At 46.6% G+C, this 95,977-nt stretch carries 92 protein-coding genes (1 of these 92 only partly in view); 36 read left to right on the plus strand and 56 right to left on the minus strand.

Annotated elements, in window-relative coordinates; translation table 11 throughout:
- The 8 genes from J4N44_RS26385 to J4N44_RS26420 all read right to left on the minus strand — a co-directional run.
- Positions 1-826 carry the 5' portion of a LacI family DNA-binding transcriptional regulator gene (locus J4N44_RS26385; RefSeq protein WP_009696617.1) on the minus strand. It extends 197 nt beyond the left edge of the window, so the window shows 826 of its 1,023 coding nt (coding positions 1-826); the start codon lies at positions 824-826; its stop codon lies off the left edge, out of view.
- 134 nt (positions 827-960) lie between these two features.
- Positions 961-2,055: an ABC transporter ATP-binding protein gene (locus J4N44_RS26390; protein WP_005448999.1), complete on the minus strand. Its 1,095-nt coding sequence runs from the start codon at positions 2,053-2,055 to the stop codon at positions 961-963.
- Positions 2,055-3,404: a GH1 family beta-glucosidase gene (locus tag J4N44_RS26395; protein ID WP_252045468.1), complete on the minus strand. Its 1,350-nt coding sequence runs from the start codon at positions 3,402-3,404 to the stop codon at positions 2,055-2,057. Before J4N44_RS26395 ends, J4N44_RS26390 begins: the two co-directional genes overlap by 1 nt.
- Before the next feature lie 23 nt (positions 3,405-3,427).
- Positions 3,428-4,312 carry a carbohydrate ABC transporter permease gene (locus tag J4N44_RS26400; protein ID WP_005448996.1) on the minus strand — a complete coding sequence of 295 codons (885 nt, stop codon included), beginning with the start codon at positions 4,310-4,312 and terminating at the stop codon, positions 3,428-3,430.
- A 1-nt stretch (position 4,313) separates the two neighbouring features.
- On the minus strand, positions 4,314-5,303 hold the full coding sequence (locus J4N44_RS26405) for a carbohydrate ABC transporter permease (RefSeq protein ID WP_005448995.1): 990 nt from the start codon (positions 5,301-5,303) through the stop codon (positions 4,314-4,316).
- A 60-nt stretch (positions 5,304-5,363) separates the two neighbouring features.
- Positions 5,364-6,611 (minus strand): ABC transporter substrate-binding protein, encoded by a 1,248-nt coding sequence (locus J4N44_RS26410; RefSeq protein WP_005448993.1) that lies wholly within the window; start codon positions 6,609-6,611, stop codon positions 5,364-5,366.
- Between the two features lie 22 nt (positions 6,612-6,633).
- The gene (locus J4N44_RS26415) at positions 6,634-7,638 is read right to left on the minus strand and encodes a LacI family DNA-binding transcriptional regulator (RefSeq protein WP_005448990.1); all 1,005 of its coding nucleotides are present in this window, start codon (positions 7,636-7,638) and stop codon (positions 6,634-6,636) included.
- A 480-nt stretch (positions 7,639-8,118) separates the two neighbouring features.
- Positions 8,119-9,444, minus strand: a complete 1,326-nt coding sequence (locus tag J4N44_RS26420; RefSeq protein WP_005448989.1) for a carbohydrate porin — start codon at positions 9,442-9,444, stop codon at positions 8,119-8,121.
- Between the two features lie 446 nt (positions 9,445-9,890).
- Here J4N44_RS26420 and J4N44_RS26425 point away from each other — a divergent pair, with 446 nt between their 5' ends.
- Positions 9,891-11,081 (plus strand): GGDEF domain-containing protein, encoded by a 1,191-nt coding sequence (locus tag J4N44_RS26425; protein WP_045486752.1) that lies wholly within the window; start codon positions 9,891-9,893, stop codon positions 11,079-11,081.
- Positions 11,082-11,132: 51 nt separating this feature from the next.
- Here J4N44_RS26425 and J4N44_RS26430 read toward each other — a convergent pair whose 3' ends face one another.
- Complete coding sequence (locus tag J4N44_RS26430; RefSeq protein WP_005448987.1) at positions 11,133-11,414, minus strand: hypothetical protein; 282 nt, start codon at positions 11,412-11,414, stop codon at positions 11,133-11,135.
- 141 nt (positions 11,415-11,555) lie between these two features.
- Positions 11,556-11,840: a pyrimidine/purine nucleoside phosphorylase gene (gene ppnP, locus J4N44_RS26435; protein ID WP_005448986.1), complete on the minus strand. Its 285-nt coding sequence runs from the start codon at positions 11,838-11,840 to the stop codon at positions 11,556-11,558.
- Between the two features lie 220 nt (positions 11,841-12,060).
- Between ppnP and J4N44_RS26440 the strand changes: the two genes are divergently transcribed.
- Entirely contained in the window at positions 12,061-12,564 is a 504-nt protein-coding gene (locus J4N44_RS26440; RefSeq protein WP_029790555.1) for a DUF2850 domain-containing protein, read from the plus strand.
- A 348-nt stretch (positions 12,565-12,912) separates the two neighbouring features.
- On the plus strand, positions 12,913-15,453 hold the full coding sequence (locus J4N44_RS26445) for a glycosyl hydrolase family 18 protein (RefSeq protein WP_252045469.1): 2,541 nt from the start codon (positions 12,913-12,915) through the stop codon (positions 15,451-15,453).
- A 119-nt stretch (positions 15,454-15,572) separates the two neighbouring features.
- On the opposite strand, the gene J4N44_RS26450 is transcribed toward J4N44_RS26445, so the two are convergent.
- On the minus strand, positions 15,573-16,427 hold the full coding sequence (locus tag J4N44_RS26450; protein ID WP_252045470.1) for an alpha/beta fold hydrolase: 855 nt from the start codon (positions 16,425-16,427) through the stop codon (positions 15,573-15,575).
- Positions 16,428-16,549: 122 nt separating this feature from the next.
- Positions 16,550-17,140 carry a TetR/AcrR family transcriptional regulator gene (locus J4N44_RS26455; protein ID WP_005448982.1) on the minus strand — a complete coding sequence of 197 codons (591 nt, stop codon included), beginning with the start codon at positions 17,138-17,140 and terminating at the stop codon, positions 16,550-16,552.
- A gap of 253 nt (positions 17,141-17,393) precedes the next feature.
- Between J4N44_RS26455 and J4N44_RS26460 the strand changes: the two genes are divergently transcribed.
- Both J4N44_RS26460 and nhaD read left to right on the plus strand, forming a co-directional pair.
- Positions 17,394-18,419: an acyltransferase gene (locus J4N44_RS26460; protein ID WP_085319649.1), complete on the plus strand. Its 1,026-nt coding sequence runs from the start codon at positions 17,394-17,396 to the stop codon at positions 18,417-18,419.
- 420 nt (positions 18,420-18,839) lie between these two features.
- Complete coding sequence (nhaD, locus tag J4N44_RS26465; RefSeq protein ID WP_252045471.1) at positions 18,840-20,270, plus strand: sodium:proton antiporter NhaD; 1,431 nt, start codon at positions 18,840-18,842, stop codon at positions 20,268-20,270.
- 26 nt (positions 20,271-20,296) lie between these two features.
- On the opposite strand, the gene J4N44_RS26470 is transcribed toward nhaD, so the two are convergent.
- From J4N44_RS26470 to J4N44_RS26480, 3 genes are all read right to left on the minus strand, one after another.
- A complete protein-coding gene (locus J4N44_RS26470) occupies positions 20,297-20,692 on the minus strand; it encodes a GFA family protein (protein ID WP_005448972.1) in 396 nt (131 codons plus the stop codon).
- 564 nt (positions 20,693-21,256) lie between these two features.
- Entirely contained in the window at positions 21,257-22,990 is a 1,734-nt protein-coding gene (locus J4N44_RS26475; RefSeq protein WP_252045472.1) for a hypothetical protein, read from the minus strand.
- Between the two features lie 9 nt (positions 22,991-22,999).
- Positions 23,000-23,464 (minus strand): CesT family type III secretion system chaperone, encoded by a 465-nt coding sequence (locus J4N44_RS26480; protein ID WP_009696607.1) that lies wholly within the window; start codon positions 23,462-23,464, stop codon positions 23,000-23,002.
- A 525-nt stretch (positions 23,465-23,989) separates the two neighbouring features.
- Between J4N44_RS26480 and J4N44_RS26485 the strand changes: the two genes are divergently transcribed.
- Positions 23,990-24,598 carry a DUF6198 family protein gene (locus tag J4N44_RS26485; RefSeq protein WP_005448966.1) on the plus strand — a complete coding sequence of 203 codons (609 nt, stop codon included), beginning with the start codon at positions 23,990-23,992 and terminating at the stop codon, positions 24,596-24,598.
- Between the two features lie 151 nt (positions 24,599-24,749).
- Here the strand turns inward: J4N44_RS26485 and J4N44_RS26490 are convergent, their stop codons facing one another.
- Entirely contained in the window at positions 24,750-25,199 is a 450-nt protein-coding gene (locus J4N44_RS26490; RefSeq protein WP_005448963.1) for a DUF302 domain-containing protein, read from the minus strand.
- 212 nt (positions 25,200-25,411) lie between these two features.
- Here J4N44_RS26490 and J4N44_RS26495 point away from each other — a divergent pair, with 212 nt between their 5' ends.
- Both J4N44_RS26495 and J4N44_RS26500 read left to right on the plus strand, forming a co-directional pair.
- Positions 25,412-27,403, plus strand: a complete 1,992-nt coding sequence (locus tag J4N44_RS26495) for a peptidase U32 family protein (protein ID WP_252045473.1) — start codon at positions 25,412-25,414, stop codon at positions 27,401-27,403.
- Between the two features lie 32 nt (positions 27,404-27,435).
- The gene (locus J4N44_RS26500; RefSeq protein WP_101905760.1) at positions 27,436-27,831 is read left to right on the plus strand and encodes a hypothetical protein; all 396 of its coding nucleotides are present in this window, start codon (positions 27,436-27,438) and stop codon (positions 27,829-27,831) included.
- 123 nt (positions 27,832-27,954) lie between these two features.
- On the opposite strand, the gene J4N44_RS26505 is transcribed toward J4N44_RS26500, so the two are convergent.
- The 10 genes from J4N44_RS26505 to agaR (J4N44_RS26550) all read right to left on the minus strand — a co-directional run bounded on the left by J4N44_RS26505 (position 27,955) and on the right by agaR (J4N44_RS26550) (position 37,125).
- Positions 27,955-28,809 (minus strand): tagatose bisphosphate family class II aldolase, encoded by an 855-nt coding sequence (locus tag J4N44_RS26505; RefSeq protein ID WP_005448957.1) that lies wholly within the window; start codon positions 28,807-28,809, stop codon positions 27,955-27,957.
- Positions 28,800-30,005 (minus strand): N-acetylglucosamine-6-phosphate deacetylase, encoded by a 1,206-nt coding sequence (gene nagA / locus J4N44_RS26510; RefSeq protein ID WP_252045474.1) that lies wholly within the window; start codon positions 30,003-30,005, stop codon positions 28,800-28,802. Before nagA ends, J4N44_RS26505 begins: the two co-directional genes overlap by 10 nt.
- Positions 29,995-30,435 carry a PTS galactosamine/N-acetylgalactosamine transporter subunit IIA gene (agaF, locus tag J4N44_RS26515; protein WP_005448952.1) on the minus strand — a complete coding sequence of 147 codons (441 nt, stop codon included), beginning with the start codon at positions 30,433-30,435 and terminating at the stop codon, positions 29,995-29,997. Before agaF ends, nagA begins: the two co-directional genes overlap by 11 nt.
- Positions 30,436-30,494: 59 nt before the next feature.
- The gene (gene agaE, locus J4N44_RS26520) at positions 30,495-31,379 is read right to left on the minus strand and encodes a PTS N-acetylgalactosamine transporter subunit IID (RefSeq protein WP_005448950.1); all 885 of its coding nucleotides are present in this window, start codon (positions 31,377-31,379) and stop codon (positions 30,495-30,497) included.
- Complete coding sequence (gene agaW / locus J4N44_RS26525; RefSeq protein WP_005448948.1) at positions 31,369-32,145, minus strand: PTS N-acetylgalactosamine transporter subunit IIC; 777 nt, start codon at positions 32,143-32,145, stop codon at positions 31,369-31,371. The genes agaE and agaW overlap by 11 nt, the downstream gene beginning before the upstream one ends.
- A 16-nt stretch (positions 32,146-32,161) precedes the next feature.
- On the minus strand, positions 32,162-32,635 hold the full coding sequence (agaV, locus tag J4N44_RS26530; RefSeq protein WP_005448946.1) for a PTS N-acetylgalactosamine transporter subunit IIB: 474 nt from the start codon (positions 32,633-32,635) through the stop codon (positions 32,162-32,164).
- 22 nt (positions 32,636-32,657) lie between these two features.
- Complete coding sequence (locus J4N44_RS26535) at positions 32,658-33,815, minus strand: SIS domain-containing protein (protein ID WP_005448944.1); 1,158 nt, start codon at positions 33,813-33,815, stop codon at positions 32,658-32,660.
- Positions 33,812-35,122 (minus strand): D-tagatose-bisphosphate aldolase, class II, non-catalytic subunit, encoded by a 1,311-nt coding sequence (locus J4N44_RS26540; RefSeq protein WP_114320340.1) that lies wholly within the window; start codon positions 35,120-35,122, stop codon positions 33,812-33,814. The genes J4N44_RS26535 and J4N44_RS26540 overlap by 4 nt, the downstream gene beginning before the upstream one ends.
- Positions 35,123-35,130: 8 nt before the next feature.
- On the minus strand, positions 35,131-35,907 hold the full coding sequence (gene agaR / locus J4N44_RS26545) for a transcriptional repressor AgaR (RefSeq protein ID WP_005448941.1): 777 nt from the start codon (positions 35,905-35,907) through the stop codon (positions 35,131-35,133).
- Between the two features lie 447 nt (positions 35,908-36,354).
- Complete coding sequence (gene agaR / locus J4N44_RS26550) at positions 36,355-37,125, minus strand: transcriptional repressor AgaR (protein WP_009696595.1); 771 nt, start codon at positions 37,123-37,125, stop codon at positions 36,355-36,357.
- A 235-nt stretch (positions 37,126-37,360) separates the two neighbouring features.
- Here agaR (J4N44_RS26550) and J4N44_RS26555 point away from each other — a divergent pair, with 235 nt between their 5' ends.
- The 7 genes from J4N44_RS26555 to J4N44_RS26585 all read left to right on the plus strand — a co-directional run bounded on the left by J4N44_RS26555 (position 37,361) and on the right by J4N44_RS26585 (position 44,920).
- Positions 37,361-37,606 carry a DUF3297 family protein gene (locus J4N44_RS26555; RefSeq protein WP_005448935.1) on the plus strand — a complete coding sequence of 82 codons (246 nt, stop codon included), beginning with the start codon at positions 37,361-37,363 and terminating at the stop codon, positions 37,604-37,606.
- A 225-nt stretch (positions 37,607-37,831) separates the two neighbouring features.
- Positions 37,832-38,572: an ABC transporter ATP-binding protein gene (locus J4N44_RS26560; protein ID WP_252045475.1), complete on the plus strand. Its 741-nt coding sequence runs from the start codon at positions 37,832-37,834 to the stop codon at positions 38,570-38,572.
- Positions 38,559-41,084, plus strand: coding sequence for an ABC transporter permease (locus J4N44_RS26565; protein ID WP_252045476.1), 2,526 nt, complete (start codon positions 38,559-38,561; stop codon positions 41,082-41,084). Before J4N44_RS26560 ends, J4N44_RS26565 begins: the two co-directional genes overlap by 14 nt.
- Complete coding sequence (locus J4N44_RS26570) at positions 41,084-42,214, plus strand: lipocalin-like domain-containing protein (RefSeq protein ID WP_252045477.1); 1,131 nt, start codon at positions 41,084-41,086, stop codon at positions 42,212-42,214. The genes J4N44_RS26565 and J4N44_RS26570 overlap by 1 nt, the downstream gene beginning before the upstream one ends.
- Before the next feature lie 82 nt (positions 42,215-42,296).
- Positions 42,297-43,148 carry a helix-turn-helix domain-containing protein gene (locus J4N44_RS26575; RefSeq protein ID WP_080767298.1) on the plus strand — a complete coding sequence of 284 codons (852 nt, stop codon included), beginning with the start codon at positions 42,297-42,299 and terminating at the stop codon, positions 43,146-43,148.
- Between the two features lie 86 nt (positions 43,149-43,234).
- Positions 43,235-44,587 carry an MATE family efflux transporter gene (locus J4N44_RS26580; protein WP_252045478.1) on the plus strand — a complete coding sequence of 451 codons (1,353 nt, stop codon included), beginning with the start codon at positions 43,235-43,237 and terminating at the stop codon, positions 44,585-44,587.
- 66 nt (positions 44,588-44,653) lie between these two features.
- On the plus strand, positions 44,654-44,920 hold the full coding sequence (locus tag J4N44_RS26585; protein WP_005448923.1) for a DUF2999 family protein: 267 nt from the start codon (positions 44,654-44,656) through the stop codon (positions 44,918-44,920).
- A 189-nt stretch (positions 44,921-45,109) separates the two neighbouring features.
- Here J4N44_RS26585 and J4N44_RS26590 read toward each other — a convergent pair whose 3' ends face one another.
- From J4N44_RS26590 to J4N44_RS26600, 3 genes are all read right to left on the minus strand, one after another.
- Complete coding sequence (locus tag J4N44_RS26590) at positions 45,110-45,931, minus strand: hypothetical protein (RefSeq protein WP_252045479.1); 822 nt, start codon at positions 45,929-45,931, stop codon at positions 45,110-45,112.
- A 108-nt stretch (positions 45,932-46,039) separates the two neighbouring features.
- Positions 46,040-46,522, minus strand: coding sequence for a methylated-DNA--[protein]-cysteine S-methyltransferase (locus tag J4N44_RS26595; RefSeq protein WP_252045480.1), 483 nt, complete (start codon positions 46,520-46,522; stop codon positions 46,040-46,042).
- The gene (locus tag J4N44_RS26600; RefSeq protein ID WP_252045481.1) at positions 46,519-47,886 is read right to left on the minus strand and encodes a DNA-3-methyladenine glycosylase 2 family protein; all 1,368 of its coding nucleotides are present in this window, start codon (positions 47,884-47,886) and stop codon (positions 46,519-46,521) included. The genes J4N44_RS26595 and J4N44_RS26600 overlap by 4 nt, the downstream gene beginning before the upstream one ends.
- 203 nt (positions 47,887-48,089) lie before the next feature.
- Between J4N44_RS26600 and J4N44_RS26605 the strand changes: the two genes are divergently transcribed.
- Together J4N44_RS26605 and J4N44_RS26610 are read left to right on the plus strand one after the other, a co-directional pair.
- Positions 48,090-48,293: a hypothetical protein gene (locus tag J4N44_RS26605; protein ID WP_009706735.1), complete on the plus strand. Its 204-nt coding sequence runs from the start codon at positions 48,090-48,092 to the stop codon at positions 48,291-48,293.
- A gap of 348 nt (positions 48,294-48,641) precedes the next feature.
- Complete coding sequence (locus J4N44_RS26610; protein WP_029790534.1) at positions 48,642-49,085, plus strand: DoxX family protein; 444 nt, start codon at positions 48,642-48,644, stop codon at positions 49,083-49,085.
- Positions 49,086-49,244: 159 nt separating this feature from the next.
- Here J4N44_RS26610 and J4N44_RS26615 read toward each other — a convergent pair whose 3' ends face one another.
- Positions 49,245-50,138 carry a LysR family transcriptional regulator gene (locus J4N44_RS26615; protein ID WP_029790533.1) on the minus strand — a complete coding sequence of 298 codons (894 nt, stop codon included), beginning with the start codon at positions 50,136-50,138 and terminating at the stop codon, positions 49,245-49,247.
- A 148-nt stretch (positions 50,139-50,286) separates the two neighbouring features.
- Between J4N44_RS26615 and J4N44_RS26620 the strand changes: the two genes are divergently transcribed.
- Positions 50,287-50,640 (plus strand): MaoP family protein, encoded by a 354-nt coding sequence (locus J4N44_RS26620; protein WP_005434702.1) that lies wholly within the window; start codon positions 50,287-50,289, stop codon positions 50,638-50,640.
- A 147-nt stretch (positions 50,641-50,787) separates the two neighbouring features.
- Here J4N44_RS26620 and J4N44_RS26625 read toward each other — a convergent pair whose 3' ends face one another.
- Complete coding sequence (locus J4N44_RS26625; protein ID WP_009706732.1) at positions 50,788-51,039, minus strand: DUF3081 domain-containing protein; 252 nt, start codon at positions 51,037-51,039, stop codon at positions 50,788-50,790.
- A gap of 375 nt (positions 51,040-51,414) precedes the next feature.
- Here J4N44_RS26625 and nagB point away from each other — a divergent pair, with 375 nt between their 5' ends.
- Positions 51,415-52,215 (plus strand): glucosamine-6-phosphate deaminase, encoded by an 801-nt coding sequence (gene nagB, locus J4N44_RS26630; protein ID WP_252045482.1) that lies wholly within the window; start codon positions 51,415-51,417, stop codon positions 52,213-52,215.
- 126 nt (positions 52,216-52,341) lie between these two features.
- Here the strand turns inward: nagB and J4N44_RS26635 are convergent, their stop codons facing one another.
- From J4N44_RS26635 to J4N44_RS26670, 8 genes are all read right to left on the minus strand, one after another.
- A complete protein-coding gene (locus J4N44_RS26635) occupies positions 52,342-53,208 on the minus strand; it encodes a glycerol kinase (protein ID WP_252045483.1) in 867 nt (288 codons plus the stop codon).
- A gap of 151 nt (positions 53,209-53,359) precedes the next feature.
- Positions 53,360-53,788 carry a hypothetical protein gene (locus J4N44_RS26640; protein ID WP_005434695.1) on the minus strand — a complete coding sequence of 143 codons (429 nt, stop codon included), beginning with the start codon at positions 53,786-53,788 and terminating at the stop codon, positions 53,360-53,362.
- 447 nt (positions 53,789-54,235) lie between these two features.
- Positions 54,236-55,117, minus strand: a complete 882-nt coding sequence (locus tag J4N44_RS26645) for an L-ribulose-5-phosphate 3-epimerase (RefSeq protein ID WP_038898432.1) — start codon at positions 55,115-55,117, stop codon at positions 54,236-54,238.
- Between the two features lie 8 nt (positions 55,118-55,125).
- Positions 55,126-55,773 carry a 3-keto-L-gulonate-6-phosphate decarboxylase UlaD gene (locus tag J4N44_RS26650; RefSeq protein WP_005434690.1) on the minus strand — a complete coding sequence of 216 codons (648 nt, stop codon included), beginning with the start codon at positions 55,771-55,773 and terminating at the stop codon, positions 55,126-55,128.
- A 5-nt stretch (positions 55,774-55,778) separates the two neighbouring features.
- Complete coding sequence (locus tag J4N44_RS26655; RefSeq protein ID WP_005434688.1) at positions 55,779-56,600, minus strand: Cof-type HAD-IIB family hydrolase; 822 nt, start codon at positions 56,598-56,600, stop codon at positions 55,779-55,781.
- Between the two features lie 4 nt (positions 56,601-56,604).
- Positions 56,605-57,297, minus strand: a complete 693-nt coding sequence (locus J4N44_RS26660; protein ID WP_009696581.1) for an L-ribulose-5-phosphate 4-epimerase — start codon at positions 57,295-57,297, stop codon at positions 56,605-56,607.
- 9 nt (positions 57,298-57,306) lie between these two features.
- Positions 57,307-57,783, minus strand: coding sequence for a PTS sugar transporter subunit IIA (locus tag J4N44_RS26665; protein ID WP_009696580.1), 477 nt, complete (start codon positions 57,781-57,783; stop codon positions 57,307-57,309).
- Between the two features lie 121 nt (positions 57,784-57,904).
- Positions 57,905-59,665, minus strand: coding sequence for a PTS ascorbate-specific subunit IIBC (locus J4N44_RS26670; RefSeq protein ID WP_053050131.1), 1,761 nt, complete (start codon positions 59,663-59,665; stop codon positions 57,905-57,907).
- 386 nt (positions 59,666-60,051) lie between these two features.
- Between J4N44_RS26670 and ulaR the strand changes: the two genes are divergently transcribed.
- Together ulaR and ulaG are read left to right on the plus strand one after the other, a co-directional pair.
- The gene (ulaR, locus tag J4N44_RS26675) at positions 60,052-60,807 is read left to right on the plus strand and encodes an HTH-type transcriptional regulator UlaR (protein ID WP_252045484.1); all 756 of its coding nucleotides are present in this window, start codon (positions 60,052-60,054) and stop codon (positions 60,805-60,807) included.
- Between the two features lie 124 nt (positions 60,808-60,931).
- The gene (gene ulaG / locus J4N44_RS26680) at positions 60,932-61,999 is read left to right on the plus strand and encodes an L-ascorbate 6-phosphate lactonase (RefSeq protein ID WP_005448892.1); all 1,068 of its coding nucleotides are present in this window, start codon (positions 60,932-60,934) and stop codon (positions 61,997-61,999) included.
- A 282-nt stretch (positions 62,000-62,281) separates the two neighbouring features.
- Here the strand turns inward: ulaG and gltS (J4N44_RS26685) are convergent, their stop codons facing one another.
- Positions 62,282-63,508, minus strand: coding sequence for a sodium/glutamate symporter (gene gltS, locus J4N44_RS26685; protein ID WP_020195065.1), 1,227 nt, complete (start codon positions 63,506-63,508; stop codon positions 62,282-62,284).
- A gap of 447 nt (positions 63,509-63,955) precedes the next feature.
- On the opposite strand from gltS (J4N44_RS26685), the gene J4N44_RS26690 reads away from it, so the two are divergent.
- From J4N44_RS26690 to J4N44_RS26705, 4 genes are all read left to right on the plus strand, one after another.
- Positions 63,956-64,327 (plus strand): GntR family transcriptional regulator, encoded by a 372-nt coding sequence (locus J4N44_RS26690; protein WP_041059386.1) that lies wholly within the window; start codon positions 63,956-63,958, stop codon positions 64,325-64,327.
- Positions 64,324-65,181: an ABC transporter ATP-binding protein gene (locus tag J4N44_RS26695; RefSeq protein WP_252045485.1), complete on the plus strand. Its 858-nt coding sequence runs from the start codon at positions 64,324-64,326 to the stop codon at positions 65,179-65,181. The genes J4N44_RS26690 and J4N44_RS26695 overlap by 4 nt, the downstream gene beginning before the upstream one ends.
- Positions 65,181-66,011: a hypothetical protein gene (locus J4N44_RS26700; RefSeq protein ID WP_252045486.1), complete on the plus strand. Its 831-nt coding sequence runs from the start codon at positions 65,181-65,183 to the stop codon at positions 66,009-66,011. Before J4N44_RS26695 ends, J4N44_RS26700 begins: the two co-directional genes overlap by 1 nt.
- Positions 66,012-66,215: 204 nt before the next feature.
- Positions 66,216-66,734, plus strand: a complete 519-nt coding sequence (locus J4N44_RS26705) for an RNA methyltransferase (RefSeq protein WP_252045487.1) — start codon at positions 66,216-66,218, stop codon at positions 66,732-66,734.
- Between the two features lie 89 nt (positions 66,735-66,823).
- Here the strand turns inward: J4N44_RS26705 and gltS (J4N44_RS26710) are convergent, their stop codons facing one another.
- The gene (gene gltS / locus J4N44_RS26710; RefSeq protein WP_005428854.1) at positions 66,824-68,059 is read right to left on the minus strand and encodes a sodium/glutamate symporter; all 1,236 of its coding nucleotides are present in this window, start codon (positions 68,057-68,059) and stop codon (positions 66,824-66,826) included.
- 561 nt (positions 68,060-68,620) lie between these two features.
- On the minus strand, positions 68,621-69,253 hold the full coding sequence (locus tag J4N44_RS26715) for a CatB-related O-acetyltransferase (RefSeq protein ID WP_252045488.1): 633 nt from the start codon (positions 69,251-69,253) through the stop codon (positions 68,621-68,623).
- Between the two features lie 198 nt (positions 69,254-69,451).
- On the opposite strand from J4N44_RS26715, the gene J4N44_RS26720 reads away from it, so the two are divergent.
- The 4 genes from J4N44_RS26720 to J4N44_RS26735 all read left to right on the plus strand — a co-directional run bounded on the left by J4N44_RS26720 (position 69,452) and on the right by J4N44_RS26735 (position 73,373).
- Positions 69,452-70,225, plus strand: a complete 774-nt coding sequence (locus J4N44_RS26720; RefSeq protein ID WP_252045489.1) for a DUF4344 domain-containing metallopeptidase — start codon at positions 69,452-69,454, stop codon at positions 70,223-70,225.
- 41 nt (positions 70,226-70,266) lie between these two features.
- The gene (locus J4N44_RS26725; protein ID WP_252045490.1) at positions 70,267-70,653 is read left to right on the plus strand and encodes a thiol-disulfide oxidoreductase DCC family protein; all 387 of its coding nucleotides are present in this window, start codon (positions 70,267-70,269) and stop codon (positions 70,651-70,653) included.
- A 175-nt stretch (positions 70,654-70,828) separates the two neighbouring features.
- Positions 70,829-72,490, plus strand: a complete 1,662-nt coding sequence (locus J4N44_RS26730; protein ID WP_045485989.1) for a methyl-accepting chemotaxis protein — start codon at positions 70,829-70,831, stop codon at positions 72,488-72,490.
- Between the two features lie 388 nt (positions 72,491-72,878).
- Positions 72,879-73,373, plus strand: coding sequence for a peptidylprolyl isomerase (locus J4N44_RS26735; RefSeq protein ID WP_005448882.1), 495 nt, complete (start codon positions 72,879-72,881; stop codon positions 73,371-73,373).
- Between the two features lie 139 nt (positions 73,374-73,512).
- Here J4N44_RS26735 and J4N44_RS26740 read toward each other — a convergent pair whose 3' ends face one another.
- The 8 genes from J4N44_RS26740 to J4N44_RS26775 form a co-directional block, all read right to left on the minus strand.
- The gene (locus J4N44_RS26740; RefSeq protein WP_009696543.1) at positions 73,513-74,304 is read right to left on the minus strand and encodes a LytR/AlgR family response regulator transcription factor; all 792 of its coding nucleotides are present in this window, start codon (positions 74,302-74,304) and stop codon (positions 73,513-73,515) included.
- A 15-nt stretch (positions 74,305-74,319) separates the two neighbouring features.
- Positions 74,320-75,342, minus strand: a complete 1,023-nt coding sequence (locus J4N44_RS26745; RefSeq protein WP_009696542.1) for a sensor histidine kinase — start codon at positions 75,340-75,342, stop codon at positions 74,320-74,322.
- Complete coding sequence (locus tag J4N44_RS26750) at positions 75,343-76,689, minus strand: DUF1302 domain-containing protein (RefSeq protein ID WP_252045491.1); 1,347 nt, start codon at positions 76,687-76,689, stop codon at positions 75,343-75,345.
- Positions 76,690-76,734: 45 nt separating this feature from the next.
- Positions 76,735-77,520, minus strand: coding sequence for an outer membrane lipoprotein-sorting protein (locus J4N44_RS26755; RefSeq protein WP_225473576.1), 786 nt, complete (start codon positions 77,518-77,520; stop codon positions 76,735-76,737).
- Positions 77,513-78,781: an ABC transporter permease gene (locus J4N44_RS26760; RefSeq protein ID WP_252045492.1), complete on the minus strand. Its 1,269-nt coding sequence runs from the start codon at positions 78,779-78,781 to the stop codon at positions 77,513-77,515. Before J4N44_RS26760 ends, J4N44_RS26755 begins: the two co-directional genes overlap by 8 nt.
- Complete coding sequence (locus J4N44_RS26765; RefSeq protein WP_005448872.1) at positions 78,769-79,467, minus strand: ABC transporter ATP-binding protein; 699 nt, start codon at positions 79,465-79,467, stop codon at positions 78,769-78,771. Before J4N44_RS26765 ends, J4N44_RS26760 begins: the two co-directional genes overlap by 13 nt.
- A gap of 9 nt (positions 79,468-79,476) precedes the next feature.
- Complete coding sequence (locus tag J4N44_RS26770; protein WP_110414913.1) at positions 79,477-80,145, minus strand: hypothetical protein; 669 nt, start codon at positions 80,143-80,145, stop codon at positions 79,477-79,479.
- A gap of 84 nt (positions 80,146-80,229) precedes the next feature.
- The gene (locus tag J4N44_RS26775; protein ID WP_017818314.1) at positions 80,230-81,150 is read right to left on the minus strand and encodes a LysR family transcriptional regulator; all 921 of its coding nucleotides are present in this window, start codon (positions 81,148-81,150) and stop codon (positions 80,230-80,232) included.
- 119 nt (positions 81,151-81,269) lie between these two features.
- Here J4N44_RS26775 and J4N44_RS26780 point away from each other — a divergent pair, with 119 nt between their 5' ends.
- The 3 genes from J4N44_RS26780 to rodA all read left to right on the plus strand — a co-directional run bounded on the left by J4N44_RS26780 (position 81,270) and on the right by rodA (position 84,738).
- The gene (locus tag J4N44_RS26780) at positions 81,270-82,319 is read left to right on the plus strand and encodes an HlyD family secretion protein (protein ID WP_050908376.1); all 1,050 of its coding nucleotides are present in this window, start codon (positions 81,270-81,272) and stop codon (positions 82,317-82,319) included.
- A gap of 10 nt (positions 82,320-82,329) precedes the next feature.
- Positions 82,330-83,340, plus strand: a complete 1,011-nt coding sequence (locus tag J4N44_RS26785) for a DUF2955 domain-containing protein (RefSeq protein ID WP_252045493.1) — start codon at positions 82,330-82,332, stop codon at positions 83,338-83,340.
- A 315-nt stretch (positions 83,341-83,655) separates the two neighbouring features.
- Positions 83,656-84,738, plus strand: coding sequence for a rod shape-determining protein RodA (gene rodA / locus J4N44_RS26790; RefSeq protein WP_252045494.1), 1,083 nt, complete (start codon positions 83,656-83,658; stop codon positions 84,736-84,738).
- Positions 84,739-84,821: 83 nt separating this feature from the next.
- On the opposite strand, the gene J4N44_RS26795 is transcribed toward rodA, so the two are convergent.
- From J4N44_RS26795 to J4N44_RS26805, 3 genes are all read right to left on the minus strand, one after another.
- A complete protein-coding gene (locus J4N44_RS26795) occupies positions 84,822-85,538 on the minus strand; it encodes a YebC/PmpR family DNA-binding transcriptional regulator (protein ID WP_017189799.1) in 717 nt (238 codons plus the stop codon).
- A 135-nt stretch (positions 85,539-85,673) separates the two neighbouring features.
- The gene (locus J4N44_RS26800; protein ID WP_005448858.1) at positions 85,674-85,883 is read right to left on the minus strand and encodes a DUF3283 family protein; all 210 of its coding nucleotides are present in this window, start codon (positions 85,881-85,883) and stop codon (positions 85,674-85,676) included.
- A gap of 94 nt (positions 85,884-85,977) precedes the next feature.
- Positions 85,978-87,903, minus strand: a complete 1,926-nt coding sequence (locus J4N44_RS26805) for an ATP-binding protein (RefSeq protein ID WP_252045495.1) — start codon at positions 87,901-87,903, stop codon at positions 85,978-85,980.
- A 68-nt stretch (positions 87,904-87,971) separates the two neighbouring features.
- Here J4N44_RS26805 and J4N44_RS26810 point away from each other — a divergent pair, with 68 nt between their 5' ends.
- Positions 87,972-88,727 (plus strand): substrate-binding periplasmic protein, encoded by a 756-nt coding sequence (locus J4N44_RS26810; protein ID WP_017189801.1) that lies wholly within the window; start codon positions 87,972-87,974, stop codon positions 88,725-88,727.
- Between the two features lie 95 nt (positions 88,728-88,822).
- Here J4N44_RS26810 and ribA read toward each other — a convergent pair whose 3' ends face one another.
- Positions 88,823-89,881: a GTP cyclohydrolase II gene (gene ribA / locus J4N44_RS26815; protein WP_009702145.1), complete on the minus strand. Its 1,059-nt coding sequence runs from the start codon at positions 89,879-89,881 to the stop codon at positions 88,823-88,825.
- Positions 89,882-90,047: 166 nt separating this feature from the next.
- Positions 90,048-90,245: a PA3496 family putative envelope integrity protein gene (locus J4N44_RS26820; RefSeq protein ID WP_005448843.1), complete on the minus strand. Its 198-nt coding sequence runs from the start codon at positions 90,243-90,245 to the stop codon at positions 90,048-90,050.
- Between the two features lie 361 nt (positions 90,246-90,606).
- Between J4N44_RS26820 and J4N44_RS26825 the strand changes: the two genes are divergently transcribed.
- The 3 genes from J4N44_RS26825 to J4N44_RS26835 are packed head-to-tail and all read left to right on the plus strand — an operon-like array spanning position 90,607 to position 92,857.
- Positions 90,607-91,461, plus strand: a complete 855-nt coding sequence (locus J4N44_RS26825; protein ID WP_050908194.1) for an ABC transporter ATP-binding protein — start codon at positions 90,607-90,609, stop codon at positions 91,459-91,461.
- Entirely contained in the window at positions 91,458-92,390 is a 933-nt protein-coding gene (locus tag J4N44_RS26830) for an ATP-binding cassette domain-containing protein (protein WP_017818310.1), read from the plus strand. The genes J4N44_RS26825 and J4N44_RS26830 overlap by 4 nt, the downstream gene beginning before the upstream one ends.
- Positions 92,390-92,857: a hypothetical protein gene (locus J4N44_RS26835; protein ID WP_005448840.1), complete on the plus strand. Its 468-nt coding sequence runs from the start codon at positions 92,390-92,392 to the stop codon at positions 92,855-92,857. Before J4N44_RS26830 ends, J4N44_RS26835 begins: the two co-directional genes overlap by 1 nt.
- Positions 92,858-93,180: 323 nt before the next feature.
- Here the strand turns inward: J4N44_RS26835 and J4N44_RS26840 are convergent, their stop codons facing one another.
- Complete coding sequence (locus tag J4N44_RS26840) at positions 93,181-95,151, minus strand: replication initiator protein RctB domain-containing protein (protein ID WP_152163981.1); 1,971 nt, start codon at positions 95,149-95,151, stop codon at positions 93,181-93,183.
- Positions 95,152-95,977: the final 826 nt, after the last annotated feature.

The raw sequence follows: 95,977 nt of genomic DNA on the forward strand, positions 1-95,977 counted from the left end.
CGATCACGGATACATCTTCTGGTACACGAAAACCATGGTCATGCAGAGCTTTTATTGCTCCATAAGCCGTTTGGTCATTGGCAGCAAACAACGCAGAGAAATGCACTTTGGATTCGATCAACTCAACGGTTTTGGCGTAACCGGACTCACTGCTGAAGTCGCCTTGCTTAACCAATTTTGGTAGCACTTTAATGCCAGCCTCTTGCAGTGCGTTCTTGTAGCCAACAAAGCGAGCAACGGCGTCTGGTTGATTCAAAAGCCCTTTAATATGCGCGATGTTAACATGACCTTGCTGCATCAAATGCAGTGTCGCCATATATCCACCCAATACATTATCTATATTTATGGATCGAACCTTATCGCCAATGACATTGTATCCAACCGCAACAACCGGAATTCGCTCTGCATATTCCAGTATCTGCGCTTCCGTCAAACTGCCCGTTACAATGATGACGCCATCGACATTGCTCTTCGCCAAATACTCCAAAGCATGCGATTCCAATGAACGCTGCCAATGTCCCGTCGCAATCACCAACGAGTACCCCTGAGCATTCAGAACCTTTTCCATATCGTTAAGGATACGACTGGTGTGCGGACTTTCCGGATGTTGGATAAGAACGCCAATCGTCATGGAACGCGTATTGGTGCCTTGTCCCATTTGATAGTTCGGCTTATAGCCCAGTGACTTGATCGCTTTCTCTATGTTTTGGCTTTTATCGTCCGAGACAAAAGTTGTACGGTTGAGGAAACGTGAAACGGTGCTCGGTGATACCCCAGCCAACTTAGCCACATCGTAAATAGATGCTGCTCTTTTTTTCTTTTTCATTGTAAGAATTTTCCCAGCAAGCTAATAACAAAAATATAAGTTGCGCCGGGGAACGCGACAACGTTTGGATATGGGAAATGAGAGCTAGATAATTTGCCAGTACGCAAGCGCGCACTGGCTTTCATATCGAGGGTTTAGAATGTCGCTAGCGAGTTTTCACTCAGTGCATCAAACAGATGAATCGCATCTAAATCCAAGTAGAGAGTTAAACTATCCACATCCACTTCCGCAGCTTGTGTTTCAACCATTAATGGCTGACCAGCAATTTCCGTTTTCAGTAGAATACTTGCACCTAGTAGCTCCTTGTCTTTAATTTTGACAGGGAATGGCAGCACGCGGTCATGATCCACTTGCTCAGCACGTAGATGGATGTCCGTAGGACGTACACCAAAGTGCAGTGCTAAGTTCTTCGATGCGTGTGCTTTGAAACGCTCTGGTAGAGGAATACGAACATCACCCAATTCCACTTCCCAGTTACCGTCTTCACCAATCAGCTTGGCATCCAACATGTTCATGGATGGGTTGCCAATGAATTGCGCCACAAACTTGTTAGCCGGGCGTTGGAACACTTCCGTTGGTGTGCCAACTTGAGCTACATAACCATCTTTCAAGATCACGATACGGTCTGCCAGTGTCATCGCTTCAATTTGATCGTGGGTTACGTAAATCGTGGTGGTTTTTAGCTCACGATGAAGCTGTTTGATCTCTTCACGCATTACACCACGCAACTTGGCATCTAGGTTCGATAATGGCTCATCAAACAAAAACACCTTAGGCGTGCGAACCATGGCACGCCCCATCGCAACACGTTGGCGTTGACCACCAGACAGCTCTTTTGGTTTGCGATCTAACAGTGCGTCCAACTCAAGCATTTTTGCCGCTTTACGCACTTCAACATCGATTTGGTCTTTTGGCATGCCTTTCAGTTTCAGTGCAAAAGCGATGTTCTCGTATACCGTCATATGTGGGTACAGCGCATAGCTTTGAAACACCATCGCAAGGTCACGATCTTTCGCATCGATTTTATTCATCAGCTTATCGCCAACGTAAATCTCACCACCCGTTATGCTTTCCAGCCCAGCAAGCATGCGTAGCGTGGTCGATTTACCGCAGCCCGATGGGCCAAGGAAAACCACAAACTCTCCATCTTGCACCGTGAAGTCGAAGTGTTTCACTACCTCAACATCATCGTAGGATTTCTTGATGTTTTTGAATTCGACTTTTGCCATTACTGGTTCTCCTCTGCTCGATCTAGCAGCATGTTACGGTAAGCAATTGCGCTCGCTTTTAAGGTGCGTTTTTGTGTTTGGTAATCCACGTGAACAATGCCGAAGCGCTGCTTGTAACCGTAAGCCCACTCGAAGTTATCCATTAAGCTCCAAGCGAAGTAACCATTCACATTCACGCCTGCTTTAATCGCAGCATCCAACGCTTCTAGATGCAGTTGGAAGTAACGCACACGTTGCTCATCATTCACTTCACCAGCAATGCAATGGTCATCGCCAGCTGCGCCGTTTTCAGTGATGTAAAGTGGCGGCAAGTTTGGATAACGGTCATTCAGACGCAATAGTAAGTCCGTCAATGCCTGAGGGTGAATTTCCCAGCCAATGAACGTGTGCTCTTGTTCTGGTTGAGGAACGGTTTCAATATCACCATGTTCGTTGTAACGCACCACACAACGGGTATAGAAGTTAATCCCGATAAAGTCCAAATCGGTTTGGATGACGTCGAGGTCACCTTCCAGAATCATCGGTAGATTGTGCGATTGGCGCTCTAAGACCAACTGAGGGTATTCACCCTTCAATACAGGGTCCATAAACCAATGGTAACCTTCCGCATCACTGTACTCTGCCGCACCGATATCCGCCTCGCTGTATGGGTAAGCAGGCGTCGCATTGAACACACAACCGTGCATCGCATTTGGTGCATTCTTACGCATGTGTGGAATCGCAAGACCATGACCCAGCATTAGGTGGTGTGCTGATAAGAAACCTTCGCGTTCACCCTTAAGACCTGGAGCATGTTCACCCCAACGGTAACCTAGGTAGGCTGAACAGAATGGTTCGTTCAGTGTCGCGTAAGAATCAATCTTATCGCCAAAGTAAGCACTAACTACATCCGCATACTCTGCAAACTTGTAAGCCGTTTCTCGATTTAGCCAACCACCTTTGTCTTCTAGGTATTGCGGAAGATCCCAGTGGTAAAGCGTGACGAAAACTTTCAAACCACGAGCGTGACACTCATCGATGATTTGCTCATAGAACTTCAAACCTTCTTCATTCACTTTGCCATCTTCTGGAATGATGCGCGGCCATGCCATGGATAAACGATATGCGCCAACCCCTAAGCCTTGAATCATCTCGATGTCTTGCTTCCACAAATGATAGTGATCACATGCCACGTCACCGTTATCTGCGTTGTCGACTGCACCTGGCTTATTACAAAACGTGTCCCAAATCGAAGGCGTACGACCACCTAACTGGGCACCGCCTTCAATCTGATAAGAAGAGGTTGCGACACCAAATAGGAACTCTGGGCTACGTAATTTTGAATCTTGTGGTAATTGGAATTTATTCATTGTTATAAAACCTTTTGTTTCGCTTAGCCCTTGACGGCACCAGAGGTCAAGCCGCTGATCATCTGTTTAGAGGCAAATAAGTAAGTAATCACTAACGGTAAAATGGAGATGGTTGTTCCGAGCATCACCGCTCCCCACGGCGTATTCGGAATGCCCTGCACGCTTCGCAGTGCCTGCGTAATCACGTAGTTTTCTGGCGTTGTAAGTACCACGAGTGGTTGCATGAACATGTTCCAGAAGAAGACAAACTGCACGATAGCCAAAGTTGCAAGCGCCGGTTTCATCAGTGGCAATACCACACTCCAGTAAGTTCTAAATTCACCCGCACCATCGAGCTTCGCCGCTTCTAACAGCTCTTTTGGAATAGAAGCCACCACGTGCTGGCGCATCAAAAAGATGCCAAATGGTGTCGTTGTGAACGGTAGCCAAACCGCTAAGTGGTTATCGAGTAAGCCGAGAAACTTCACGATCATGAAGTAAGGGATCAAGCTCAATACTGGCGGAATCATCATTGAGCCAACCAACATACCAAATAGCACGTTTTTGCCCTTGAACTTGTACACCGCAAACGCATAGCCGCCCATGCTACAAAACAGCAGTGAAATTGTGGTGCCTAGGAATGCAATGTAGATAGAGTTAAACATCGCCTGCCAAAACGGCATGATTTCCAGTAGTTTTGCGTAGTTGACCGCTAAGCTGTCGCCAATCGCAAAGCTAATCCCAGTGCCAAAGATTTCGGTACGATCACGGGTTGATAGCAGCGCCGACCAAATGAACGGAAATACGGTCATGATGGCAGAAACAATCAGGATTGAGCCGAGCATCACCATCAGTATTTTGGTGAAGATCTCGATACTGCGATCGCTTGGACGCCAACGCTGCGCCGCAGGTAAAGTGTTAGTACTCATCTTATTGCTCCCCTAGACCTTTCTTACCGAAGAAGAAGAATTGAACCGCTGTACAGCCTGCAATCAAGGTAAACAGCAGCCACGAAATCGCTGACGCTGTACCCATCTCTAGCCATTCCCAGCCCACTTTGTAGAGGTACATTGAGATGGTTAAACCAGACTGACCTGTACCACCCGTACCGCGCGTTAGAACGAAGGGTTCTTCGAACAACTGCAAGTTACCGATGATGGTCATGGTGACCGCAAAGAAGATGAATGGACGAATCATTGGTAGTGAAATGCTCCAGAATCGACGCCATGCGTTTGCACCATCCATACGAGCCGCTTCTAGGATGTCTTTAGGAATCGTCATCAAACCAGTGGTGTAAAGCACGATGTTAAAACCGGTGTATTTCCAGAACACCATAATGGCGATAGAAGGCTTCACCATGGTTGCGTCATCTAACCAACGGATTGGCTGGAAGTCGTTCACCCAAGAGAATGCCCAACCAAATAGCGTGCTGTCTGCCAATGCCATTAAGCTTTGGTTGATGATCCCTGAGTTTGGCGAGTACATGTTGAAGAAGATAAGTGACGCAGCCACCGTTGACGTAATGAACGGCAGGAAATAAGCCGACGTCAACCAATGACGAAAACGGTCACCCAAAGACACCAGAATGTACGCCACAGGCAGAGCAACTAAGTGCTGCGCCACACCAGACGTAATGGCTAGCCAAAGGGTGTTCTTCAATGAGCGCCACAGCCACGGGTCAGTCAGAGCAATGTGGTAGTTCTCTAGCCCGACGTAATCCATCGCACCCAAACCTTCGACTGGGTTCCACTCATGGAAAGAAAGAAAAATTGAAAACAGTAACGGGAAGATCCCGAAAACAGAAAAAATAATCAAAAACGGCAATAGGAATCCATACGGTGTAAGCGCTTTCAAACTTAGACGAGAAAAAATGCTCTCACGTTGTGATGTTTCCATAACCTTGCTCGCTGCATGATTCATAGTAACGACCTCTACTCAGGAGGGCGATTCGCCCTCCTTGCTTACCAAATGGCGAAATGCTTACAAATTACGGGTGCGGCGCTTAATCATGCGTTCCGCTTCTTTCAATGCCGTTTCAATGTCTTTGCCTTCATCCAGCACTTCCATCAGTGCGTTTTCTAGGATGATAGAGCGAGCAACGTGGTCGCCTTTTGCTGGTGCCACTGGCTTGATGTTTTGTGCCACCTCAGCAAACAATAAGCGCGCTTGCTGCCCACCAAGGAACTCGACTTTCTCTTCAAACATAGGGTCGTCGTAAGTTGTTGTGTTTGCAGGGAATGCTGCGATAGTTTCGAAGTGTTTAAGCTGAATATCGCGACGAGTTGTCATGTATTCGATCAGCTTCCACGCTTCGTCTTGATGCTTAGATTGGGTTGGAATCGATAGGAATGAGCCACCCCAACTACCGTAAATACCATCAGGAAGGTTAGATACACCCCAGCTACCTGCAGTCTCAGGAGCAATCCAGTTGTTTAGGTGACCAAGTAGCCAAGCCCCCGAAAGCTGAGTAGCAAATGTGCCGTTACGGAAGCCTTCGTACCATTCGTTTGACCACGCAAGAATACGACCATCTAAACCTTTATCACGAATCTCTTTCGCCACTTCAAACGCGTGCACAAAACGCTCAGAGGTCACGACTGGGTTGCCATCTTTATCGAAGTATAGACCTTCACCTTCTGGCACTGTGGTAAAGATAATCGCTTGTGCCACATCCGCAGCAGACGCGATCAGTTGAACGTTTTGCTGCTTCAGCTTTTCACCCGCCGCAATATAAGAGTCCCAATCTTTGATCGCTTCATTGATATCAATGCCCGCTTTTTCAAAAATGTCAGTGCGGTAGTACATCACACCCGGTCCTAAATCGACTGGCATACCATACACATCGCCATCTGCTCCTTTACCCTGCGCCCATGCATAAGGCGCAAAGTTTTCTGCGTATTTGTCTGCACCATAGTTTTCAGACAGATTCACTAAGCCGCCAGACGCCACAAATGGACCGATTTTTTCTACATCAACAACAATCACATCACCTGCGCCAGAACCCGTCGCCAAGTTGGTTGTCAGCTTGGTATGGTGGTCACCGTGGTTATTCATTAGGTAATCCACTTTAATGCCAGTTTCCTTCTCGAAATCCGGTAGCAGCACTTTCAAGCTACTATCAAAATCAGGGAAACCATCGAAGCGAATTTTGGTTTCATCAGCCGCATTTACCGTTGCAGCAACACCCAAAGCAGCGGTCATGGCAAGCGTCAAAGTTTTCAGTTTCATGTTGTTGTCCTTAATTATCGTTTTATAGGGTATGCAGTTCCTTGACTGAACTTCTTGGCACCAAGCTTGGCGACAATTTGAAGTTCACATCTCGTTTATTTTTATTGAGAATTTGAATCACGAGCTGGACAGCTTCAGCGCTCATTTGCTCAATAGGGAAGTTAACTGTGGTTAGGGCTGGCGTGAGGTAACGTGCAAATAAAATGTCATCAAACCCTACCAAAGAGATTTGCTCCGGAACGTTGACACCATTGGCTTTCAGCACTTCGTAAGCACCAAACGCCATATGATCATTACACGCAAATACAGCAGTAAAATGACAATCGCGCTTCAACAGTTTACGCATTGCGCTTTCCCCTGATTCTTCGGTAAAACCGGCCTCGGACACCAACGCTTCGTCATACTCGATTCCCGCTTCTTCAAGAGCCTTGCGGTAACCTTGTAGACGCCCCCGTGCGTCAGATTTGTCCAGAGGACCGGTGATACACGCTATGTTGCGATGCCCCATTCGCAACAAGTATTCGGTCGCCAACTGACCACCAAATTCGTTATCGATCTCAATACAGCATTGCGCCATTTCTGGAATAAAGCGATTCACCAGTACCACTGGAATGCCTTTTTCTTTAAGATCGATTAAGTAATCATCCGTCAGGTTTTGTGCATGCAAAATGATGGCATCTACGCGTCGTCCAAGCAGAAATTCCACTGACTCACGCTGACTTTGCTCAGAGTTTGAACCTGCAGTCACCACCACGTGGTAACCGAAACGGCGCAGACGCTCTTCCATGCTGTGCAAAATGCCAGAGTAAAATGGACCACCAAGCTCTGGCACGATGATGCCAATACTGCCAGTGCGACTAGACGCCAAAGCCTGAGCGATTGAGTTTGGACGATAGCCAAGTTCTTGAATCGCTTTCTCGACTTTCAGCTTCTTATCGTGACTTACACGGCTAGTGCCATTGATCACACGAGAAACCGTTGCCTGAGAAACCCCTGCGTATTCAGATACATCTTTAATCGTCGCCACAAGAAACCTCTTCCACCTGAGCATCAAGATTCAATTTTGCTTCGAGATGCATTTCTCGAAACCGCTTTCATGGCAGCTAGTATTTCTTATCCACTAGGGTGTTATCGTGAGAGAAATCACACCGAAATCCCTTTAGATTCGGGCAATATCGGAAAAAATGAAGCGGTAGGCAGTTTCCTTTCACGCCATGAAACTGTTTCATGAAACGGTCATTTCACGCTCAAATGAGATTCAATAAAGGCATTGATTTCACAACTCTTTAATAAAGATCTCTGCGCAGTTTTTAAAGCATAGAAACAAAAAAAGAGCCGCAAATGCGGCTCAAAATAGGGTCAATAATGGACTGTACGGTGTTCACTGGCTGCAATGAACGCCATGACTAAATAGAGAGAGTTAAGAAATAAATCAGTGGTAGAGACCTAATAAATCTGCCTTCAGTACCTACCACTGTTACATGGACAGTAATTAATTAGACTCGGTTTACCACCAAGCTTCCCACATAGCACCTACGCTAAATGTGTCTTGCTTAGGGTCATTGTTGGTTGCTTTGTTGTCGACCTCACCTGCCGTCGCGTAGAAGCGGAGCATCGGACGAGCGCCAGCGCCCCAATCAAACGAGATATTTTGCGATAGCGTCACTTTCCAGCCTGTGTTGTCATCATCGGCACGTGCGTAATCAACCATTTGGTAACCCGCTTCTAGCCAAGTCGAGTGAACATCATTCCAGAAGTACATAGGACGGACGATAGCACTGTAGTTAGTACGCTCATCTTCAAGCTTGTTTGAACCGTCAATTGAGTAATCGTGGTATGCCAATAGGTATTCAACCGCAGCGTTTTCACCAAGGTTTGCATTACCTTCAAAGCTTGCGTAAATAGTTGTTAAGTCTTCTGTTTTCCAGAATACGCCGTTGTCAGCGTTATCAGAATAACGCAACACTAAACGGTTTGATCCGCTGTCGTGTGCACGAGAAATCACCGCACCCAGCTGGTAAGCATCAATGTGTTCTGAGCTCTCAATTGCTTCTGAATCAAAACCATAGTTCGCGTAAAGCTCTAAATCAGCAAAGCCCATATCAATGCCGTGCAGTTTAGATGTGAATGCATACGCACCGCTATCACCCGTTCCAGAGCCACCAGTACAAGAGATTGAAGGGTTTGATCCCGGAGTGATTTCCGGGTTACAGCTTTCAACCGAAGCAACCACACCAAGGTCAAGTTTGACGGAACCAAGCTCAAGGTTGTTGATACCGCCACCTTGACCATCGTGCATCATCCAAAAGTAATCGTTGATGCCCTGTTGTGGACGCTGATGGAAATCACGACCAGCCCAAATGTAAGCGTTCGGCTGACTCTCTAGTACATTCGTAACGCCTGCATAAGCCTTTTTCAGGTTCACCTCGTCACCCCAGTGATCGAACATCACCACAACATCCCAGATTGCGCCACTGTCATTCTTAAATGCTTTTGCTAACTGGAATTCACCGCCATTGCCTTCGTTACCTAATCGACCAATAGCGGATGAGCCGTTAAAAGAGCCATCAACCATCACGTACTTTTGGTCGCCCCCTTGGTAGTGAGCACCGTAACGAGCATAACCAGAGAACACAACGCCATAAGGAATCTCAATGTCCGGCGTTAATACCGCTGGTTGTTGGTCATCGACATAAGTTGGGTCAATGCGTTTCTCCAGTTCTTGAATACGTTTTTCCAAAGCTTCTACATCAGAATCGGCAGCAAAAGTAGAAAGAGAAGCAAGCGAAGTGGCCACTGCAAGAGTGAGAGGTAAAACCTTTAAGTTTTTCATGTGATTTCCCTAAGTTTTTGTAGGTGTAATTATTTCAATAGGGATCTTAAGGAATGAAACGTTTGAAAAGTCGCTACTGCTTCACATGGCACAAGCACTCGAAATGACATGAAACAACGCATGAAACTAGCGCCGTATTTTGTCAATTAAAATCATAATGTTATTAGCTTCTAATTTGTCATTCATATTTTGAAATCGCTTTCATTTCACAGAAATGTTTAAGAATAATCACGTTAATTTGTTCAAAATAAGCGCAATTCATACTTGGTTTTTTGAAAGCTTTCATAATCCTGAAAACTTTCACAAGTCGTAAATTTCTTACAAATTCAATAACTCACGTCAATGTCAAACATGATTCATATCACAATTAAACGTATTACCATTCCATGTCGCATTAAATTACCACCTAGAATAGGCTGTAAATAATTCAAAAGTAGGGATGCATGATGTCAAAATTGGCCGGAGCGCGCCTAGAGGAAATGGCGGATATCCGATCGACAAGAAAAAAGAAGATCGTATTTCTCTGTTCTAGTATTGCCACTGCATTTTTAGCATATGGCTCTGTGCTGCATTACTTTGAAGGGAATTGGGGAGTCAGTTTTTTTATTGGCCTGTGTGCAACTACATGCTTAACGATCAGTTATCTGATAAGAGTACACGAGCATCATCAATACGCAGATTTACTACTTACCGCAGTATTGATGTTCGATGGTTTACTACTGCTACTCTATAACGACGCGCCATCCGGCAGGTTACTTTGGCTCTACCCTATTGTTGCTGCCATTATTCTGATTAATGATTTTAAAGTGGGTTTATTGTTCAGTGTCAGTTACACGCTCATTATTTTTTTCGGTTTAGCCTTTTTAGATAGCGTCTCAACGGCAAGTGAAATGACTGAGCGCCGCTTTATGTTCACCTTGGTTGCAATTTGTTTTGTGTGCCATACGTTTTCTTATTACTACTCAAAAGTGGTTAATTACATCCAAACCCTCTACCGAGAAGGGATTGAAGAACTCGCTTATCTCGATCAATTGACAGGCTTAGCGAATCGCTGGAGTTTTGAAACTTGGGCTCGCGCCAAGCTAGAGGAGCTAGATCAAACCCATAGTAATACGGTTACCGCATTGGTCTTCCTTGATATTGATAACTTCAAACACATCAATGATAACTATGGTCATGATGTGGGTGACCGCGTACTAAAACACTTCGCGACACGCTTGAAAAACAACATTCGCAACAAAGACCGAAAGACAGACAAACACGATTATTCGATCGCTCGCTTTGCGGGTGATGAGTTTGTACTCATGCTCTACGATGTGCGCTGTAAAAAGGACTTAGACACCATCATGGATCGCATCGTCAATCTATTTAAAACTGGCTATCAATCGGAAGACACGATTAATGAGCTTACAATGAGCATTGGCGTTGCCATCTATCATCAGGATGCGAATGACCTATCTGAGCTGACTCGTTGTGCGGATAAAGCCATGTACGCGGCAAAGCACACGGGTAAAAACCAGTACGCCTATTATGAGCATTGCTCGCATGCAGAAGAGTTACGCCATCAAAGACATTCGCTTGTTGGCGCAATGGGAAGTGAAAATGTGACCTCGTTACAACGCGATGCCAGTTTATAACGACCAATTGCTTAGCATCATGGCAAGTGCAAATGGTCGTTATCACACATGTTAAGCAAACATGTACATCGCCCATAAACCGCCGAGCAAAAACGTAATCAACCAAATCACTTGGCGTGTTTTACTTGGTTTATCCTCTCTAGGACGAATAACGGGTTTCAGTGCCCGTTCCTTAATTTTTCCGACTAGACTGTTTTCAATCGCTCGTTTATAGAAAGCACGACGCTTTTGTGCCGCATTCGCAACTTTCGTGAAACGGTGCCTTTGCTCTGTCGTAAATTCCGTCGCCTCAAAGCGAGGAGGGAGATCAGAATGTTTAGGTTGTACTGCCATCACTTCCTCCTTGTTGATGGTTGCACCTGTATTAAGTATATACAAAGTTATCAGTTTGTTGTTAAAAAACGTTTGTATCTGAACAACATGCATGAAAAAAGCCACCCAAAAGGTGGCTTTTATCTCAATTCTATTTAGTGCTTAGAGGTACTCACATAAATACGCGGTCGCGTCTTTCACTTGCAGTTCGAATGATGAATTACCTTCAACTTCGAAGAATTCACCACTATTGTAGGTGACCCAATCCACTTCACCCGCTTTCTTTACGATCAACGCACCTTTAACAACACTCATACGCTCCGGCGCTTGTGTACCGAACGTGTATTCACCTGGTAGCATCACGCCAACACTGACATCCTGCCCTTGTTGACTAAAACCTAGTGACTTTACGCCACCAGCAAAATAACTGTTTTCCTTAATACTCATTATTGGTTTCCTTATCAAAAATCAGCTCTTTTTTACCCTGTTTCGGTTTACGACTCAAGTCTCTAAATGGGTCTTTGTTGAAAGAGCAAATTCTCAATAACTGTGTTTCGGAATGTAAAAGTGGACATCAGATCATAGTTTCACCGTCTCAAAAGCTAGATTGTTTGTTTTTGTAGCTCAAGCTTCTCACCATAATAAAAAAGGAAGGTAAGTAGGAATCATGACCACCACCGCGCGCAGGAAAAGGAAACAGAAGCCAGAACCGCAACCCTCATTTTGGGCTCGTCATCAGTTCAAAATCATTAAAGGGGGCTTTGCTGTTTTCGGTTGCTCGTTGATTAGTGTGCTTAGTTACCAGTTGTACGCATCTTACTTAGATTACATCGACCCAAACAAAATCTACGGTGAATGGATAGAGATCGGTGCGCCACCTTATCAAACCGAACAGCTTTCTTTTACACCCGAAGGTGTCTTTCGCAACCATCGCCTTATCGCCACTCAATTCGAGTTTGATGGCAAAGTCGTCACACTGAACACCGGGCTTGGCAAAACTGAGTACCAAATCTCAGGGTCTCATCTCTCTCCACAGATACGACGCATTGAGCCTCGACTCCCTGACCAACGCTTTATCCTAAAAGGCTTCGAACACACGGTTCAGGGCTCAGAAACTGGCGCAGCTTCCAAACGCAGAGCAGCGTTGAGCGAACACTTCAGTCGCAAATAACCTCCTTTTCAACGCTACCTATATGTCGTAACTCTTTCTGTTTCATCAGAAAAGTTTAATTTCACTCGCAAAATAACCCCTACGGACTGAGTAAGCGATTAATTAAATACATGCAAAATATTTATAAAATCTTGGCTCAATATTGTATTTTCTATGCAAAACTATGTTTCTTGTAGTGAGTTTTGTGTAACACGGTCGAATCTTGATTTATTTTTTTTTGAAAAAAAATAAGTCTCTGAAATGCTCAAAGGGATGCTTTTGCACAGTGTGTGAATTGATTGTCTTTTCTGTCGCAAGAGCAGCTTATGTTCCTAAACGAGCATGAATTCAAGGATTGAGAGAGAAGTTATGATTCGATTTAACCTATGTGCAGCTGGGGTTGCCCTAGCACTATCTGGCGCTGCAAACGCGGCTCCAACCGCACCAAGTATCGATATGTACGGTTCCAATAACCTTCAATTTTCTAAAATTGAATTGGCAATGGAAACCACATCTGGCTACAACGACATGGTCAAATACCATGAGCTGGCTAAGATCAAAGTGAAATTTAACCAGTGGAGTGGCACATCTGGCGACACTTACAACGTCTACTTTGACGGTGTAAAAGTGGCAACAGGCGCTATCACTGGCAGTCAAACCACGGCTTCATTTGAATATGGTCAAGGCGGCTTGTACCAAATGGAAATCGAAGCGTGTGACGCAACAGGTTGTTCTAAGAGCGCTCCGGTAGAAATTACCATTGCAGATACAGACGGCTCACACTTGAAGCCTCTGACGATGAATGTTGATCCGAACAACAAGAGCTACAACACCGATCCAAGTATCGTGATGGGTACTTATTTTGTTGAATGGGGCATCTACGGTCGTGATTACACTGTCGACAACATGCCAGTTGATAACCTAACTCACATCCTTTACGGCTTTATCCCAATTTGTGGTCCAAACGAATCAGTAAAATCAGTTGGTGGTAACAGCTTTAATGCACTGCAAACGGCATGTCGTGGTGTGAATGATTACGAAGTGGTTATCCATGACCCGTGGGCTGCTTATCAGAAGAGCTTCCCTCAAGCAGGTCATGAATACAGCACGCCAATCAAGGGTAACTACGCAATGCTAATGGCGTTGAAACAACGTAACCCGGATCTAAAAATTATCCCATCTATCGGTGGTTGGACACTTTCTGACCCATTCTACGACTTCGTTGATAAGAAGAATCGTGACACGTTTGTCGCGTCAGTTAAGAAATTCCTGAAAACTTGGAAATTTTACGACGGCGTAGATATTGACTGGGAATTCCCTGGTGGCGGCGGCGCTGCAGCAGATAAGGGTGACCCTGTAAACGATGGTCCTGCATACATTGCATTGATGCGTGAACTACGTGTAATGCTAGATGAACTTGAAGCAGAAACAGGTCGTACTTACGAGCTAACTTCAGCAATCGGTGTTGGTTACGACAAGATTGAAGACGTAGATTACGCAGACGCGGTTCAGTACATGGACTACATCTTTGCGATGACTTACGACTTCTACGGCGGCTGGAACAACGTTCCTGGTCACCAAACTGCTCTTTACTGTGGCTCATTCATGCGTCCTGGTCAGTGTGATGGCAGCGGCGTGGATGAAAACGGCGAACCGTACAAAGGTCCAGCATACACTGCAGATAACGGTATCCAGCTTCTTCTAGCGCAAGGTGTTCCTGCAAATAAACTGGTTCTTGGTACAGCGATGTATGGTCGTGGTTGGGAAGGTGTAACACCTGATACGCTAACAGATCCAAATGACCCAATGACCGGTACTGCAACAGGCAAACTGAAAGGCAGCACAGCTCAAGGTGTTTGGGAAGATGGCGTAATCGACTACAAAGGTATTAAGTCATTTATGCTAGGTGCGAACAACACTGGCATCAACGGCTTTGAATACGGCTATGATGCGCAAGCAGAAGCACCTTGGGTGTGGAACCGTTCGACTGGTGAGCTAATCACATTTGACGATCATCGTTCTGTGTTAGCGAAAGGCAACTACGCAAAATCTCTAGGTCTAGCAGGTCTATTCTCTTGGGAGATTGATGCAGATAACGGCGACATCCTTAATGCCATGCACGAAGGTATGGCTGGCGGCGTCGTTACCCCACCAAACCGTAAACCAACGGCAGCAGCAGGCGCAGACCAAGCAGTAACAGGTCCTGCAAGCGTTGTGCTTGATGGCAGCAACTCAACTGACTCTGACGGTACAATCGCAAGTTACGCTTGGGAGCAAGTATCAGGTACTGCAGTCGTTCTATCTGGCGCGAACACAGCAACAGCAAGCTTTGATGCGGTAGAAGTCGCAGCTGAAGAGCAACTAACGTTTAAGCTGACCGTAACAGATAACGAAGGCGCAACGGCTTCTGATCTTGTTGTGGTCACCGTTAAGCCAGCAGGCGTGATTGATCCACCAAACACAGCGCCAGTTGCACAGGTTTCTGCACCAGCAACGGCAAGCGCAGGTGACGTGGTTGTGATTGATGCTTCAGCTTCTAGCGATGCTGACAACGACACACTAACGTTCGATTGGACGCTACCACAAGGTTTAAATGCTACGGTCAACGGTGCGAAAGTAACGTTCACAGCAGCAGAATACCCACAAGACACAAGCCTAAGCTTCACAGTAAGCGTAAGTGATGGTCAAGCAGCATCAACTGCAAGTGCAACCGTTGTTGTAGCGAAGCACAGCACAGGCGGTGGTACTTGTACTAACGCATGGGATGCAACGGCAGTTTACACTGGTGGTGATCAAGTGACTTACGCAGGTAAAACTTGGGAAGCGAAATGGTGGACTCAAGGTCAAGATCCTAGCAAGTCTGGCGAATGGGGTGTTTGGAAAGAAGTTGGTCCAGCTAACTGTAACTAAACACTGCTAAGGTGTTGTTATTCAGCACCTACCGCTATCAAAATTGTAAAATAGAAAAGGACAGCATCAGCTGTCCTTTTGTTATTCTAGATTTTGATTCACAAGCGCCATCGCTACGATCAACGAACGTCAACTAAACGGTCAAAACTCTGGAATACCTCATCACACTTCATGACGCGACCATGACCCTGCCCTTGCGTCGTCACCAATTCGACTCGCTCAATCTCATTAGCAGCTTTCGCAGATACACCGTGTTTGGTGAATTTGTCTTGTTCATCATGAACAATGATAGTTTTTGCTTTTCGCTCAGCGAGACGCTTTTCAGGGTCAATGGATTGCAATGGGTAACCAAACTGATCTTCCACTTCCGAAACCACGGCTTTGAATAGCTTCATTGAATAACCCGAACGCGCAATACTGCCAAACAAGTTTTCTACGTAGTTAAGCACAGGCGCAATCAACAGCAATGGCTTGTTTTCTAATTTGCTGTGACGACATTCTAACGCCGACGCAGTACCCATACTGTGCCCCACCAAACCTGCAACATCATCAACAGAATCCAACACGTCCTCTAGACCACGAACAAACCCCGGGATATGCCCATACTGACCATCACTTTCACCATGAGCAGGGTGATCGTAAGCCAAAGCGGTGTAACCCGATGCGGCGATGTGCTCCATCAACGGATAGAACTGACTTGCTGTCCCCGACCAACCGTGAGTCAGCACCCATACCGGACCATTACCAAGCTGATAAGTTTTGATTGCACCAGCATGACCTTGTACTTCACTTTTAATCAGCCCCTGTGGCTCTGCATTTTTAGGCTGAGTACGTGCTGGGGTGAGCAACAGCTTACGCGCGGTCTTTTTTGCATGTGACGGTGCCAACGTATGGTGCAAACGCGTACTGATGTTGACCAAGCTACGCTTAACACTGAAGCGCTGCGAAGTATTGAAGTAGATTTTCTCACTCATGATCTTTTCCTTAACTATCAGCTTTGCACAAAATAGAACGGTCGTGCTTTTTATACTGATAAGAAAGAGCGCTCTATGTCGCTCTTCATTATGAATCTCGTACTATGCCCGTTACCGCGGGGCTAGCGCTTCCATCGAATAAATAAATTATCGATGCCTTGCCAAAACAATCTCTGGCTCTCTTCTTGCCCTTTAATCGAATAAAACACGTGCGCACTTAAATATTGCCCGTATAAATCAAAGGTCGCTTGTCGCGTATCTAAATCGGCGACAAACTCTTGGTTCTCTTTGCCTTTCTTGATTTGAATTTCGAGATAATTCAGCCAAGTATCAATCGATTTACGTAATGCAGCTTGCAACGCACAGCCTTCTTCTGCGGTGTCGTTCCAAGCATCAAGGAACATACAGCTACCTTGAAAAGAGTGATTCCACGTCATCCAAGTGTCCAACAGACCGCGTACTTTACGTTCGATATTGCTGTCACCCAACTCACGCGCAGGCGCAATAACCCGCTCTGCGAATACTTGATTGGCAAACTCCAACACCGATAGTTGAAGGTTCAACTTGGAATTGAAGTGAGCAAACAAGCCACTTTTCGACATACCACACTGCTTCGCCAACTCACCTATAGTGAGACTTTCCAACCCGTTTTCACTCGCCAGTTGGAATGCACGCTGCAATATCAGCTCTTTGGTTACTTTTCCTTTTTTCATAAATACATTTTTAGCACGGTCGTACTTTTTTACAATCTAAAGTTTACTGGCCAAACCAATGTATACCCTCTGACACACTCACGATCGCAATACATTGAGCAACTCAATGAATACGAATTTTCGAAATTTGAGATGGGTCTGAATTTCACAAACTGGTTACTATCAATTGCACATGAGTTGATTTTTTACCGCGATGAGCAAGCTATTAGCTGTTAATTTCTCAGCGATTTTTCACTTTTTTAGGTAAGTATTTATGGCAACCACAAAGAAAATTGCCAGTTTAGAGTTCGCCCGCATCATCGCAATGTTCGCGATCGTTGGGCTTCACTGTCAAATGGCACTCACGTACTGGCAATGGGATGAGGTACCTTGGGTTGGGTATATGCTTAACCAATTGGCTCGCTTTGCTGTACCACTGTTTTTCCTCATCTCCGGTTATCTAATCCAGCCTAAACTCAGCGCAAATCCCGTTGAAACACTGAAAAACTACGCTAAGCCCTTGCTTAAGATATGGCTGGTTTGGAGTGCGATTTGTCTGTTAATGCCGTTCCGTTGGCAAGTGGTTGCGGAGGCAGGCTATCTCGCTGAGCGACAAGGCTATTTGGGCTACCTGATGTCGAACCCAATTAACTCGCTGTTAGAAGGCGGCTTAGTTCATTTGTGGTTCATTCCTGCACTTGTGATTGCCGTCGCTATCATTGCATTGCTGGTTCGCGTTGGCATGGCGCAGTTGCTGCTCCCGACGGCAATATTGTTGTACGTCTATGGGGTACTCGCAGGCAGTTACATCACACTGACTGAGCTACCAGCGCCCTTCTTTACTCGCAATGGTCCGTTCTTCAGCACATTGTTGGTTGTGCTTGGTTACTTAGCGAGACAACACCAGTGGCAATGGTCTCGTAATAACACCATTCGCTTGATTTTGGTTGGTATGGCACTGCACTTTGCCGAAGCCTATTATTTGATGAACGACGAGATCGCCTTTAATTCACACGACTTCTTATTTGGCACTGTGATCTGGTCTTTAGGCGTATTCATGTGGCTTCTTGCCCATCCAAACTTTGGCAATATGCCATGGGTGTTTAAGTGGTCACCGAGCATTTTAGGTATCTACGTGAGTCATTTGCTGGTAATCATCATCATGATGAACGTGGCAGGTATATTAGGGCTAGAAAACTTAGCTAAGGACGCCTTTATTTACCCAGCAACCATTGTGGTAACCCTGTTGCTTGTAAAAGGCATTGAAGCTACGCCGCTGAAAAAACTATTACTGCGCTAAATCCATTCAGCATTATGTATGGTCTGCACTACCACTTTTTGGCTAGTGCAGACTTTATAAAAATGAGAGCTCTCTCTCACTCGCCAAAATTATCATATCTAATACTTTGTAATTTGCTTTCACTCACAAAAAACATTGTTCATTTACTTTAGATTTATCCGACATCAACAAAATGCTCATTAAACGGAGGCGGTATGTGGGCAGATCAGGGACTCGTTCCTTTTTTAGAAATTAGCCATTGGTTAACCTATGGTTTATACGCTGCAGTAATCCTATTTGGCGCGGCGAGCATTGCGTCACTCAGAAAGTAGTGGCGCAAGCTGCATCAATTCAAAACTCCTACCGTTAATTCGAGCTTACTCACACTTAACCTATTAATATGTGGCTAAAATTTCTCCAGTCAGACAAGGAGAAATGTCTATGCCAATCTACCCAATTGTCGCGTTTTGCTGTTTGATATTTTCTAGCTCCACGTTTGCAGCTGCGACCAGTGAACTTAACCTCGTCAATTCCACCGTCGGCTATGCCGCACTGATTTTCTTCACCATTGCCTACATTCTGGTAATGCTGGAAGAATACCTACAAATGCGAAAATCCAAGCCTGTACTGCTCGCCGCGGGATTAATCTGGATTTTAATTGGCTATACCTTTGCCCAACACAACCAAGCTGACGTTGCTAAAGCCGCACTGGAACACAACCTTTTGGAATACGCTGAACTTTTATTGTTCCTATTAGTGGCGATGACCTACATCAATGCGATGGAAGAACGCAGACTGTTTGATGCACTGCAAGCGTGGATGGTTGGCAAAGGTTTTGATTTCAAAAAGTTATTTTGGCTCACAGGTAGTCTTGCATTTGTGATTTCTCCTATTGCCGATAACTTGACCACAGCGCTATTAATGTGTGCAGTAGTGATGAAAGTTTCTGGCGACAACCCAAGATTTGTCAATCTTGCCTGTATTAACATCGTCATTGCCGCAAACGCTGGCGGTGCATTCAGCCCATTTGGCGATATTACGACTCTGATGGTTTGGCAGGCAGGACACGTCAGCTTTGCTGAGTTCATGCCGTTGTTTGTACCTTCTCTAATCAACTACGTCATACCTGCATTCATCATGTCGTTGTTTGTACCAAACACAAAGCCAGATACGGTTCATGAGCACATCGAACTGAAACGTGGTGCAAGACGTATCGTTGCCTTGTTTATCCTGACCATTGCAACAGCGGTTTCCTTCCACGCCGTTTTACACTTCCCTCCAGTGGTCGGCATGATGATGGGCCTCGCTTATCTGCAATTTTTTGGCTACTTCCTGCGAAAAACACTCAAACATTCTCTTGCCAAAAAAGCCGCAATGGCGATTGCCAACGGGGATGACTACGCGCTGAAACGTCTGGGTTCTGTTGTACCATTTGATGTCTTCCACCGTGTGTCTCGCGCCGAGTGGGACACCTTATTGTTCTTCTACGGCGTAGTGATGTGTGTTGGCGGTTTGAGTTTGCTTGGCTATCTCGAACTGGTTTCCAACGTGATGTACACCGAGTGGAATCCAATTTGGGCGAACGTCATGGTGGGGATACTTTCTGCCATCGTCGATAACATTCCAGTGATGTTTGCTGTGTTAACGATGGACCCAAGCATGTCGATGGGTAACTGGTTGTTGGTGACACTAACAGCAGGTGTTGGCGGTAGCTTACTGTCGATTGGTTCTGCTGCTGGCGTGGCTCTCATGGGCGCTGCGAGGGGGCAATATACTTTCTTTGGTCATCTCAAATGGGCACCGGTGATTGCTCTTGGGTACGCAGCGAGTATTGCCGCGCACCTTTGGATGAATGGCAGCTTGTTCACTTAAACTGCCTTAATTCATCGGAATAATTCTTATCGGTCTGATGGGTGGTTCACGCCATCCATCACCTCTATCTCTCCCAGCTCATACGGATTTACGCCCTCTAAGCAGCCAACGTTATAGCCATATTCACTCGGATTAGAGCGGCGCTGATGGTGAGTGTAGATGCCACATTCTCCACAGAAGAAATGCTTAGCTGTGTTGGTATTAAACTGATAAAGCTTGAGTACTTCCTCACCTTGAGTGATACGAATTCCGTTCAACGGTACCGATGCCACAATCGCACCGCGACGTCGGCACATGGAACAATCACAGCGTCGAGGCTTCTCGATTCCATTCGGTAATGACAGTTCGATTTGCACTTTTCCACAATGACAAGAAAGCTTATGCAAAGGTTGAATTGTCGTACTACCCACTTGTTTAATCATGATTTTTCCTTGCTCCTTCCCTGTACACCTAAAGTGTGTTGTTCTTTCATGATGTTTTTTTGAGCTGCATGGTAAGGAGGTATCATGAGCAAAAAACACTCCAAATCATGCCTAGACTAATGTAACTGATAAGCGGTGGGAAAAACCACTTCAGCTTATGAAGAGCACCGACCGTGTATACAACAAGCCCAAACATAGAATGACCTTCGAAGACTATACCGACTTCACACAGGCATTCCCTAGCGTGATTTATCTGCAGCGTTTAGTGAGTGAGCGCTGTTTATCGTCACTCCAATCACTGGTCCAACAACGGTGTTTTAACCCGCTTATTCAATGAATTAGCCAAGAATCCAGATTACGAGAGGGGTTGCTGATGGCTGGATTGTTAAAGCTCATCAACACAGTACCGGTGCTGCACCAAGGGGCAGTGAATGTATTGGAAAAGCCGAGTGTATGGTTCAGCGAAAGTGACCTGGGTATAGATTTCGGGAAGGTTGCCCGAGCTAGAAAGAAGAGGTAGAGCGTGCTGACCATATAAAGTTCAACACGCTCAAGGGGGTTAAGTTACTTAGTGAGCATCTCAGCCTTAACAGCCTGCCACGCTTTATGCTCGGGTGTGGTCAGGTGGATAGGACCAAACGTACGCTCTGGGATGATTTTATCACTCAGCCTTTCTACCTCTCTGGCCACAAAGCTGCTAAACCAGATCTGATTAGGCATTCCGGGCCAATACTCGGTGAGCTGCTGACGCAGATTATCCAGCTCGTTCAGGCGACCTTTGATCTCGTTCAGCGCCTGATGCTGTGGTTTAAACAGCAACCGGGTGAACCAGTTTGAAGAAGCCTTCTCCATGTTGGTGACTTTATCTCTAAGTTCTGTCAGCGCCTGCTTTACAGGAAGCCGGGTAACCGGAAGGCCTTTCTCTCTGATCTCTGCTGTTATCGGCAACTGCTCTAGGTTGAGTTCTATCTCTCCGGCAAGACCGCGGTTTTCTCCGCTGACAGCTTTGACCATATCCCGCAGTTGCGTTAGTGATTCGTCACCGTGCAGCGGGGCGCTGGTCATTCTAGTTATAGGGACCGAGCGGAACTCTAGCTCCGGCCAATTTGTTCTGGCGTGCACCTGCAGATGACGGGCGAGTTTAACCCGAGCCATCAAAGCGGGCTGTTGATCCCGAGAGAGTTTGATCTCTTTGGTCAGCGCGGCTTTTTCACGGTTCTCAAGTATCAGAAGCTTTTGTTGTTCGGCCTTTTCTGCTGCTTTAATCGCCTCATCACTCGGCGCGCGAGTTGTCAGCCGGTTGCTGCTGTCCCACTTCAGGTAGTGGCGCAGTGCGCCAGTTTCACTCTGCACCGCTTGTTTGACCAGATTTACCAGGCTGCTTGAGCCAGCAGAAAAACGGGTATCAAAGCCCCGGTGACCTTTAAGCAGCGCTTCGAGAAATCCTTTCAACTCCTGGCGATCTTTAGGACAACTCAGCTTCATTTCGCCGTTTGCCACATTTAAGAAACGGCTGATCATGGGATCGCCGCTTTCCAGTTGCGTTTTCAGTTTCTCCTGGTGTGAGGTCGCTTTCTTGCCAGTGAGCAGGTAGTCGGACAGTATCTGGTTGATACCGTCTGAGATCATATTACGTTCACTGGAAGTAAATTTAATCTCAGTTTTCGGTGGCTCGGCAGCAGGAGCCGGCGCGTTTTTTGGCACTGCTTCAGCTTTTGTTTCCTGAGGCTTAGCTTTGGTTGTCTGCTCCGCTTTAGTCACCGCTTCGGCAGGCAGTGTTTTAGCGGCTTTTACCTTGCCGTGAGAAAGGCGCAGGTACGAGCCCAGAATATTGTCTTTGCTCTCTAAAGGTCGGGTTAACGCTTTATACATAGAGCCGAACCTTGAGTGACCTTCTAGCATCAGGTTAAACATTTCTGCCAGTTTTTGCGGCGAGCGGGGCAGTCTGATGACCCTGACTTTTTCCTGATCATCTATGGTGATCCGTCCCTTGATCTCTTCCATCTCACAATATCCGCGCAGAAACTCGCCATGCTTCTCCGGTTTATTGTCTACGTATTGTTGCAGTGCGCTGCTAAAAGCTTTGGCAAGTGGCGTGAGATCCTCATCATGGATGCGAGGCGCACTCTGCAAACCTACAGGGTTCTGGCTTAGCGGCTCACTCATACTCTGTGTTGAATGCGCAGCCCCCGGAAGTTCTGATTTAGATTTTTCCAGTTTCGGCGCCTGTTTCGGTGCACTCTGATGTACCTGAGAGACACCTTTAAACAAGGTGTTGAGAAGTTTAGTTACCGGCATAATGACTCCTTAACCTTTTAACAGGTGCGCGTCACAAAACAGAGAAGGTGCTTTAGCCTCTTCCTTTAAAGGGGCTTGAAGAGCATTTCTGGCATCAGTCGCTGTGGTTATAAAGTTGCCAAGCAGGTTCGCCAGTAGTTCCAGCTCCAACCCTTCAATCGGGTGCTGGTAGCGCAGCAGAACCTGATCGCCTTGCGGACTCAGGGCGTAGTGTGCCTGACGCAAGACGGGATTTTCAAAGTTGTGCTTAAGAAGACGGGTCAGGTGACGCTCTCTCTGCACCTCCGACAGAGCCCCTAATTCTGCAAGAAACTGAAGGTGGTTGCTTCCCGCTGCCATATCGATTGCCAGCTCGATGCCTTCTTCAGTCAGCAGTGCACAACGTCCAAAGTTATCAAGCTCTAAGCAGTCCAGTTGCCAAGTGTTACCCAACTCGAGAAGCAGGTTGTTCAGAAAGGTTTGGTCGGCCGTCATCAGCACCTCCAGATACAGTCGGGGAATGAGTGTTCAGACTACCGCGCATGCAAGGGGAATTTCTTTCATTATTAGGCAAGGTTTTTTAGGTTTATTAAGCAAACGCTGATGCCAGTGGGCACGCTATTTGAACGTTTATCGTAAGCCTGCTGTTGCGTTGGATACATAATATTGCGGCTCTGCTGCTTGGTACTTACCTCTATTCACCCTGGATATCAGAGACGCTGGCTAAGTGCTGGTGCGCAGCGGACTTGTAATGCGGAAGCAAGGAAAGGTAGCAAAGTGGTTGCCGATGCGCTGTTGAACAACATGCGTACAGCAAAGAGCAATATGCCCTAGCTTAATGTGTAAAGTCTGTTAAACAGTTAACACCCACGCAATCTAGGTCGGAAACTCGACATCAATCACTTTTCACGACATTTTATTCAGCGATTTATCACTATTTGGTTGGCGTTTTGCTAACCGCATCCGTTTTGGTTTCGTTCTTACAGCTAAAACGGCTTTAAAACCAAGGAAAATACTTTTATGGATAAAGATCATAGCCTTAGAGAAAACCTCTTGGCCTTGACGCTCGGTAGTGCGTTGGTGTCACTTGGGGTTATCTTCTTCAGCAAGGTGGGATTACTCACTGGCGGAACGGCCGGTTTGGCGATCTTCCTTACCAAAGTCAGTGACTTCAGTTTTGGCCAGATATTCTTTGCACTGAACCTGCCGTTCTACATTCTCTCTGTGATGCGCATGGGTTGGCGTTTTACCATCAACACTTTTATTGCGGTTTCGATCGTGTCTTTTGCGGTAGACCATTTGCACCATGTGATTGAGATTTCTCGTATTGAGCCCGTGTACGCAGCGCTACTCGGTGGTGGTTTGATTGGCATGGGCATGCTGGTAATTTTCCGCCACAAGATGAGTTTAGGTGGCTTCAACATCTTGGCGCTTTTTCTTCAGGAACGCTTTGGTATTCGAGCAGGTAAAGTACAAATGGCTCTAGACTGCACCATCGTAGTGATGTCGCTGTTTATCGTTGATGTTTACTTGATTGCTCTTTCTGTACTTGGCGCTGTGGCGACCAACTTGATCTTGGCGATGAACCACAAACCAGGGCGTTATCAGCCCAAGCCGCAGCCAGTATAAACGCAATAAACGGCGAACTTAGTCTTAGCGTTCAACAGCAGCTAAAAATAAAATCCCCGAGCAATATCTCGGGGATTTTTGTTTTCAAAATTAATGTAGATGATAGCGTCGTAAGCTTAGATAGCGATGATAAGCCCCTATTCTTCAAGCACTATTTTGCCGCTGCACCGGTTAGCTTACTGAGTACACCACTCACCTTCGTCAGCACTTCATCACACCCTTCAATACCGTGGCGCTCTTTTAGATACATTGGGTTGTTGTAAGCAAGCCATGTCTTACCTTCTGCATCCTCATAAACCAGCACTTTTTGCGGTAAATCAATCGCCACTTCTTGTGCACATTGCATCAATGGCGTCCCTACTTTTGGGTTGCCAAACACGATCACTTCTGTTGGTCGTAGCGTCATATCGACCTTCGCCGCATTCTCTTGATGGTTCACGCGAGCAAACACATTCAACCCTTTACCCTGAGCAATCTGAACAAATTTATTTGCTGTATCTTGCACCGAATGCTGGCTTGCAACGCGGATAACACTCTCTTCTGCTAGGGTCGAAAATGACGCCAGAGCAACGACCAACCCAACTGTGATTACTTTTACCATCTGCCAGTTCCTTATTTTTACTATATCCAAAAATTATATACCCAAGTCACCGACTCGCGAGCATGTGGACTCAGGTCATGACTTCCCGTAATCACAATAGACCGACCAACTAGCAATAATTGATTCAGATTAATAAAGCGTTAATCAATCCAACATTAAAACTGTGAAGCACATAAAATACGCAACCTATTTTATTGAGTAAGAGTTAACTAGTGACACGCGATCAATTTGAGTTATTAGCGCCAGGTGGCGATTTAGATTCCATTAAAGCGGCCATTGCTGCAGGTGCCGATGCCATCTACTGCGGACTTGACCGCTTTAATGCACGTAACCGCGCAACCAACCTCACCTTAGATAACTTGAACGGCGTATTACAGTTGGCGCATCAGCACAATTGTAAAATTTTCCTCACGTTGAACGTGTTAATTCTGGAAAGCGAAATTCCTGCTATCGTTCGCTTACTTAGCCAGTTGAACAACACCGCGATTGACGGCGTAATCGTGCAGGATCTTGGTCTTGCTTACATTCTCAAGAACCACTTCCCAGAGTTAGATGTACACGCTTCAACCCAGCTCAACACTCACAATGAAGGACAGATTCTGTTCCTCAATCAGTTGACAGCGAGCCGCGTGAACCTCTCTCGTGAACTCAATATCCATGAAATAAAACACTTGGCTCAGTTCGGTCGTCAGCACAACGTGATGATGGAAGTGTTCGTTCACGGCTCTTACTGCATTGGTTTCTCTGGCATTTGCTACATTAGCTCAGCGCGTAATGGTGCATCGGGCAACCGTGGACGCTGTAGTCAGCCTTGTCGTGAGCAATACGAGACAACCAAGACAGGCAACAGCTACCCGCTCAACATGAAAGACAACTCAGCTTTTGGCGATCTAGAAGCGCTTGCCGATGCAGGTGTGTATTCATTGAAAGTGGAAGGTCGCATCAAGAAATCCCACTACGTTTACACCGTCGTCGATAATTGGCGTAAGCAGATTGATCGCTTATGTGATGGCGTAGAGCTGTCGAGCGACACCACAGAGTTGTACACCGTATTCAACCGTGATTTCTCCAACGCATTTTTACAAGGCGACTTCGGTAAAGCGATGTACATCGACAACCCACGCGACCATGCGGTGAAACACTTCTCAAAGATATACAAATGTGAATCCGCGGACGATGTGCAAACAGTGAAGAAGAAGCTGTACGACGACAAAACCGCAATCATTGAAAAAGTCGCCGAGAAGACGCAAGACTTCGACGTCACGGCAACACAAACCTCAGGCGGTAGTTTAAAAGGCGCCATTGATGTACCGAGTTTACCGACGCTACCTCAGCCACAAGAGCGTGAAGGGACAGCAAAACTATCGGTACTGATTTCGTCGCTAGAAGATGCTTCGCTGTGCAAATATCGCGATGTCGATGTGTACTTTCAACTACCAATGGGATTGGCGAGCGAGTTAAACGCTATGGTCGACTTATTCCAAGAAAACACGGCGTTGAAGCCTTGGTTCCCTGCAATTTTGATTGGTGACGATTACCAAGCTGCACGCAAGTTCTTAGACATTATCCAACCAGAGCTGCTGATCACCAACAACTCTGGCGTAGGCTTACTCGCTCAAGAGCTTGGATTAGGTTGGGTTGCAGGTCCACAAATGAATACGGTGAACTCATACTCGTTTAAGTGTTTGCAAGAAGAATTCGCGGCACGCGGAGCATTTATCTCAAACGAGCTGAACATGAAGCAAATGCGTCATATTAAACGCCCAAACAACATGCGCAGTTACTACAGCATTTACCACCCAAATACGCTCTTAACCAGTCGCCAATGTTTGTTCCAACAAACCGAAGGTTGCCGCAAAATCAAGGTTAACAAAGGTTGTTTGAAGCGTTGTGATAAACGCACATCAATCATCAACCTCAAAGACAACCCATATGTGGTACAAAAGCAAAAAGGCAGCCATAACGCAATTTACAGCGAACATAACGTGCTGAACCTGCAAGTACTGCAAGATTTGCCGCAACTGTTTACAGACGTGTTGATTGACCTACGTGATATCCAGACAGAAACCAAAGTCACAATCACCAAACCTGAGCTAATAGAGGCTTTTTCAACGCTGCTTGATGAACACAATGAGCAGAATCTAGACGCTCTGAATGTTGCGATTCACCCTACTGCTAATGCTCAGTATTTAAAAGGCTTATAAGCGAATAGAGCAAGATTGCACTCGCACAATTTATGGAAGACTTATACCCAATGAAGCAAGAAACGCTCAGCTACTTTGATGATCTGAATTACAACGTTGTGACGCAATCAGAAGACGTCTATGAGCTCACGCAAAACCGCACGGGGTTGACGGTAGAGCTCAACTTCTCTGCTCTTGGTAAAGGCGAATTGCCCGCAGAAAGCGCGCAAAAAACTGATAAGAAACTTTATTTTATCGATATTGATGACATCGAAAACATCGGTTTTGAAGCACTCGAATCTTTTGTCATCAGGCTGAATGAACATTGTTCCATGGTGGTGTTTGAGGAAGAATTCTTTGAACAAAGCATGAAAGAGATATGGATGTTCTTATCGAATGATCCACGTGATCGTGACGTGTTCAACGACAGTAAGTTCTATCGGGCTTAATACCCACATCATAACGGTTAAAATGCCATAAAGATAAAAAGGTGCTAGAAGACCTAGCACCTAGGTAAACATGTCATCGGGGGGAGTTTACCAAATATAATCAGTTGTTAGGGTTGACAGACCCTAGAGCTTTCCTTCACTTCCGCACATATGGATCTTATCCATCACCACCTGTTTCATCGCCGCTTTACCAGGCGTGATGTATTTGCGAGGGTCGTTTGCGTCAGGGTGATGCGCAAAATGTTGTTTGACCGCATTTGAGAACGCGATCTTCAGCTCAGTCGCCACATTCACCTTACACACGCCAAGGTCAATACAACGACGAACCATTTCATCAGGAACACCTGATGCGCCATGCAGTACTAACGGAATATCGACAACACCACGGATTTTATCTAAGCGGTTAAAGTCGAGTTTAGGCTCCGCTTTATACAAGCCATGAGCTGTGCCAATTGCCACAGCTAACGAATCAATACCAGTACGGCGAACAAACTCCGCGGCAGAAGCAGGGTCGGTCATTAGTGCATCGGCACTGTCGACAATCAGATCGTCTTCTTGACCGCCTAAACGACCTAACTCAGCTTCGACACTTGCGTCGAATCGGTTACAGTATTGAACCACCGAGCGCACAATCTCTATGTTCTGATCAAACGCATAATGCGAACCATCAATCATTACAGAACGAATACCGTGATCGACCTTAGTACAAATGTCTTGTAGGTCTTCATGGTGATCAAGATGAAGAACCAACGGGATTGAATGCTTATGTGCAGCTTCTTTACAAATACTGATCAGGTAATCGGTGCCCGCATAATCAAAAGTTCCCGGCGTGCCTGCGAGAATCACTGGGGAGCCCATCTCTGAAGCGGTTTCAACAATGACTTGGACCGTCTCTAAGTTATGAATATTAAATGCAGGCACCGCATAACCAGCTTGTTGCGCACGTTTTAGCATTTCACGGGAAGAAATTAGATACATAAAGCCTCCTGACTTGGTACGGATGCATCAAACACAAGACGCCCATTGACCCAAGTTTTTACAATTGAGAAATCTGATTTAACAGCGACCATAGATGCGCGCTTTCCGGCTTCTAGGGTGCCTAATTGGTGTTGCAAACCTAACGATTGAGCCGGAGTTAACGATGCCATCAACCAAGCTTGCTCTAGTGGGATGTTTAGCCATTTATGAATATTTTTAACTGCTTGCGGCAAAGTCAAAGTGCTGCCTGCCAAACTTCCACTTTCTGTAGTAACGACGCCGCCTTTCATTTGCACTTCGTATTCACCAAGCGTGTAGCGACCATCAGGCATGCCTGTCGCACTCATAGCATCGGTAATCAGCGTCATGCGTTGACCACAGCAGCGATGCGCGACATCTATAGCAGCAGAGTGAACGTGATGCCCATCGGCAATCATTTCGACATAGCTATTGGGGTGGATAAGCCCTGCCCCAACGACTCCTGGATCTCGGTGATGTAGACCACGCATGCCGTTGTAGCAGTGGACAATGCCATTTGCGCCCGCATCCAACGCCTGTTTCACTTGGTCGTAACTCGCATCAGTATGCCCAAGCATCACTTTAATACCCTGTTTATTCAGGTAACGAATCGCATCGATTGCCCCGTCTTTTTCTGGAGCCAGTGCGACGGTGACGAGCTGGTCATCACAATAAGAAATCCACTGCTCCAACTCTTCGAGCGATAAATCTCTAAACCATGTCGTCGGGTGCGCGCCGCGATTCTTCTCGGTGAAATAAGGTCCCTCTAGATACGCACCTAAGATCTCAGCACCATCAACGCCATGTCGTTTACTCACAGCAACTTGCTTTAACGCGGCACGAATTTTTGCCACAGGAGCGGTTACGGTTGTGGCAACAAATGCGGTAACGCCTAAGCTCGCGAAATAGCGAGACATCGTATTGAGGCTGTCATGCTCGGCATCCATAACGTCACAGCCTTTGGCTCCATGCACATGACTGTCAATCAGGCCGGGTAGTATGCTCACCTCACCTAAGTCAATAAAATCAATATGTTCATGAGGGTCGAATGGCTCAACAGAATCAATCACCCCATTTTCGTCGATGCGAATTAGCCCATCATCAAGCCATCTATCACCTTGCAATACACGCTGAGCTCGGTAGCAAGAATGCCTTGCACGATCTTGTTCAGATGCCATCTTCTTCTACCGTTCCCACATGTTTGGCTTTCTCAGCCATTTCAGCACTCAACGAAGTAATGCCACGATGCCCACAAGCCAGCGCTTGATCGCGAAACTCAGCGAGATCGAGTTCATCGCGTTCCAAAAGCATCTCAGCCGCCATCTGCATGTTTGTTCCCGTTACAACCTGGACATCGTCACGCTCTTGACTGATCAGTGATGCGGTACGAAAAGGTGTACCTCCCAACAAATCAGTCAGGAAAACAATACCTTCGCCAGAATCAACTTCATTAATCGCCTCGCGCATTGACACTTCCAGTTGCGGAGTCGTTGCCTCTTCTGGAAAGTCGATAAACTTAAATTGAGGTTGCTCCCCAATAACCTGAAACACCGCTTTGGCAAGACCGGAAGCAAACCCTCCGTGACCAGATAGAATTACAGCAATCATTTACGTTTCCTTAATGGGGCAGAGCACTCTACCCCAATGTTTTGTGTGTCCAATGTGATTTATAAGAAACCCATAAAACGCCCAACAACACCTAACACCACGGTGATACCGATAAGTTTTAGCGGGCTCCAACCACGCTTGACGAGCGCGTACATAGCTAGGGTGTAGACCAATGGAAGAAACGCTGGCATGAGTTTATCGATCACATCGCCTTGCAGTTTCACCACGGCATCACCGGCGGTAATTTCTGCGGTCGTCGATAGACGAACATAAGTCGCCACCAAAGCACCGATCACCGTCATACCTACCATCGAAGCCGCGTGTCCGACTTTCTTCGTGTTGGCTTTGATAACAGGGATAGCAGCAACCCCCATGCGATACGCATAATGTGCGAGACCAAATCGCAGACCAAAATGCACCACGTTAAACAGCACAATAAAGAACACCGCACCCATGATGGAGCCTTGCAGCGCAAGGTCTGCACCGATACCGCCACAAATAGGAAGAAGAGTCAGCCAGAACATCGCATCACCGATGCCACCCATTGGTGCACCAACCGCAATCTTAGTGCTCTGAATACTGCTGACGTTTTGCTTGGAGCGTTCCATCGCCAGAACGATCCCCATGACAAATGTCACCAAGAACGGGTGAGTATTGAAGAACCCCATATGACCTTGCATTGCTTTAGATAGGTCAGCTTTATTGGTGTGAATCTTCTTCAGCGCAGGCAGTAGTCCGTACAACCAACCAGAAGCCTGCATACGTTCGTAGTTGAAAGACGCTTGGAGTAACAGCGAGCGCCACGCCATACGATTGATGTCTGCTTTGGTTAGATCTGCACCAATCTCTTTATTTTCATACTCATCTTCAGCCACGCCAGGAGCTGGCTGCACATCAACATTTTGGCTACGAAGGTCGAGTTCGTTACTTACATTAGATTCCATCTTCAAAGTCCTCAGCAGGTGCAGTTACAGGAGTGGGTTCCGTTTTACGCATGAAGTCGATAATGGCCATGGCCGTCGCAGCCGCGGCAATCGCTAAGATTGGCAGTTGAAGCCAAGCAGCAGCGACGAAACCAAGGATGAAGTAAGGAATGTAGGCGTTCTTCATCATGATTTTCATCAAGACAGCAAAGCCTATTGCAGGCATGATGCCACCAGCGACGCCTAAGCCATCAATGAGATCTTTCGGTAGTACTTCAACGATTTTCCCTGCATGTTCAGCCCCAAGATAAACGGGTAAGAATGCACACAGAAAGTAGAAAGAACCGAGTACAGCAAGTGCCATATAGTTCACGCGTTCAATACCATTGGTATCCGCATTTTGTGCGTACTCGTCACACTTAGACATGACCGCAGACATCGCAGAGAAGAGCAGCGTAATGCCCATCTGTACGGCAACGGCGAAAGGCACAGCGACGCCAACCGCAACATTTGGCTCGACTTTGGTTGTAATCGCGAAAGCCGTACCCACGATGGTACCGATGATAACGTTTGGTGGTTGAGCCCCCGCAAGAGGGGCAAGTCCCATCCAAATCAATTCAAGCGTACCGCCGACCAAGATACCGGTTTGCAAGTCGCCTAAAATCAGACCAACAAGTGGACCAAGCACCACCGGACGGTGGAAGTGAGTAAGACCATTAAATAAATCTAGGCCAGCAAAAAAGGCTAAGATGCCGAGCATCAAGGCCTGTAAGAGTCCTATTTCCATGATTTCTTTCCTATTGTTAGATAAGAGTAAAGAGGTCAGTCGCACTTTCAGTTGGCACCCCTTGGATCGTGCATTTCACCCCTAGTGCTTTTAATTTTTCAAACTCCGCAACGTCTTCAGTTCCGACTGAAACCGTCTTGGCAATTTGCTTTTTCCCCTCAACGTAGTGCATGTTTCCGACGTTGATATTGCTAATTGGCACACCACCTTCCACCAATTGGCGGAAATCTTTTGGTGTGCGACAAACCATTAGAATTCGTTGGCGTTCAGCCGCTTTATGGATGGTGTCGATGGTCTTTTTCACCGTCCAAAATCGGATTGCGATGCCATCTGCTAGCACCATCTCCATTAAGTTCTGTTGAATGGTGTCTTCTGCTACCTCATCGTTCACAACGACAATAATGTTGGCGTCCGCAAAACCTACCCATTGCACACCCACTTGCCCATGGACGAGGCGCTCATCAATACGACTTAACACGATATTTGGCATGGTCTATTCCTTTTCGAATCCGTTACTTGTTGAATGGGTAGATGGTGACACCTTGCACCACACGATTGACTTCACCGGTTGGGCACGGATTGTCCGGTCCAAATCCCAGTTGAAGTGATTTTTCAAATGCCAACATTTGGCAGAAGAGAATGAATGGGAAGCACAGCCACTGATCGCCCAAGTCCAACCTCCCAAATTCAAAAACATCGTCTTCGTTGAGAGACAGTTCTGTGAGAGCAATATGAGCTAATGCTTGTTTGTCGCGGCGGATCTCATTGAATAAATCCAGATCGTACCCACGGGTATAAGCGTCACTTGATAGCAACTGGATCACGACCGCTTTATCGTTAATGGTGAATTTAGGACCATGGCGGAAGCCAAGAGATGAGTCGAAAGCCGTCATCACTTTACCTGCACTTAGCTCAAGCGATTTGAGTGATGCTTCACGGGCAAGCCCTGCAAAACCACCGCTACCAATTACGATTAAACGCTCATAAGGCTGGCTGGCGAGCGCCTTAATAGCAGACTCCCATTGCTCTAACTTGGCTTCGCAAAGTGCTGCTACCACTTCAATTTGTTCATGCCATTGCTTTGGAGATTGACCACCAAATAACGTCAGCGTAGACATCAACATACAACTGAAGCTTGATGTCATCGCAAAGCTCTTATCATTTGAGCCTTCAGGCATGATCACGCAGCAAGCATTTTGTGCAGTTCGAGCGTAATGAGAGAGTTCCCCGTCACGGTTACACGTCAAGAACAAGTGATGACAATGAGGAACAAGCTGATCGACAAGAGCAACAGCAGCAACACTTTCCGGGCTATTACCAGAGCGGGCGTAAGAAACGACCAACGTCGGACGACTTGGGTCCAGATACTGTTCCGGGTTTGACACTAAATCCGTGGTTGGGATGGACTCAACTTGAAATCTCAGCCCCTCTTGAATAAATGGTGCTGCCGCATCGCCGACAAATGCGGATGTGCCCGCACCAGTCAAAATAATGCGTAGGTCTGGCTGCTCAAGCAGAGGCGTTAGAAAATCGCGGATTGCCTCATACTGCTCTTCTAAAATGGTAGAAAGTGCTCGCCATAACTGAGGTTGATGACTGATTTCTTGAGCCGTATGAACACCATTACGTTGTTCTAACCATGGCAACTCATAGCCTAAAACTGAACTCATTTGGTCGTCTCCTTGCTAGCCACTGAATTGGCGTAACAGGCTTCGGAATAGACTTGTGTTACTTCCATAATCTTGTGCACGACAATCTCAGCAGGTTGATTTTGAATTTGATGTTGAGAAATTGCCTTAGCTTGGTTGGGTAAATATTGGCTAAGGATTGTGATTGGCAGAGGGTGAGCAGCTAAGTTGTCAAACAGAGCTTGCTGCGCCGCTTTAACCTCTGGATGATTCCAGTAGTAACGGATGCGATCACTCAAGCTGTAGCTGCAATCGAGATATTGTTGATGCCCTTTGCTGGAGTAGTGAGAACGCCAATAATTAGGTTGCTCTCTCATCACTTGTTCTATGGTTTCGCGTAAGTGAGAAGCATGATGAGCGCCTAACCACTCTTTCTCCGCAGAGTCCAGACCATACAAGGCTTCACGCAAAGCAAATGTGAGAGCTGGACCGACTTTGAGAATCGCAAAATGATCGCGAATCAGTTGGTGATATGCCTCTGGGTTTTGGTAATCCGTAGAATGCGCTTCGAAGACCAGATTTGGTTGGCTGTCGATCATATTGCTTAACGATCGCGCTGCCGCACTGTGGTAGTGATGTACTGAGTGGTGATCAAATTCCACTCCTGGTTGCACCACTAAGCCAATCACACGAGGCCAAACATAGCTAAGCCCGACATCACTGAACGTTTGATGATGAGCATTTAGCGTTGCCAATGCTTCTTCCGCTTTCGTCACTTGAATACCTTCTTCTTCAAGCGAATCAAGAGCACCACCTGGCGTTGGAACTTCCGTGCCAACCACATACACTGGCGCTTCACCACCGACCGTTTTCCATGCTTGCTCTGCCACCAAACATAACTGGGCAGCACGCTGCGCCATTAGCTCTTCACTCAGCGGTACCTCGTCATCGGCACAAGGCATTGAACAATCGAGATGAATCTTCTTAAAGCCCGCGCAAACATAGTCTCGAATCATTTGCGCTGAATATTCCATTGCTTGGCTTGCTGGTAAGTGCTGCCAACAGTTAGGACCAAGATGATCGCCACCCAATACCACGTTCTCAGCGGGAAAATTAACCCGCTCAGCCAAATCAAATACGTGGCTCGCGAAATCTTGTGGTGTCATTCCGGTGTAGCCACCAAACTGATTAACTTGATTTGACGTTGCCTCAATCAAAACCAGTTGCTCATTTTGCGCAGCCTGCTTTATCGCAGCTTCAAGTACTAAGGGATGAGCAGAACACACAGCATAAATACCGGTAAGCTGACCTTGTTTGTGTTGCTCGATTAGGGAAAGTAACGCTTTCATTTTGATTCCTAGTTAACGATTTGATCCGCAATGACGACATCTACGCCAAGTTCAATAAGGGATTGGTGCGTGTTATGGGGAATGTTGCGATCAGTGACCAAGACGTCGATCTGGCTTGCAGCTCGGATCATGCAAAAGCTTTTGCGCCCAAATTTGCTTGAATCGGTGACAGCAATGACTTGGCGAGCAACCTCACACATGGCGCGATTCACCTGAGCTTCTTGATTGTCCGGCGTAGTCACGCCAGCAAGCAGGTCGAATCCATCCACGCCCAAAAACAGCTTGTCAAAAAGGTAAGATCGAATTTGCTGTTCACCATGGTTACCTATCAGTGAACAAGAAGCGCGACGCAGGCTACCTCCAACCACATGTAACTCGACGTTTTCCATCTTGCTAAGTTGGTAGGCGGTATTGAGGGCATTGGTCATCACAACCAATTGTTGCTTATTGACCAAGTACTGCGGCATAAGACCTATCGTGGTACCGGAATCCAAAATGATCGCTTCACCATCTTGAATAAGGCTCGCTGCAGCCTGTGCTATCGCTTGTTTCGCACTGCGATTAAGTTGATCTTTGCGGTAGAGCGGTTGGTCAAAGGCAAAGTTAGGGTTGAGTGTTGCGCCACCATAACAGCGAAAAACACAGCCTTCTTTTTCTAGAAGATTGAGGTCGTGGCGAATGGTGACAGCCGATACATTGTAATGCTCGACAAAGTCGTCCACTTTTCCTGAACCATGACGACAAATATGAGCCATGATTTGCTGTCTTCGTTCTGCACTGTTCATTCACCAACTCTCCTTTCGTTCCATTTCGCTTTCCGTTAGAAATGTTTCGATTTTCTTTTCGTTGGTATTAAAACAGGGCGAAGTTAGGAAAAGTGAAAGCTAGATCACAGTCATTTTTCTTTCGTTTTCACCCCAAAAAACCTTTCACTTCATGAAAAACGAAAGGCTTTTCTTTCGTTATTAAATTGAAAGTAATCACAAAGGGGCGCATAAAGACTCACTTTCGATACAAGGAAAGTGAAAGGCAGGATGAAATAGAGTTAACAGCTGTCGTTTCGAACTACAGCCTGCGCGAGATCACAAAATGCAATATCGGTTATTTTTTTGAAGGTCGATGAAGTCGTTAGAAGGCGTTTTTTTGATGCTGAAGTTGCACAAAGGTTTAAGTCGATCAGAAATAATCTTCACGATATTGATAGAAAAACCAATATCACTAATCACTAATCACTAATCAACAATACGTACATCAACGCCCATTGAAGTGAGATGTTCAAGGTAATCGGACGGGATGCCACTGTCAGTAATGAGCATATCAAGTTGCTCTGGTCGGGCAATAAGGCAAAAACTCTGACGAGAAAACTTTGATGAGTCAGTTACGGCAATAACGACTTGTGCCGCGTCAAGCATTCTTCGATTAATGTCAGCCTCACCCTGATGAGGAGTCGTGACGCCAGTAGATTTGTCAAAGCCATCCACACCTAAAAAGAGCTTGTTAAAGCGATAGCCTGCGAGGAAGTCCTCACCACTCAAACCGTGGACGGAATAAGAATTCTCACGCATGGTGCCTCCAGTGACCATAACAGAGACATTACTTTGATTGGCAAGGTGATAGGCGATGTTAATGCCATTAGTCATGACGACAAGATCATTCTTACCTTTCAAATGATAAGCAATTTGCTCTGTGGTTGAACCAGAGTCGAGAATGATTTTATCGCCGTCCGCAATCAACGAGGCAGCATACTCTCCGAGCTTCGCCTTGATATTACTGTTGAGCTGCTTTTTATCATTGAGAGGACGTTCAAACGCAAACTGATTATTCAACAGTGCTCCGCCATAACAACGTTTGACGCAGCCTTGTTTCTCTAGATAGTTGAGGTCATTTCGAATGGTCACTTCTGACACATCATATTGCTTGGCAAAGTCACTAACTTCACCTCGCTGGGCGTTCTGGATGAACCGCAAAATCTCTTTGCGCCTTAATGATGCGTTTAATTTCATAAAAGTTGATCACCGGTAACAAGCTATAGATGTAATGATAGGTACTCGTATCTGTTTATAATGCAACCTTTCTTTAATGCTATCAAATTGAAATCGAGAGCGTATTCACGCCAAAAAAGACGATAGCATGACTGCGAGTGTTATACGCTTCAAACTCACATCAACATTTCTTGAACACTCGCCTTGCACTGACTACAATGGCGCACTTTTTTTACGGACTTCAAGGTCACACAAAATGACAGATACAGCTAAACCAGCTCTACCAGATCGCCTAGCGGGTAACCCACGTAGCCCATTCTTCATCAAAGAATGTTTCGATCACCAAATCGGTATCCGTTTTAACGGCAAAGAGCGTACTGACGTAGAAGAATACTGCATCAGCGAAGGTTGGGTAAAAATTGCTTCTCCTAAAGCAAAAGACCGTTTCGGTAACCCAATGCTTATCAAACTTAAAGGCGAAGTTGAAGCGTACTACGTGTAAGCTGACCACGCTAAATTTCTTTGAAAGCTCGAGTCTGACTCGGGCTTTTTTAATGCCTGCCATATCCCCTACTCGTTTAATCTAATCCCTCTTCTTTTCAGTACAAGTTATTAAGAAATCGATGTAAATCGCTGTTTTTATCTTATTGTTGTCTAAAGTTTCTATAGAACTTACTGTAATAACCATTGCCAAAAGAAACGACACCTTTGAACACAAGGAGAGGAAATGGAAAGCCCACTTGTCACACTTAAACATGCGAGTAAAAGCTTTGTCGATGGTAAAGAGACACATCGCGTGTTGGAAGGCGTCGACTTTACGTTGAACACAGGAGCGAGTGTTGCGCTGACGGGCGCCAGTGGTAGCGGCAAAAGTACCCTACTCAATATCATCGCTGGCTTTGAGCCGCTTTCCGAAGGTGAGTTGTGGTTAGATGGCGATAACACGACGGCTTGGAAAGACCCACAATGGAGCCGATTTCGACACCAAAAGCTCGGTGTTATCTTCCAGCAATTCAATCTGTTAACACCGCTCAACGTGCAGCAAAACATCGCCTTCCCTCTGCATTTGAATCAACAGAAATGGAACGACTGGTGCGATTACTTGGTCGAGACTCTGGGCATCAGCCAACTGCTCGATAGACATGTTTCTGCCCTTTCTGGTGGTCAACAACAACGAGTTGCGATTGCGCGCGCATTAGCCCACAAACCTAAACTGCTGCTTGCTGATGAACCCACAGGTAACCTCGACCAAAAAGCCGGCTTGGAAGTGATGAAACTACTGAGTGAAATCACCACCCAAGGCAACAATGCCGTGCTTTTAGTCACCCACAGTCCTGACTGCGCTGAGTTCATGCAAACCCAGTTACGCTTAAAAGATGGGTGTTTAAAGGATGGGCGTTTAGAAAATAGTCAGCTGCATAATAGTCACCATTTAGACAAACATGAGCTTCACCATGAAGCAAACTAAGCCATCAAACACCAGATTCACTCATACTCAACTCGCCCTGAATCTGTTTGCGGCGCACTATCGGCAGGCACCACTGCAAGCCGCCGCGATTCTGATCGGTATCGCGTTGGCTGTGACCTTGTTTGTTGCGGTACAAGCCATCAACCTCAATGCCAAGCGCAGTTATACAGAGTCTACCGAGCAGCTTAGCGCACAAGCTCAGAACTTAATTATTCCACCAGCAGGGCAAAACTATCTGCCTGAATCGCTCTACTTCACCCTTAGACAAAACGGGCTCAGTGCAGCACTACCTGTAATCGAAGGGCGAGTGAGAGATGAACAAGGGCGTCGCTGGTCAGTGCAAGGTAGCGAGTTGATTGCCGCCATCTCTTCGCGTTCTCGGTATTCTGCAAACGGAAAGTCATCAGAAAACCAACAGAACGTCTCTTTGTTCGACAATGCTTTGCCTTTGCCTGAGCTTTTGGCTGGCAAGCCAATAGTGATGATGAGCCGATCTCAACATCAAAATCTAGGAGAGGTGGAAACCCTAACTCTGGACGACATTCCAACCCAAGTGGTGGTGCTACCCGACGAATGGCAGTTAGGTAGCCGAATGTTGATGGACATTGGTTTTGCCCAGCAACTGCTCAATAAACAAGGGCAGCTCAGTTACATTGCGGTTTTCCATTCGGGTGATAAAGGGAATAAAGACACGCAAGCAAATTGGCAAAGCATCATTGGTGAACAAGGACAATGGATTTCCAATAATCAAAGTACAGACCTTGGCTCGCTGACCGACAGCTTTCACCTCAATCTCACAGCAATGAGCTTACTTGCCTTTTTAGTCGGGCTGTTCATTGCCTACAACGGCGTAAAATACAGCTTGCTGAAACGCAATCGTCTGTTAGTACAAATCCAACAGGCAGGTGTTGCGCCGAGCATTGTGTTCTCTGCGCTGTTGGTTGAACTCACTCTTCTCGTTACCATCGGTGCTTCGCTGGGTTTTGTATTGGGGATGCAACTTAGCCATTGGTTGCATCCGACCGTGGCACTGACTTTAGAGCAACTTTATGGTGCGACACTGCTGCCTGGCACTTGGCAATGGCAATGGTGGGCGCAAGCACTGCTGCTCACGTTAGCCGCCACCCTATTGGCGTGCTGGCAGCACTTTAAACAGCGAGTGCGCCAGCCGCTCTCCTCTCATGGTGGATTTTATCAAGCACCTGAAGGCTCTAACGAAAACCAATTGTTCGTCATAGGTGCTGCGTTGACGGCTTTCGCACTTGCAGGGTTATGGCTGAGTGAGCATCATCGCTTTACCATGGCGTGGCTCGGCGTGCTTGTGGTGTCGATTCCTTTGTATCTACCTAAAACACTCAGCGTCTTAGCCAATTGGTGTGAAAAGCGCACCACTTCCGGTTTGATGCAGTATCTGTTTGCTGAGCTGCGCGAGCTGATTTCTCCGCTTTCTCTCGCCATGATGGCACTGCTACTCGCTGTTACAGCCAATATGGGGATGAACACCTTAGTGGGCAGCTTTGAATCCACCCTAAAACAGTGGTTAGAACAAAGGTTGCACGCCGATATTTACGTCAGCCCTGCCCAAGGAGAAATCGCTGATGTAGAGCGCGCGTTAGGGCAGTTCGACAAGGTTGAGACCGTCTACAAGCAATACTACGTCGACGATAACCTGCAAGGCTTACCGATTTTGCTTGGCACCAAAGACAAAGACACCTTAGAGCAAACCATGGTGTTCAAATCGCATTTGGAGAACTTCTGGTCACGTTTTTACCAAGGTGAATTAGTCGCCATCAGTGAACCAACCGCGGTCAAATTGAGTTTGTCACTGGGTAGCGAGGTCACGCTTGATGCCGTTCCAAGTAAGAACCTGCTTGTGGGGGCGATATTTCACGATTACGGTTCACCCAATGGTGAAGTCTTATTAGCACCAAAGTTATGGCAAGAGAGTGGCTTTACTGACTTGCCAACAAGCCTTGGTATTAAAGTATCTGGTGACCCACAAATCGTATACGACCAACTGCGCGAGCAACTGAATCTGCATCCAAGTCAGCTCTACGATCAGGCGCAAATCAAATCCATCGCGTTGGATATTTTCTCGCAGACCTTCGCCATTACACGCGCACTCAACGGCGTGACGTTGATGGTCGCAGTGATTGGCTTGTTCAGTGCTTGTTTTATGTTACTCGACGCGCGCAAAGCCGCCATCGCAAGGCTGTATGCACTTGGCGTCAGCCGTCGCAAATTAATGACCATGGTGGTCGGACAGATCGTCGCTTTGGTCAGTTTTACTCTGGTTATCGCCCTACCCCTCGGAGCCATGGTGGGTTATGTGCTGACAGACATCGTCACCTTACGCGCTTTTGGTTGGAGCTTAAATTATCTGTGGAATTGGAGTGATGCCCTCAGCATTGCGGCGATCACCATCTTGGTGGCAGTGATTGCGACCTTGATTCCGCTGTGGCGATTAGTCAGCAAGCCTGTCGTGTCCAGTTTGCAAAGCGAGGTGTTGTGATGGTTCGATTAGCAAGCAAACTTACTCTGTTCATAGGTAGTCTGTTCCTATTTGGATGTGAAGATCCCCAACAAAAAAATATGAGCACACAAAATATGGGCGCATTGCTGGGCAGTGGAGATACGCAAAGTGAGAGCAACCCATTCACACCCGTAGAAAAAGGGGTTGAACTCACCTTCCCAGCAGACCATCAAGCGCACCCGAATTTTCGTCATGAATGGTGGTACTTAACCGCTAACTTAATTGATGAAGACAGCAACCCACTTGGCGTCCAATGGACACAATTTCGCTTTGCTGCTGCGCCGCCACCGCCAAAGGGCGAAGATGACGTGAAGAAAACCGAATGGCAGACTCAGCAAATCTTCATGGCACACAGCGCGGTCACCACAACCGACAAACACTACGCCGATGAAAAATGGTCACGCGATCAAGCCTCTCTAGCCGGCGTCGACACTTCACCATTTCGGGTTTATCTCGATGATTGGCAGTGGACTTCTTCAACCACCGATCTCTTCCCTGCAACATTGAAGGCGAACTCGGAACAGTTTGGCTATTCGCTGACGCTTACCAGCAGCACACCTTATCAAAAGCAAGGCGAGCAAGGTTACAGCACCAAAAGTGCCGATGGACAGGTGGCTTCGTATTACTACAGCCAACCATTTATTGATGTTTCCGGTGAAGTCACTATCGACGGCGAAATCCATCAAGTGTCGGGCAAAGGTTGGATAGACCGAGAGTGGAGCTCGCAATTCTTACTCGACTCACAACAAGGCTGGGACTGGTTTGCCCTAAGGTTGAGTGACGAGACCAGCTTGGTAGTGTTCCAATTGCGAGATTCCAAAACCGGACAAGCCAGTTACTCCAGCGCAAGGCTGATGCAGCAAGATGGTTCTGGCATCGCTATCCCACAAAAAGACATTCAGTTAGAGGCAACCAATCAAACAGAAATCCAAGGGCGAAAGTATCCAACCCAGTGGCAAGTGTCGATTCCTAAGCAACAAATCGAGCTAACCGTTTCTGCACTCAACCCGAACGCGAAAATGCCGCTTTCAGTACCTTATTGGGAAGGTCCGGTGCGTATTGATGGTTCTCATTCTGGGACTGGTTATATGGAACTCACCGGCTACTGAGCACAAAAATTTCCGTGCACAACCTTGGTTATTCGATTCATAATGATGACATCCTCATCCCCAAGAGCTGTTGAATGCCCTAATGAGCAATATGATTTCGCCAATTCGACAAGTGCGACTCATTTTAGGTGAACCGTGTCGAGCGCTTGAATTTTCAGACATCCAAGAAGACCCATACATCGAGCCACATCGCCACGAGTACTGGGAGATTGTCTGGTGCTTGGATAATAGCGGAACGCAGAGCATCGATTTCGTCGAATACCAAAACCGCCTTGGTCGCTTATTTACCATTTCACCAGGGCAGGTTCACCATTCCGAGTTCATGGGTAAAAACATTCGCATGTTGATATTCCGTCCCGGCTTTGCTGAAACCAATCCACGCAGCACCCAGTTGGTGAATAGCGTATTTTCTACGATTGAACGACCGCCATACCTCGATTGCAGCGACGAGGGGTTTCCCTACCTAGAATCAATTTACACCCTAATCAAAGAAGAATGTGAAAGAGAGGATTGTGATTGGGATCTTGTCGAATCACTCATCAACAGCTTTCTACGCTATGCATTGCGCTTTGCTAAAACACCATCTCAAAAAGGTGAGCAGAAAGACGCTCGCATCGTACAGTTGACCGAACTAATTGAGCTGCATTATCGCGAACAAAAGAAATGCCAGTTCTACTCCGATGCCTTAGCTCTCACCAGCAAACGTCTAAACGAGTTAGTGAAAGCCGACAGAGGCAAGACGGTCACGCAACTGATTCATGACCGAATCATATTAGAAGCCAACCGAGAACTGGTGTTTTCGACGAAAACCGTCAAGACCATAGCATTTGAATTAGGCTTTGATGACCCTGCCTATTTCAGCCGCTTCTATCGGAAACAAAAAGGAGAAACACCAGCGGAATTTCGTCTCCGATGTTTAGATAGTGCAATATAATGGGCGGATAATCCCTTTTCGTCACGCTTGAATGTACTGATAATACCCGAACATAAATCCACCACATTCGGGTATTTTTCTATTCCATGGCTATCAATCTAAAAACTGATCCCATTTCAAAATCCTTTTATCAGTACCTGTGGCCTGCTCTCACTGGCATGGTGATCAAATCTTTGTTCATCATGGGCGATGCGTTATTTATCGGTTTGGGCGTTGGTCCCGATGGACTTGGTGCTATTGCCTTAGTCATTCCACCGTTTTCGATTTTTACTGCCATCGCCATGATGGTTGGCATTGGTGGCGCCGCAAAAATGTCGATCGAAATTGGTAAAGGCAACTCCGAGTCCAGCCAGATGTGGTTTAGCCAATCCATGTTGATTACCACTTTGCTATCCACTATCACGGTGACGCTCGCTCTCATTTGGTTAGATGAATTGATTGCCTTGATGGGCGCTTCAGGCAACTTGGCTCAGCTTGCTCATGATTACCTTGTTGTACTGTTGCCGTTTTTTACTCTCTATTCCCTCGCTTGGGTACTGTCTTGCTTTGTGCGTAACGACACCAACCCCAAATTGGCAACCTATGCCATGTCGATTGGTGCCATTACTAATCTTGCATTTGATTACCTATTTATCATCGAGATGAACATGGGGATGAAAGGGGCGGCTTACGGCACCGCCATAGCTCAAGCGGTCATCGCACTGATTTTGTTGACTCACTTTGTGCAAAAGAAAGGCGCTTTGGTACTGAGCTTAAAAGGCATCGGATTCAGCAAAACCAAAGAAATTTTAAGCATCGGTACACCGACATTCTTTATCGAAGTCACGTCTGCAATGACCATTGTTTTGTTTAATTATGTCTTACTGACTCAATTTGGTGAGAGTCATATCATTGCCTACGGCTTGACTACGAACGTCGGTGTGTTCGCCCTCTTTGTCATGGTCGGCATCGCGCAAGCGTGTCAGCCAATCATCAGCTTTAACCACGGCGCAGCTCGCCCAGAGCGCATTGATGAGATCTTAAAACTAGGGTTAAAAACGGCAATTGGTAGCGGCACCGTCTTCCTAATGGGGATTTGGTTATTGGCACCCATAATTGCATCGGTGTACTTAGGTAACAGCAACGACTTGATCCCACTTGCCGCGACTGCACTCACCTTCTACTTCTTCGGCGTGCCTTTGATGGGGTTAAACATGGTGATTGCTAATTTGTTCCAAGCCATTGCCAAACCAAAGCAAGCAACACTCATTTCATTGAGCCGAGGGTTTGTTTTTGTTGCGTTGGGTGTTTTGATACTGCCTAAGTTCTTCCCCCACAACGGTATTTGGGCAAGCATTCTCTTCGCAGAGTCTTTCACCGCGGTGATCAGCTTGAGCATGTTATTCAATTACCGGAAACGCGCGGTAGAACCAACAAATGCTTTCGTGAGCAGTTCTTAGTTCAACCAAACCCAGCCAAATGATAAACTCGGGTTCTATTTCATTCTGTGATTAAAAGGAAATGCGATGAACCCGATTATTGCGCTGTTGAAAGAGAACAATATCAGCGACGAACAAATCAACGAGATTTTTCAGACTCTGACCCAAAACCCTCTTGCGGCAATGGCAACAATCAGCCAGCTAGGTCTACCACAAGACAAACTACAAATGCTGATGGCGCAAGTGATGCAAAACCCAGTGCTAATCAAAGAAGCGGTGGATGAGTTGGGATTGGATTTCTCAAAAGTTGAAGAAGCAAAAGAGAAGCTTCAAAGCCAAAATCAAGGCAACTAATTCCTTGTATACCTAGGTCACCTCGGATGCTTAGTTAAGTGAGAATCACTTGATTTGAAACCTGCGTTTGAAGTCGCTTGGGCATAGTAGAAAACAGAAGGCAGTTAATCCCAATTGAGTGAGCTTAACTGCCTTTTTGTTATCAGGTTCAAGCCGTTATTTGCTACTTTCTATTCTCACGTATTCTAGCTACGCCAATGGTGAGTTCTCACAATACTTCTGGTCATCCGCAGTCAGTTTTTGCTTACTCGCTTGGCTTAAGTGATAGTGCACCAACATCAACAAATCATGCGCGTAGAAAAGCTCAAAAGCGTCCTCTCCATTTTGTCGACAGATTGCTTCACAGCGATCAGCGTGCACTTTGGCTTTGAGTGGGTTTCCTGCTTTGAGCAAACTCATGGCTAAGCGATATTCTGCGCGCTCTTCTTGCATCCAACCTCCAGCTACCTTCCAATACTCCAGCGCCAATGTAGCAGCCTCTAGCATGTGTTCTGCTTGCGCTTCAGAGCGTGTTTCAAGCTCTTCATATTGGCAGGCAAGGTTGTTACCCGTAATGGCAATTGAACGCGCTAAAGGCTCGGCAGCTTGATCTGAATCTATACCGTTGGCTGCTTTTGCTAACCACGTGCTCGCTTGCTCTAGTTCATTCATTGCTGACAGCTCGTTAGCAATTTGAGCAAACACGCGACGCTGATCGACATCATCTAGATCCGTAATCGGGTCTTTATTTTGGTCAACGAAGTACTGTGCAACGGCTTTGACTCTCTGACGCGCTAGACACTGAGTCGCTACGCCATTTTCGAGCTTATCTAAACTGGAGAGAAACTGGCTTGGGTCGTGCAGATGACCAATGGATGTGTGCAACATCAAGGGTAAGATGCGCTCAGCATGGTTAGTGTCTTCCACCTCGCTAAGCGCTTGTTCTAATTGATTGTATGTTTGTTGTGGCTGCGCTTCATGTTGCTGCCAGCTTTGGTTTATGAATGCATCAAAATCCGTATTGAAAGACATATCCTTATTATCCTTTTTCATTGCTCTGGATTGTTTATTAGCACAACAACCCTACACAAAATTTAGCCAAATAAGATAAACCTTGCCGGATTCTGAGAATGGTCTCACTTAAAGTGGCGTGCCCTTCTCCAATGCCAATAATCGCTGTTTGCGCTCGACACCGCCAGCATAGCCAGTAAGCTTGCCACTTTTGCCGATGACACGATGGCAAGGCACTACAATCGAGATTGGGTTTTTACCATTCGCCAGTCCCACCGCACGTACCGCTTTCGGATTGCCGATGGCGTTCGCCAGATCTTGGTAACTCCATGTTTCACCATAAGGAATGGTCGTTAGTGCATGCCACACTTGAGTTTGGAAATCCGTACCTGTCGCTGCAAGGGGCAAGTCGAATTCGTTACGCAGCCCAGCAAAGTATTCTTCCAATTGAGTAACAGTCTGGCTGAGCACGGCATGTTGATCATCACGCTCCCCCAAGTCATCTGGTTTTGTGGTACACGTTTCAAACCAAATTCCCAACAAACCTTGCTCGTTAGCTTGAATGGTCACAGCGCCTAACGGACTTGGCATTACCGTATAAAGTGATTTCATGATTGATTCCATAAGTGAAAAGTCGCGTAGCTGCCCCAAGGCGACGCAGTATGAGCATTCAAGGACGGATAGTTTGGCATGGCTTTCTTCACCACCAAGTCTTTATCTAAAAAACAATTAGGCTGAGATTGGCCACGCAATTGCGCATAGCTCACCGTCCACGGACCAATGCCTTTTAATTCCAGCCATTGCTGCGGATCGGCTTCTGGGTTTTGCTGCATGTACTGAGCAAGTCGCACAAGCGTGTCTTTACGGCTTTGCGGCATACGCAAGAAGCTAACATCGGCATTCGCAATGGCTTCTGGCGTTGGAAAGTGGCGCGCTTGCTGATCGTTACTGAGCGTTTCTACCAACAAATTAAGTTGTCCGATAGCCGCTTTGACCGACACTTGCTGCCCCAACACAGCGCGTACACCGGCTTCCCACGCACTCCAGACGCCCGGAATGCGAATCCCTTGGGTTTTCACCAACCCTGGCGCGATGTAATTAAGGTGCTGCTCCACCGCGCAAATATCCGCATCAAGGTCGAACATGCGACGCACACCAGACACCAAATTCTGCAATTTAGTGACGTCTTCAATATCGAACTCCATCTCAAGGTACCCCTCCCCTTGAGTGATCTTAAATCGTGCATTGCAATCATCGAGCAAAACATTGCGTTGGTAAGCGTCTTGTGTGACTAGCTCCACTCCTTCAATCGCACGCAGACGATAAAAATCGAGCATATGTTGCCAGTTCAAAGCACCGCGATAAGGGAGCACGATTCGATTCGTCCCCACGCCATCAAACTCCTTTCTGCGCACTTGAGAGGGCGTTAGCTGAAGGATCTTTTGAAACGCATCATTGAAACGTCGAGTGCTGTTAAAACCCGCAGCAAAGCCAACTTCGGTGACTGACATCGAACTCGAATGCAGAAGCTGCTTGGCAAACATCAATTGCTGATACTGCGCATATTGCTTAGGTGACATCCCCAAATATTGCTCGAACAGCATGCGCAAGTAACGATCCGAGATCCCAAGACGATCGGAGAGATCTGCAAGGGACTGATGATGTAACTCACCTTGATCGATCATTTTGATCGCACGTTGGAATGTGGTTTCAACCCCTTTCCAAGCCCATGATCCTGGCGCACTGTCCGGGCGACAACGCAAACACGGACGATAACCTGCCTTCAAAGCTTGCGTCTTGTCAGTGAAGTACTCGACGTTTTCCTCTTTGGGCAAATTGGCTGGACAGATCGGGCGGCAGAAGATCCCTGTCGTTTTCACTGCAATGTAAAAGCGCCCATCAAAACGGCTGTCACGTGCCATGCGTGCTTTTTGGCATTGTTCAAAGGTCAACGATGTGTGTGGGTGGATGAGCATAGTGCTGTCCTTGCGTACACAGTGTGTGTTTAACGAGTGGGTAACTTGCTCGCCACTCGATCGGTATAACTTCATTGTAGAACGAGGAGTTACTGTAGATTAGCCATTTTCGGAACTCAATATTGAGAAATTTTGGCATTAGTAAATTTGTGCACTAAAGTTAGATCAGAACAACACAACAACGTCGGCTAAAGGGAATTGGCATGGACTTACATACGTGCGTGATTGTACTTAGAAATCACAAGGTTATTACCAGTAAATCAGTCGAGCACTCGATAGGGATTATCGAACGCGACTCTGATAACGAGATTTCAGAAATTCAAATCAATGCGACTGATGGTGTGAACATTCGCACTTATCACTACCATAGTGTGGAAGACTCGCTTGAAAGCTTAATGAATCTATAAAAACTCCTTTCTCCCTTGTTAATCGTAAAAGCAAAAGAGCACAGCCCCCTGTGTTCTTTTTTTTGCCCGTAGTACACAGACGCCCTTCCAAAAGACCAACAAAAGTAAAGAATGTCATTCAAAATTTTACCAATTCCTTGATCAAATCCAGCACGTATGAGCACTAAAAACAAATACTTTTAACATTTTAAGTTAATGTATTTAAAAACAAAAAAACGTTCCATCGAATTTATCGAACGAGAACATCAAATTGCCCCAATTTTTTCTTTCTCTCCTCCTACCTACACTGGTTTCAACAGTAAGGGAGTCAGCACTCCTCATCAGAAAAATTCGAGAAAGGATAAAGTCATGAAAGCACTACTACAGAAAATCACCACTTCAAACGCGGGTTACAGCGCACTCGCTCTTCGCATTCCAGTCGGCATCATCTTTATGGCGCACGGCGCACAAAAACTTTTTGGCTGGTTTGGCGGTTATGGTCTTGAAGGTACAGGTCAATGGATGGCATCGATTGGTTTAGGTCCAGGCATGCTGATGGCATTTTTAGCTGGCAGTGCAGAGTTTTTTGGCGGCTTGTTCATCTTGCTTGGTCTACTTACTCGCCCAGCAGCCGTGGCTTTAGCATTCACCATGGTGATCGCCATTTTCTCGGTTCACTTTGAAAACGGTTTGTTTATGTCGAATAACGGTTACGAGTTTGGTCTAGCACTGCTGGCAGCAAGCGTTTCTCTCGTTTTCTCTGGCGCAGGCAAAGCCGCATTGGATGAAACACTTCGTCAGAAACTGGCATAAACGGGAGCAAAAACGACCTTCACAGTGCCACAACTCTCGCTTCAAGAAGGCGACTTATTTATAAACATATCGGCATTTCCGGAAACCCATACAAAAAACCCCTTGGCATCACACCAAGGGGTTTTCGTTTAATTTTGCACTGGATCGCAAAAGCAGAAATTACTCGTCTGCAGGAATGTCCGCAATTTGTTGCAAGCTGTACGCCGTTAACGGGTCAATCTCTTTTACGATTTCTTCAACCTGCTTAATCGCTTCTACAGACGTGCTGGCTTTGCGATAGCTCAAATAGATAGGACGGTACCAATCTTCTACGCCAGACACCTTGTGGAGCTGCCCACTTGCAATAAACGGCTCTACCAGAGACGCTGGTAGGTATGCGCTGCCACCTTTCTCTAAAACGAAGTCTAACGCGATACGAGCGGTAGAAGTGCGAAGGTAAGGCGCTGGGATTTTCGGGTGACGTTCTGCGTGTTCTGAAGCGAAGCGCGTACCCCAATCAACGTAAACGTATTTCTTGTTAAACACCGTATCAAGAGAATCTTGTTCGGTAGACACCAGCACCAACACCACGTCAGCGACTTTCTTGCAGTTAAGCTCATCCGCTTTGATTTGATCGAAGGCGAATGCCATATCGAGGGTGCGCTCTAGTAAACCTCGACTGAGCATTTCACGTCCCATGACTTCCGCCATAAAACCGTAACCACCAAAGGAGTCTGTCACCACACTCAAACAGTTCTGCAGGTAGGCATCCCAAATGTTAGGCGTTCCCCCCATAGTAAGCTGCAACGCTTTACCATCTTCGAGGGATAATTCGAGTTTGGCTTGCTGCAAAGTGCTCACCATCACCTCGGCATAGCCTATTAAACGCTCACCTGCGGAGGTCAACTTTATGTTATTTCGATCACGAATAAACAACTGCGTATCGAAATAACTTTCGAGTTGTTTGATGCGTGCGCTCACTGCGGCTTGAGTAATGTACAAGTTCTCAGCAGCCCGTCCGAAGTGACGAACCTTTGCCAGCTCTAAAAATGTTCGAAAGACCTTTACATCCATAAACCATCTCCTGGTTAATATAAAACCAGATTAACAACTAATTAAAATCTTGACGACAAAAAAATTTTGTTTTTCTTTTGTTAGCTTTGCGCCTAATTTTCGCCGTAATTCATCACATTCATCAATAACGGTTACAGAGGCTGTTGATATGTCTGACACTGAATTTCGTCATGGCAAAAAACGTTTTTACGACAACGTAAAATTCCCACGCGGCTTTGCAAAGTCTGGCGATTTTACTCTTTCAGAAGAGGAAATCCTAACAATTTATGGGGATACTATGCTTGGCCTAGAGTCAGGCGAGTTGACACCTGAGAACAGCGAAGAGAAACACTTCGTAAAAGTTCTGGAAAACCCAGGCAAAGCGAAAACTAAGATCGAGCGCACTTGGTTAAAATACACACAATTAGCTCGTGGTCGCAAACGCTTCCACACGCTAAATGGTCGTAACAAACCAGAGGCGTCAGATGACTACGCAGAAGAGAGCCTAGCAGAAGACGATTAACCGACTCTGCCAAGCCTTAATGCTTGGTTAATCCTCAGAGTGTTTCATTCTGTGGAGTTGCAAAAATTTTTCTTTTCCAAAAGCCCAGAGGTGTTTCACCAAAGGGCTTTTTCGTTTTTTTAGTAAACCTATTTATCCGGCGAGCACTCACTTCGCCAACATGGCGACCTTCTTCAAGAAGCTGTCTTTAAGATGCTCTTGGTCGTACTCCAACTGATAGGTGTTGTGGAAACCCACTTTAAGCTCCACGCCATTGCCTCTCAGAAACACGTTATAGCCGTCGTAATCAGAAAAGGCTTCTACCCCTTCATACATCTTGCCAAACTCGGTAGGCGTGCCGTTGTTCATCACACATTCGTATGCTTGCAGCACTTTGGTTGCGTCTAAGTCGTTTTTCATTGCGATGCCCTCAGCAATAAACACACTTTAAGTATGGTTAAGGAAGAAACGCCGTGCCACACCATAGATTGCGTGAGATCATAACTTCGGCATTTTTCTTCTCTTTCTCCTACGCAACTCGGTTCAATTTAGCTCGCTCATTCAGCCAAAAAACTTTTTTTCAGTCATAAATTTTAAACGCTAATCAACTAGTCTAACGTCCTCTATATAAGAGGGTAATCGCAACAAGCAAACGTGAAAACTGTTGAGAAAAGCAACATTGGTTAAAGAAAAAGCAAAATTTTGACCTAAAACAATAGCAGATCGCCATTACTTATTTTATAATGCGAATTAATGTTTCAGGACATCTTAAATTCCAATAACTAGGGGCACAAAATGAGACTTATCCCGTTAGCTCAAGCAGCACAAGTAGGCAAGTGGGCAGCAGCACACATCGCTAAGCGCATCAACGACTTCAAACCAACTGCTGAGCGTCCGTTCGTTCTGGGTCTACCTACTGGTGGCACTCCTCTAGCAACTTACAAAGCATTGATCGAACTTTACCAAGCAGGTGAAGTGAGCTTCGAACACGTTGTGACTTTCAACATGGACGAGTACATCGGTATCCCAGCGGATCACCCAGAATCATACCGTTCATTCATGTACAACAACTTCTTCAACCACGTAAACATCCAAGAAGCGAACATCAACCTTCTTAACGGTAACTCGGAAGATCACGAAGCGGAATGCCAACGTTACGAAGACAAAATCAAGTCTTACGGCAAGATCAACCTATTCATGGGCGGCGTAGGTAACGACGGTCACATCGCATTTAACGAGCCAGCATCTTCTCTGTCTTCTCGCACTCGCATCAAGACACTAACTGAAGACACTCGTATCGCGAACTCTCGTTTCTTCGATGGCGACATCAACCAAGTTCCTAAGTACGCACTAACTATCGGTGTTGGCACGCTACTAGACGCTGAAGAAGTGATGATCCTAGTAACTGGTCACAACAAAGCACTTGCTCTACAAGCAGCAGTAGAAGGCAGCGTAAACCACCTATGGACGGTTTCTGCACTTCAACTACACCCTAAAGCAGTGATCGTTTGTGATGAGCCTTCACAACAAGAGCTTAAAGTGAAGACAGTTAAGTACTTCTCTGAGCTAGAAGCGGAAAACATCAAAGGTTTCTAATCCTTCGGGTAACAACCAAAGATAAACGCTGAATACACAAAACCCGTGAGTCATCACGGGTTTTTTCGTTTTTAAAGACTGGAAGATTTGAAGGTTTAGAAATTTAAACAACCGCGAGCGGGACGTCTAATAAGCTTGAATACCAAACTGACGCAGACGTTTTGGCAATACCTCATCTAGCTTATCTAACTCACTCGGCTCGACCTCAATAAGGTTGAAGTTATGCTGCTCGTACACCGCACGAATCTTCTCTCGCTCCGCTTCTAACATCTCACCGGTGTCGCTGCCCCAAAACTGCAGATAGACTTTGCCACCCGGAAGGTAGAAATCGCTTGTCACGTCTTGGTCGATCGGCAGCTGACGCTCATAAGCGTGTACTACCCCTGCCAAATACAGCCAGTTATCGATCAGCAGTTCTCCTTTAGAACGAACATAATGCCCGTCTAAAGTGCGATGCTTAGCTTCAAACTTCTGGCGAAAACTAGAAAACGACTTATCTGTGGAATGGGACTCGGCATCTTGACCTAAAAACTCAATCACAGACTGCTTAAGACGCTTGTTACGTAGCACTACGTCGTGCCACACCACAAAGGTATTCTGCGACTCTTTATCGGTTCTCTGCTGCCCACCAGCGCGGATTCCGGCTTCAGTTAAGCTCCAACCTTCTTCAGATTTACTGATCCAACCTAATTCACTTAACAGCTGGTTCATGCGCTTGGCATTGAGCTTAAGCTTCTCACCCAACTGGGTTGCGCTGTAAGTTTTGCCAGATGTTGCGGCAAGCTCGATGTGCAAGTTGGTCGGCCATACGATGAACTGCCCAAATTTAGAGTGATCGACATACTCACCGCCAAACTTGACACCCTCTTCGGTCAGAATCCATTTCTCGTCTTGGCGAACGATGTAGCCAGCGCGTTTGAGATCCGCAAACAGCAGCTTGGCTTCTATCTGACGCATTTTTGCCAGCGCCGACGTCGATATTTTTTCAGACACGATTCATGCCTCCTGCTACTGTTTGAAATAAGGTAATGACTTGGATATTAACGCATTGATTTCATTGCTTGAAGTAAGAATAGTTGGGATTTTCTATCCACAACAAAAAAGGAGCACTTTGGCTCCTTTCTCTACATCGAATTGAATCGGCTTAATTATTCGCGAGTTTGGCAAACTTGCTGTAGGTACTGATTTTTCCGTTGATGTACTCGATACCACTGTGCACATTGTTTTCGGTGTGACCAACAATTTGGTATTCGACGATGAATTCGCCGCTGATGACTTTGATGAACAAGAAGCCGTCGCTGACCTTCCATAGTCCCTGTAAGCCACGCTCGCTGAACAAGTCTTTTTCCACCAGCGTACCATTTGGTTTGAGCTCTAAAATTGACGAGAAACCGTCGACGTTCACTTTTACCCAAGGCTGTTGATGCACTTCGTAGCTAAGGATTTTTCGGCGTGTTTTCGCCCACTCACGCAGTTCTTGCTCTTGCGCTGGGGTGAGAATTGGCAGGTCTTCCATCTCCAATAGGGTGTGATGTTTTTCGTACCAGAAAAGTTGCAGATGGAGTAATTTCATTCAGATTAACGGGGTTTCATAACGACAAAGCGCAACTTTGCGCCAACCCTGATGGTAAGTCAACCAATGAAACGAAAGAGTGCAGTTTTCACGAGGGTTAAAAACTGCACGTTCCCACGATGGGAAAACGGTGCCCAATAACGAGCACCGGAGCATATATACCCAAGTGACTTCAAGATGCAGGATTCAGAACGAGTCACTGACTCAAGTTCAAGGAAAACGAAGCAGCGTAATAGACAGCTATTTCCAAGTCGTTTGACGAAGAAATTGTTTCCGTGACTCGTTCCCGAAGGGCGAATTGCCTTGGCTTCCATACTTTGTTAACGATTTTTGATTTAGAACCACTAGATCTTCAAATCGTTGCCGCGTCTGCAAACCAAGTCACTTTCGCTGAACCACGCATCTCGAGGTTACTTGGGTATAACTGTTTATACAGTTAAGAGAGAATTATGCGGCAAACAACCTTGGTAATTCCGCATGATCACACGCTTGATTTAAGCGCTGTTGGGCGGTTTGAATGTGCGCACGCCAATGTTCATCTTGCGCCCACATCTCAATCACCAGCGGCACGACGCAGTCTGTCTCTTTGAGTGTGCGGAAGATGGCATCGAAGTTTACTTCACCATCGCCAATCACTAGATCGCGGAACTGACCTTTGTATTCCGGCGTCACGCGATACGTGTCTTTAAGGTGGATTTGGGTAATGTGCGGCTTACTCAATTTCAGCTCAGTACACACGTCATAGTTCCAACCCGAGATGTTGCCTACGTCTGGATAAGCGGTGAAATACGGCGAATTCACTTCGCGATTGAGCACCTCGAACTTACTCAATGAATTGAGGTAATCGGTGTCCATGATTTCAACAGCAAGCATCACACCTGCGCGCTCTGCCAGTTTCGCCGCTTCCTTCATTCCTTCAATAAAGCGCAAATGCGTGGCACGGTTTGCTGGCTCGTAATACACATCGTAGCCAGCTAATTGAATGGTACGGACGCCAAGTTTGTACGCCAATGCGATCGCCTTTTCCATGTGCAGCACGGCTTGCTCGCGTATCTTCGGATCAGCCGAGCCAAACGGGAACTTGCGGTGCGCGCTCAAACACATCGACTGCAATGGCATGCCATAACGTTCGCACTGGTGACGCAGGGCATAAATCGTCTCGTCGTCCCAATCTAAACGGCTACGGCGCTCGTCTGATTCGTCCACCGAGATCTCTAGAAAGTCGAAGCCTAATTCTTTGGTCACGCTAAGCTTTTCTTCCCAACTCAACTCGTTCGGCAACGCTTTCTCATACAAGCCAACACGATGACGTTGTAGGTTCTGATACATGTCGCCCCCTAGTTCCAGTAACGGTCGATTTGCGCTTTCAATGCTTCTGCGGTTTCTTGCCCTTTGTCGCCAGCCAATGCGCGACCTGCGATAAAGGTTTTCGCTTTGATGCCTTCAAACAGGTAGATGTCTTCTGGCACGATGCCGCCCGTGATAGAGAGCTCGATACCTAACTCAGAGAGTTGACGCATCTTGCTGATGTCAGCATCTGTCCAGCCAATCCCTGCCAACTCTGCATCGCGAGAACGGTGGTAAATCGCTTGAGTGATGCCAAGATCCACCCACGCTTGCGCATCTTCCATCGTCCAGTTGCCGTAGATTTCGATTTGGATTTCGCCGCTAAACTCATCCGCGACTTTCTTACACGCTTCGATGGTCGCAATATGCGCTGCGGCTGAAACCGTAATCCAGTCAGCGCCTGCTTCAAACGCCATGCGAGACAAAATCGCGCCGCCATCAGTGGTTTTCATATCGCACACTAGAATGTGGTCCGGGTGGTTCTTACGTAGCGTCGAGACCGCATTCATCCCTTCTGCGAACGCTAGAATGGTGCCTACTTCAATCACATCAACATAGCTGTGTACATTGCTTGCAACCGCCACGGCGTCAGTTAGGTTCGTTTGGTCTAGAGCGATTTGAATCATTGGTTTGGTCATGATGCTTATCCTTGAATTTTTTCACGTATCAGACGAGCTAAGCCGTCGTTATTGTTATCGGTTTCGCACACCAAACGGGCGCTAGAGCGTACCGTCTCGTCTGCGTTATTCATGGCAACGCCTAATCCGGCGTAACGGAGCATGGAAATATCATTGTGGTTATCGCCCACGGCAATGACATGATTCGGGTGATAACCCAGCTCAGAAACGTATTCCGCCAGTCTTAAACCTTTGCTGTTGCCTTTTGCTGCGAAGTCTATGCGATTCGACCACGAGCGTTCGCCGTTGAATTTCTCTTTCACCCATGGGTTTTCAATCAAGCGTTCTACCGAGCTTGGTAAACCTTCCACTACGAATTTCCACACGAACTCGGTATTGCGCACTTCTTCGCTGAACGAGTCGATTTTGTAGATCTTCGGTTGAAGGTGCTCAGGCGCGGTTTTTGCCCACTTTTCCAACGCTTCCATGTAGTGAATTGGGTTGTAGTTTGAGTACGTCATGGCATCGGTTACGTACATCACCATCTTGACCTGAAACTCCTTCGCCAAGGCGATGAACGTCAGCGCGTCTTCCTTATCAATGGAGTTGTGCTTGAGCACTCGGTCGTTGTGGTAGTCATAAACATAAGTGCCGTTGCAGCAGATGATAGGCGTGGTAAGACCCAACTCATCGTAATACGGACGTGCCGCAGTGTGATGGCGTCCGGTGACAATCACCACGTGACACTTCTGCTGCGCTTCTTGAATCGCTTTTTTCACCTCTGGGTGAATGCTGTGGTCATCGGTGAGGACGGTTCCGTCTAAATCTAAAGCAAGCACTTTGTACATGTCGTTACCTCTGCCCGTAGTAGGCGTTTTCACCGTGCTTACGCAGGTAGTGTTTGTCTGAAAGCTCAGGCTGGATCTTGATGCCGCTGTTGAGTGAACGCGTTGCTAATGCCATGGCAGAAATCTCTTCCAATACCACCGCGTTGTGCACAGCATCATCGGCGTTGGTTCCCCAAGAGAAAGGCGCATGCCCTGCCACAATCACGCTTGGTACTGCCATTGGGTCGATGCGGCGTTGACGAAACTCTTCCACTATCACTAAGCCAGTGTTCTTTTCGTACTCTTCGGCAATTTCGCGTTGTGAAAGCTTACGAGTACACGGAATGTCGCCATAGAAGTAGTCGGCATGAGTCGTACCCAGCGCAGGAATATCAATCCCTGCTTGTGCCCAAATCGTTGCGCTGCGTGAGTGGGTATGCACCACGCCGCCCACTTGTGGGAACGCTTTGTAGATCTCAATGTGGGTCGCGGTATCGCTGGATGGATTCATATTGCCTTCCACCACATTGCCGTCTAAATCGACCACCACAATGTGCTCTGCGCGCATACCATCGTATTCCACCCCCGACGGTTTAATCGCAATCACGCCGCGCTCGCGGTCAATCTCAGACACGTTGCCCCAAGTGAAGGTCACTAAGCCGTATTTCGGCAGTTTGAGGTTGGCTTCGAGCACACGTTGTTTCAGTTCGCTGTACATGATTTCTCCTTAGGCTGTGACAGCCAGAGCTTCATCAATCACGTTGAATACATCGGTTTTGCTGCGGCAACGGCGAAGCTTGTCCAAATCCACGCCCGTTTCACTGTCTTCATCATCCAACACTTGGGTCACTTCCATCAGACCTTCCATGTGCTCGTCTGAAGAGCTGCCCGCTAGCGTGATTAGCACATCAACTGGCTCGTCTTCGCCTTCAAAGTAGATTGGCTCTTCTAGCGTAACCAGTGCGAAAGCAGTTCGAATCACGCCGTTTTCTGGGCGTGCGTGTGGCAGTGCCAAGTTAGGCGCGATGCAGATGTAAGGACCCAACTCTTCCACGCTGCTGATGATGGCATCGTGGTAAGAAGGCTGAATCGCACCAGAGGCAATCAACATGTCCGTACCAATCTTGATGGCTTCACGCCAATTCGACGCTTGCGCTTGCAGTTTGATTGAGTTGTTGTCGATCAGTGATTGTTTTAATCCCATTGTTCTATCTCCAGTTTGGGTGCCGTGACTTTGGCTTTCCGAAGCCCGGCACCACTGTTGTTATCCGCTGTTTGTTATTGGTTTCTTATCTCTTCATTGAGAGATATTTGGTCATGCTGTTTTATTTTGCTGGTACAAAGTTTTTATTGATGATGTCGAGTAGCTCGTCTCCGAAGGAGTTAGGGTTAAGCATGTTTTGCACCCCGAGTACAAACTTGCCTTCGCCTGGATCCATCTCCGCAGACAGGTGCTTCGACGATACGATGATGTCTGTGCTCGCAAGCTTCGACTTGTAGTCCGACACTGCGCATGAGTCCATCACGTGAGGAATGCCTTTCTTCTCAAGGTATTTGCCGATCTTCATTTTCATCATCATTGATGAACCTTGACCGTTACCACATACCGCTAGGATGCTTACTGGGCGCAGACCGTCGCTCGCTTTGATTGCTTGCTCTACCGCTTCAATCACTTCTGGCTCTTCACTGATTTCTACTGTGCCTTGCGCGTCTTCTTCAGCACGTAGCTTGCGAGAAGCGAAGAACATGTAAACCAAAGACAGACCAACAAGAACGAAGAAGAACATTTTCGATGCAGACAGACCTTGCATGATTGGTGGGAATACAAGCGCCCAGTCCGCCATGCCCATCCAGCCGTTGAACTCTGTGCCGTGTTGGCTAAATAGGTGGATAGCCCAAGCAGAACCTAGTACCTCGATGATGCCCATCACGAAACAGATCTTCATCACCGCTTTCCAGCCACCGAAGTGGTTAGCAAATACGCCGATGGTCGCGTTAGAGAAGAACATTGGAATGAAGCCAGGGATGATCATGATTGGCGCATCGAATGCCAGCATCGCCAGTACTGCTGCGAACTGACCCAGCGCACCCCACATGAAACCAAATACCATTGCGTTTGGAGAGAATGCGTAGATAGCCGCACAGTCAATCGCCAATACTGCATTTGGAATCACGCGCTCAGAGATACCTTTGAACGCTTCAGACAGCTCAGCAACGAACATACGTACACCCGCAACAATCACCTGAATCGCTACAGCGAATTTCAGACCCGTTTCTAGGATGTAGATAGTCCAGTGTGTGGTGCCCGCCATTTCTTGAAGGTTATCAAGACCGAATGAAAGCAGAATGATGCCGAAGAACACCGTCATCACGATCGCCGTTGCTGCGATGCTGTCGTGGAAGATGTGTAGCCATTTAGGCAGTTCTAGGTGGTCAACGCTGTCGTTCTTATCACCCAGTTTTGGCGCTACTTTTGTTGCAATCCAAGACGCCACCTGTTGTTGGTGACCAATAGAGAAACCCGCCCCGCCGGTGACTTCTTCGGTTGGCTTGAACATGATGTTGGAGGAGATACCCCAGTACAGCGCCATTAACACCGCAGAGTAAATGATGGTTTCCCACATGCTTGCGCCAAGCACAAAGTAGAACACGGCGATCAGACCTGCTTGCTGGAACATGATGTGACCAGTCAGCATGATGGTGCGGATACCCGTGTAGCGGCGGAACAGTACCAAGAGGATGTTGATACCTAATGCCAATAGAACGGCGTAACCCACCCAAGAGTAGTTATCACCCATCGCTTCCATGGTAGACATCATGGAGGTGTAAGGGTCAATGACCGAGCCGGTTAGCCCGTGATATTCAGAAAGTTTGGAAATCACAGGTTTGAAGCCAGCAACTAGGGTGCCCGCACCCACTTGAACCAGCATGAAACCCACGATCGTTTTGATGGAACCTTTAATGATGGTGGTGGCGTCTCTTCTCAGCAACCAATAGCCAATGCATGTTACCAAACCCAGTAGTAGTGGGGCTTTGGTCATAACTTGGCTGTAAAAAATATAGAAGATGTCGTACAAGAACTCCATATCTTTACCCCTAGAGTGTTTTTTATTTGTAATCGTATGTAGGTCAGAGTGATTCCATCTGATGTCGCAGAATCTACTCAGTTTTTGCTCACGAAATAAACTCTAACAATCAAAAGTAATCACGCAATGCTCATTTGTGATTATTTTGACATTTATCAATTTTGCCCTCCAAAAAACCCTACAAATGGTAAGCGGATCACACACAAAAATTAAATTACCAATAAATACAATAACTTATAAATTCTTGTGATGGGGTTCAGATTTTCGTCAGTCTTGAATTTGACAATCAAGAGCGTGATTAATAGAATCAAAACAAATCACAAGTAATCACCAAATAATCACTAGATACACATTTCGGTGAATTTGAATCAAATAGGGTGATGGGTATGAATGAAGTACAAAGACACAATGGCATTCTGTCTTTATTAGAAGAAAATCAGACGATTAACGTCTCACACATTATTGAGAGCTTTAACGTCTCTCCAGCGACGGCTCGCCGTGATATCTCTAAGCTGGATGAACTAGGCAAACTGCGCAAAGTACGCAACGGCGCAGAACGCGTCGAAGCAGAAAAGAAAAAATGGTCACCGCTCAACATCAACAGCACTGAGCATTACGAAGAGAAATCCTTGATTGCGATGCAAGCCGCTGAGCTTTGTCAGCCTGGCGACAGCGTGGTCATTAACTGCGGTTCGACCGCTTTCCTACTTGGGCAGAAGTTGTGTGGGCAAGACGTGCAGATCGTCACCAACTACTTCCCATTGGCAAGCTACCTGATCAATGAAGACCATGACGATGTGATCATCATCGGCGGTCAATACAACCGTTCACAAAAACTGTTCTTAAATCCGGCGCCCAACTCGCTTGGCAGTTACGCTGGCAATTGGATGTTCACCTCGGGTAAAGGGTTAACCGAAGCCGGACTCTACAAAGCCGACATGTTAACCGCGGTGGCTGAGCAGCAAATGCTTGAGCAAATCGACAAGCTCGTCATCGTGGTAGATAGCTCCAAAGTGGGTCACAGAACGGGCATGTTGTTCTGTCCTACCGAGAAAATCGACATTCTGATCACTGGCAAAAACGCCAACCCAGAGGTCATCAAAGCGATAGAAGCAAAAGGGACACAGGTCATTCTGGTCTAACGCGCCCTAGCCTCTTTCTCAAATAAATAAAAATAATTCAGCTCAGTGCCTTAACCACAAATTAAGGCGCTCGGCTCCCTACATCCCAAATTTAATAAAAATTGTGAAACAAAAAGGTGTTGCTATGAGTAAAGTAAATGAAATCACTCGTGAATCTTGGATCCTAAATACATTCCCTGAGTGGGGTACCTGGTTAAACGAAGAGATCGAAAATACGGTGGTAGAACCAAATACATTCTCGATGTGGTGGCTAGGTTGTACAGGTATCTGGTTGAAGAGTGAGGGCAACACCAACATCTCTATCGACTTCTGGTGTGGTACGGGCAAAAAGACACAAAAGAACGCTTTCATGAAGAACCAACACCAAATGATGCGTATGGGCGGTGTCGAAGCGCTGCAACCAAACCTACGTACCGCAATCTTCCCGCTTGACCCATTTGCTATCAAAGAGATCGATGCTGTGATGGCATCCCATGACCATGCAGACCATATCGACGTGAACGTCGCAGCAGCGGTACTGCAAAACTGTGGTGATCACGTGAAGTTCATCGGTCCACAAGCGTGTGTCGATTTATGGATGGGCTGGGGCGTACCAGAAGAGCGTTGTGTTGTCGCGAAAGTGGGCGATGTACTTGAGGTCGGCGACATGAAGATCCGCGTCCTGGATTCATTCGACCGTACTGCACTTGTAACACTGCCAGAAGGCACTTCATCTTACGATAAAGAAATCCTCGACGGCATGGACAAACGCGCGGTGAACTACCTGATTGAAACTTCAGGCGGCTCGGTTTACCACTCTGGTGACTCACACTACTCGAACTACTACGCCGCACACGGCAACGAATACCAAATTGATGTGGCACTGTTATCATTCGGTGAAAACCCACGCGGCGTGACTGACAAGATGACGTCTTCTGACATCCTACGCGCAGCAGAATCATTGAATTGTGATGTCGTGATGCCATTCCACCACGATATTTGGGCGAACTTCCAAAACGACCCACGCGAAATCGAAGTGTTGTGGAACATGAAGAAAGACCGTCTGCAATACAAGTTCGCACCGTTCTTCTGGCAAGTGGGAGGCAAATACACCTTCCCTACCGATAAAGGTCGCATGCACTACCAACACTTCCGTGGCTTTAGCGACATCTTCAAAAACGAACCAGAATTGCCATACAAAGCGTTCTTGTAATTCCGTCGCAACGTCGGTTTGGCAGGAATAAAAAAAGCCCGTCGCGATGATGGATGCGACGGGCAATTAGCTAGAGTCTTATAAGGAGAAAAGGAAATTACTGATGATAAATGTCCGACGATTTCGCATCAGTAACGTCCTCAACAAACCGAATATTAGTCATTGATAAATTTAAAGGACATGGCTCATTCCAGTAATCTAAATTGTTGATGCCTATTGCTCTAAGCCGATCAAAAAAGCCAGTCTCTCGGGACTGGCTTTTGTTTTGTGGAGCGAGGCTGATTACTTAATAAATGAAATACAGCCTTGCAGAATCACTAGGTTGACGATGTCGATAAAGAACGCGCCAACGATAGGCACCACCATAAAGGCTTGTGGTGATGGACCGAAGCGGTTAACGATAGAGCCCATGTTCATTACTGCGGTTGGGGTTGCGCCCAGACCAAAGCCACAGTGACCACTTGCGATAACTGCTGCATCGTAGTTGCTGCCCATCACACGGAACGTTACGTAGTACGCGAAGACTGCCAGAATCACCGATTGCACCGCTAGGATGATGAGGAACGGGATTGCTAAGTCGAAGATGTTCCACAGTTTTAGGCTCATTAGCGCCATCGCTAAGAACAGAGACAGCGAAACCGTACCCAGAATATCGACCGTCTCTACATCCACTTTGCGTACTTTGGTCACTTCCATGATGTTGGTGATCACCACACCGATAAACAGTGCATAAACAAAGTCCGGAATCATCAACCATTTGATACCAAAGCTGCTCACCCAACCTTCTAAGTAGCCAGCACCAGTGACACACAGCAGGATGATCGACAAGCTCTCGACCACTTTCTTCGCGGTTACGCGGTCTTCTTCGTGCTCGTTGTAGGTTACCAATTCAGGGAAACGCTCGTGAGTTTGGTTCGTGCGTCCGTATTCAGATTCAAGGTTACGTTTATCGATCAAGCGCTGCGCTACTGGGCTGCCGATGATGCCACCAATCACCAAACCAAAGGTAGCGGATGCCATTGCCACTTCTAAAACGTTGTGCAAGCCGTACATGTCTTGGAAGGTTTGTGACCATGCTGCGCCCGTACCGTGACCACCAGACAGCGTAATTGAACCTGCAATCAAGCCCATTAGCGGGTCTAAGCCGAGCGCGGTTGCCAAAGAGACACCGACAGCATTTTGGATAAGAATGTACACCGATGCCACGGCTAAGAAGATAAACACCTTAGCGCCGCCTTTAATCAATTGGGTGTAGTTCGCAGCCAAACCAACAGTGGCGAAGAACATCAACATGAAAGTATTTTGCAGCGGTAAATCGAAAACTAAATCCACGCCATTGAAGTGCATCGCGGTGATCGCACACGCGACAATCAAACCACCCACGATTGGCTCTGGAATATTGAATTTCTTTAAGATCGGTAATTTAGCGTTAACGAATTGTCCCAAGAACAACACACAAATAGCGACGAGAAACGACTCTTGTGGACCGACAGAAATGACCTGATTCATAAAACCTCTTTGCCTCCTTTTTCTCATCCTTTGAGTAACAACTCGCAGGTTGAGCGGTATTTAGGCAGGTCAGAGTGCCTACTGAACGTATGGTTTTCTAGGGTCCAAACCCACTAGATTCTCATTAAATAAGAAAGCAATAACTCGAATATTCACCCAATTCTCACTCAATGAAAAAACACACTTTTTCACCAAGTTTTGTGGCGCAATTTTCTCGTTTTTTTCGCTCTTCTCAACTTATGAGAAGTGAACAATTTTTTACCAGTTTTTGAAGGCAAAAACGTATGCGATTGCGTGCAAATTTTGCGTGAAACTCTGGTGCAAACTTTGTCGAATTTTCGTCAACAAAAGTGATTGAGAAAACAGCGCAAGAAGATTGGCGCTTTCTATCCCATCGCCAAGGTGTTATACATATATATAACACCAACTCAGCCAAGGAAACCAATCATGACGCATTGGCATGATCGCCAACCGATTTTCCGTCAGTTGGCTGACCAGATCACCCAGCAAATATTGCAAGGCATCTGGCAAGAGGGCGAAGCTTTGCCTTCGGTACGCAGTGTCTCTGCGGATATGAAGATCAACCACCTGACAGTCATGAAGGGCTATCAGTTATTGGTTGATGAAGGATTGATTGAGAAGAAACGTGGGCAAGGCATGTTTGTCGCCCAAGGTGCAAAAAAACAGCTTCTTGCTGATGAAAAAGCCCGTTTCCTTGAACAACAAATTCCGCAGATCGCCGGCACACTACAACGTCTGGATATGTCACTTGATGAATTTATCCAACAAATCCAAACACATATTGAAGGTGACCAATGAGCGCATTAGTCAGTGTAAAACACGTCTCCAAGCAATATCGTCAGCAGGGTGAAGCGCTGCATGACGTGAGCTTTGATCTACAAGCGGGTCAAGTGCTTGGCTTGCTAGGTCATAACGGTGCGGGTAAATCGACTCTCATTAACGCCCTACTCGGTGCACACGAATATCAGGGCACCATTCGCATCAACGGCTTTGAGCCAATTATGCAACGCGACAAAATCATGCAGAGCTTGTCTTACATCTCGGATGTGAACGTGCTGCCAAACTGGATGACGGTTGCTCAGCTGCTCGATTACACCGAGGGCGTACACCCAGGTTTTAATCGCAGCAAAGCCGATGCCATGCTTCGTCAAACCGACATCAAGCCGCGTGCACGCATCAAATCCCTATCGAAAGGCATGAAGGTGCAATTGCACTTGGCTGTCGTCATCGCGACCAATACGCAGATTCTGATTCTGGACGAGCCAACGCTTGGCTTGGATTTGGTTTATCGCGATACCTTCTACCGTCACTTGCTGGAATGGTTCCATGATGGTGAGCGTGTACTGATCATTGCGAGCCATGAAGTATCGGAAATCGAACACCTACTGACGGACGTGCTGATCCTTAAACACGGTCGACCTGTCCTGCAAACCTCAATGAACAGCATCAGCGAAGATTACTTCATTCTTGATGCCAGTGATGAGCATCGCGCACAAATCGAAGCGCTGAAACCACTGTCATCACAAAAAGGCTTGGGCACAACTAAATGGTTGCTGTCGTCTCAATACGCTGAGCAAGTAGCTGGGCTGGGTGATGTATATGGTGTCAAGCTTGCGGATCTGTTCTTGGCATTGCAGAAGGAGGCAGCATAATGAAATCGATTGTCGCGATGTTGCGTAAAGAATGGCTAGAGAACCCATTGGTTACACGCGTGCCGTTATTTATGTTTGCCTGTGGCGTGCTGCTGTTTGTCAGCTTAATGAGTAGCTCGACACTGCAACACAATATGTTCTTCCAAATGAGCTTTGGCGGTGATGTCAGTGACATCCACAAAGAGCTCGGCGATGACGTCAACATGCTGATCACAGGTGGCATTGGTTTATTGTCGATCCTGCTTGGCACTCAATACTTCCCGAGAACGCTGCGTAAAGAGCGCTCAGAGGGCAGTATCATGTTTTGGCGCAGTATGCCTGTCAGTGACGTGAAAACCCATCTGGTGAAGCTGACGTTTGGTTTATTGGTGATTCCATTGGTGTGCTCGGTATTGGTTTTCGCTGCCGACTTTATGCTGTGGATGTTGAATGTTTCAACGGACCATCAGCTGGCGTTATTGTATCGCCAAGCATCATTGGGCTTCGTGCTGCTGAACTGGATTGAATTCTTGCTTCGAATGGTGGTGGCTGGGGTGTTGTTATTGCCGCTCGCACTAACCGCAATGGCAATCTCGCAGAAAGTGAACTCACCACTATTGGTGATCTTGATTGGTATTTACGCGCTACGTTGGATGCCAATTGCGATGTTCAACTTCTATGGTCTGGATGATTTCTTCTCAGCAATTTTCTATCTACCACTGCACGCGATTCTTGCGCCAAACCCGTTCAGCGCGATTCCAGATGCAGGTTGGATGAACGTTGGGATTTACGCTTTCATCGGTGTGCTTGCTTGGACGGCTTGCATCAAGTTCAGCCGCACCGTGAACTAACAAGCACAAGCGAAACCACACATCAAAAGCGAGGTACTGTCCTCGCTTTTTTCATTTTCAGCACCATCCATCTTCACTCTGTTTGCGTCAACGCAAAAATAATCAGCCTATAGCAATAGCGCTTCGGCGTGGTTAAGTTCATAATCCCCCGCTAAATGCGCCCAGCGCTGTTATCTAGAATTTTTAAAAAGCAGAACACCAACCATGACCACCAAGCCAACAGCCATTATTGGACTGTACAACCCAAAGAGTCCAACCAACGTTGGCGCTGTATTACGAGCCGCAGGCTGCTACGACGCTGCGCAAGTTCGTTACAACGGCACACGCTACAGCCGCGCAGTAAAGTTCCAGACCGACACCCAGAACTCACAAGAACGTATTCAGTTAGTGGAGATGGAAGACCTCACTGCTAATGTTGCCGACGATGTGGAAATTGTTTGTGTTGAGTTAGTGGTCGGTGCAACAGCCCTGCCGCACTTCACTCACCCAGAGAACGCGATTTATGTGTTTGGACCAGAGGATGGCTCATTGCCGCAAGAGGTGGTCGATAAGGCGCATCACGTGGTGTACGTGCCGACTCACGGTTGTATGAACCTAGCTGCGACGGTGAACGTTGTGCTTTACGATCGCATGGCGAAAACACTGGGGACGATTGATGACCACCAGCAAGTTCTTGCTAATCGCGACAACAAGAACCGCTTGAAAATGAAAGCTTACGTCTAGACAGACGAAGCTCGTCGTTGGCAAGCGCCAGAAACAAAAAAGGTCACAGCAATACTGTGACCTTTTTTGTTTCTGGCGTCTTAATCTATCTAGCCAAGGAACGAGATGTAACCTTGTAGAATGATCAAGTTAACAATGTCGATGAAGAAGGCACCAACGATCGGAACAACCATGAACGCTTGTGGTGACGGACCAAAGCGGTTAACGATTGAACCCATGTTCATTACCGCCGTTGGGGTTGCACCCAAACCGAAACCACAGTGACCACCTGCGATAACCGCAGCATCGTAGTTGCTACCCATCACCTTGAACGTTACGTAGTAGGTGAAGATAGCCAGAATCACTGACTGCACGCCTAGAATCACCAAGAATGGGATCGCTAGGTCAAAGATGTTCCATAGTTTCAAGCTCATCAGAGCCATCGCTAGGAACAGAGACAGCGACACCGTACCTAACATGTCGACCGTTTCGGCATCCAACTTACGAATCTTGGTCACTTCCAAGAAGTTAGTGATGATCACACCAATGAACAACGCATAAACGAAGTCTGGAATCATCAGCCATTGAATGTCGTAAGTGCTCACCCATTGCTCTACGTACTTAGCACCTGTTACACAGATCAATAGGAAGAACAGTTTCTCAACCACTTTTTTCGCGGTTACTTTGTCTTCTTCGTACTCGTTGTACGTCACCAACTCCGGGAATTTCTCGTGGGTTTTAGCATCTCGACCACCACGACCATACTCAGATTCGATGTTGTTCTTTTCGACCAGACGCTGCGCAACCGGACTACCGATGATACCACCGATGATCAAACCGAATGTTGCTGACGCCATCGCGATTTCCAATACGTTATTCAAACCGTAAACGTCTTGGAAAGTTTGTGACCACGCCGCCCCCGTGCCGTGACCACCTGAGAGAGTAATCGAACCAGCGATAAGCCCCATCAGCGGATCTAAACCCAATGCCGCTGCCAGTGAAACACCGACACCGTTTTGAATGATGATGTAGAACGACGCGACTGCTAAGAAGATGAAAACCTTCGCGCCCCCTTTCATTAACTGAGTGTAATTTGCTGCCAAACCAACGGTAGCGAAGAACATCAGCATGAATGTGTTTTGCAACGGTAAGTCGAACTCCAAATCGACGCCGTTAAAATGAAGAGCAGTAATGATGCAGGCAACGATTAAGCCCCCTACAATCGGCTCAGGTATGTTGAATTTCTTTAAGATCGGTAGCTTAGCATTAATGAAATGCCCCAGGAAAAGCACACTGATCGCAACCAAAAAGGACTCCAGTGCACCTACAGATATTAAATGATTCATATCGCCTCTTATTATTGTTCTCTTCATCCTCCGTAATGATTGAGTGTTAGTTTAACCTTCGCTCAATAGCAAATTTTCTCGCTATATTTTTCCGAAAATACTCAAAAGGTTGTGTTAAATGCGCCTTAGGCTAGTTTAAGGGACGGTCGTTAAGCGATGTTCTGATTTACGCGCTATTCGCAAGCCCTAAAATGTAAAAGGAGCCTGTTAAGCTCCTTCTTATCCTCTTCATAGACAAACAGAAATGACTGCTTGCAGGAGATGGATATCGTGTTGTGAGTATTGTCCGAGTGACACTTTCTGAACCGCTATCGGGCTCCCTTACTTAAACAGAAAGTGATCATCACTATCGAGCAAAGTTCCTTCCCGTTATAACGAATAGAGCGCCGTGGTGGCGCTCTAACATCTGGGTTTGCTTGTATCCCATCGTAGTTCAAAAACTCTGACTCATGGTGTTTGGAACGAGCCGAATCCCGGGAAATTCTCAAGCTTGCAACAAGTGTTCTCGTTACAACGGAGCGAGATTATAACATATCGCTGAAAATTTTCCTCATTTCAGTGCTATTCGCCACTTTCATAGTTTGCTTCTGCAATGATCAACTGTTCAATATCATTACTGCAGATGAAAGCGCGAAGTGCCTCGAACTTGGCTTTATCCCACGTGTAGATTTGCAGTGCGAGCAGCTTATCAACGATGTCTTGCTCAAAGCGAAGCTTAACAGGCTTTGCCGGAGAGCCTGCCACCACGGTGTAAGGTGGGACATCTTTGGTCACGACGCTGTTTGCGGCAATCACTGCGCCTTCCCCAATGGTGACGCCGGGCATAATCATCGCGCGCATGCCAATCCAAGCTGCATCACCAATCACGGTATCGCCTTTGCCTTGGTAAGATTGCTCGATGTCATCAAGAAACGGATACAGACAGAACCAGTCCGTCCTGTGATTGTGGTTGCCGCCCATCAAAATCACCGCTTCAGCCGCGATACAAACGTAATCACCGATATAGAGCTGATCGACTTCCCACCTCGGTTGCCACGCTTTACTGACTTCATCGCCATGCAGATAACGCACGACAGAATCTTCAAAGCCATTATCCCAACAATCGCTGTAATAACTGTGGGTGCCTTTGATGTGGATGTTTTGGTTTTGCACCACTTGGTGCAGGTACTGAAATTTGGACCAATGTTTTTTCATGGCAATTACCTCAATAGAGTAAATGTATGCCACGGAACGATTTCTCGTGGCGTTGTCGCTGCGTTCTCAGTCAACAACGCCTATTGGATGCGGGGTTGCAGTAGTAATGGATTATTCATGAATGTGTCCTCCAGCGCGCACACTATAAAAAGCATGTATAATTTTCAAGCAAACCAAACAAATAACAAGATTCCGAAAATGAAAAGTCACTCAGCCTTTGCCTCTCTGCTGCTGTTTGCTGCCACAGCGTCTGCGAGCGAAAACATTAAAATCGAATACCGCCCTGCGGAAACTGCTGACGATCGCTTTGCTGCGCAAGTGATTGAGAGCAGTGAAGTGAACGACATCTTCGTCCAGCTTTCTGATGATTACTTCCCGTTTGATAACCCACTAACACTGACCTACGGTGGCGAAGACGGTCCACTTTACGATCCAGAAACCCACACCGTCCATATTCCCTACACCTTCTATCTGGAATCATTCAACTACTTCACCAACAACAAATACCAAGAACGTTACGGTAAATCACCGAAAACGGGCGCGCTCGATACTTTGCTGCACACGCTATTGCACGAAGCCGGACACGCTTACATTGCCGATCAAAACATTCCGGTACTAGGCAAGGAGGAAGATGCGGTCGATAACTTCGCCACCATTTTGTTGATTGATTACGTTGATGACGGTGCCGATGTGGCGATCAGTGCTGCGGACATGTTCGCATTCGAATCCGACGACAGACCGGACTACTACGATTTTGGCGAGTACATTGATGAGCACAGTTTCGATCTGCAACGTTACTTCTCTACCCTGTGTCTGGTCTACGGCAGCGATCCAGAGCAATACAAAGCCTTGTTGGATGAAGTAGAAAAAGATTACTTACGCGATCGCAAAGAGTTCTGCCAATTCAATTACGGCAACATCCGTGATAATTGGCTGCATTACTTGCAAGACAATGAACTAAAAGAAAAATAATCGCGTAAAAGGGATAAGAACCGCCAATAATGAGCTCAATCATGACCAAACTGACCGTATTTTACGATGGCACTTGTCCCTTGTGCGCCAAAGAGATGAAGGCGCTAAAACAACGCGATTCCAAACAGCAGATTAAAACCGTCGATATCTACAGCGAGGCGTTCGCCGATTATCCGCAGATCGATCCGGAGCAAGCCAACAACATTTTGCACGCCCTCAACGATAAGGGTGAGCTGCTGCTTGGGTTGGACGTGACTCATCGTGCATGGCAATTGGTCGGTCGCGGTTGGTTGTATGCACCATTGCGTTGGCGCATTATCAAACCTGTTGCAGACTTGCTTTACCTCAAATTTGCCAAAAACCGCTACCGCGTCTCCTACTGGCTAACGGGCACTTCTCGCTGCAATAACGGTTCGTGTTCACGTTAATTGTGATCCCGCTTAAAAATGCTACGACCTTAGTCTAAATTTATAAACTTCCTGTACTTCTGATTGATTAACTCGGTTAATCTCTAAGCATTACAACAATAAGTATTAATAATTTTATCAGGCAGGCTTATTCAGCTTGTCACTTGTAACGCTGCGCCGAGAGAAGGACGTCTCTATGAATCTGACGATCAGAAAACGACTATATATCCTTTCAATAATTCCAATTCTAACCATGGCAATAGGCATGATGTGGTTCACCTACCTACAAACCACTGCCTACAACGAACACGAGATTGAGCAGACTCGAAGTCAAATGATGGAGATGAAAAAAGCTGAGCTCAAAAACTACGTCCAAATGGCGCGTTCCGCTGTCGAGCCACTACTCGCTCAAAACGCCCCACTTGAAGAAGCACTGCCTATCTTGAAACAGCTGGAGTTCGGTCAATCCGGTTACATCTTTGGCTACGATTCAAAAGGCGTTCGCGTCGTAGTGGGTAAAAACACTAAAGGCATCGGGGAAAACTTCTATAACTTGCAGGATAAGAAAGGCAATTACCTGATTCAGGATTTGCTCAAAAATTCCAAAACTGGTGAGTTCACGACTTATTACTTCCCGAAACTCGGTCAGAGCGAAGCACTACCGAAACTCAGCTACTCAGTCTTTATTCCTGAATGGGATTTGATGTTGGGAACGGGTTTCTATACTGACGATATCGACGCCATTGTGGCAAACATGGAAGAAGAAGCGCATCAGGCTCTCAACACCACACTGACGGCAATTGCTCTGTTCTGTGTCTCGATTGCAGCCATCGTCGCGGTCTTCGCGGTGTTTGTTAACCGGAGCATCATGAAGCCTATTGAACAGTTTGATGCTTCAATTCACTCTTTCGCGCAAGGCGATGCCGACTTAACCGCACGCATGGAAGAATCAAGCGTACCGGAGTTCACCCAGCTTAGCCGTAACTTCAATATCTTCGTTGAAAGCCTGCAGGGTATCATCAAGAGTGTTAGCCATGTTGGGCAAGAAGTGGTTTCAGAGACCAACGACATGTCACAGCGAGCGTCGCAAGTGGACGAATTGGCTTCAGGTCAACGTGAAGAAACCGAACAAGTCGCTGCGGCAATGACCGAGATGACAGCAACGGCGCACGAGATTTCCAGCAACGCTAACCAAGCGGCGCAATCCGCCAAAGACGCCGATGATAACTCACAGCAAGCGAAACACATTGTTGATTCCGCAGCGAGCTCTGTCGAAGCGCTCGCGCTAGAGGTGTCGGAAGCCAGCACGGTGATTTCTCGCTTAGAAAGCGATGTACAAAACATTTCTTCTTCGCTAGAAGTGATTCAAGACATCGCCGAGCAAACCAACCTATTGGCACTAAACGCAGCCATTGAAGCAGCCCGTGCAGGCGAACAAGGTCGCGGCTTTGCGGTCGTTGCCGATGAGGTTCGTAAACTGGCGAGTCGCACTCAAGACAGCACAGGCGAAATTCACCAAATGATTGAGCAGTTGAAGTCTGGCTCGGATGCAGCAGTGAAAGCCATGGGTTCAAGCCAAGCGCGTGGTGAAGCAACGGTTGAGGAAGCACGAGCAGCCTCTGCCGCACTGCAAGAAATCCAAGCCGCAATTGCTAACATCATGGACATGAACACCTTGATCGCAACGGCAACCGAAGAGCAAAGCCAAGTTGGGCAAGAGATTTCACAACGTATTGAAGTGATCTCTCAACAAAGCAGCCAATCGGCACACCTTGCCAACCAAAACCGCGCAGGCAGTGGCAACCTTAACCACAAAGCTAACGAGCTGTACGACTTGGTCGGTCGCTTTACGGTTTAACGCTTTCCTCACCCATTTACTATGCAAACAGCGACGCCAAAACGTCGCTGTTTTTATTTCTGCTATCCTCAGAAGTCTTAGGGTCTGTTGATCTTTCGTGGTTAAATTTTGTTCGAGATAAAATCGTTTTAGGCGAGGCAAGGAGTGTGTCGCCTAGTCACTCTAAGCAAATACTCCTTAACGAAGCATAAAACGATTTTAGCCGAACCCTTTGGGCAGCATTTGTTGGCTCTTTCTACTGCGTTATCGACTTCTCATGTAGGCTAGCTACACAGCAAAGCCTCTGCCTTGTAGAAAGAGCCAACAATTCGCTGCAAAAATCAGCTCGAAAGGTCAACAGACCCTAGCTATAATGCCGCCAACTAAGCACCTACAAGGGCAAAACCAGATGATTATCATGACCACCAATTTCGGTGACATCGAGATTGAACTGAACCTAGAACGAGCGCCAGTTAGCTCAAAGAACTTCAAAAAATACTGTGAAGATGGCTTCTACAACGGCACCATTTTCCACCGCGTTATTGACGGCTTTATGATCCAAGGTGGCGGTCATACCGAAGACATGGCAGAAAAGCCAACACGCGCCCCTATCGCGAACGAAGCAAACCGTGGTCTAAAGAATCTTGTTGGCACTATCGCAATGGCGCGTACCGATGCTCCGCACTCTGCAACGGCACAGTTCTTCATTAACTTGGAAGACAATGATTTCCTAGACCACACCGCAACTACCAACCTAGGCTGGGGCTACGCCGTGTTTGGTAAAGTGACTGCGGGTATGGATGTCGTAAACCGCATCGCGAAAGTGAAAACGACCTCTAAGCTTGGTCACGATGATGTGCCATGCGATCCAATCATTATTGAGAAAGTGACGGTCAGCGAATAAACCCATTCGCCTCTTCGGAGAGGTCATCACTATAAAACGAAAAAAGCGCCTAACGTCTTATGACCTAGGCGCTTTTTGTTTCTACTGCTGAAAAAATGAGCAGCGAGTTTACAGTGTAAAGAGTGAGCAGTTCTAGCGATTACATTCCTTTGAACAAACTTTGAGATGCACGGCTCACAGAGAGCTTGTTTTCTCCAACGTGAACAAACATCCTTCCAGCAAAGTCTTTGTTTACTTTGCTAATTTTGCACACTTGCACCACGCTTGAACGGTGCACTTGCCAGAACTGTTCTGGGTTAAGCTGCCCTATCAACTCTTTCAACGATGTACGAATCAAATACTCCTGCACTTTGCCTTGTCCTTGTTGTGCATACACAGAAACGTATTTTTCTTCCGCTTTGAAATACAACACATCAGACGTGGCAATCAGATGAATATCTTCCCCTTGCGTCGCTTTGATCCACTGAAGATATTGCGGCGTTTGTGGCGCGGATAATTGTTGTAACTGTTCTAACAGGCTGCTCATCTGCACATTACTGCTTTCTTGATCTCGCTTAGCAAGGCGTGCTTTCACTCTTTCACACGTCATCAGCAGGCGCTCATCCGAGATAGGCTTGAGCAAATAATCGGCGGCATTTTGTTCAAAGGCTTTGATGGCGTAATCATCGTACGCAGTGACAAACACAATCAAAGGTGGATTGGCGAGTTGATTGAGTTTTTGCGCTAGTGTCATGCCATCCAGAACTGGCATACGAATATCAAGAAACGCAATGTCAGGTTGGTTTTGCTCAATGGCTTGCAACGCTTGTTCACCATCCGCGACTTTGGCTATCACCTCTAGCTCTGGCCACACTTCAGCTAGGCTTTTATCAAGATGACGCCTCAATAGCGGTTCATCATCAGCAATAATGGCAGTAAACCCTGTATTCATTCCTTTCTTCCTTGATTACGATTCCATTGGCCAGCGCAAGCGAACACAAACGCCACCCTGAGCAGACTCACTGATAGAAACCTCTCCTTGCCCTGCGAACAAAGCTTCAACTCGCTGCTTGAGATTACTTAGACCCACGCCAGAGCCCATGTGCCCACTCACGTGATTCAAGCCAACACCTGTGTCTCTGACTTCAATCTTCAAGTTCTGTTGTTCGCGCTTGATGAGCAAGCTGACTTCGCCACCTTCTCGCTTCGGCTCAATACCATGGATGATGGCGTTTTCGATTAAAGGTTGGAGCATCATCGGCGGTAATTCGGTTCTGGCTAACCCCTCTTCCACCTCAATCTTATAACTCAGTCGATCACCCAAACGAGTTTGTTGGATGCCTAAGTAAGCCTCAATTAACGCCGTTTCATTGTCTATGGTGGTGTGCTCTTCACGTGAGCTTTTGAGCGTTGCACGCAGCAGCGCGGTTAACTGTTCTAGCATCAGCTTGGCTTTATCAACATCTTGCGACATGAGCGCACTGATATTTGCCAAGGTATTGAATAAGAAATGCGGTTCAATCTGGCTTTGCATCTGCTTAAGCTGACTCAGCAACAGCGCACGATCTTGCTCTGCTTTCTCGCGTTTGATGGCTTCCAACTCTCGTTGAGCGATTGCATGTTGCTCGCGTGAGTAGAAATAGAAAAAGCACATGGCACTGAATAACAACCCCATGAGTCCAACTGATAGCATACCTGAGATGCCGAAATATTCTCCGAGCCAAAACTGGGCGTTTACCACACCGAACAATAAGCAAGCCGTCAGCGAGATAGCCACTTCCGCCAAACGAGGAATGGTAGGAAACAGGCGGTCGACAAGCCATGAGAAGAAGATAGCCGAATAACCGAATCCAAAACTCACCATAACATGAACGTAGAATGAGCCGCCCCAAACAGAAAGCGTCATTGCTGCGATAAAGAGACAAAATGCCGTGGTCACTAATAAGCTACGCGACCATCCACTTTTCACCACTGATTTTGCTGAACACATTTAGAATTTCCCTTTGATGTTAAATACAATCATATGCTTATCATTGATTTGTGCGTAAGCAGATTGGTCGTCTCCGGTTAAAAAGCGTGCGGCAACTTCCACTTCTACACTTTGATCGCCGGTATCAATCCATTGGTAGTTAAGCCACTGCGTGACAATCACACCACCATCTTGTGGCGCCAACATCACATCCAACGTAGGGGTTACATCACTTAGCCAGCCCATATCAGCTTTACCGTTCCATGCAGCCCATGCTTCCAAATCCCAACTCCAGTGCAGCATTACGTTATGCTGAACGATATTGGCATGCTGAAACCCTTGGGCGTAGCTTGTCGCAAGTAGAGCGCTGCTAGCCAACAGAGAGTTGTTAGGTTCAGGGAGCTGAGAGAGTAATTCGCCACGCTCTATTGCTTGCTGCCATTCGCTTTTCGACCATGCTCGGCTGTCGTACCAATATTCAGCAATCACGTTGTGTCCGGCTTGGTTTGCCCAATTCAACCCAATTAAGGCTTGGAATGCGCTGCCCTGGTCCTCAACCGAAACGGGTTGGTAAAGATCATCCTGCTGAAACTGATAGCCGACACTTTGCTTTTGCCACAGCATGGAACCGTGCATGGCGATGGATTCATCCCACACAGCAATGGCACTGGCTCCGAGTAAACCTCGGCGCACATCATCGTAATAACCAATAAGTTGATACTCGGTGTCACCCACCAGCGCATAACGACGAATACCAACACCTTGTTGCTCTGCGGCTTGATCAAGTGCACTTTGGTCTTGTTGCCCCCAGCTTGAATCCGTTGCAATCACCGTCCACTCGCCTGCCATATCGTAGTGTGAAAGTGAAAACACACCCGCACCCTCTTCTGCGACTATGCCAACAGGATTTTGTCGATAAGGCTTAAACAGATCCAAAGGTCGGTAGCCATAACCCACGCCCCAATCCACGCGCAACTTACCTAAGCTCACATCAAGAGTGGTATCACCGACTTGCCACTCCCCTAGCCAAGCCAGCTCTCGAATCAGCAATTGGTTATCAGCTTCACTCCACCAATCACTCTTTCCTTGTTGATTGAGGTACAAACCTTGGCTGTACAGAGCAAACAAACCACTGAAGTTGTGATAATTCACCTGTACATCCAACAGTGCATTAAGTGAATCACGAGAACTGCCCTGCGCTTGTATAAATGCGCTGTCACGCTGCTTGGCCGTTTCGTAACTGACAGCCCAATCCCACTCAAAACTCAGTTCATCATTGGCAAAAGCAGGGGCTGACGCGCCCACACACAATGAGGCAGCAATCAACAAACTGGTGCTTTTGTTAAGGTTAGGCTGGTGCGATTTCATGTAACTTCCTTGCTCGTTTTCATGGTTCTATTTACGGAGTTCAGGCTAAAGCTGAGTCGTATTGGCTTTAGGCAGATAGCTTGGGTTGTAGAACTTGTTATCCAGTTGCCAAGGCACGATTTCTTGGTACTCGATAACGGTCTTTTTGTTCGGCTGAATGCTATCAAGCAAAGTCATCTCACTGACGTAGTCTTCACCGTTGTCGCTTGCACGTCCGTATTGCGCTTGCTTGGCGAGTTTGCCAGAGCGCAAGTAGAGATCAGCTTTAATTGGAAACGCATCTTGCTCAGACAACCACAAATCGATCTTCTGATAGCTCGCCCCTTTGGTCTTCGCGGTTAGAGCAAGATGATAAGCCGCGACACTTTCTCCGTTCACCGAAACGGTTTCTGTCGCTTTCCATTCACCTTGATAATCTTGGCTCCACGTCAGGGTTGAGATGTCGCCGATAGACGCTTCCCCAAGCAGCTTTTGCATCGGCGTAATGCGAATCGGACGGCGGCTCTTAGGCATTTGCAGCCAGTAGTTGTCGCCCATCATCAGCATCTTTTGCCCAGCTTCGACTGCTGATTTGAACACCACCAGCGATTCACGATTTGGACGCGTGTACACGTGGTAAAGGCGGGTTTTATCTAACTCTTGGTCTTGATATAAGCGCACCAGTGACACCACTTTGGAGGAATCATCTTGCAAGCGGTAGCTGTCCGCTTTTTCAATCAATTGCGCAACTTGCTGTGCATCTAGTGCTGTTTCATTCGCACTGACATTCATGCTTGCAACGCCAGTTACCGTCAGCAATGCAATTGGTAATAGTGATTTGAAATTAAACATAAATCAGTGCCTCCGTAATTGGCTTGTTCACCCCTTTGCGTGCCGAGAAAAACGCCGCAACCAAACAAATCATCAATACTGCGAATCCTGCGACAGCTACCAGCTCCCAAGAGAAGTAAATCGTCAATGGGTAACCTTCTGTGCGTCCTGGCGGTGGCGGCATTTGTACATCCACGACCATCAGTAAAATGGTGACTAGTGCCGTAAACAAAGCGCCGATGAAGCTGCCAATCACCGCAAGTAACCCTGCTTCGCGCAAGAACCCAGCGATGATTTCGCTAGGGTAGCTACCAAGAGCCGACAAGGTGCCGATTTCACGGGTGCGCTCAGTGACCGACATGGTCATGGTGTTGAACAGCGCAACAAAGACCACTAGCGCCATCACTGCCCCCATGATGCCGAAGATACGGTCGTACAAATCTTTCACTTTGAGATAAAAGAACGCACGTTCTTGCCAAGGCGTAATTTCAATATCTTGATCACCAAAGTTCTGTTTTTGCTTACTCAGAACCGAAGCAACTTGTTGCTCGACTTGGTTAGTTAAACTGGTATCGAACAGAAAGACAGATAACGCGCTGACTTTGTCTGAACCGAGCAGCGATTGCGCGCTGTTGATGTGCACGTACAACTGGCGTTTATCAAGCTCAGGTACGCCGGTTGAGTAGATGCCACGTACTTTGAAGTCATACGCATTCAATGCGCCATCGGTAGTGGTCGCCAGCAAGGTAATCCAATCGCCAACGTGCACGCTTAGGTTGTTCGCCAAATCAACGCCGAGCATCACTTCTGGCTCTGCTGGGTCATAACGCGATGCATGAATGTTCGAAAGTGTTTGCCCTTCACGCACGTCCAAAAACGGTCCTTTCATATCGAATTCGCGTTCGTTAACACCAATGCCGATAAAGATCGATGACTTGTTGCCGTTGGAAATCAAACCGCTGAACTCAACTCGTGGCTGCACACCTCGCACTTCATTCAACCCAATCAATTGCTTGGTGATGTCGTCGGCGTGAGTTAACCCGTTACTCAGCGGCATCTCTTCTTCTTTGGCGAAGTAACCCGGAGTGGTTAACGTCAGATGCCCCGTGTCACGCGCTGTCGATTCTTTCAAACTGTCATAGGTGTACAGACCAAAACCGCCCGCACTGGTTAACGCAAACACGGCAATAGCGATGATCAGCATCGACAACAAACTGCGACGACGATTACGTTGCAGGTTCAACCAAGCAAGGCGAACCGAAACAGGAATTAGCTTGCCCATGAAACCTCCTCCACACTTGCGTGCGTTTGGGTAATCTTGCCATCCACCAATTCAATGGTGCGATCACAGCGGGATGCCATACGAGGGTCGTGTGTAGCGACAATAAAAGTGGTACCAAGCTCGTGTCCAAGTCCTTTCATAATGTCGATGACCTTGTTGGCAGTTTGGCTATCAAGACTTGCGGTTGGCTCATCAGCAATCACCAATGCTGGTTTGTGCACTAAGGCGCGCGCAATTGCCACGCGTTGTTGCTGACCGCCTGATAGGTTATCGGGCATGTGATGAATAAACTCGCCCAAGCCAACGTGTTCTAGCATTTGTGTGGCGAGCTCGGTTTGTTCCGCTTTTGAAAAACCGTTGAGATGCAGCGGATACGCCACGTTCTCTAGCGCCGTCATCACGGGGACAAGATTGAATTTTTGGAACACAAAACCAAGCTTCTCACGACGCATTTTCGCCGCTTGCATTTGTCCGGTTGGGTATGGGCTGCCTGCAAATGTCACCTGACCTTGGTATTGAGTATCCAGCATGCCAAGCACGTTAAGTAAGGTGCTTTTGCCTGAGCCAGACGGTCCGCACAATGCCACCATTTCGCCGGCAAACACTTCACCAGACACGTCTCGCAATGCACGCACCGTTTGGTTGCCAAGGGCGTAATCGCGGCTAAGTTGATTAAAAACGATCATGACGCCTCCCTAATATTTCGCTAGCAGCGCTTTTGCGGTTTGCGTTTCTAAATTGCTGTCACCCAACTGCTCCATCTGCGCTAACCATATTTTGGCTTGTTGAACGTCTTCAGCGCGCAGCGCTGCTTCAATGGCATAACGGTAAATCCATGAAGTAGCCGCAAAAGGTTGCTGACTAAAACTCGGTTCATCGAGCAGAGAAAGGTACAGCTCGTAGCCGCGCTCAAAGTGATTGAACATGTCTGGCAGAGAGGTAAAGGTAGTGGCTGCCATGGCGGTAGCTAGCTGGTATTCAGGTAAGCCTTGTAAGCGTTGTTGCTCTTGCAGTGGTACTGGCTGATTCGCCATTAGGTCCAAACCTTTTTGGATTGTGGCAAGACCGCGCTCGGTGAACTTCATCTTGTTCCAAGGCATAAACGCCTCACGACCTTGCAACGTCTCCGCACTGCCCAAGTAAACCAAGGTCACCGGCGTTGCGCCTTGCTCTTCGAGTTGTTTGGATAATTCGCCGTAAACGGTATCAACTAAGCCAGAGTCACCCTGCGCTGCTTGGTTGAATTGACTGAGTGTGCGCTCGCTTGGGTTAGCCAGAGCCAAATTGCTGCTGAGTGCAAATGCGGCGATAAACGTACTTGCCAGTTTAAGAGCTTTGATTGAGCGAGATAGAGAAACCATCATGTACTGTCCTTAGTTGAACGTGATTTGATGGTTTCAGATTAAGGGAGAAGATCGCACGCTGCTTTTGCATGCGACCAATGGCAGTTATATGGAGTGAATGGTATTGAGAGAGGATGAATGGTTTCGCTCCTCTGAAGCCTGCAAAATCGCTTCGACCATTAAGGTCAGCGCTTTAGGCTGATAGTTACGCTGACGATAAACCAAATAGGCTTCGCGATCCCCGCGGCTGTAGGATGTTGCGACGCGCACGAGATTCAATTCAGGCTTAACGTGGCGTAATGGGATCGACGCAATTCCCAAACCGTTTTCCACCGCTTTGATCACCGCGGTGATGTCATTGACCACTAAACGCGGCTTGCAGTTGAGCATGTCCACCAGCTTGTCTTGCTGATAGATAGGCACTTGTGTGGTGTGTGTGCTGGCTACCCAGTCTTGCTTGGCTAAATCTTGTAAGGTTTCAATATTGCCGCCCGCTTGCGCTAGATATTCAGGGCTAACAAAGAAAGCGTGCTCTACTTTAAACAATGGGCGCGCGATCATATCGTCCAAACCATCCAAATCGAACGTCACCACCAGATCGCGATCGGTTTCTGGAATCGAATTCACTTGGCTAAGCAGAAGATCAATGGTCACTTTTGGATAGGTTTTGATGTAATCCTCAACCACCTTATCGACTAAGTCATTGTAAAAGCGGCTTGGCATCACCAGTCGGATTCGCCCCTCCACTTCTTGGCTTTGCTGATTGAGCTGCAAGATGCCGGATTCAATCTGCGCCATCGCACTGCTGAGCTGATCAAACGCCTGTAAGCCTGTCTCGGTTGCCACCAACTCACGTCCTTTCTTCTCCAGCAATCTCAATCCTAAGCGCGCTTCCAGCGCCGATAAACGACGAGACATAGTAGAGACCGGCAGTTCGAGCTTTTTCGCCGCCGCGAGCAGAGAGCCTTGCTCAACCACTGAGCAAAACAGGTACAGATCATCAACGTTTCCAAATATGGAATTCATACTTCTTCCATTGGTTATTTTTTCCAATTTTAGATGAGTATAACCTAGCCCACGTAGAAAAGAGACCCGAATATGCCGTGAACGCGGCGCGTAATAACGAATGAATACTAGGTACAGACGTGAAAGAAAATTTTTATAAATACGCGATATACACTGTTTTTTCAGCGGCTGCTTTGTTCTCCGCTTTTTTAGTCACCTCAGACAATGTTTCCCCTTTCACCACCCAAGCGACACTGCATCGTAATGTCGCAACCATTGCGCCGGAAGTATCTGGTGTGATTACGGATGTGATGGTGAATAACGGTGAATTGGTTGAAAAAGGTCAGCCACTGTTTGCTATCGATGCCAGCAGCTACCAATTGAAAGTGGCACAAGCCAAAGCCGAACTGCGCCAAGCACGTGAATCAGATTCCGCGAAATGGCAACAATTGGCAGCAGCGAAACAAACCCAAAGCCAACGCGAGTTCGAATACCACAACGCGAAGCAAAAACTGACGCGTAACCAAAAACTGCGCAACAAAGGGCTGGCAACTGAGCAAGAGCTTGATGACGCGATCACCAATACACAAGTCGCCAGCAGCGCGGTTGAAGCAGCGAACGCAGAAGTGAAACGCATTGAGGCAGAGCTTTCTACTCAAGACCGTACAGCGGCTATTGAATTGGCAGAAGCAAAACTTGCCAGTGCGGAGCTCGACTTAAGCCATACCCAAATCGTGGCGCAAACTGAAGGCGTGGTAACGAACTTGCAACTGCAATCAGGCAGCTACATCACACAAGGCACAGCTTCGTTGCTGCTGGTGGACGAAGCTCATGCGTGGATCAGTGCGGACTTCAACGAAAAAGGCATTGATAAGCTAACTAATGGTCGCGAAGTGTTGGTGTCCTTCGATGCGCTACCAGGCAAAGTATTTAGTGGTGAAGTCAGCAGCCAAGAGCGTGCGATTTACGATACCAACAATGCTAATGGGCAGCTTTCTAGCGTGACCAATGATACTCGTTGGATCCGTGAGCAACAGAAAGTGCGTACTCGCATTACAGTTAACGAGTTGGATCCTTCTATGATTTCTGGTTCACGAGCAAGTGTGATCGTTGAAAGCGGCAATCCAATCATGGATGTCATTGGCTCAGCTTGGATTCACTTGGTAGCGATGTTCCGCTACATCTACTAGGGGGTGAACCATGTGGACCTTCGAAAGCCTGTTTCAAAGTCGTTCTGAGCGCAATGAAGCACTGCGTGTCGCCCTTACTGTGACAATTTGTATGGTGCTAGGCAAACTGCTGAACCTTGATTCTCCAGTTTATCTGGCGCTGTACCCAACCATCATCATGACCAAGAACAAAGACTATTCTTGGCTTGGTCTGCTTCGCACCTTGCTACCTACGTTATTAGCAGCAAGTACAGCATTGGTGGTAACTGAAGTGTTTTCGCAGCATCCGTTTGTGGTGTGGACCATTAGCTTGTTCTTCTTCGACTTTATGCGCCGCAGAGCGACCACACCGCCGAAGAAAGGTCAGATGCTAATGCCAACCTTCAACTGGATTCTGATTGTGGTGTTTGCTCAGCATACCACCATGGACATGCCAATGCGCATTCATGAAATCTTGCTGTCGATGCTGATTACCATGGTCGTCGCGAAAACCATGGTAGCTCTATTCCCTGTTGAACGTGGCGGCAAACCACCAGCATTTGAAGAAGAGCCTGTTACGTTTGAGAACCGAGCGATTTCACTCGCGTTGATTGGGCTTGGGGTGGCGTTCTTGATGATTGTCGACATCATCTCAGCAACGTTTTGTTTGGTGCCAGTGATTGCCGCTGCAACTCAAACCACACACAAAAGCTTTATCGACGTGGTTGATCGCCGTTTTCAAACTCAGGTGGGCGGCTGTGCATTAGCTGTAGTGTTCACCTTACTAATGGCTGGGCATCAGTCCACGTTCGGTTACTACACCATCGTATTAGGTCTGCTTGCCTTTATGATCACCGCATCAATGGCAAAAGCGAAAGGTTCAGCCAAAGACGTTCATGCTGATGCATTGTTGGCGACCATGCTGCCGATTCAGCTGTACATGACCAGCAGCGAACTGGGCTTGGAAAGCACCTTCCTTCGAGCTTGGGAGCTCACCGTGACTTTGTTTGTGCTGTGGGCGTTGTACCATTTCACGCACAAGCCAGAAAAAGCCCAAGCCTAATCGTGCCATCGCCTTAAGTGCTCAATACTTAAGGCGACTCTTGTTCTTATCGCGCTCATTTCATTGCGCTGTCTGTACCAATTTCCATTTCAACCTCATAAAAAGTGTGGCGTAAAACCTCAGCCTAGTGTATTTATCCATCCCACGGCTTTCCAGGTCAGCTTACCCATAACAGGCGGCGTCGCACACTCCTCTTTTGCACACCTTTGCGTGGTGTCTGTTATCTCCAAATTGGATTCTTAGCATCGGAATAGTTTGAGCTCGCAGAGTTCTGGTTGTTTTCGCCCCGCGTTGGGCGTTTTTAGGTTGTAGAAGATGAACAAGCGTTTCTTCCCTAGGATTGATTTGCCACTGCTGATGGCGATCATTCCGATCATGCTATTGAGTTCACTCACTCTCTGGAGTGCCAGTGGATTTAATGAAGCTATGCTATTTAAGCACCTCGCTCGATGCGGTTTGACGCTGGTGTGTATTTTGGTCATGTCGTCGATTCCTGCGTCCAGTTATCAACGTTCAGCGCCTTATTTGTATCTGGTTGCAGTTTCTCTCTTGGCGGCCGTTGCCCTGTTTGGCGATAGCACCAATGGCTCACAGCGTTGGCTCGATATCGGCTTCTTCCGCTTTCAACCCTCTGAGCTGATCAAGCTCTCCATTCCCATTATGATCGCGTGGATGCTGCATCTAGAAGGTGGGCGACCAGACATTCGCAAAATTGCTTTCTGTTTGCTGATAACCTTTGTGCCTGCGGGCTTGATTGCCTTACAACCAGACTTGGACGGCGCTATCTTCACCGTGATTTACGCGTTGTTTGTGCTGTTCTTTGCAGGCATGAGCTGGAAGATAATTGGCGGCTTTTTGGTGAGCATTCTAACGCTGGCACCAATACTTTGGTTCTTTGTGATGGAAGCGTATCAAAAGAGCCGTGTAACGCAGTTCTTGCATCCAGAGTCTGATCCACTGGGTTCAGGCTACCAAATCATCCAATCATTGATTGCGATTGGTTCTGGCGGCATGAAAGGTAAAGGCTGGATGAATGCTACTCAAGGTACGTTAGGGTTTATTCCAGAGAGCCATACCGACTTCATCTTTTCGACCTACGCAGAAGAATGGGGATTTATTGGTTGTGTGGTGTTGTTAGCGTTGTATTTATTCATTACGGCGCGTGTGATGCTGCTAGCGTGCCAATCTGAGCATTTCTTCAATCGCTTAGTGAGTGGCGCATTGGCGATGAGCTTCTTCCTCTATGCCTTCATCAACACCGGCATGGTAAGTGGCTTGTTACCAGTAATGGGCAGTCCACTGCCGTTCTTTAGCTACGGTGGTACGGCGATGCTGACTCAAGGCATCTGTTTTGGCGTGATCATGTCGCTGTGTTATTCCAAGTACCGAAACACTTAAACGCTAGTCACGATAGAAATGACAAACAACACGATCAAAAAAGGCTTCCCTCGGGAAGCCTTTTTTACAACTAATGAACCGAATTATAGTTCGCCGTTGTGGTATACCTGTTGAACGTCGTCACAGTCATCTAGAAGGTCTAGGAACTTCTGGAATTTCTCTGCGTCTTCGCCTGTTACTGGCGTGTTCGTTTGCGGTACGAATGTGATTTCTTCAACGTCGATCGTTAGATCTGGGAATGCACCGTTAAGCGCAGTTTTTGTTTTGAAGAACTCTGTGTGAGGTGCGAATACAGTGATAACACCATCTTCTAGCTCAACGTCAGTAACGTCCACATCTTCCATCATCAGCGTTTCTAGGATGATTTCATCATCTTCGCCTTTGAACTGGAATACCGCTTGGTGATCGAACATGTGAGAAACAGAACCTTCAACACCAATTTTCGCACCCACTTTAACAAAGCATTGGCGAACGTCTTGGAATGTACGGTTACCGTTGTCTGTTAGACAGTCTACGATCACGCTTGTGCCGCCAGGACCAAAGCCTTCGTAACGTGCTGGAGTGTAGTCTTCACCACCGCCGCCGTTCGCTTTGTCGATCGCTTTATCGATAACGTGTGCAGGAACTTGGTCTTTTTTCGCTTTTGCGATCAGGTGCTTCAGAGACAAGTTCATGTCTGGATCACCACCACCGTTTTTCGCGCACATGTAAATTTCTTTACCGTATTTGGAATAAACTTTAATTTTTGCGCCTGCAGTTTTCGCCATAGAGGCTTTGCGCACTTCAAAACTTCTTCCCATCGGGATGTCTCTCTAAATTCAAATTTAATGCGAAGGATTTTAGCAAAGAGTGAACAGTTTTACCTTTCACCTTGCAAAGGAATGGGGAGGAAACCTCATTCGCCGCTGTGGTTTACACCAGAGCCACGGTTCGCTTTATGCGACACCCATTACTCGTTTGTACTTATCGACCGCCTGTTGAAAAAACACTTTCTCGTCAGCGTCGTTAATCTTAGACAGCTGTTCGTCTATTACCTCAGGACCAGATTTCGCTTCTTTAAGCTTCCAAACTAAAAACGACGCTTGTTTATCAAGCTCGACTTTGTTTTTCTCGTCAGGCGGCAACAGGGATAGATTGAACGACATTCACAGCCTCAAGGTACTTTAATAAATACTAGCCGCGCACTATAGCACACAGATTTGACTTTTAAGAAGTGAAACGCACTTTACTTGATCAATTTCAAGTTGCTTGTTTTGGATTCGATCGTGTTTGCAAGGAGTCTGGTAGATATCGCTCAAAGATTTGCTGTAACCGTTCTTTCGTCACTGGCTTAGCAACAAACTCATTCATGCCAACATCAAAACAGCGCTTTTGATCTTCCTTGATGACATTCGCACTCAAAGCAATGATCGGCACTTGCTGTCCCCACTCATCCATCTTGCGAATGTTTTCAGTGGCAATAAATCCATCCATCACTGGCATTTGACAGTCCATCAATATCAAATCGAATTTATGCGCTTGGCATTGCTGGAGCGCTTCTTCTCCATGTTCGGCAACATTCACCTGCATTCCGAGTTTTTCTAGCATCATGCGTACCACTTTCTGGTTCACTGCCGTGTCTTCCACCACCAGAATCCAAGGTTTCCCCTCGTCTTTGGCTGAGTTAATACACTCAGAAGTGATGGCATTACTCTCACCATTCGGAAAATCGAACACATTTGGTGTCTGAGGAGAAATAGCCTTTTCACTGACGATATTGAGTGGAATAGTAAATTCAAAACAACTGCCTAGACCGGGTTCACTGGTCAGACGGATTTCTCCGCCCATCACTTCGACCAAACTACTGCAAATCGCTAAACCCAAACCAGTACCGCCGTACTTACGAGTGGTACTGCCATCAGCTTGCTGAAACTTCTCAAACACCGCTTGTTGGTTCTCTTTGGCAATCCCAATACCCGAGTCCACAACACGAAAATGCACGCTGGCAACCCCCTCTTCTCGGCTCACCTGCGACACCATTAACTTAACATGCCCGCGCTCTGTGAACTTCACCGCGTTACTGAGCAGATTGCTTAACACTTGTTTGAGTCTGCCAACATCCCCTTCGACTTCTAAAGGTAACTGAGGGTCGATATCACAAACCAGTTGAAGACCTTTTTGTTGAGCTTTGACAGTATGAAGACGCCCGACCTCGTGAAGTAAATCGAGTAGATTGTAGGTCGTGGTTTCTAACTCAATCTTACCCGCTTCAATTTTGGAAAAGTCGAGGATGTCGTCGATGATGACCATCAACGAGTTGGAAGAGCTGTTAATGATAGAAACGAAATCTTTTTGTTGATCATCGAGTTTGGTATCTCCGAGCAACGAAGCGATACCGATAATCCCGTTCATTGGCGTACGAATTTCATGGCTCATGGTGGCAAGAAACTCGCTTTTCTTACGGTTTGCCACTTCAGCTTTGTCACGCGCCTCTTCGATTTCAGCTTGGTGTTCTTTCACACGCTCAACACTTCGGTTGTATTTGCGTTCCAACAAACTCACTTCATCAAAGAACCAACGTTTTGGCAATGTCACTTTACTTGGTACATGACCGCCACTGAAATCGCTCACCGCACCGGAGAGCAACTCTAGTGGTTTCACCATCAAACGAAATGCCACCCATAAAACACCAATGATGAGTAAGAAGATCTTGATCGCTTCCGCGATCACGAGAAAAAAGAAGGTTTGCCATAACCCTTGATAGATCGAGCTAAGATCTGATTGCACCGTCACTTCGGCAAGATCATAAATTTTCGTCCCCATTTCGTATTTCAACGGCCATTGACGCTCGATCCGATCTTCCGTTAATGCGCTACCTAGTTCGAAGATCACTTCATCTGGGGTGGCAATTCTTAGATAGTCCACAGAGGGTAGGCGCATTGCGCCTTCAGCCTGAGTGCGTAACAGTTCTCTATCTTCAACCCACAAACTGGCAGAGAAACTGGACAGGTAGCTGGTTTTTACCTGTTCAAGTTCTACATCTAGGCGAGCGAGATCATCGTTGAAATCACGATAAAGGCTGATCGAAGAGATGATCACGGTAAAGATTAAACTCAACGCAAAAATCGCCAGCATCAATTGATTTCCGATACTAAATCGGCGTTGAGCTCGCTCTTTTATCTCCATATGAAATCGCTCCCTTAAACTTGCGCTACTATAAATATAGTCACGTCACGACAATAATCGAGGTTAGGATGAAAGGACTCTTACGTACATTAGGCTTTAGTTTTATGGCCTTAAGCTCATACTCTATGGCAAGCGAAGTGAATTATTACGTAATTGCTGAGCAAGCCCGCCCATTTCAAATAGAGCAGCAAGGAGAGCAACACTCTGGAATTGTGACTGATATCGTCAGTGCCATCTTTGCAGAATCCGATTACGAAGTGAAATACCACACCTACCCATTCAAGCGCATGATTTCGGTACTCGAAGCGGGCGGCGAGGAAAACTGGGTCACTTATGGCAGCCCGAATTGGGGGAAAGTGCAATCGGAAAACCTCTCTGAACAGCCTATTTACACTGTAAAACACGTACTCGTGTCCAGCAGCAAAGCGCCATTCAAATTTAGCGATATGCAGCATATGCAAGGTCGTTCTATCGTACTGCTGCTTGGCTTCGATTATCCTAACCTTAGCCCATTCTTTGAAAACGGCACCGTCAATGAAATGCGCGTCAAAGACTACGACGCTGCTTATCGCGTTCTGCAACGAACTCCTGGTGATACCGCCTTCGTCGAAATGGAATCGCGCGTGGTATACAACATCAAACGCCTAGAGTTGCCAATGGGAGACTTCCAGATCCAATCTTTCAGTTCAATCATCCCTGACTACTCCATCTATTTGGCTTTCTCTCCAGAGATGAATCCAAAAGTACAGAGCTTCATCAATAAACGCTTAGCGGAGCTTAAAAATTCAGGAAAAATCGACGACATCATCAAAAAATACATCTAATCACTCACGCTTGACCAATCATAAAAAGCCGCCAGCTTGGATAAGCTGGCGGTTTTATTTTTATTTCATCTCTGCAACTAATCTTGTTCGAGCGCTTAATCTTGTTCAACAAATTTGGGGTCAAACATGTGACCGAGCTTATTGGCTTTGGTTTGCAGATAATGTTGGTTATGCGGGTTATTGCCCTCTTGCAGTGGCACTCTTTCTATCACGTTGATGTTCACCTTCGTCAGCGCTGCAAGCTTACGTGGATTGTTGGTCATCAAACGTACTTCATCGATTCCAAGATGCTCCAGCATCCCTTTGCAAAACGCGTAGTCACGCATATCTGCGGCAAAGCCAAGACGTTCATTGGCTTCGACCGTGTCTGCGCCTTCGTCTTGCAAGTGATACGCACGAATCTTGTTGATTAAGCCAATCCCCCTGCCCTCTTGGCGCAGATAAAGCAGCACACCGCAGCCTTCTTCGACAATGTTTTGCAATGCACGGTTAAGCTGGAAGCCGCAATCACAACGCGTACTGAACAGCGCATCACCAGTTAAGCATTCTGAATGCAGGCGAATCAGCGGCGCTTTACTGTTTGCTGGGTCGCCATACACCAAGGCGAGATGTTCTTTTCCTGTCGCGTTCTCGATAAAACCATGCATGATAAACGTGCCCCATTGAGTTGGCAGTTTGGCTTTATCGACAAAGCGAACCAGACTATATGGCTCTACATGTTTTAGTTCAGCACGTACGTTCATCAGAATCTCCCCTAAATGGTTTTCACCAGAGCCATCACCGCCATCGCCCCAGAAGGCATCTTTGTGCGAATGTTCGGTAAGACAGGCGTTTCCTGTCTGCATCAACTGTTTGGCAAGCTGAGGGTTTTGCAAAAACTTCTCACGGACGATAAACGCCATCACAGAAAGTTTGTCGTTATCCCAATCTTCTCGGACTAGGTGCTGATACTTACGGCTTAAAGCAAAGGCTTCGTCGGGGCTTTTCGCTAAGAGGATTTTGTTTTGCAGTTTGAGGTCACTGAATTTTTGAGCTTGATAATAATGTTCGCTGGTGGGCCAAGATTGGGTGGAAACTTTGATTGGAGCTTGGCAAAAGTTGGAGAGAAAACCGTGGGATTCATCGGGCTCATAGAAAAGGATCTGATCAACCATAATCGTACTCCTGACGTTGCTGTTTAATAGTCAACAAAAAGCATATTGCTATTGATATAAGCTTTAGTAACGCAGGGTAAGAAAGTCAAATAATTGGTTGTAAATCAGAAAAATGAAAAGGGCAGCCCTATGACTACCCCATGGTTTTTATACCGCAGTGTGAGAATTAGTGAATTAAGCCAAGTTCCCTTGCTTCTTCGATGCTCAAGCCGCTTTCACGGATTTCTCGAAGTGCTTCAATACGACGTCTTGCTTCGGCAGACTTCACGGTTTTCTCGGGTCTCACAACGGCTTCTTCTTCTGGGAGTTCCCATTTGTGAGCGATGTTGCTCATCTCTTCATGGTCGATAGAATTAATGGACATATTTCCTCCGAACACACCATGTTTTCGATGGGTAATCTATAGCAAACCCCCAATGCAGAGGTAAGAAAAACAGTGGGGAAATGTGACCCCTTTCGACCTTTCATTAACTCTTTAATAGATTCATCATTTAGTTTTTGCAAACCACGTTTTTAGCGTTTAGATTTGAAGAATTCCCCCTACGAAAAGTGAGCTGATCCAGCTCTCATTTTTCCCTCATAAATTCACACTTCCATAACGGAAAAAAATCTTTTTATTACACTCAACTTTCGAGTCACTTCACTGATTAGACGGTTTTATCTTTCGCAAACCTTACACACCTGATAATGATAATAATTATCTTTTGTATTGGTAAGGTGTAATTATGAGTGAACTTAACCTGAACCAGGCATTCCACTCTGATCCTGTTATTCAGATCAGAGACTTATGCGTGGACTACATCACTGATAACGGTGACTTCAATGCTGTTAAATCAGTGAGCTTTGATATTGGCAAGGGCGAAATATTTGGTCTGGCTGGAGAATCTGGCTGCGGCAAAAGTACCATTGCTTTCTCTATCAACCGTCTACACAAGCCGCCCGCGTTTATCTCTGGTGGACAAATTCTATTTGAAGGCAGAGACATCCTTCGCCTACCTGATAATGAGCTAAATACGCTACGCTGGAGCGAGATTGCGATGGTGTTCCAAAGTGCCATGAACTCGCTGAATCCGGTACTCACGGTTCAGGAACAATTTGCCGACGTATTACGCCACCACAAAGGGTTAACCAACGAGCAAGCCAAAGACCGCGCAGAGAAGCTTCTCGACTTGGTCAACATTCCGAGAAATCGTCTGGGAGAATACCCACACCAGTTCTCCGGAGGCATGCGTCAGCGTTTAGTGATTGCGATTGCCCTATCCCTCAATCCCAAATTGATCATCATGGATGAGCCAACCACAGCACTTGATGTAGTGGTTCAACGCGAAATCTTGCAGCAAATCTATCAGTTGCGTGACGAATTTGGTTTCTCTGTGCTCTTTATTACCCACGATTTAGCGCTCATGAGCCAATTGTGCGACCGCATTGCCATCATGCGCCACGGCAAGATTGTCGAAGTGAATAGTTCATACGAAATCCGCAATCATCCTCAACATGAATACACCCAAAAGCTATGGGCGTCATTCCCAAATATCCACGATGTACACAAACAACCGCAAACGGAAGGAGCACCAGCATGAGTGAACCGATCATCCAAATGAAAAACGTGATCAAGGAATTCAAAGTCGGTGGTGGTTTTGCCAAAGAAGAAACCTTCCGCGCGCTTCAGGGCGTGAGTTTTGATCTTTATGCAGGAAAGACCCTTGCTCTGGTAGGCGAGTCTGGTTGTGGGAAAAGTACCTGCGCTCGATTAATTACCAAAGTGTATCCAGCCAGTGATGGTGAAATCCTATTTAACGGGAAAAACGTCAACGATATTACCGCTCGTGCTGAGATTCAGGATTATCGCAGCAAGGTCCAAATGGTGTTTCAAGACCCGTTTGGCTCTTTAAACCCAACCCATACTATTCGTCATCATTTAACTCGCCCACTGAAGATTCATAAGCAGGTGAAGAGTGACAAAGAAATCCCAGCCAAGCTGTTAGAACTGCTGGATTTGGTCGAGCTGCCAGAGGAAACTCTGAACAAGTTCCCTCATGAACTTAGTGGCGGTCAACGTCAACGCGTCAATCTCGCGCGAGCTCTGGCGGTAGGCTCACAACTTATCCTTGCAGATGAGCCAACATCGATGCTGGATGTGTCGATTCGTTTGGGTGTGCTCAACCTAATGCAGCGCATGAAGAAAGAGCTTGGAATCGGATTTCTGTATATCACTCACGACCTTGCAACCGCACATTACATCGCCGAAGAAACCGCAGTAATGTACAAAGGACAGATCGTGGAGTGGGGAGACACTCAAGCGATCTTAAAGAACCCACAGCATCCGTACACTAAGTTGTTGATCTCTGCGGTGCCAGATCCTGATCTGCCGTTTGGCAACCTAGTGGAAAGTGAACCAAACTATTCAGTAGATGCCGATGAGATCCGTAATCGCAGCAGTGTTGTCGTTGAAGAATTCGATCAAATCGGACCAAATCACTTTGTAAAACAATGGACTGAGGCAGCTTAATGAATTTGATGACCTGGCAAGATCATATTTCAGATTGGTACGATAATCGGAAGCATGATCAAGTAGAAAGATTAGAAGCGATCTTATATCAAGCACCTGTTTCTGTATTTGGTCCAGAATTAACGGACGAACAGAGTAAAGCCATCGCTTGTTGGCTAGATGGCTGCCTAAGAGTCTTTCAATACGCTAGGCATCAAGACCATAAAAAAGCGTTTCAAATCCTACAGTACACCAGTGCAAAGCTAGAACACGCGGCTTGCCAACCGATGACCGATCTTCTAATCAAGGATTGGTGCCTCAAACGATTGCAACATTTGACCGTTTTGGCGTTGGAGTTTTGCAATCAACAGCACGATCAAAATGAGTGGCAGCAACAAGCAAGCAGCTTGATCGAGTCACACGTTGCGTTGATGCGATCGTTAAATTGGAATGAAACTAGGAAGCATGATCAAGGATTACGTCATTAATCCGGAAAGATGATCAAGGTTGCTTGTTTGTTCCGAATGGATTTTATGGATACAAAAGACAGGAATTTTAGATAAAAAAAAGCGAGTTTCTTGAGGAGAAACTCGCGAAGTCTATTCAGAATGAATGTAACAATATGAGCCAATCTATTAATCATCAGAAAGGACAAAAGGTTGTCTATTCGGGATAAATCTTAGTCTGCGCTCAGCGTTGCAATGTCAGTGGTTTGTAAGAGTTAAGTCTGATTTCCATCAGTGCAATTCATTGTTACATTCTGAATCAATTACTCATGCTTATCACTCAATAAGTATCCGCTTGGTTGATATCAGATCGCCATCTCATCAAGTGCTCTGAATACCATTTCATCCATATGACCTTCAAAGATCTGACGGCATACCTTACGACGGACAGCTAAGCCCGCAATCAAACGTTCAATGGTGAGATGTTTGACATCATTTTGGTTATTAAACAGTTCGACTGTCTTACTTAATGTCTCGTATGGAAGCGGTGCATCCCCTACTCTCAAGAAATCAAGCTTCTCAATGAAGTCAGAACACTCTTCTTTGATCGAGGCATACGAATGCCCTGTCATCGCCGATAAAGCCGTTATACTGCGTTCTAGAGCCTCTGGAGAGGTATATTTAGATAGAGTTATGGTTATCTCGTCAGCATTGATCTCTACCAAGTGCTTTTTCTGTTTCACTCGGCGACCTAAATTGCCACGTGGAGAAGGAGCTTTACGCTGAATAGGCTCAAATTCGCCGTCTATGATACCTGAGAGCTCATCTAGCTGCTGCCTGGTCACCATCTCATTGCGAAGTGGGTTTGGCAGTGTAGGCGCCATATTGCGCTTTCCTGCGTTGGTTGTACGAGCACGAGAATAACGCAGCACCTCTTCCACATCGCATTTGATGTCGATTTGGTAATCCATCACCTTGTCGTTTTCGATCATCGCTTCGATCGTCAAGTGATATCCCCAAAGATTCACAACAAAATGATCATCGCTCCCAGCCCCTTCCGATAGTCGTTTTAATTCACGGATCAGATCCATGGAGAAACGACGCCACTCAATATTGCGCGCTAATTTCTGGTTCAATTCGCTCAGCAACATGCAGTCCGTATGTCTACGTACCATGCGACTACGGAAGAATGAATACAGTTGGAACACCAAAGTGTGCTGCTTCAGAATTTCTGGTGGGAACAGGAAGAAATAATCTCGCGTAAGCAGTTCTTCGTAGAAGGATGGCTCCCAAACCAAGATATACAGATTCGGTTTAATACGAATTTCGCCATCAGCGCCTTCTGTTGGAGCCTCCTCCGATGCCGTGATAGTACGCGCTAAGAAACGGAAACGGTCACTCTTGAAGCCTTCAGGCATGTTCTCGCTAAGCCAACGCCCTGTCAGCTCATGCAATTGAAAATCGGTAAACTCGATACGATCGATGCTGTCACGAATGGAATCTCGTGCCGGACCGCTGTCTTTTTTGCCACGTAACGACAGAATATCAGTAATGTACAGAGGAGTTTTGTTTGGAACATGCGCCGCATCCATGTGGTACTGATCTTTGTGATGATCATGGTACTGCACCGTTAGAGTAAACAGAGCAAACAAAGTCATCAGATCATCTACCGTCATGATATTTTTAGACGATCGAGTTTCAATCACCGCTTTTGTGCCAGAGATCGACACCATGGATTTTTGATAACTTTTTCGAGTACGCGGTGGCGCGAGAGCTTGGTCGATGATCCCTGCCCAATTGGTTGGTGAAACAACAAATTGATCCGCTTCATCTTTCATCATCGGCGGAGTATTTAAACCATGTTCGTTCAGTAAACGTTTATTCACTTGAGTTTGTGCTAGCGCTTTAGAACGTTTTTGCTTTTCGTTTTGACGAACTTTTTCAGTTACTAAGCTGGTGGCACCTAAGGCTGAAATAAGTTGATTCGGGTTAACGAACTTATGCAGCATGGTTTTACCTGCGAGACCTTCTTCAAAACGCACTGGTGTTTGAGTAAACAAACCAATGTTAACGGCAGCACGCAGGCGCTGTTGTAATGCAGCTCTGGTCAATTGACCGTCTGTCGCTTCAACAATTTCAGTTGTAGATACCAAACCATCTTTGCTGCTGAACCCTCTTAAAGAGATCAGATTAAGTAACTCCAAGATGCTTTTGGTTACCCCTTTGAAGTGTTGGTATTGCTCTACCCAATCTGCAGAAGATTCGTGTACCTCAAAAAGGTGCCCATCCTTATGGCTTCTTGGCGCTTTAATCAGAATTTTTTCATCAGCCGTCATTTTAGATCCAGATCACACTAGCCGTAGTTTTGCTATGGTTCCGAAGGATAAAGAAAAACAGATCATAAATAAAGAAAAAATCTTGGGTTTTTAAATAACTGATCTTTCTGATTATTCTGATCTTAATTGATTATATGATCTAATGATCTGGAGATTTTTAGCGCTGTAAGCTTTTGTTTTGTAATGATATTTAAAAGTTCATTAACGGAACTATGATCATGATTATATCGAAACGATGATCAACATGAGCCGGAAAGCATGATCACAAAACGTCGTAAGCATGATCATTAAGTTTCTGAAAAGATGATCAAAACAGCCTTGAAACGATGATCATGATGTTTGTACAACTTATCCACAGATCCTAGCGGTTCAAATGGAAAACTTTCGGTTTCTGCATATTGAAACATTGGCATTTTACACTCGGATCGATGATCAAGAGAGAGGTTTTTTATCGTTCTGTTCATTGAGTTGGATATTATTTGCGCATGTGATGAAAACTTACTCTACTTTGCTGGTTGCGCCTCTTATTAATGATTAGCGTTAATTAAACGGAAGCATGATCATCAGATGAGTTTCTACATTTTGCATTCGCTTTGTTTTCATCGTTCCGTGATTTTATATTCGTTTTTGCCTCTATCCCCCTGTCTGTCTGCATTCTTCCGTAAATTAGCTTGAGAATTACATGCTTCCGAGTGGTTAATTCACTTGATCATTTTTCCGGTAAATTGATCCGTTTGAAAAATCGAACTGCAAGGTAAATGATGCGTTGATTTCCTTGATCATGCTTTCGATTCTTGTGTGAGTACCGGAAGTATGATCAAGAACT

The organism is Vibrio sp. SCSIO 43155, from assembly GCF_023716605.1.
Taxonomy (GTDB): Bacteria; Pseudomonadota; Gammaproteobacteria; order Enterobacterales; family Vibrionaceae; genus Vibrio; species Vibrio harveyi.

What these genes read in the sequence shown, in the direction of transcription:
- J4N44_RS26390 (WP_005448999.1), bottom strand. Translation starts at nt 2,055, where the DNA reads ATGGCAAAAGTCGAATTCAAAAACATCAAGAAATCCTACGATGATGTT.
- J4N44_RS26395 (WP_252045468.1), bottom strand. Translation starts at nt 3,404, where the DNA reads ATGAATAAATTCCAATTACCACAAGATTCAAAATTACGTAGCCCAGAG.
- J4N44_RS26400 (WP_005448996.1), bottom strand. Translation starts at nt 4,312, where the DNA reads ATGAGTACTAACACTTTACCTGCGGCGCAGCGTTGGCGTCCAAGCGAT.
- J4N44_RS26405 (WP_005448995.1), bottom strand. Translation starts at nt 5,303, where the DNA reads ATGAATCATGCAGCGAGCAAGGTTATGGAAACATCACAACGTGAGAGC.
- J4N44_RS26410 (WP_005448993.1), bottom strand. Translation starts at nt 6,611, where the DNA reads ATGAAACTGAAAACTTTGACGCTTGCCATGACCGCTGCTTTGGGTGTT.
- J4N44_RS26420 (WP_005448989.1), bottom strand. Translation starts at nt 9,444, where the DNA reads ATGAAAAACTTAAAGGTTTTACCTCTCACTCTTGCAGTGGCCACTTCG.
- J4N44_RS26425 (WP_045486752.1), top strand. Translation starts at nt 9,891, where the DNA reads ATGTCAAAATTGGCCGGAGCGCGCCTAGAGGAAATGGCGGATATCCGA.
- J4N44_RS26430 (WP_005448987.1), bottom strand. Translation starts at nt 11,414, where the DNA reads ATGGCAGTACAACCTAAACATTCTGATCTCCCTCCTCGCTTTGAGGCG.
- ppnP (WP_005448986.1), bottom strand. Translation starts at nt 11,840, where the DNA reads ATGAGTATTAAGGAAAACAGTTATTTTGCTGGTGGCGTAAAGTCACTA.
- J4N44_RS26440 (WP_029790555.1), top strand. Translation starts at nt 12,061, where the DNA reads ATGACCACCACCGCGCGCAGGAAAAGGAAACAGAAGCCAGAACCGCAA.
- J4N44_RS26445 (WP_252045469.1), top strand. Translation starts at nt 12,913, where the DNA reads ATGATTCGATTTAACCTATGTGCAGCTGGGGTTGCCCTAGCACTATCT.
- J4N44_RS26450 (WP_252045470.1), bottom strand. Translation starts at nt 16,427, where the DNA reads ATGAGTGAGAAAATCTACTTCAATACTTCGCAGCGCTTCAGTGTTAAG.
- J4N44_RS26455 (WP_005448982.1), bottom strand. Translation starts at nt 17,140, where the DNA reads ATGAAAAAAGGAAAAGTAACCAAAGAGCTGATATTGCAGCGTGCATTC.
- J4N44_RS26460 (WP_085319649.1), top strand. Translation starts at nt 17,394, where the DNA reads ATGGCAACCACAAAGAAAATTGCCAGTTTAGAGTTCGCCCGCATCATC.
- nhaD (WP_252045471.1), top strand. Translation starts at nt 18,840, where the DNA reads ATGCCAATCTACCCAATTGTCGCGTTTTGCTGTTTGATATTTTCTAGC.
- J4N44_RS26470 (WP_005448972.1), bottom strand. Translation starts at nt 20,692, where the DNA reads ATGATTAAACAAGTGGGTAGTACGACAATTCAACCTTTGCATAAGCTT.
- J4N44_RS26475 (WP_252045472.1), bottom strand. Translation starts at nt 22,990, where the DNA reads ATGCCGGTAACTAAACTTCTCAACACCTTGTTTAAAGGTGTCTCTCAG.
- J4N44_RS26480 (WP_009696607.1), bottom strand. Translation starts at nt 23,464, where the DNA reads ATGACGGCCGACCAAACCTTTCTGAACAACCTGCTTCTCGAGTTGGGT.
- J4N44_RS26485 (WP_005448966.1), top strand. Translation starts at nt 23,990, where the DNA reads ATGGATAAAGATCATAGCCTTAGAGAAAACCTCTTGGCCTTGACGCTC.
- J4N44_RS26490 (WP_005448963.1), bottom strand. Translation starts at nt 25,199, where the DNA reads ATGGTAAAAGTAATCACAGTTGGGTTGGTCGTTGCTCTGGCGTCATTT.
- J4N44_RS26500 (WP_101905760.1), top strand. Translation starts at nt 27,436, where the DNA reads ATGGAAGACTTATACCCAATGAAGCAAGAAACGCTCAGCTACTTTGAT.
- J4N44_RS26505 (WP_005448957.1), bottom strand. Translation starts at nt 28,809, where the DNA reads ATGTATCTAATTTCTTCCCGTGAAATGCTAAAACGTGCGCAACAAGCT.
- nagA (WP_252045474.1), bottom strand. Translation starts at nt 30,005, where the DNA reads ATGGCATCTGAACAAGATCGTGCAAGGCATTCTTGCTACCGAGCTCAG.
- agaF (WP_005448952.1), bottom strand. Translation starts at nt 30,435, where the DNA reads ATGATTGCTGTAATTCTATCTGGTCACGGAGGGTTTGCTTCCGGTCTT.
- agaE (WP_005448950.1), bottom strand. Translation starts at nt 31,379, where the DNA reads ATGGAATCTAATGTAAGTAACGAACTCGACCTTCGTAGCCAAAATGTT.
- agaW (WP_005448948.1), bottom strand. Translation starts at nt 32,145, where the DNA reads ATGGAAATAGGACTCTTACAGGCCTTGATGCTCGGCATCTTAGCCTTT.
- agaV (WP_005448946.1), bottom strand. Translation starts at nt 32,635, where the DNA reads ATGCCAAATATCGTGTTAAGTCGTATTGATGAGCGCCTCGTCCATGGG.
- J4N44_RS26535 (WP_005448944.1), bottom strand. Translation starts at nt 33,815, where the DNA reads ATGAGTTCAGTTTTAGGCTATGAGTTGCCATGGTTAGAACAACGTAAT.
- J4N44_RS26540 (WP_114320340.1), bottom strand. Translation starts at nt 35,122, where the DNA reads ATGAAAGCGTTACTTTCCCTAATCGAGCAACACAAACAAGGTCAGCTT.
- agaR (WP_005448941.1), bottom strand. Translation starts at nt 35,907, where the DNA reads ATGAACAGTGCAGAACGAAGACAGCAAATCATGGCTCATATTTGTCGT.
- agaR (WP_009696595.1), bottom strand. Translation starts at nt 37,125, where the DNA reads ATGAAATTAAACGCATCATTAAGGCGCAAAGAGATTTTGCGGTTCATC.
- J4N44_RS26555 (WP_005448935.1), top strand. Translation starts at nt 37,361, where the DNA reads ATGACAGATACAGCTAAACCAGCTCTACCAGATCGCCTAGCGGGTAAC.
- J4N44_RS26560 (WP_252045475.1), top strand. Translation starts at nt 37,832, where the DNA reads ATGGAAAGCCCACTTGTCACACTTAAACATGCGAGTAAAAGCTTTGTC.
- J4N44_RS26565 (WP_252045476.1), top strand. Translation starts at nt 38,559, where the DNA reads ATGAAGCAAACTAAGCCATCAAACACCAGATTCACTCATACTCAACTC.
- J4N44_RS26570 (WP_252045477.1), top strand. Translation starts at nt 41,084, where the DNA reads ATGGTTCGATTAGCAAGCAAACTTACTCTGTTCATAGGTAGTCTGTTC.
- J4N44_RS26575 (WP_080767298.1), top strand. Translation starts at nt 42,297, where the DNA reads ATGAGCAATATGATTTCGCCAATTCGACAAGTGCGACTCATTTTAGGT.
- J4N44_RS26580 (WP_252045478.1), top strand. Translation starts at nt 43,235, where the DNA reads ATGGCTATCAATCTAAAAACTGATCCCATTTCAAAATCCTTTTATCAG.
- J4N44_RS26585 (WP_005448923.1), top strand. Translation starts at nt 44,654, where the DNA reads ATGAACCCGATTATTGCGCTGTTGAAAGAGAACAATATCAGCGACGAA.
- J4N44_RS26590 (WP_252045479.1), bottom strand. Translation starts at nt 45,931, where the DNA reads ATGTCTTTCAATACGGATTTTGATGCATTCATAAACCAAAGCTGGCAG.
- J4N44_RS26595 (WP_252045480.1), bottom strand. Translation starts at nt 46,522, where the DNA reads ATGAAATCACTTTATACGGTAATGCCAAGTCCGTTAGGCGCTGTGACC.
- J4N44_RS26600 (WP_252045481.1), bottom strand. Translation starts at nt 47,886, where the DNA reads ATGCTCATCCACCCACACACATCGTTGACCTTTGAACAATGCCAAAAA.
- J4N44_RS26605 (WP_009706735.1), top strand. Translation starts at nt 48,090, where the DNA reads ATGGACTTACATACGTGCGTGATTGTACTTAGAAATCACAAGGTTATT.
- J4N44_RS26610 (WP_029790534.1), top strand. Translation starts at nt 48,642, where the DNA reads ATGAAAGCACTACTACAGAAAATCACCACTTCAAACGCGGGTTACAGC.
- J4N44_RS26615 (WP_029790533.1), bottom strand. Translation starts at nt 50,138, where the DNA reads ATGGATGTAAAGGTCTTTCGAACATTTTTAGAGCTGGCAAAGGTTCGT.
- J4N44_RS26620 (WP_005434702.1), top strand. Translation starts at nt 50,287, where the DNA reads ATGTCTGACACTGAATTTCGTCATGGCAAAAAACGTTTTTACGACAAC.
- J4N44_RS26625 (WP_009706732.1), bottom strand. Translation starts at nt 51,039, where the DNA reads ATGAAAAACGACTTAGACGCAACCAAAGTGCTGCAAGCATACGAATGT.
- nagB (WP_252045482.1), top strand. Translation starts at nt 51,415, where the DNA reads ATGAGACTTATCCCGTTAGCTCAAGCAGCACAAGTAGGCAAGTGGGCA.
- J4N44_RS26640 (WP_005434695.1), bottom strand. Translation starts at nt 53,788, where the DNA reads ATGAAATTACTCCATCTGCAACTTTTCTGGTACGAAAAACATCACACC.
- J4N44_RS26645 (WP_038898432.1), bottom strand. Translation starts at nt 55,117, where the DNA reads ATGTATCAGAACCTACAACGTCATCGTGTTGGCTTGTATGAGAAAGCG.
- J4N44_RS26650 (WP_005434690.1), bottom strand. Translation starts at nt 55,773, where the DNA reads ATGACCAAACCAATGATTCAAATCGCTCTAGACCAAACGAACCTAACT.
- J4N44_RS26655 (WP_005434688.1), bottom strand. Translation starts at nt 56,600, where the DNA reads ATGTACAAAGTGCTTGCTTTAGATTTAGACGGAACCGTCCTCACCGAT.
- J4N44_RS26660 (WP_009696581.1), bottom strand. Translation starts at nt 57,297, where the DNA reads ATGTACAGCGAACTGAAACAACGTGTGCTCGAAGCCAACCTCAAACTG.
- J4N44_RS26665 (WP_009696580.1), bottom strand. Translation starts at nt 57,783, where the DNA reads ATGGGATTAAAACAATCACTGATCGACAACAACTCAATCAAACTGCAA.
- J4N44_RS26670 (WP_053050131.1), bottom strand. Translation starts at nt 59,665, where the DNA reads ATGGAGTTCTTGTACGACATCTTCTATATTTTTTACAGCCAAGTTATG.
- ulaR (WP_252045484.1), top strand. Translation starts at nt 60,052, where the DNA reads ATGAATGAAGTACAAAGACACAATGGCATTCTGTCTTTATTAGAAGAA.
- ulaG (WP_005448892.1), top strand. Translation starts at nt 60,932, where the DNA reads ATGAGTAAAGTAAATGAAATCACTCGTGAATCTTGGATCCTAAATACA.
- gltS (WP_020195065.1), bottom strand. Translation starts at nt 63,508, where the DNA reads ATGAATCAGGTCATTTCTGTCGGTCCACAAGAGTCGTTTCTCGTCGCT.
- J4N44_RS26690 (WP_041059386.1), top strand. Translation starts at nt 63,956, where the DNA reads ATGACGCATTGGCATGATCGCCAACCGATTTTCCGTCAGTTGGCTGAC.
- J4N44_RS26695 (WP_252045485.1), top strand. Translation starts at nt 64,324, where the DNA reads ATGAGCGCATTAGTCAGTGTAAAACACGTCTCCAAGCAATATCGTCAG.
- J4N44_RS26700 (WP_252045486.1), top strand. Translation starts at nt 65,181, where the DNA reads ATGAAATCGATTGTCGCGATGTTGCGTAAAGAATGGCTAGAGAACCCA.
- J4N44_RS26705 (WP_252045487.1), top strand. Translation starts at nt 66,216, where the DNA reads ATGACCACCAAGCCAACAGCCATTATTGGACTGTACAACCCAAAGAGT.
- gltS (WP_005428854.1), bottom strand. Translation starts at nt 68,059, where the DNA reads ATGAATCATTTAATATCTGTAGGTGCACTGGAGTCCTTTTTGGTTGCG.
- J4N44_RS26715 (WP_252045488.1), bottom strand. Translation starts at nt 69,253, where the DNA reads ATGAAAAAACATTGGTCCAAATTTCAGTACCTGCACCAAGTGGTGCAA.
- J4N44_RS26720 (WP_252045489.1), top strand. Translation starts at nt 69,452, where the DNA reads ATGAAAAGTCACTCAGCCTTTGCCTCTCTGCTGCTGTTTGCTGCCACA.
- J4N44_RS26725 (WP_252045490.1), top strand. Translation starts at nt 70,267, where the DNA reads ATGACCAAACTGACCGTATTTTACGATGGCACTTGTCCCTTGTGCGCC.
- J4N44_RS26730 (WP_045485989.1), top strand. Translation starts at nt 70,829, where the DNA reads ATGAATCTGACGATCAGAAAACGACTATATATCCTTTCAATAATTCCA.
- J4N44_RS26735 (WP_005448882.1), top strand. Translation starts at nt 72,879, where the DNA reads ATGATTATCATGACCACCAATTTCGGTGACATCGAGATTGAACTGAAC.
- J4N44_RS26740 (WP_009696543.1), bottom strand. Translation starts at nt 74,304, where the DNA reads ATGAATACAGGGTTTACTGCCATTATTGCTGATGATGAACCGCTATTG.
- J4N44_RS26745 (WP_009696542.1), bottom strand. Translation starts at nt 75,342, where the DNA reads ATGTGTTCAGCAAAATCAGTGGTGAAAAGTGGATGGTCGCGTAGCTTA.
- J4N44_RS26750 (WP_252045491.1), bottom strand. Translation starts at nt 76,689, where the DNA reads ATGAAATCGCACCAGCCTAACCTTAACAAAAGCACCAGTTTGTTGATT.
- J4N44_RS26755 (WP_225473576.1), bottom strand. Translation starts at nt 77,520, where the DNA reads ATGTTTAATTTCAAATCACTATTACCAATTGCATTGCTGACGGTAACT.
- J4N44_RS26760 (WP_252045492.1), bottom strand. Translation starts at nt 78,781, where the DNA reads ATGGGCAAGCTAATTCCTGTTTCGGTTCGCCTTGCTTGGTTGAACCTG.
- J4N44_RS26765 (WP_005448872.1), bottom strand. Translation starts at nt 79,467, where the DNA reads ATGATCGTTTTTAATCAACTTAGCCGCGATTACGCCCTTGGCAACCAA.
- J4N44_RS26770 (WP_110414913.1), bottom strand. Translation starts at nt 80,145, where the DNA reads ATGATGGTTTCTCTATCTCGCTCAATCAAAGCTCTTAAACTGGCAAGT.
- J4N44_RS26775 (WP_017818314.1), bottom strand. Translation starts at nt 81,150, where the DNA reads ATGAATTCCATATTTGGAAACGTTGATGATCTGTACCTGTTTTGCTCA.
- J4N44_RS26785 (WP_252045493.1), top strand. Translation starts at nt 82,330, where the DNA reads ATGTGGACCTTCGAAAGCCTGTTTCAAAGTCGTTCTGAGCGCAATGAA.
- rodA (WP_252045494.1), top strand. Translation starts at nt 83,656, where the DNA reads ATGAACAAGCGTTTCTTCCCTAGGATTGATTTGCCACTGCTGATGGCG.
- J4N44_RS26795 (WP_017189799.1), bottom strand. Translation starts at nt 85,538, where the DNA reads ATGGGAAGAAGTTTTGAAGTGCGCAAAGCCTCTATGGCGAAAACTGCA.
- J4N44_RS26800 (WP_005448858.1), bottom strand. Translation starts at nt 85,883, where the DNA reads ATGTCGTTCAATCTATCCCTGTTGCCGCCTGACGAGAAAAACAAAGTC.
- J4N44_RS26805 (WP_252045495.1), bottom strand. Translation starts at nt 87,903, where the DNA reads ATGGAGATAAAAGAGCGAGCTCAACGCCGATTTAGTATCGGAAATCAA.
- J4N44_RS26810 (WP_017189801.1), top strand. Translation starts at nt 87,972, where the DNA reads ATGAAAGGACTCTTACGTACATTAGGCTTTAGTTTTATGGCCTTAAGC.
- ribA (WP_009702145.1), bottom strand. Translation starts at nt 89,881, where the DNA reads ATGGTTGATCAGATCCTTTTCTATGAGCCCGATGAATCCCACGGTTTT.
- J4N44_RS26820 (WP_005448843.1), bottom strand. Translation starts at nt 90,245, where the DNA reads ATGTCCATTAATTCTATCGACCATGAAGAGATGAGCAACATCGCTCAC.
- J4N44_RS26825 (WP_050908194.1), top strand. Translation starts at nt 90,607, where the DNA reads ATGAGTGAACTTAACCTGAACCAGGCATTCCACTCTGATCCTGTTATT.
- J4N44_RS26830 (WP_017818310.1), top strand. Translation starts at nt 91,458, where the DNA reads ATGAGTGAACCGATCATCCAAATGAAAAACGTGATCAAGGAATTCAAA.
- J4N44_RS26835 (WP_005448840.1), top strand. Translation starts at nt 92,390, where the DNA reads ATGAATTTGATGACCTGGCAAGATCATATTTCAGATTGGTACGATAAT.
- J4N44_RS26840 (WP_152163981.1), bottom strand. Translation starts at nt 95,151, where the DNA reads ATGACGGCTGATGAAAAAATTCTGATTAAAGCGCCAAGAAGCCATAAG.